Consider the following 115,343-nt stretch of genomic DNA (forward strand, 5'->3'; position numbering starts at 1 on the left):
AGCCCATTCTGCTTTCTCTTTAATAGCTGGAAACGTTTCTATAGCGTGAAACAATTCATGTTTCTCAGCTTCATCTTTAACATAAGTATCAATCAACAATGAATAGGTTTCACTATGAATGTTTTCCATCATTAATTGAAACCCGTAGAAAAATTTTGCTTCAGGGTATTGCACTTCGCTAACAAAGTTTTCTGCTAAGTTTTCGTTTACAATTCCATCAGAAGCAGCAAAAAAGGCTAAAATATGCTTGATGAAATATTTTTCATCCGCATTTAATTTGGTATTCCAATCGTTAATATCCGAATGCAAATCAATTTCTTCTGCAGTCCAAATACAAGCTTCTTGTTTCTTGTACCATTCCCAAATATCGTGATGCTTAATTGGAAAAATAACAAAGCGATCTTTATTTTCTTTAAGAATAGGTTCGATGAAAGACATAATCTATTTTTTAGGGTTTTTTTAACTATTTTCTACTGTTACAAAGGTTGTCAATTTTAAATAAAAATGAAAGTCAAACTTATTCACAATCGGCTTTAGTTTTTAACAATGCCCAATTATATAGACGTCGCAAAGGATTTTCTGTAAATTATTGTTTAACAGTGGTTTGTGCTATTGTTTAAAAACTAAATTCCATTGTAATAAGGGATTGAAGGGTTTTATATCCATATAGATATCGAAAAAATTCAATAAAAAAATAAACAAAAAAAGTCACGGAATTTTCCGTGACTTTCTAATTAAAAATAAAAAAAATTATTTGGCGGTGTTATTGTCAATATATGTTTTATTTCCGTTTTTATTGATGTAATATTTACCTCCATTTGGTCCCGTAAATACTTTTTGCCCATTGTATTCTCCACTTACTTTATTGGCAGATTTTGTTGCTTTTTCACGAACTTCTTTTTGTGCCGTTGTTGCCTTTGATTTGGCTTCTTTTTTTGTTTCTGAAACTTTATCTTTAACCTTGGCTACTTTTTCCTTTTTTTCTTTCACCACTTTTTCAGTAGTTGCTTTGGCTTTTTTAACCTTTGTTTTGGTTTATTGAGCATAAAATGTGTTAGACAAAACAAAAACTAAACACACTAAAATCAATTTTTTCATAAATATATTTGTTAAAAATTATACTAAAAATTAAGTATTATTTTTTTACTAGAGTTGATTTTTGCAGTGTTTAAAACATTAAATAAATTTCAGAATTTATTCAAACCAAAGATGCCAATTTAAAAAGCAACTAAATCCTATTTTTATAGAAATAGGGTAAAATATTATAAATCAGAATATTAGCCATTAAAAAAAAGCTCTTAATTGAACATTCCCAGTGTGGATGGATTGGCTAGTATCTGATTTTCTTCCTTGATAATTGATATTAAGGTCCAAATATTGAGTAAGGTTTTTCTGTAAAAGTAAGCGCCAAGTTGAATTTTTTCCGGCTTGCAAGCCCTCCAGCATCTGAAAAGCAACGGGCGTTTGTTGATCGCCAATAAATGCATTATTATATAAGGAGTACTCTCCGTTAATTGTTATCTTTTTTTCACCCGAGTAGGTAAAAGCAAGTCCAATTCGTTGCTGGCTCAATCGCTCCATTGAATTTATCGTATTTTCTTTGTTTTTATATTCGTAAACAATGGATAAACTTTTATTGTTTGTAAACAAATAAGAAACTTTAGGGGCAAGGGTATAATTATGCAACTCAAAATTTCTAGACGCATAATTATCCGAAATGCTAGTTGATTTTGATAGTGATGAATCCAAATTAAACAACCATGTTTTATGAATTAAATGGGCATATTGAAGTTGGTTGGATTGCGAGGTGTTTTCTTGAGATCCTATTGAGAGCAAACTTTTCACATGACTATTTAAAAATGTATAAGTGATTGAATGGTCTTGTTTTCCTCTATTAAAAAACAAACTATTTCTAAAATTAGTATTCAATCCCAGTAAGTTATCCAAACTAGTAGAAAATGGGTTCAAATTAAAATTATCTGAATTTCGAAGAATTTTGCGATCCATCGAAAAAGAAGTTTGGTTGTAAAAATGCGACAACACTTTTTTAAATCCTTTTTCATTCATCCACTGCGAAGGAGATAATGTAATGGATTGGGAGAATTTATTTTGATGTGTTTTTACAAATATTTGATTGGGTAAAAACACCCGAATGTACTTCGCCTGATCTGGAAACGGAGCCACCTCAAACTCTTGTAACTCCTGAATTCCGTTACCATTATAATCATTCCACATATAAACTCCCTGCCCAGGGTTAACTTGTAAATAGGTGAATTCTTGCTGAGCAATGGTTCCCGAAGCCGTTTCATAGGCCGAAGTAACCTGAATTTTTTGTTGAAAATAGGAATCGTTGTATAAAATTCTAGAATTCAATGAAGGCTCAAACGGCTTTAAAGGGTCGTTAAAATTTAAGCGTCTGTAATTCACAAATGCAGATAAATTGGTTCTCTGATTTTGAATTAATTTGGATTTAATATAATAGGAGTCGGAGGTATTTACGCGTTTTAAAAAACCATTTTGCACACTGTCGTTTACGCGGTGCAAATAACCTACTTCTGCATATACTTTTAAACTATCACCCCGACCAATAAACCCGCCAAACTCAGAATATTTCTGACTCAATGCAGATAAATTATTGGTGGAAACCAATTTTTCTTGGTTGTCTTCAGCTCTAAAACTTCCGCCAATCCAGTTTTTTTGAAAATGATATTTTGCTATGGTTTGATTTCGTGCAAAAGTAGAATTAGAAATCGTGCCCGAACTTTTTAAATAACTCCCTTTTTGAGAAACCACAAAATTCTTGTCTTTAACATTCGCCTGAATTACATTTCGTGTCCCCGAAAAACTATCGGCAAAATCTAATTTTTCCAATTGATATTTCACAAATCCGTTATCTTTTAAATCAAAATTTAATCCCGAAACCAACAAACTTTGGTTACCCGATGGATTTACAATATTCCAATCGCGATTGAATTCTATTGTAAATAAGCGCTCAATGGTTTTAAAGTTACTTTGAATTAATTGATAATTTGCAAAAGCATCAATTAGAAATTTCCCCGAATACAAGCGTTGCTTGGCATTAAATTTACTTGCAATTCCTTGATTATTGGAATCATCTAGATTGGAGTATAAATTCAAATCATTATTACTAAACCCTAGTTCAAAGTCGAAGCTGGTTTTTTCAGAAGGATTGAATTTACCTAAAAAAGTAGCAATCTGAAGTTTCGTTGGCGCTACTAATTTAATAACGGGTTCATAATTCCCTTGTGGAACTCCTCCAATAGGAGCTATATATTCATAAATTTTACCAATGGCAGCACTGCTAGAAAGGATGTAATTTCCTTGATTGTTTCCTACTAAAGTAAATTTTACATTGTATAAAACATCGGTGGAAACATTTGAATATTTAAAAATTTCTATCCCTCCCAAATTGACTTTTTTATAAAGTATTTTATTTTCCGAATAGCTGTCTAAATATGCCGAAGGCGCAACCATCAAGGCAGGATCATCCCCAGCATTTATTAAATTATTGACTTGATCAGAAGTTAAATTTTGTTGCAATGGTTGGTTTTTCACATCATTTTCTGAATATAAAAACCCGCCAACACTCCATTTTTCTTCTTCATGCGTTGCCCCAGCATAAGTGACAAATCGAGTAAAATTTCTTTCTGAATATTGGTATTCAATCACAATTCGCATTTCGGAAGTGATTGGAAAAAGAGAAGTAAACCTAATTTCCCCCGCATTATAATCAATCACATAATCATTGTTTTCACCTCTTTTTAATAAAATACCATTTACGTACACCCGTTCTGATCCAGATATTACCAAAACATACAATTCACCATTGTTGCCTTTAAGTTTATAAGGCCCCTGATTTCCCTCTTTCCCGGTGAAACTGCTTTTAGCATATTGCCCTCTTACAAGTGCTGCCGAAGCAAAAATATCGGTTTTACTTTCGGGGGTTCCAAGTGTGAAATGGGTATATAGTCCTTGTACTTTTTTATTGAAATTCAAGAATTTCGACTGTCTGTTTTCAAGAAATAAATCTCCGGCACGAATGTTCCATTTATCAGAATACAATTCGATAAATATTTGATCAAATTCATCTAATTTCTGCGAATAACCGCCACTTTGTAACGGGATATTGGTGTCTTGAATTGAAGCCCTAATGGAAACTTTATTAGAGATACGGCCGGTTATTTGTAAATCGAGATTGGAATTAAGAGTTGAATTTTGGTTGTTACCAACGGTAATTCCTCTGGTAATGCTCCCAGATGTATTTAGCCCGTCAAAAGGCTTGAAGGGCTTTATATTATCTCTTTTTATTGCATATAAATTCCCAGCTTCATTTGATACTATACGGGCATCATCATAAATAGAATAAGACTTGGTAAGGAATTCAGGGAATTTTAAATACCGAATTGTAAGCGAATCTTGAGCAGCAAAATTATCCTTAAAAATTAGTTTGGCTTTTTGAAAATCCATTTTATAAAATGTGGTGTCAACAAGATTTCCTTGTTTATCCATAATTTTAAAAAAGGATTGATTGATGCTCACCTTATCTATGGTGATGGTGTCTTTGGTGAAAGCAATTTTTTTGTTTTTGTAGGGCGTTTCAATCTCCTGAGCCAAAATGCCCGAAAAAGAGAATAGTAGAATCCATAAAAAACTATTTTTTAACATAAATAAGATAACTCCTAAATGTCAAAAGTAGTATTTATTATTCGAAAAATTAGTTAGGAATTTATTCCTTCGTAACCACTTGCATGGTTTCTCTTGAAATTTGTTTCAATAGCACTACTTTGTCTTTTTCAACCATCTCGGCAGCCTCTTTGGTGAAGTGGCGAATGGTGTACAAGGATACATTTTCGTTATATGAAACATTGAATTTTTTTGCAAGAATTGCTCTTAATTCATGGAAATTACCAAATTTATCTTCCATACAAACCGAAAAACTAATCGCAGAGTTTTGAATTAAACTCACTTTCATTTTGTATTGGTGAAATAAAGCAAAAATCTCGCTGATGTTTTCCTCCATAATAAATGAAAAATCTATGGACGATAATGAAAGTAATAACTGATTTTTCTTAACAATAAAACATGAAGTTTTTGGCTCTAAATCTTCGCCTTTAGAAACACTTGTCCCTGGAAGTAAAGGGTTTATAAATGATTTTACATACAACGGAATTTCTTTTTTCTGAAGAGGTTGTAATGTTTTTGGGTGAATTACAGAAGCCCCATAAAAGGCCAACTCAATAGCTTCTTTGTAGGAAATTTGATTCAACAAAACGGCATTTTCAAAATACCTTGGATCGGCATTCATAACCCCTGGAACATCTTTCCAAATGGTTACACTTTCTGCACTTAAGCAATAAGCAAAAATTGCAGCCGTATAATCTGATCCTTCACGACCTAAAGTGGTAGTAAAATTATTTGGATCCGAACCTATAAATCCTTGTGTGATATTTATGGTTTTAGATTTTATTCCTTTTGAAATTAATTTTTTTGTTTGTTCCCAATCTACATTGGCATCTCGATAATTGGTGTCGGTTTTAATAAAATTTCTAACATCAATCCAATTGTTTTTAAGTCCTTTTTCATTTAGATAATAACTTACAATGGTTGTAGAAACAATTTCTCCATAACTTATTACTTGGTCGTAAACGAAATTATAGTTGGGTGATTTATTACTTCTTAAAAAATATTCTAAATCGGCTAAGTGGCTATTAACGGTAAAAAATACTTCGTGTTCTTCGTCTTCAAATAAATCCAATAAAATTTGGTTATGGTATTTGCGAACATCTTGAAGCGACGCATTGAATGCACTTGATTTTTCGAAGTAATTTTTAATCACCACTTCAAGAGCATTGGTAGTTTTTCCCATTGCCGAAATTACCAAGAGCACCTCATCGGCACCTACTGTATTTAATAAATTGAAAACGTTTTTTATTCCTTCTGCATCTTTTACGGAAGCTCCTCCAAATTTAAAAACTCTCATATTTTTATAAATTCCAATTGTTAAATTTCAAATTCTAAATATTCTCCAAAGCTATTAAAAACAAATTAATTGTTACGAATTGGAGTTTAAAAATGCATCTATTACCTGTTCATCCATTTGAACCAATCGCCATTCGGGTAATACCTTGGCACCCGTTTTTTCATAAAAATCGATGGCATTTTGATTCCAATCTAAAACCGACCATTCCAATCTTCTCACGCCATCTTTTTTACCTTGTTTGATAATTTCTTTGTAGAGTGCCATCCCGGCGCCAATTCCGCGGTGTTTTTCTTGAACAATTAAATCTTCAAGGTGGATGGTTTTACCTTTCCAGGTTGAATAACGATAATAATAGAGTGCTATTCCAATTATTTGTTCTTTTAATTCAGCAACAAAACAGTGAAATAAGGGGTTTTCAGAGAATCCATCTCGAACTAAATCATCAACAGTTACCACAACGGCATCGGGCTCTTTTTCAAAGACTGCCAATTCTTTAATTAAAGATAAAACAGCAGGCATATCTGAGGGAGTTCCTTTTCTAATTTTCATACGTAAATGAAGGTGTTATTATTGATTTTGAAATCAAACAAAAGTAAATTTAATTTTCTTAAAAACTATTATATATAGGAGCATTTCTTATGATTTTTTTAAATAAAAAACTACATTTGTAGTCTAACTACCACTACTTTGCAAAATGGAAAACAAGAACACTACTTTAGGAGAGTTTATCATTGAAAATCAAAATGCATTTCAATATTCTTCAGGAGAATTATCACGCATTATCAACTCCATTCGATTGGCTGCCAAGGTCGTTAATTACAAAGTAAACAAAGCGGGTTTGGTTGATATTATTGGTGCTGTTGGAGAACAAAATATTCAGGGGGAAGACCAACAAAAATTGGATGTTTATGCTAACGAAATATTTATTCAGACTTTAATAAATAGGGAGATTGTTTGCGGAATTGCTTCGGAAGAAAATGATGAATTTATTACGGTAGAAGGAAGTGACAAAGGGCACAATAATAAATATGTTGTTTTGATGGATCCGTTGGATGGATCTTCCAATATTGATGTGAATGTTTCGGTAGGAACGATTTTTTCGGTATTTAGAAGAGTTACTCCTGTTGGAACTCCTGTTAAATCGGAAGATTTTTTACAAAAAGGAATTAATCAAGTGGCTGCAGGCTATGTTATTTATGGAACTTCTACAATGCTTGTTTACACTACAGGACATGGAGTTAATGGTTTTACTTTAAATCCAGCAATAGGAACTTTTTATTTGTCTCACCCAAATATGCAATTTTCTAAAGAGGGCTCTATTTATTCTATTAATGAAGGGAACTATGTTCACTTTCCGCAGGGAGTGAAAAATTACATTAAATATTGCCAGACAGAGGAAGGTGATCGACCTTATACCTCTAGATATATTGGTAGTTTAGTTTCTGATATTCACAGAAACATAATTAAAGGAGGAATTTATATTTATCCTACCAGTTCAAAAGCTCCAAATGGGAAACTTCGATTATTGTATGAAGCCAATCCTATGGCATTTATTGCCGAACAAGCTGGAGGAAAAGCAAGTGATGGTTATCAAAGAATCTTAGAAATTCAACCAACCGAACTTCACCAAAGAGTGCCATTTTTTTGCGGAAGCTACAATATGGTAGAAAAGGCAGAAGAATTTATGAAAGATAGTAAATAGTAAAATCCCGAGAGACTTCTCGGGATTTTATTTTTAAATGATTTCAAAATATTTTGTATGTTTACGATAGTTAATAACTAAATAATTTTAAAATGGATGAATTTTTAGTTTATTTAAAAGTTGGATTGGAGCATGTGTTGAATATTCGTGCTTACGATCATCTGTTGTTTTTGATTGTGCTAACCGTGCCTTATGTTGCAAAAGAATGGAAAAGGCTAGTAATATTGGTTTCTTGCTTTACACTTGGGCACACGATTTCATTGTTGTTATCGGTTTTTAATATTATTATGGTGAAAAGTAGTTGGGTTGAATTATTAATTCCGGTAACTATTTTTATTACCGCTTTGACAAATATTGTTTTGGCCGGAAAATCCTCCAAAAATGATACAATTACTTTCATTGGAGGGGTTACCGTGTTTTTTGGAATCATCCATGGACTTGGTTTTTCAAATTATTTTAACACCTTATTACCCGGAAAACCAATTGAAAAATTGGCACCTCTATTAGAGTTTGCTTTAGGGATAGAATTGGCTCAAATAGCAGTGATTATTTTAGTTTTATTGATGGCATTTATTGCGCAAACACTCCTTCGATTTAATAAAAGAGATTTTAATTTAATTATGTCAAGTTTTGTTTTGGGAGTTGTAGTGCCCTTAATTATAGAAAATCCAATTTGGAAGAAATAAATTGTATTAAATACCCTTGGGTTAGTATATTTGTAAACCCAATTAACAAACTTAGCGCCTGTAGCTAAATCATGAAAGAAAAAAAGCAAAATAAATACGATAAGGCTTACCTAAGAATTGCTGCCGAATGGAGCAAACTTTCCTATTGCAAAAGAAAGCAAGTAGGTGCCATCATTGTTCGCGACAAAATGATTATTTCTGATGGATATAACGGAACCCCATCTGGATTTGAAAACTGTTGTGAAGATGAAGAAGGATTTACGCAATGGTATGTGCTCCATGCAGAAGCCAACGCCATTTTGAAAGTAGCTCGATCTACTCAAACTTGTGATAATGCTACATTATATATTACCCTTTCACCTTGCAAAGAGTGCAGTAAATTAATTCATCAATCGGGGATAAAAAGGGTGGTTTACAAAGAAGGTTACAAAGATACTTCAGGATTGGATTTTTTGGTTAAAGCCGGAATTGAAGTTGCTCAAATAGAGGATTTAGAATAACATTTGCCCTATCTACTATTACATTATAAATGAAAATAGAAAAAACCTATTTACCTATTTTGTTGTTCTCCTGCATTGCCTTGGGGATTGTAATAGATGAACTTTTAAATTATCATGCTCCTGTAGCAACATTCGGTAAAAAATACTCCAAAACCAAACTCAACACCCTTCTTGATTTTATAGATAAAGAATATGTAGATGAAGTTCAAACCGATTCTATTGTAGATTTAACGCTAACCGGAATTTTAGCCCATCTTGATCCACATTCGGTATATGTGCCAAAAAGTGAGCAAGCTTCTTTAGCTGAAAACATGAAGGGAGACTTTGTAGGAATAGGGGTTAATTTTTACTCCTATAAAGATTCTATTGCCGTAATAAAACCTATTGAAAATGGTCCTGCAGCAAAGGCGGGAATTAAAGGAGGAGATCGGATATTATATGCTGATAACTTTCAGCTTTTTGGAAAAAATCTAAAAAATGAAATTTTATACAGTAAATTAAAAGGCGAAAAAGATTCGGAAGTAACGCTAACGGTTTATAGAAAATCGGAAAACAAAAAACTAAAAGTTACAGTAAAACGCGATGTTATTCCGATAAAAAGTGTTGATGCTGCTGTATTATTAAATCCTTCTACAGGTTATATAAAAATCAATCGATTTGCCGAATCTACAGGTAAAGAATTTCATACTGCCTTAATGAAATTAAAGAAAAATGGTATTAATTCATTGGTAATTGATTTGCGTGAAAACGGCGGTGGATTCATGGAAATGGCCGTTCAGGTAGCCGATGAATTGCTAAAAGACAAGGAGTTAATTGTATTCACAAAAAACAAAAAAGGAAAAATAGAAAAAACCTTTGCCACCGAAAATGGCAACTTCGAAACGGGAAAAGTTTCAGTATTAATTAATGAAAATTCAGCTTCGGCAAGCGAAATATTGGCAGGTGCAATTCAAGATAATGATCGAGGAATGCTCTACGGAAGAAGGTCATTTGGAAAAGGATTGGTGCAACGCGAATTAAACTTTGAAGATGGCTCTGCTGTTCGATTAACCATTGCAAGATATTACACCCCATGTGGTCGTTCTATTCAAAAATATTACAAAAAAGGAGATAGCGATTCGTATTACAGAGAATCTGAAAATCGATATGAAAGTGGCGAATTATATGATAAAGGGAAAATAAAAATTCCTGATTCCTTAAAATTTAAAACAAAAAAAGGGCGTTTTGTATACGGAGGTGGCGGCATTGTGCCTGATGTTTTCGTGCCTTTGGAAGTTTCTAAGGGAAATGAAACCTTAGATTATATTTTGCAAACTGGCGTAGTTGGCCATTTTGTTTTTGAACAATTAGATCATTATCCAAATAGTTTTAAAGGAGATTCATTTCAGGAATTTCAAACAAAAATTAAAACGAATCCGTATTACCTAAAACAATTTCAAAAATACTTGTCACACGAAGGAATTGATGTTGAGATTTCGGGAAACTCAGAATTAGTTCAGCGATACATCACCGCAGAATTTGCCCGACAATTATTTGGAGAAAATTACTATTACCAAGTACTCTTAAAAGAAGATGCTATGGTAAAAGCAGTGTTAAAAAAATAACTTATTGATTTTTAAGTTTATCGTCTATTTTCTTTGACAACTTAAATATTAGTAAAATAAAAATAGCGCAAAAAGAAGCCACAACTCCAATTAAAGCGATACTACTGTTGCCTTCAAAAGGCTTATTAAAATCTATCATGGTTAAATTAAAAATAACCAAGCCAACAGCAATTAGAATCAGTATTGAGGTAAAAATTTTCATAACATTATTTTAAAGTGTAAAAATAATAAAAAAGCAATTAATGGAATAATCCTTTAACATTAGCAGCAAATAATATAACAGCAATTGCCAAAAGTACCACTCCAAAAGTTTTTCTAATTACTCCCAAGCCATTTTTACCCAACATTTTTTCAATTTTTGCAGAAGATTTTAAAACAATAAAAACCAAAATAATATTCAATAGTATTGCAATTAAAATATTGATTGTTTGAAACTGAGATTTTAAAGAAAGTAAAGTTGTCATGGTTCCTGCGCCGGCAATTAAAGGGAAAGCCAAAGGTACAATCGATGCAGAACTGGCTTCTTCCTCTTTATAGAGACGAATTCCAAGAATCATTTCAATTGCAAGAAAAAATAATACAAAAGACCCTGCTACCGCAAAAGAGTGAACGTCTATACCAATAAGATTTAGCAATTCTTCCCCGGCAAATAAAAAGGTGATCATAATAATTCCTGCTGCTAGAGAAGCCTTTTCAGATTCTATATGGCCGTATTTTTGTCTTAAATCTACCACAATTGGAACGGTTCCAACAATATCAATTACTGCAAAAAGCACCATGCTTATGGTTGCAATTTCTTTAAAATCAAATCCTAACATACTTGTAAGTTTTATGCAGCAAAATTACGCCTTTACAATTAGTAAGCAACTAATGACTCTATTAATTTTAGAATAAATTGAAGTTATAAAAACATAAAAAACCTTTGTACCTTTGGCCAAATAAAAAAGAATCCCTTATGTTTCAATTAGGAAAAACCATTGTTTCGGAAGATATTTTAGAAAAAGATTTTGTTTGTAATCTATCAGCTTGTCATGGTGCATGTTGTGTAGATGGTGATGCAGGAGCTCCTTTGAGTTTGGAAGAAACAAAAATAATGGAAGAAATATATCCAAGTGTAAAACCTTTTCTGCGAAAAGAAGGCATAGAAGCCATCGAAAAATTAGGGACATGGGTAACAGGAACCGAACAAGACTTAGAAACACCACTTATTGATAATAAAGACTGCGCTTATGTAATTTTTGATGGAAAAACAGCACTTTGTGGTATTGAGCAAGCTTATAATCAAGGGGTTATTTCTTGGAAAAAACCCGTTTCTTGTCATTTGTATCCGATTCGGGTTAAAGATTTTAGCGAATTTTCTGCAGTAAATTACGACCGTTGGGACATCTGTGATGATGCCTGCAGTTTAGGAAAAGAACTACAAATACCAATTTATAAATTTGTAAAAGAAGCCTTAATTAGAAAATTTGGAGCCGACTGGTATATGGAGTTAGAAAAAGTAGCTGAAGAGCTGAAAAACGAGAAGTAACGGTTGACTTTACTTTAATACAAAAGCCTTAAGCTATAATTACAAGCTTAAGGCTTTTTTTGTGGAGAATACCGGAGTCGAACCGGTTACCTCTTGCCTGCCAGGCAAGCGCTCTAGCCAAATGAGCTAATCCCCCATTTTTAGCAAATATATTTATTTATGTTAGTTTTATTTGATTATTGATAATAATTTTTAAATAATTACAGACAAATATTGAAATTATTTGCCTATAATTGCATTATGAATGAATAACTTACAAAATTAATCAATAAAAAAAACTCTATGAAAAAAATTACTTTATTATTTTTATTCTTTATCACTTTAGTAGGTAACGCTCAAATAGTTGCTACTCAAAATTTTGATACATCTTTAGGATGGTCTTCAACTACTGTTACAAGTGATGCTGGAACTACCATTAGTGCATGGTCTAGAAGAACTACAGGTGGAGCACCTGCTTGTACACCATTCGCTGGAGCTGGAATGGCTCGTTTTAATGCTTATAACATACCTTCGGGTAGTACTGGAAGATTAACTTCTACTGCTATTACTTTTTCTGGAGCTAGTTATAGAGTTAATTTTAAAATGTACAGAGATTCTGGATATTCAACAGATGCAGACAACATTAAAGTGTATTACAATACATCAACTGCTGCGGGTGGTACTTTATTAGGAACAGTGAATAGATCTAAAGATTTAGCTCCAATTGTTTCTGCAGACGGTTGGTATTCGTATTCTTTTAATATTCCAGGAACTTTAACAGGTACCGGATATATTAATATTTTAGGTACTTCTGCATATGGAAACAATATTTTTATTGATGAAATAGTTGTAGATCAAATTCCTGCAAATGATGCTCAAATGAGTGAATTAAGTGTAAATTCAATTATTCCTAGCGGGATGACTTCAATAACAGGAACAATTAAAAATAATGGATTAACTACCCTAAACTCTATTGATGTTAAATGGCAAGTTGATGCCGGTACTACTTATACTCAATCATTTTCGGGATTGAACTTAGCTGCAGGTCAAACTTATATTTTTACTCACAATGACCAATGGAATGCAACTCCTGGATTATATTCTGTAAAAGCATGGGTTTCAAATATTAATGGCGGAAGCGTAGATGCAGATGCAACTAATGATATGATTACAAAATCAGTTTCTGTTGCAAGTGGTTCAACTACAAGATTCCCTTTGTATGAAAAATTCTCAAGTGCTACTTGTTCTCCATGTGCGAGTTTTAATGGTACCTATTTCAATCCATTTTTATCAAGTCATCCAGGTGAATTCTCTTTAATTTGTTATCAAGTAAACTGGCCAGGATCTGGAGATCCTTATTACACTGCAGAAGTAGGGTCAAGAGTTTCTTACTATGGTGTTACAGGAGCGCCAACATTATACGTTGATTCTAAAGACGGTACAAACTGGAGCGCCTCTTTATTGGAAAGCGATTTAACAAGTGCGCTTGCTAAGCCCGCCTATTTTTCTATTGATGCTACAAAATCTTTGGTTGGAAACGACATGACTGTTCAAGTAAATACAACACCTTATTTAACAGGAAACTTTATTTTATATGTTGCTGTAGTTGAAAAATTAACAACAGGAAATATTGCATCTAATGGAGAAACTGAATTCCATAATGTAATGATGAAAATGATGCCAGACGCAAGTGGTACAGCTGTTAACTTTACTCATGATGTTCTTTCATCAAATAATTTACAAACAACTTTAACTGGATTGAATATTGAAGAAATGACTGATTTGGATGTTATTGTTTTCATTCAAGATCCAGCAACAAAAGCAATCATGCAATCTAAAGTTGCTACAGAAGCTTTATCAACAAATAGTTTTGCAAACTCATCTAAATTAAAATTATATCCTAATCCATCAAATGGTATTGTTAAAATAAATACCGAATCTCCTGTTGATGTGGTGGTTATGGATATTACCGGAAAAGTAGTTTACACTATGAATCAAGTTACTAATGAAACGCAAATGAATTTATCTTCTTTACAAAAAGGAATTTATATGGCTAAAGTAATTAGTGAAGGTTCTGAAGAAACACAAAAAATAATTTTAAAATAATCTTATAAATACAGGAAGTTGGCCCAGGTCAACTTCCTGTTAATTATCAATTAAATATGAAAAAAATAGTACTTTTAATACTACTTTTTATTACAGCTTTAGGGAATTCTCAGATATCTTTATCTAGACACGATTTAACACCATTAGCAGATGGTCAAATTGTTGCTTTCAGTACAATTGCTTTCCCAGCAGCAGAATTGGATTTTTATGTAAAAAACAATTCAACTACCGCTTCAACCAATGTAAAAATTGTTTGTACTACATTAGTTAATAATGATGGATCTGGTTTTGAATTATGTTTTGGACCAGATTGTATTTCTTCTGTTTCAGAAGGTTCAACTTATCCGGTTAATCAACCTTATGTAACTTTAGGGCCAGGACAATCAAGCGGAAATGAAGGTCATTTCTTAAACACTCTTGTAGGTTCGGGCGTTTATCCAAAAGATTATTCTTTTAGATTTTATCAAGTTGGAAATCTTTCAGGGAACACTATTGACATTACCTATAGATTTGATCCGAGCTTGACTTCAGACGAAATTAACCAATTAGAAACTTCAGGAGTAATTATTAAGTCATCCCTTGTTGATTCACAATTGGAATTGGATGTATTAAAAGCAACCTCTATGGAGATTTTTGATTTGAATGGAAAACAAGTACTTTCAAATAAATTAGAATACGGAATTCATGCCGTTGATATTTCTAGTTTTGCTTCAGGAGTTTACTTGGTAAACTTTGTTAATGAAAAAGGAACCACTTCATCTAAGAAGATAATAAAAAAATAAAATAAATTACACTTATAAAAAGTTCGCTTCTAGCGGACTTTTTTGTTTTACAATAAATTCAAACATATCTTAAAATTAAGTATTTTTATGCTTTCTAAATATTATGAGTCTTTCATCTATAAAAATATTACATTTAGACAGCAACCATCCTTTATTGTGGAAACAATTGGAAGCTGCTGGATTTCATAATGAAGAAGATTTCACTTCATCTAAAGAAGAAATAGAAGACAAAATTCAAAACTACCACGGAATTGTAATTCGCAGTCGGTTTAAAATTGATTCCGCTTTTATTGATAAAGCAACCCAATTACAATTTATTGCTCGTGTGGGAGCCGGACTAGAAAGCATTGATTGTGACTATGCAACCTCCAAAGGCATTCATTTGATTGCTGCTCCCGAAGGAAATAAAAATGCTGTAGGGGAACATGCTCTTGGCATGTTACTTTCATTAATGAACAAACTCAATCGTGCCGACAGAATGGTGCGAGAAGGCAAATGGATTCGGGAAGGAAACCGAGGTTTTGAATTAGAAAACAAAACCGTAGGGATTATTGGTTATGGAAATATGGGTAAATCTTTTGCAAAAAAATTACAAGGTTTTGATGTGAACGTTTTGTGTTATGACATTCAAGAAAATGTAGGCAATCAATATGCAACTCAAGTAAGTCTTGAAAAGCTACAATCAGAAGCCGATGTGCTGAGTTTGCACATTCCATGGACTCCCGAAACCGATTGCATGGTGAATACTATGTTTATTAATTCTTTTACAAAGCCATTTTGGTTCATAAATACTTCACGAGGTAAAAATGTGGTCACTGCCGATGTAGTAGAGGCGCTAAAAACCGGAAAAATACTTGGAGCAGCCTTAGATGTGTTAGAATATGAGAAATTGTCTTTTGAAAATTTATTTATAGAAGCCGAAAAACCAGATGCCTTAAGCTATTTATTGGAAGCAGAAAATGTATTACTTACCCCCCACATTGCAGGCTGGACCCATGAAAGCCACGAAAAATTAGCACAAACTATTGTGAATAAAATAATATCATATTATAAAATTTAATAATATTATAATTATTAATTAATGCTATTTCGAAATTTCTATTTTTTTAACATATATTAATTATTTTATTATATTTGATTAAGAAAAATAGGAGTAACCGAAAATCCTTAAAGAGTAGGGCTAACCAAATTTATAAACTATGATTAATTGGTACAAAAAAGTTGTTTTTGAAAATTATGCTAATTTTAGCGGTAGAGCAAGAAGATCAGAATACTGGTATTTCGCACTAATGAATTTAATTGTATTAGCTGTAGCAGCAGTTTTAGACAACGTGCTTGGGTTAACCTTTGGCATATTGCCTTATGGCTATTTATATTTATTCTGTGCTTTGGCAGTTTTCATCCCTGGATTAGCAGTTGCAGTAAGAAGATTACATGATGTTGGTAAAAGCGGATGGTTTTACTTTATTGTACTTATCCCATTAGCTGGTGCAATATGGTTATTAGTGTTGTTTTGCACCGAAGGAGAACCAACAGAAAATAAATATGGTGCCAACCCTAAGGCATTAGAATAATAATTAAAAAGCACTTTTATAGTGCTTTTTTTATTTCATACTTGAATTTCAAATAATTTTTCTATTTTAGTGATCTAAATCAAATAAAACAAACAAAATTATGGACGCACAAAAAGTAGATATGTTTATGATGATGAATTCAAAATATTTTGAAAGCTATCATCTAAATGCTGTTAGAGAAAAATTATTAAGTTTAGATGATTCAAAATCATCAATCGTTCACAGTCTTCAATTTAAAGAACCAACTACAGCTCTTATTATTTCAATTTTTGGAGGAGCATATGGTATTGATCGTTTCTACATAGGAGATACCGGAATGGGTGTAGGAAAGCTATTAACTTGTGGTGGTCTTGGAATATGGGCAATCATTGATTGGTTTATGATTCAAGGCGCTACTCGTGAAAAAAATATGCAAATGTTTCACAATGCATTATATTAATTAATGTCTAAAAACAGGTTATATCTAATACTAATTATAGCTTGTTTTACAGGTTTTAGTTATCTTTTTTATAAAACTATATATGCCGAACAAAGTGCTTCAATACGCACTTGTATGGTAAAAAACATAACAGGGTATCCTTGCCCTTCCTGTGGGACTACTAGAGCCATTCAATTGCTATTAAAAAATAATTGGATGGCTTCTTTGCAAATGAATCCTTTTGGCATACTAGTTGCAACAATGATGATTGTATTTCCTTTGTGGATATTATTTGATATTAGTTTTAAAAAAGACTCTTTTTACAACTACTATCACAAAGCAGAAAACATAATCAAAACCAAATGGATTGCAATACTATTAATAACATTAGTTATTATTAATTGGATTTGGAATATCAAAAAAGCACTATGACACAAAACACCAACTTTGATTATAAACCAACCGATCACGAATCGGAGAAAGCTTCCAACAGTTACTTGATGTCATTGGTAGCATTGGTTGCTGGGCTGCCCCTGCCAATCATTAATTTAATTGCCACTTTCTTTTTTTATATTGCCAATAGAAAAAGCACCTATTTTGTTCGTTGGCACTGCACCCAAGCATTGATTTCTCAAGCTGCTTTGTTATGCATGAATAGTTTTGGATTCTGGTGGACGGTTTCAATTGTTTTTGGAGACGAACAGGTTAGCAATCGCTATTTTGCGTATCTAATTACTGCTTTTTGTTTTAATATATTCGAATTTATTTCAACCATATATTGTGCTGTTGAATCTCGAAAAGGAAAATTTGTAAAACAATTCTTTTTTGGAAATATTACTAACTTAATTTGTCGTACAGATGCATAATAAAACCATTTTTCAAGGACTATTTATTTTGGCTTTATTTTTCGGAATATGGTTCGGATTATCAAAAGTTGATTTTGTTGGTATTATGCAAATTGAAAAAAACACCACTTCTGTAGAAAACAAAATTGGTGATTTAATTTGGGACAACATTAATGAAACTGAAGATGTTATTACAAACGATTCAATTGTAAAAACTCTTGATAGTTTAATAGCACCTATTTGTAAAGCAAATAAAATAGAACGAGATTCTTTAAAAATACATATTGTAAAAAATGACGAAGTGAATGCTTTTGCATTGCCAAATAATCACTTAGTTATCTATACCGGCTTATTACTTGATTGTAAAAAGCAAGAAGCGGTACAAGGTGTAATCGGACATGAAATAGCCCATATTGAAAACAATCATGTGATGAAAAAACTTTCTAAAGAAGTTGGTTTGTCTGTTTTGCTAACTGCAGCCTCAGGAGGCAAAGGAGGAGAAATAATAAAAGAAATTTTTAAAACACTTTCTTCTTCAGCATATGATAGAACCCTAGAAAAAGAAGCCGATATGGAAAGTGTTAAGTATTTGCTTAATGCAAATATTAACCCAGAGCCAATGGCCGATTTTATGTTTGAACTAGCACAAAAAGAGGCCTTGCCAAATACACTTTCATGGATTTCAACTCACCCAGAATCGGAAGAGCGCGCTAAATATATTTTAGCTTATTTGAAAGGTAAAAAATACCAGAAAAAACAAACTTTAACAGAAAAGAGTTGGGTTTCGTTTCAAGAAAAAGTAAAGGTTAATTAGATTTACACTTCGACAAGCTCAGTGTGACACTAATTTATGAATAAACAAAAAGTTAAGTTAGGTTGAATGTGACATCACCTAAGGGTCAATTGATAGTTTAGATTGAAAAGCATCACCCCGCTGTCAGTCTGAGCTTGTCGAAGACCAAATAAAAGTGAATCTTTATTTTTCAGACTTTATAGGATTACCAAATTGAGAATAATTTTTTGAATACAAAACCAATTTGTCCCAATCCTGAAGTATTAATGCTTCCTTTTTTCTTCTACTCCAGCCTTTAATTTGTTTTTCTATTGCAATTGCATTTGAAACATCATTAAATATTTCAAACCACATTAATTCAATTGGACGCCTACTAAATGTGTAACATTCATTATTTAGACCAGATTTATGCTCTAATATTCTTCTCTCTAAATTATTTGTGATACCTGTATAATAAGAGGCGTCACAACATTTTAAGATATAAACAAAATAAGATTTCATATTAATTTATTTTAGCACTTCGACAAGCTCAGTGTGACACTAGAGTGTAATAAATTAAATGGTAGGTTTAGGGTGAAATGAATTATAATTTTTCGCCAAGTTTTCTTTCTAATTCAGCCTGAAATTCTTCCATAACTGGTTTCATGGTACTCTCTGGGATATCGGCAATTCGAATATACATTAAGCCGTCAATCGCATTATTAAATAGTGGATCAACATTAAATGCTACCAAGCGAGCATTTTGCTTAATGTATTTTTTAATTAATACCGGAAGACGTAAACTACCTGGCTCCAATTCATCAATAATTTTATCAAACTTATTTAAATCGGCTTCCGTTTCATCAAAAATAAAGTCTTTATCGGCATCCTTAAGCTTCACTTTAAACTCTTTTTTAGGATGAACATACTGAGCAATATATGGGTCGTAATAATTGGACTTCATAAATTCAATCATTAATGATTTTGAAAAATCAGTAAATTGATTGCTAATACTAACGCCTCCTAACAAGTATTTGTGCTCAGGGAAACGTAATGTGGTATGAATAATTCCGCGCCATAACAAAAACAGCGGCATTGGTTTTTGTTGGTATTCTTTTATTATAAACGCTCTTCCCATTTCTATGGAATTTTGCATTATCTCATGAAACTCACTTTCAAATCTAAATAAATCATTCAAGTAAAATCCTGCCATACCGTGTTTAGGGTAAATCTCTGAACCCAATCCCATTCTATAGGCACCCGCAATTTTTTTAGCCTCTTCATCCCAAAGAAACATGTGGCGGTAATATTGATCGTATTTATCTAAATCAATCGATTCATTCGTTCCCTCACCTACTTCTCTAAAGGTAATTTCTCTAAGTCTTCCTATCTCGTGAAGTACATTTGGAATAGCATCTGCTTTTGCAAAAAAGACTTCGTAGTTTTTACTTTGAAAATAACGACAATCGGTCTCTCTTAATTTTGCAACCTCTGCAATCATTGCTTCTTCATTAGCAGGAGTAACAATTTTTTTAGGGCTTTTTTGAGGTTTCAAATTAGGAACCGTTAATAATTTATTTTCTTTATTAAACGAATTCGAAAGCATGTAGGTTTTTTTTCTCAAAAACTCCGAATAATCCTCCACCGAAGTATATTCATTTTGTTCGGCTACAGAAATTGGTTTTCCAATTCTAACTTTTATAATGCGGTCTTTTTGTGTAAGTAATTCCGATGGCAATTTGGCTGTTCTAAGTGTGCCGTTAATTTTAGAAAGTAAATAAAATAATTGGCTGTTTTTAGCATGAAAATAAATGGGTACAACAGGAACTTGAGCTTTTCGAATTACTTTTATAGCTCCTTCTTCCCAGGTTTTATCAACTACCAATTTTCCATCTTTATAAGTAGAAACTTCTCCTGCAGGAAACATCCCTAAAGGCTTTCCATCGCTCAAATGTCTTAAGGTTTCTTTAATGCCAATTACACTCGATTTCGCATCCTTATGATTTTCAAAAGGATTCACCGGCATAATGTAGCGTTTCATAGGTTCTATTCGGTGCAATAAGAAATTGGCAATGATCTTAAAATTAGGCTCTCTTTCAAGCATTAATTTTAACAATAAAATTCCGTCAACTCCGCCAAGAGGATGATTTGAAATGGTAATGTAGGCTCCTGTTTTAGGTAAACGTTTTAAATCTTCTTCAGGAATTTCAAATTTTATTTGCAATTCATCCAACAAAGCATTTAAAAATTCCAGTTCTTGAAGATGTTTATTCCGGTCGTAAATTTTATTTAAGGTAGAAATTTTGAGAACCTTCATTAAGACCCATCCAGCGAAAGTGCCTAGAATACCATATTTTTCGGCATTTATTGCTTTTGAAACTTCTTTTGCAGTGACTAAACCCATTTACTTTTTTTCTAAATTAGAACAAGTAACAAATATAGCAATTCTATTGTAAAGCAATTTTAAAAAATTATTAATTCCTTCAATGGTTAAAAAAATATTATAATTTTATCTAAATAGAAAAAGTATTACCGATTTTATTTACTTTTGAAAAACTAAAAAAGTAAAATGAAAATCATTTCTTACAATGTAAATGGTATTCGTGCTGCAATTACAAAAGGATTTTTTGAATGGCTACAATCAGCCAATCCCGATGTTATTTGTTTGCAAGAAATTAAAGCAACCGAAGACCAAATTCCAACCGAAGATATTACTGCTGCCGGTTATCCCTTTCAATATTATTTTCCTGCTACCAAAAAAGGATACAGTGGCGTTGCCATTTTATCTAAAATCGAACCAAAAAAAATAGTTTATGGCACAGGAATTGATTACATGGATTTTGAAGGCAGAAATCTAAGAGCCGACTTTGAGAATGTTTCGGTAATGAGTTTGTACTTGCCTTCTGGAACCAATATTGATCGATTGGATCATAAGTTTAAATACATGGATGATTTTCATAATTACATTATGAAGTTGAAGGCAGAAATTCCAAATTTGGTTATTTGTGGCGATTATAATATTTGTCATGAGGCAATAGACATTCATGATCCTGTTCGTAATCAAACTGTTTCCGGATTTTTACCTCAAGAACGTGCATGGCTTGATGCTTTTATGAAATCAGGTTTTATAGATAGCTTCAGACATTTTAATAAAGAACCGCACAATTACTCTTGGTGGAGTTATAGAGCAGGTGCACGAGGGAATAATAAAGGATGGCGTATCGATTATAATTTAGTGAGTGAAAACTTAAAAGATCGAATGAGTCGAGCAGTCATTTTACCCGAAGCAAAACATTCAGACCATTGCCCAATAATGGTTGAAATAAACGAATAAAACCCGAAAATACTAACTAATAATTAATAAACAATGATAAAAAAAATCTCCCTAGGTCTATTAGTATTAGCGCTTTCTACTTCTTGTGTGTCTAAAAAAATATACCAAGATTTAGAAAATAAATTTGCCGATTTAAAGAAAGAAAATCGAAAATTAGCTGATGATAATGAAGCATTAAATAAAGTAAAAAATCAGTTAGAACTTGATGGTACTAAACTAAAAGCTGATTATGATAAGCTAAAAGCCGACTATGATAAATTGCAAGCTAATTGTGCTGCAACCGATAAAAGCTTGAAAACATTACAAGCTTCTTACAATGCTTTAGAAAAAGACAGTAATGAAGCGCTTACCGCAAACATCAATAAAAACAGGGAATTGCTTGCTCAACTGGAAGCAAAAGAGAAAGCAATGGCTGCAGAACAAGCACGTTTGAATAAACTAAAAGCCGATTTGGATGCAAGTTCAAAAAGACTTAGCGAGCTTGAAGCTTATATTGCTGCTAAAGATGCCAGCATGAAAAAGCTTAAAGAAACTTTATTAAAATCATTAAAAGCATTTGACGGTAAAGGATTAACCGTGCATGAAAAAGATGGTAAAGTATACGTTTCAATGGAAAATAAACTGTTATTTCAAACCGGTAGTTGGGCAGTAAATGCGGAAGGGAAAACTGCAGTAGTTGAAGTTGGAAAAGTATTAGCTCAAAATCCGGATCTTTCGGTGTTGATTGAAGGACATACTGATGACGATAAAATCACAGGAAATCTTGGTGGCGGAATTGAAAATAACTGGGATTTATCTACCAAAAGAGCAACAGCAATTGTAAACATCCTTTCGGAAAATAAAGGAATAAATAAACAAAATCTAACTGCTGCTGGCCGAGGAGAATTTGCCCCATTAATGAGTAATGACACTCCAGAAGGGAAATCGAAAAACAGAAGAATTGAAATTATTCTTACTCCAAAATTGGATGAAATATCAAAAATGTTGAAAGACTTATAATTTTAAAGACCCTTTTTTAAGGGTCTTTTTTTTATTTGAAAGTTAAAAATTATCTAAATCTTAACTCGCTTTTGTTCATTTACTTTTTATTATTCATTACTTTTGCGCGCAATGAAAACGAAAGAATTTATTTTTTATTTATTTTTTCTGCTGCTAGTGGGAGGTCATAACTTTTATGCAAGTACCTCAACTAGCAATGAAATGCCTATTTCTAAATTTTCTCCAGAAAAAAATATCAAACAAATAGGTGAAAGCTCTTTTTCTGCATTTATTGAGAATTCCGACTTCGACTTTGAAGAAGAATTTAACGCTCAAAATGAAAACAAGGATGATGTAAAATGGCATTCATCGAACACCTATTATTTGAATAAAATTTATTCTAAAAATAGTTACAAATTCATTCCTTGTCATTCCATTACTATTCATTATTCAAATTTTTTACAATATCCAAACACCCCATTATATCTTTCACAGGGAGTGTTAAGAATTTGATTTTATACTTATCTCAAACAAGTATTTAAATATTGATAATTCAATATTTTATATAGAATATTAAAATAATTCAGATTTATAATTTAATCAACCCATGAATAAAAAATTAGTTTTATTAGGCTTAATTGCCGTATTAGGCCTTGCCAGTTGCAATTCGAAAAAAGAAGAAAAAGTTGAGGAAGAGAAATTTGTAGTAACCAATCCGGTTGTTATGGATACCAGCTTTACCAAAGAATATGTATCACAAATTCGTTCGGTTAGAGACATTGAATTGCGTGCACAAGAAAAAGGATTTTTAGAAAAAATATATGTAGATGAAGGACAGTATGTTTCTGCTGGACAAATCTTATTTAAAATAATGCCGAAAATTTATGAAGCCGAATTATTAAAAGCACAATCCGAAGTTCAGGCTGCACAAATTGAATTGCAAAATGCCAAAATGCTTGCCGATAAAAATATTGTTTCTAAAAGTGAACAAGCTTTGGCTCAAGCTAAATTAGCACAAGCACAAGCACAAGTTTCTTTAGCTAAATTACATTTATCCTTTACCGATATTAGAGCTCCTTTTTCAGGTACAATAGACAGAATCCCAAAAAAATTAGGAAGTCTTATTGATGAAGGAGAACTTTTAACTACCCTTTCAGACAACAGTAAAATGTATGCGTATTTTAATGTATCGGAACCAGAATATTTAGATTATCAAAATAATATTAAAGGAAGAGGGAATAGCAACGTTAGTTTACTTTTAGCAAACAATGAACTACTAAAATATAAAGGTAAAGTAGAAGTTATTGAAAGTGAATTTGATAACGAAACAGGAAATATCGCTTTTAGAGCTAGTTTCCCAAATAATGACAAACTATTACGCAATGGACAAACTGGAAAGATATTAATGGTTGTTCCTGTTACAAATGCATTAATTATTCCGCAAAAAGCTACCTACGAAATACAAGATAAAAAATATGTTTTTGTTGTAGATAATAACAATGTGGTTCGTTCTAGAGAGATTACAATTACTGGTGAAGTTCCCGATTTATATGTTGTGAAAAGTGGTTTATCTGCAACAGATAAAATCATTTTGGAAGGTGTTCAAAAAGTGAAAGAGGAAGACAAGATTAAATTTGAATATCAAAAACCAGAAGAGGTTCTTAGCCATTTAAGAGTAAAAGCAGAATAGTCAAAAAAATAACACTTAAAAACAATGTTTAATAAATTTATAGAAAGACCTGTATTATCGATAGTAATATCGTTAATAATCGCTCTGCTAGGTGTTTTGGCTATGACCCAATTGCCAATCACACAATTCCCATCCATTTCTCCACCAAAAGTAAATCTGATTGCAGATTACCCAGGTGCAAATGGTGAGTTAATGACTAAGGCAGTATTAATCCCTTTAGAGAGAGCTATTAATGGAGTTCCTGGCATGAAATATTTGGTTTCTGATGCAGGAAATGATGGAGAGGCCAGTATTCAAGTAATTTTTAATTTGGGCACCGACCCAAACCAAGCTTCCATAAATGTTCAAAATCGTGTAGCATCGGTTATTAATAAATTACCTCCTATTGTAGTTCGTGAAGGACTCAAAATTACTCGTGAAGAACCTAATATGCTTATGTATATTAATCTTTACAGTAAAGATCCAAATACCGATCAAAAATTCTTGTACAATTTTGCCGACATTAATTTATTGGCCGAACTAAAAAGAGTTGATGGAGTTGGGGTTGCAGATATCCTTGGAACAAGAGAGTATGCAATGCGTATTTGGTTGAAGCCAGATCGAATGTTAGCTTATAAGATCTCTGCCGACGAGGTAATGGAAGCTCTAAGTCAACAAAGTATTGAAGCTTCTCCAGGGAAAACTGGGGAGGCCTCTGGAAAAAGATCGCAAGCATTTGAATATGTATTAAAATATCCGGGTAGATACAGCACAAAAGAGCAATATGAAAACGTCATAATAAAATCATCTTCCAATGGCGAACAACTGCGTTTAAAAGATATTGCAAGTGTAGAACTTGGAAGTTCTATGTATGACATTTATTCAAATTTAAATGGTCGCCCATCTGCGGCAATTGTGTTAAAACAATCCTACGGAAGTAATGCAAGCCAAGTAATTAAAGATGTAAAAGCCAAATTAGCAGAAATTAAAGCTACTTCATTTCCAAAAGGAATGGATTATGAAATTAGTTATGATGTTTCTAAATTTTTAGATGCCTCAATTGACAAAGTACTTCACACATTACTAGAGGCATTTATTTTAGTTGGCTTGGTGGTTTTCTTATTCCTAGGTGATTGGCGTTCTACCTTAATTCCTGCAATGGCAGTGCCCGTTTCGCTTATTGGAACCTTTATGTTCATGCAATTCTTTGGAATTTCAATAAATCTTATTACACTTTTTGCGCTTGTTTTGGCAATTGGAGTTGTGGTAGATGATGCCATTGTTGTAATTGAAGCCGTCCATGCCAAGATGGAAGAAGAACACCTTTCTCCATTAAAAGCTACAAAAAAAGCAATGAAGGAGATTGCCGGTGCAATTATTGCCATTACCTTTTTAATGGCCGCCGTTTTCATTCCTGTTGCTTTTATGCCTGGTCCTGTAGGAATTTTCTACCGTCAGTTTTCCATCACTATGGCAACAGCAATTATCCTATCGGGGGTTGTGGCACTTACCCTTACCCCTGCGCTTTGTGCTATGATCCTAAAAAATAATCATGGTCAAGCCAAAAAGAAAACTCCTGTAGATAAATTTTTGGATGGTTTTAATAATGCTTTCCACCGACTTACAGGTAGATATCAAAGAATATTAGGCGCTATTATTAATAGAAGAATAATAACTTTTGGTATTTTGATAGCATTTTGTATAGGAACTTGGGGAATAAGTAGTTTTGTTCCTTCAGGATTTATTCCAAACGAAGACCAAGGAATGTTCTACGCCATTATTCAAAGTCCTCCGGGATCTTCCTTAGAAAGAACTAATGAAATAGCTGAAAGATTACAAAAAATTGCCGAAAAAGTAGAAGGCGTTCAATCTGTTTCTTCATTGGCTGGATATGAAATCTTAACCGAAGGAACAGGAGCAAATACTGGAACTTGTTTAATTAATTTAAAAAGCTGGGAAGACCGAACTCATTCGGTTCAAGAAATTATTACTGAATTAGAAGAAAAATCAAAAGATATTGCAGGAGCTAACATTGAGTTCTTTCAGCCGCCAGCAGTTCCTGGTTATGGTGCAGCAGGAGGATTCGAACTTCGTCTATTAGATAAAGGTGGATCTGGAGATTATAAAAAAATGGAAACTATTAGTAATGATTTCGTAAAAGAACTAAATAAGCGTCCTGAATTGGCCTCTGTATTTAGTTTTTACAGTGCTAGTTTTCCGCAATACATGCTAAAGATAGACAATGATATTGCGCAACAAAAAGGCGTATCAATTGATAATGCTATGAACACACTTTCTACATTAGTTGGAAGTAATTATGAAATCAGTTTTATTAAATACGACCGCCAATATAAAGTTATTGTTCAGGCTTCACCACAATATAGAGCCTTGCCAGAAGATATTTTAAAACTATATGTGAAAAATGATCGTGATGAAATGGTCCCATTTTCTGCATTTATGCATATGGAAAAAGTATATGGCCTTTCTGAAATTACAAGACATAACATGTACAATACCTCTGAAGTCAGCGGAACCTCGGCACCTGGATATAGTAGTGGTTCTGCTATTAAAGCAATTCAAGAAGTAGCTGCTAAAAAGCTGCCAAGAGGATACGGAATTGACTGGGCAGGTATCTCCAAAGACGAGGTTTCTCAAGGTAACAATGCCATTTTTATTTTCCTTATTTGTTTAGGATTTGTCTACTTAATATTAGCCGCACAATATGAAAGTTTTATTTTACCGTTTTCGGTAATACTTTCATTGCCAGCAGGTATTTTTGGTGCCTTTTTATTGTTAAGTCTATTGGGCTTAGAAAATAATATTTATGCTCAAATAGCCATGGTAATGTTAATTGGACTATTAGGTAAAAATGCTGTATTGATTGTTGAGTTTGCAATTCAAAAACACCGTGCAGGGGCAACGGTATTAGAAGCTGCAATGGAAGGGTCTAAAGTTCGTTTCAGACCCATTTTAATGACTTCTTTTGCTTTTATTGCAGGTTTAATTCCGTTAGTAATTGCTACAGGGCCAGGAAAAATTGGGAATAGAACCATAGGGACTGCTGCAGCTGGAGGAATGCTATTTGGTACCATTTTTGGGGTTATTATTATTCCGGGATTGTACTATATTTTTGGTAGAATTTCTGAAAGAACTATGCTAGTAAAAAATGAAAATGAAAATCCATTAACAGAAGATATTAATGACAATGTTTAAAAAAAATAAATTATATAAATTCCTTATTCCGCTAGGTTTATGCCTAGCGGTAATAAGCTGTAAAACGCCTGCAATTGCACCAACAAAAAGCGGAGCGAGCGTTCCAGAATCTTACGCTTCTAGCAAAGACACTGCAAATTCTGCAACAATTACTTGGAAGACCTTTTTTATAGATCCCGAATTGGTGAATTTGATTGATGTTGCCATCAAAAACAACCAAGAGTTGCTTATTACGTTACAAGAAATAGAAATTGCAAAGAATGATATTCGAGTTCGAAAAGGCGCATTACTCCCAACTGTAGGTGTTAAAGCTGGAGCTGGAGTTGAAAAAGTGGGTCGATATACCAGCCAAGGTGCCGGTGATGCTTCAACCGAAATTATGCCCGGATTAGAATTTCCAGATCCATTACAAGATTATACTTTAGCTGCCTATGCACATTGGGAAGTAGATATTTGGAAAAAACTTCGAAACTCAAAAAAAGCAGCTATCAGCAGGTATTTATCTACAATTGAAGGTAAAAATTTTGTGATTACAAATTTAATTGCAGAAGTAGCCAACTCCTATTATGAGTTATTAGCTTTAGACAATCAATTGCAAATAATAAGACAAACAATTGTTTTACAAAATAATGCTTTAGACATTGTAAAAGTTCAAAAAGAAGCGGCTCGAGCAACAGAACTTGGTGTTCAAAAATTCCAAGCCGAAGTACTTGCCTCGCAAAGTATGGAATATGAAATTTTACAAAAAATTAAAGAAACAGAAAACCGAATCAATTTCTTATTAGGTCGTTATCCTCAAGAAATAAAAAGATCTACCTCTGATTTTCTTGGACTACCGGCTACTCTTGTTAACGCCGGAATTCCATCTCAATTATTAGCAAATCGTCCCGATGTGAAACAAGCAGAACTGGAGCTAGCTGCAGCAAAATTGGATGTAAAAGTAGCTCGTGCAGAGTTTTATCCTTCTTTAGACATTTCAGCTTCCTACGGAATTCAGGCCTTTAAACCGTCTTATTTATTTACACTTCCCGAATCTTTACTTTATTCCCTTGCAGGAGATTTGGCAGCACCTTTAATTAATAGAAATGCAATAAAAGCGGAGTTTAAAAATGCTAACGCACGTCAATTGCAAGCATTATACAATTACGAACGAACCATTTTAAATGCCTATTTAGAGGTTTCGAATCAATTATCTAAAATAAATAACATCGAAAAAAGTTTCACTTTAAAGTCAAAACAGGTTACTGCTTTAAATAAATCAATTGAAGCTTCCAACGATTTATTTAAATCTGCTCGTATTGATTATTTTGAAGTGTTAATGACGCAAAGAGATGCCTTAGAAAACAAATTAGAACTTGTAGATACAAAGAAAGAACAATTAAATGCTTCCATTCAAATGTACCGAAACCTAGGTGGAGGTTGGAAGTAATAATTTCATTTACATAAAAAAAGCCTTACAATTGTAAGGCTTTTTTTTACTTGTGGTCCCACCTGGGCTCGAACCAGGGACCACCTGATTATGAGTCAGGTGCTCTAACCAACTGAGCTATAGGACCGGTTAAGAGGTTGCAATATTACCACTATTTTTAATTTATTGCAAGTGTTTTTTGTTTTTTGGCAGTAGTTGTAATAAAATCAGTTTTTATTCTATTTCCTGGCACAACTCAATCAAAACGCCATTGGTGGCTTTTGGATGTAAAAAAACAACCAACTTGTTGTCGGCGCCTTTCTTGGGCACTTCGTTAAGTAATACAAATCCTTCTTCTTGCAAACGTTTCATTTCACTATGGATGTCTTGTACATCAAAGGCAATGTGGTGAATTCCCTCACCTTTTTTTTCTAAAAATTTGGCAATAGGGCTATCCGGGTTGGTGGCTTCTAGTAATTCTATTTTGTTTGGGCCATTCATAAAAAAGGAGGTTTTCACTCCTTCGCTTGCTACTTCTTCTTGCTTGTAAGCCGGCGCCCCAAATAATTTTTCGAATAACAAATTAGAAGTTTCCAAACTTTTTACTGCGATGCCTATATGTTCTATTTTTCTCATCTATTAAGGTACAAAGTTCTATGATTCTTAGGTGCTAAGGTATTAAAAATTACAAAACCGATTAAGAATAGCAAAGGGAATTCGTTAAAAAATCAAAACAATAAGAAACTTTGGCACTTAACAACTTTGCGACTTTAAAAAAATCGTATTTTTGCCAAATGGAAACAAACAGACAGAAAAAAATAGGGAGTGTTTTACAAAATGATTTAGTAGACATTCTTCAAGGGGAAATAAGAAAAAACGGAATTACCAATTTAGTGATTTCGGTTTCTAAAGTATCGGTAACCTCCGATCTTGGAGTTGCCCGAGTATACCTGAGTGTGTTCCCTCAAGATAGAGCCCAAGAAATATTGGAAGCGGTAAAATCAAACATGCCTTTAATCAAACACGATTTATCGCAACGCGTTAAATTACAGCTTCGAAAAGTGCCTAATCTATCTTTTTATATTGACGACTCTCTTGATTATATTGAGAAAATTGACAACGCCCTTGCCGGAAAAGAAAACCCAATTCTCAATAGAGAACTTCTAGAAAAACGAAAAAAAGCGTAAGTGAATTTCCCGCTATACATAGCCAAACGGTACCTTTTTAGCAAAAGCAAAAATAATGCAATCAACATTATTACCCGAATTGCTTCTGGAGGAATTATTGTAGGCGCCATGGCACTATTTGTAGTGCTTTCAGTATTTAGCGGATTGCGTGTGTTTAGTTTGTCGTTTTCTAATGATTTTGACCCCGATTTAAAAGTAAATCCACTAAGTGGAAAGTCATTCTTCCTAACTCCTCAGCAAGAACAAAAATTACAACAATGCTCTGGCATTGCCTCCTACAGCAAGATAATAGAAGAACGCGTGTTGTTCTCTTTTGATGGTAAACAACAAGTGGCTTACATTAAAGGAATCGACTCCAATTTTGTTAAGGTCAATAAAGCCTCTAAAAAATTATTTGAAGGACAATGGTTGCGACCAAATACCTACCAAGTAGTAATTGGTTATGGCATTTCTGAAAAACTTTCTCTTGGCCTATTTGATGTGAATAATGTTTTGGAAGTGCTAGCTCCCAAACCTGGAAATGGTAATTTTTCCTCTTTAAATCCGGAAGATTCTTTTAGCAAATTAGACTTAGTTCCCGTAGGAATTTATGCCATTAGCGAAGAACTCGATTCCAAATATGTCTTCTCTGATTTGGGTTTAGCACAAGAATTGTTGCTTTACAAACCCGGACAAATTTCGGGAATTGAAATAAGAACCAAACCCAATGCAAATGAAGCCGAAGTTATTGAAGCTGTAACTAAAATTTGCAACAATAAAGTAGCGGTAAAAACACGCGCCCAACTCAACGCGACGCTTTACAAAATGCTCAACACCGAAAATATTGCGGTGTATCTTATTTTCACTTTGGTGATTATTATCGCCCTTTTCAATTTAATTGGCGCCTTAATTATGATGGTTTTAGATAAAAAATCCAATCTAAAAACGCTATTTAATCTAGGTGTAGAAGTCAAAGATTTACGCAAAATTTTCCTTTTGCAAGGAACTTTACTAAGTGTTTTTGGCGGATTAATCGGATTGATTTTAGGAATTATTATTGTCCTAATTCAGCAACAATTTCAGCTGATTATGATTACTCCTTCATTAGCTTATCCTGTGGAATTTAGCTTTCAAAATATAGCCATAGTATTTGCCACTATCGTTTCTCTAGGATTTATTGCAAGTTTAATTGCAAGCAGTCGAGTGACTAAAAAATTATTGGATTAGTCTTCGACAAGCTCAGACTGACACAACAGTTCACTATAATTAGTAAACAAGGTTAAGAATTGAGTTACATTAAACTTAATTGTCACATTGAGCTTCATTAAAATTATCCATTTCGACAGGCTCAATGTGACAATTAGGCACCTACTAAAAGTATATTGGTTTAATAGATAGGCAAATCCAAATAGATCTCCTGAATTTCATTTAGTGCTTGAAACAATTCTTCTGGTTTTTCTAGGGTAACCAGTTTCAATCGGTAATCTTTAAAGTTGGGAATTCCTTTAAAGTAGTTGGTATAATGGCGGCGCATTTCTACAATTCCGAGGCGTTCTCCTTTCCAATCCATAGACCAAGTAAGGTGATTTCTCGCTGCCTCCACACGGTCTATAATTGTTGGTTTTGCCAAATGTTCTCCAGTAGCAAAATAGTGTTTGATCTCGTTAAAAATCCAAGGATAACCAATAGCTGCACGACCAATCATCATGCCGTCTAGGCCGTATTTGTTTTTGTATTCTAACGCTTTTTCGGGTGAATCGATATCTCCATTTCCAAAAATTGGCATGGTAATTCTGGGGTTGTTTTTAATGCGTTGGATGTGGCTCCAATCGGAGTGGCCTTTGTACATTTGGGCGCGCGTTCTTGCGTGAACGGTTAGTGCTTGCACGCCAATATCTTGCAAACGTTCGGCAACCTCATCAATATTAATGGAATTTTCATCCCAACCCAAACGGGTTTTCACCGTTACCGGAAGATTGGTTCCTTTAATTACCGATTTGGTTAAACGCACCATCAAATCAACATCTTTTAAAACACCGGCGCCAGCTCCTTTACATACTACTTTTTTTACAGGGCACCCAAAATTAATGTCTACCAAGTCAGGCTGAACGGCATCAACAATTCGGGCCGATAGTTCCATCGCTTCTTCATCACCACCAAATATTTGAATTCCAACTGGGCGCTCGTAATCGAAAATGTCTAATTTTTGTTTGCTTTTTACGGCATCACGAATTAAGCCTTCGCTCGAAATAAATTCGGAGTACATTAAATCGGCACCGTGCAATTTACACAATCTGCGAAAGGGCGGATCGCTCACATCCTCCATTGGGGCAAGTAGCAAAGGGAAATCGGGTAAAATAATGTCGCCTATTTTGGGCATTGTTGTAAATTTTTGGCAAAAGTACAAAATTTTGTGTGTTTCAAGTTTAAGGTTTGAAGTTTGAGACTTATAAATCAAATCTTTGCTTTATATTTGCAGATTAAATCCAGAATAATTGGGTTTGCGTTAGGGATTGCAGCGGCATCCTTTTGTGCAGCGATAGCGGAACAAAAGATACAGCGTAAAGCCCGACGGCATTTTGCCGGAACGCCCTGTTTCGACAATGCTCAGCATGACATAAATTGATAGTAAAAAGAATGAAAAACATAAGAAATTTTTGCATTATTGCACACATTGATCACGGAAAAAGTACGCTTGCCGACCGACTTCTTGGGGCAACCCAAACGGTTACGGCCCGTGAAGAAAAGGCGCAGTTGCTGGATAACATGGACTTGGAGCGCGAGCGTGGGATAACCATTAAGAGTCACGCCATTCAAATGGAGTACAAATACAAGGGTGAAGATTATATCTTAAACCTTATTGACACTCCGGGGCACGTGGATTTTTCTTATGAAGTTTCCCGATCTATTGCGGCTTGCGAAGGCGCATTGCTTATTGTGGATGCAGCGCAAAGTATTCAGGCGCAAACAATTTCTAACTTGTATTTGGCTTTAGAAAACGACTTGGAAATTATTCCTGTGTTGAATAAAGTGGATTTACCAAGTGCCAATCCGGAGGAAGTAAGTGACGATATTATTGATTTATTGGGTTGCAAACTAGAAGAAATTATTCACGCATCGGGTAAAACCGGATTTGGCGTTGAAAATATATTGGCTGCTATTATTGAAAAAATTCCGCCGCCAAGTGGTAATAAAAATGAACCATTACAGGCTTTGATTTTTGATTCGCATTACAATCCGTTTCGTGGAATTGAAGTAATTTTTAGGGTTAAAAATGGCGAAATCCGTAAAGGGCAAAAAATTAAATTCATGGCAACAGGCAATGAATATTTTGCCGATGAAGTGGGAACTCTTAAGTTGAACCAAGTGCCTAAAGATTGTATTTCTACTGGTGATGTGGGGTATTTAATTTCGGGGATTAAAGAAGCAAAAGAGGTAAAAGTGGGTGACACAATTACCGATGCGAAAACCCCAACCACGAATATGATTACGGGATTTGAGGATGTAAAACCAATGGTATTTGCCGGAATTTATCCTGTAGATACTGAAGATTTTGAAGACTTGCGTTCCTCAATGGAGAAATTGCAATTAAATGATGCTTCTTTAGTATTTACGGCAGAGAGTTCAGCAGCATTAGGATTTGGTTTCCGTTGCGGATTCTTAGGAATGTTGCATATGGAGATCATTCAGGAGCGTTTGGAGCGTGAATTTGACATGACCGTGATTACTACGGTTCCCAACGTTTCGTATTTGGCTTACACCAAAAAAGATCCCGATACTTCGTTTATTATAAACAACCCTTCCGACTTGCCAGAGCCATCACGATTGGACCGTGTGGAAGAACCTTATATTAAAGCAACCATCATTACCAAGGCTGATTTTGTCGGGAATGTAATGAGTTTGTGTATTGAAAAACGCGGACTAATTACCAACCAAACGTATTTAACTACCGAAAGAGTGGAGTTGAATTTTGATATGCCTTTGGCCGAAATTGTATTTGATTTTTACGACCGATTGAAAACGGTTTCCAAAGGAAATGCTTCGTTTGACTATTCACCAATTGGGATGCGTACTTCTAAACTAGTGAAGCTGGATGTGCTTTTAAACGGACAAACCGTTGATGCACTTTCGGCATTGATTCACGAAGACAATGCGTACAATATTGGTAAAAAAATGACCGAAAAATTACGCGAGTTAATTCCGAGACAGCAATTTGACATTCCGATTCAGGCTGCAATTGGAGCTAAAATTATTGCGCGTGAAACCATAAAAGCGCTTCGTAAAGACGTTACCGCTAAATGTTATGGCGGGGATATTTCGCGTAAAAGAAAACTTTTGGAAAAACAGAAAAAAGGGAAAAAGAGAATGCGTCAAGTTGGAAATGTAGAAATTCCACAAGAAGCATTTATGGCGGTGTTGAAGTTGAATGACTAGATTTTTAGACCTTTTAGAATTTTAGACCAATTAGATATTAGATTATTATAATAGCCCAATAACGAAAGTTGTTGGGTTTTTTGTTGGATTAAATTCTAAGAAAAGTGTGTTTTGTGGCAAACGAAATTCCTTTGTACCTTTGCAACATGATAGAAGAAAAAAATCCGCAACGTACTTCCCTATCCCAACTGGGAGAATTTGGTTTGATTGATCATTTAACCAAATATTTTACCGTTCAGCAGCCTTCCACCCTAAAAGGAATTGGCGATGATGCTGCCGTTTTAGATTTCAAGGATAAGAAAATGGTGGTTTCCACCGATTTGCTTATTGAAGGGGTGCATTTTGATTTATCCTACATGCCATTAAAGCATTTAGGCTACAAAGCAGTGGTGGTAAATGTATCGGATATATGCGCTATGAATGCCAAAGCGACGCAAATAACCGTTTCGGTTGCTGTTTCAAATCGGTTTCCTTTGGAAGCGTTAGAAGAGCTATTTGAAGGAATTGCGCATGCGGCTAAATTTTATAATGTAGAAGTTATTGGTGGCGACACGACTTCTTCTCAAAAAGGATTGATTATTTCCATCACGGCTATTGGCGAAGCCAATGAAGAGGCTATTGTATATAGAAACGGAGCTAAAGCTACCGATTTACTTGTTGTAACGGGTGATATTGGTTCGGCTTATATGGGATTGCAAGTTTTAGAAAGAGAAAAGCAAGTGTTTCAGGTAAATCCTAACAACCAACCTGATTTAGATGCTTACACTTATTTAATTGAGCGTCAATTAAAGCCCGAAGCACGACACGATATAAAGGTTTTATTAGAAAAATTAGAGTTAAAACCTACTTCCATGATTGATATTTCGGATGGACTTTCGTCTGAGATCATTCACCTTTGCAAACAAAGCGGTGTGGGTTGTAATTTATATGAAGAGAAAATTCCGGTCGATCCGCAGTTTATTAATGTGTGTGAAGAATTTAATATCGATTCTACCACTGTTGCTATTAACGGAGGCGAGGATTATGAATTACTTTTCACCATTAAAATGGAGGATTATGATAAAATAAAAGCGAATCCTAATTTCACGGTAATCGGGCATATGACTCAAGAAAGCGAGGGGATTCACTTAATTACTCGTGCCAATACTAAAATCCCTTTAAAAGCCAGAGGCTGGGATGCATTAAGCGAATAAAAAAAATCCACTAGAAATAGTGGATTTTTTGTTGGATATAATTAATTTAATTAAATCATTTTTTTCAACCAATTTTTCATAGAAACTTCGTTTTCTATAATGCTTCTCAAATCGGATATTTTTACGCGATCTTGTTTCATTGTATCTCTGTGACGAATCGTTACCGTTTGGTCTTCAATCGTTTGGTGATCTACGGTAATACAAAACGGAGTTCCAAGAGCATCTTGTCTTCTGTATCTTCTTCCTACTGCATCTTTCTCATCATAAGCAACATTGAAATCCCATTTTAAATCGGCTATTATTTGCTGTGCAATTTCCGGCAAACCATCTTTTTTAACCAATGGTAAAATCGCCGCTTTGGTTGGCGCTAATACTGCTGGCAAACTCAATACGGTTCGTAACGATCCGTCTTCAAGCGTTTCTTCTTTTAAAGAAGTAGCAAATACCGCTAAAAACATTCTATCTAATCCTACCGAAGTTTCTACTACATACGGCACATAGTTTTGATTCAATTCGGTGTCAAAATATTGTAATTTTCTTCCTGAAAATTGTTCGTGTGCTTTTAAATCGAAATCAGTTCTTGAGTGAATTCCTTCCAATTCTTTAAATCCAAATGGGAAGTTGAACTCAATATCGGCAGCAGCATTAGCATAATGCGCTAATTTTTCATGATCGTGAAAACGGTAATTTTCTTTACCTAGGCCAAGAGATAAATGCCATTTCAATCGGGTTTCTTTCCAGTAGTCGTACCATTTCATTTCTTCGCCTGGCTTTACAAAGAATTGCATTTCCATTTGCTCAAATTCACGCATACGGAAAATAAATTGACGGGCTACGATTTCGTTTCTGAAGGCCTTTCCGGTTTGTGCAATTCCGAATGGAATTTTCATACGTCCCGATTTTTGTACGTTCAAGAAATTCACAAAAATCCCTTGTGCTGTTTCTGGGCGAAGGTATAAATCCATTGCGGTGTCGGCAGAAGCACCAAGCTTGGTCCCAAACATCAGATTAAACTGACGCACTTCGGTCCAGTTTCTTGAACCTGTATCGGGATCGGCAATTTCTAATTCTTCAATTAATGCTTTTACATCTTCCAAATCACCATTTCCTAACGAACGCCCCATTCTTTCTAGAATTTCTCTTTCTTTAGCAAGATATTCTACCACTCGCTGATTGGTCGTGATGAATTCTTGTTCGTTAAAAGCATCGCCAAAACGCACTTTAGCTTTTTCAATTTCTTTTTTGGCTTTCAGGTTTAATTTTTCAGCATAATCCTCAATTAAAACATCGGCACGGTATCTTTTTTTAGAATCTTTATTGTCAATTAACGGGTCATTAAAAGCATCTACGTGGCCCGAAGCCTTCCAGGTGGTAGGATGCATTAATATTGCAGCGTCCAATCCTACAATATTTTCGTGCATTTGCACCATTGCTTTCCACCAATATTCGCGGATGTTTTTCTTTAACTCAACCCCATTTTGTGCATAATCGTAAACTGCACTTAAACCATCGTAAATTTCGCTTGACGGAAAAATATATCCGTATTCTTTTGCATGCGAAACTACATTCTTAAATATATCTTCTTGTTTTGCCATAGTGGTGCAAAAATATAAAAAGTGCATTTAAATTATCTTCCTAAATGGATTTTTATTATATTTAAGTAGCAAATATTTTGACTTATGTTCAAAAAGGTACTCAATCTATTTTTCCCGAAAGCTTGCGCAGGATGTAATTCTTTTTTGTTGGCCAATGAAAATGTAATTTGTACTGTTTGCCGACATGAAATTCCGCTTACCAATCATTCTAAAATTGAAAATAATGAGGCCATGGCGAAGTTTTATGGGCGCATTCCAATTGAATTTGCAGGTGCCTTTTTATATTTCCATAAAAAAGGAATCGTACAAGAGCTTATTCACAAGTTAAAATACAAAGGCCATCAAGATATTGGAACTTCTATAGGTTATTGGTATGCCGAAGAATTAAAAAACATAAGAGAACTTCAAGATGTGGATTTCATTATTCCGGTGCCTTTGCATAAAAGGCGTTTGAAAGAACGCGGCTACAATCAGGTGGAAACCTTTGGGAAAGCACTTTCTGAAAGCACTAAAATTGCTTATAACGACACCGTTTTATTTCGGAATGTGTATTCTAAAACGCAAACAAATAAAAATATTTTGGGGCGTAGTGAAATAGTAAAAAGTATTTTTAGTGTAACAGCGGATGAGTCGTTTCATAACAAACATTTTTTACTTATTGATGATGTAATCACCACTGGGTCTACTTTGGAATCGTGCGGCAGAGAATTACTAAAAATTCCGGGGGCACGATTAAGCATTGTTTGCATGGCAATGACGCAATAATTATTTTTTGTTAATTATAAATCAAAAGATTTCGTTACCTCTAAATATAATTGTTATTTTGCGAATAAATTAAGAAGGAATGCAAAGCGTAAATTGTAAATATCTATTACTATTATTAGCAATAATTACTATTGGTTGTGCCAAAAGAGGATCGATTACTGGTGGTAAAAAAGATACAATTCCTCCTGTTCTAACTAACAGTTTTCCAAAAAATGGTGCTATTAATTTTAATGGTAAAGAAATCAAATTAACATTTGACGAATTTGTAAAATTAAAGGATGTTTCCAAGCAGTTGATCATTTCTCCTCCTATGAAATCACCACTAGAAATTTTACCAGCCACGGCAAGTAAACAACTTACATTAAAACTAAAAGATTCCTTGCAGCCTAATACAACCTACAGCTTTAATTTTGGGAATAGTATTCAAGACAATAATGAGAGCAATCCCTACCAACAATTTAAATATGTATTTTCAACGGGAAACTATATTGATTCTTTGGCATTAGGTGTAAAAACTAAAGATGCTATTTCAAGAAATGTAGATCATTTTGTATCCCTTTTATTGTATGAAGTAAACGAAAAATATACCGATTCTGCTATCTACAAACAGTCGCCAAGGTATGTTACCAATACATTAGACAGTTTGAAAATTGCAAAATTTGAAAATTTGAAAAAAGGGAAATACCGTTTAATTGCTTTGAAAGATGCTAATTCAAATAATAAATTTGATCCCAAAACAGATAAAATTGGTTTTCAAAAAGACTTCATAACAATTCCAAATGATACGATATATGAATTGGATTTGTTTAAACAAGAAATGCCTTTTAAATCAATTAATTTCAATCAGGCCTCAGCCGCAAAATATACAATGGGCTATGAAGGGAATAGTAAGAATGTGAAAATTTCAATAAAGAAAGGGCAGGAAGAACTTTCATACAAACTTACTAAATTACCAAACAAAGATTCCCTTCAAATATGGTTTAAAGCACCCAAAGGAGACAGTATTAAGATAGCCGTATCAAAAAACAACTATATTAAAAACTATTCCTTAAAAGTAAGAGATCAGAAAAAGGATAGTATAAAATTTTCAACCGACATTTCTGCAACAATTCACTTTAGAGAAAACTTTGCAATTAACTCGAACAGCCCTATCAGTAAATGGGATGTAACCAAAATGAAATTGATTAAGAAAGATTCTTCGGAAGTAAAATTCACAACCGAATATGACGATTACAATCAAAAACTTAAATTTTTATTTACAAAAGAGCCTTTAGAAAAGTACAATTTGAAATTATTGCCGGGTGCGTTATTTGATTATTACGAATTGAAAAATGATACCTTATCTTATAATTTTTCTACAAATGATATTACCGAATATGGTAATTTAAAAATTACTCTAGAAAATGTTAAACGTTTCCCGGTGATCGTTCAGCTTTTAGGAGAAAAAGAGGTGGTTATTGCTAGTGAATATTCAGATAAAAACACCATTTTGAACTTTGATTTATTGGAACCAAGAAAATATACCCTTCGCCTTATTTATGATGATAATAAGGACCAAGAATGGACTCCAGGTGATTTCTTAAAACTTCGTCAAAGTGAAGAAGTTATTTATTTTCCAAAAGAAATAGATGTTCGCGCCAATTGGGATGTAGAACAACCTTTTGATTTAAGTAAATAAAAACTGTTATTTAATAGTTATTTCATCTATAAATATAAAGGCATCTCCACCCGACCCTTGATGCCACTCTGGAAGTTTACCAAAATTATAGGCTTTCACTTTGATGCATTTGGCAGAAATTTCTTTATCTAACTTTAATTGAAAATCGTGTATTTTGTTATCGGTTTCTTTTGGATCGATAGTATTGGTAATAGTCCCAACTAGTGTAAAATTGACATTATCATTCGATGTATAATAGTCTACTTTAGTTGGCATTAATATCCAGGAGCGGGAATCTTGTAAAAAACGAGCGTTAAAATCGGATACCATTTTCTCTGATTGCAAATTAACTACAGCCTCAAAATCCTGACTTTGATAGCCTTGCCAATCGCCTTTGCGCCAATTTTCTATCCCTTTTATTCCGTCCAATAACCCTTCTGGTCCCCCTGCATGGTATTGCGGATTGTATTTGGATTTGATAACAATCGTGTAATTGTTTGGTTTTTTATAGAAGGTTGCAGCAATGGTATTGCTTTGGTCTATATCATTTTTCACATAAGCCGAAATGGTTGCAGTTTCTGTAATCTCAAATGGTTCTGTGTAAATAACCGAAGGTAGTTTTTTTTCTAAATAATCGTTTGTGTCACTTATACTGTAATAAATTTTATCATTTGGATATTTAGAAATAATAGCAACTTTCATTGCATCTTTAAACGATTTGCTTTCTGCTTGAATTACAGGAACTGGAATAATTTCTTTGTATCTTTTGAATTCTTTTATTGGATCATAGGTATAGATATCTTCTTCCATTGGAGCCAAATCATCGTCTGGGCTGTAAGCATCAAATGTTCTTAATCGATATTCATCGGTATTCTTAGTAATTGTTTTGGTTGATTTATTTTCAAAATTAACTTTGATCGCGCTAAAATAAGGACTTGTAACGCTCCAATTAGGTAATCCTGGAGTTACTGCATAAATTCCCATAGTACTCAATACATACCACGCACTCATTTGTCCGCAGTCTTCGTTTCCAATTAATCCGTCTGGTTTATTTTTGTAGAAATTATCTAAGATAAAATGTACTTTTTCTGTTGCTTTTTCAGGTTTACCTACATAATTATACAAATAGGCCATGTGATGACTCGGTTCGTTTCCGTGGGCATATTGCCCAATTAAACCGGTTACATCGGCTTGTTCACGACCAGTAGTTTTGCTTTCGCTGCTAAACATTTCGTCTAATTTGGCTTCAAATTTTTTATCTCCTCCATAGGCTGCAATCATTCCGGGAATATCTTGTGGTACAAAAAACGAATACTGCCACGAATTGCCTTCGGTATAGTTATTATTGATTTCTCTTGGATCAAAAGGTTTATCCCAACCGCTGTTTTTCTTAGGTCGCATAAAATGGGTATTCCAATCAAAGACATTCTTCCAACTTTGAGAACGCTTCATGAAATAGTCATAGTCGTCTTTTTTTAATAAAACCAATGCCATTTGGGCAATGCACCAATCGTCGTAGGCATATTCTAATGTTTTGGAAACGCTTTCGTGTTCGTCGTCCATAGAAATAAATCCTTGCTTTTTATACGCATCCAATCCCAAATGATCTAACATCGCACTGTGTTTGGCTGCTTCAAATGCTTTTTCGTAATCAAAACCTTTAATTCCTTTAGCCATAGCATCTGCCATTACCGAAACCGAATGATACCCTATCATACAATCGGTTTCATTGGAGGCCAATTCCCAAACCGGCAATCTACCTCCTTGCTCATATTGTTTCAAAAAGGTATTTATGAAATCGGCTGTTCGTTTCTTATCTATTAAAGTATACAAAGGATGTGCGGCACGAAAAGTATCCCAAAGAGAGAAAACCGAATAATAATTAAATCCTTCCGCTTTGTGAATTTGGTTGTCCCGACCGCGGTACTTTCCATCTATATCTTGAGCAATATTAGGCTGTACCATAGTGTGGTAGAGTGCAGTATAGAAGATGGTTTTTTTATCTTTATTATCTGAAGTTATTTCAATTTTCGATAATTCCTTGTCCCATAATTGCTCGGCATCTTGTTTGACTTTATTAAAATCCCAACCTTTTATTTCGAAACTATTTAATTTTGCACCCTCAAATCCAGTAGGCGATAGCGATACTTTCACAAGGATTTTTTCGCCTTTTTTTACTGTTTTAGAAAAATACGCAGCTACTTCAGTTCCAGAGAATAGTTTGTCGTTTTGAGTTTGATTTCCTTTTCCAAAAACTTTCATTGGCACATTAAACTCAATTCGTGCATACACATATTGGTCTTTAGCCCAAGCTTCACTTCGCCTTAAAATTTCAATAGTTTTATTGTCAATGATTTTCACTTCACCATACAGTAATTTATCTCTGTGATTCAAATCGAGAACAATATTTGCCTCTCCGGATTGATTAAAAGTATATTCGTGAAACCCAACTCTTGTTGATGTCGTTAAACGTACATCAATATTATGTTTGTCTAATTTAACCGAATAAAATCCAGCGCTAGCTTTTTCATTTTTATGAGAAAAAGTGGAAGAATAAGATGCGGAATTTAAAATTTTTCCTTTTCCCATTGTTGGCATCAACATAATGTCGCCATAATCAGAGCAGCCGGTTCCGTTTAAATGGGTATGTGAAAAGCCATAAATAGTAGTATCGTCATAATGGTACCCTGAGCACCCATCCCAACTTCCGTCAATTCGGGTGTCGGGAGAAAGTTGTACCATTCCAAAAGGAACTGTTGCACCAGGATAAGTGTGCCCGTGGCCACCGGTTCCAATCATTGGGTTAACCCATTGGTGCAGTTTCTGACTAAAAGAATTTATTGTGATTGATAAAAGTAGGAAGGCAGCTAATTTTTTCATGAAACTAATTTAATTCAAAGATAAAAAAAACGCATCCAACTAATTGAATGCGTTTTAAATATTGTTTGTTTATTTTTAATTTAAAATAAAATCAAAAGTCCCAGTCAATGTGTGGGAATGTGTCACTAAATCAACCCCATCGTTGGTATAAAAACTAAAGTTTCCTTTCATTTCTTTGGTAGTCGAATTATAACTAGTAACATTTATGTATCCGCTTGTAGTATTTACAGTTACTGCAGGTACAGGACCTGTAATATCAAAATCGGCATAATATCCTCCAGCAACAAGGTTGCTAGAAAACGGATGCTGTCCTAAAGTTAAATCACTTTTAGGGATTGCAATATTTACATTATAAATAGTGCTCCCAACTTTTGCTTTAAGACTATTGATGTTTTTATATCCATTTAATAAAAAATAATTGTTTCCAAACATTCCGCCAGTAGCATCTGCAAGATTTCCGCCATATTGTGGTGGCATTTCATATACCACGTTGTCTACTCTTGTAACCATTGCTGCAGTAGTTGTAGATCCTCCACCTCCAGTTGAGTCACCATTTGAGCCTCCACTTGTAGTACATGAAAAAAGCGATGCGCTAATTAGTACTGAAAACAAAAATCTTTTTATCATACTATTTTATTTTATACTTGCTGCTAAATATTCTCTATTCATACGAGCAATATTTTCTAATGAAATACCTTTTGGACATTCGATTTCGCAGGCTCCGGTATTAGTACAGTTTCCAAATCCTTCTTCGTCCATTTGACGCACCATGTTTAAAACACGATTAGTAGCTTCAACTTTTCCTTGAGGTAACAATGCATATTGCGATACTTTTGCTCCTACAAATAACATAGCTGAACCATTTTTACAAGTAGCTACACAAGCACCACAACCAATACAAGCTGCTGCTTCAAAAGCTTTGTCGGCATCATTTTTTGGAATTGGAGTAGCATTGGCATCAATTGTATTACCAGAAGTGTTTACCGATACGAAACCTCCGGCTTGTTGAATTCTATCAAAGGCGCTTCTATCCACAACTAAGTCTTTAATTACTGGAAATGCTCTACTTCTCCATGGTTCAACAAAAATAGTATCCCCATCTTTAAACATTCTCATGTGTAATTGACAAGTAGTAATTCCGGTATCTGGACCGTGAGCACGACCATTAATGTATAAAGAACACATTCCGCAAATTCCCTCACGACAATCGTGGTCAAATGCAATAGGTTCTATTTTATCGTTTATTAATTGTTCGTTTAATTGGTCTAACATTTCCAAAAACGAACTCGCCGTAGAAACATTATCTAATTTATAAGTCTCTAAATTTCCTTTAGCTTTAGAGTCTTTTTGACGCCAAATTTTTAGGGTAATATTAATATTTTTTGCTGAAGACATAATTCTATTATTTATAATTTCTAGCTGCAATTTTGATAAACTCGTATTTCAATTCTTCTTTATGAAGTTCTTCTTTGCTAATGTCATCTCCTTTGTATTCCCATGCTGCAACAAATGAGAAGTTTTCATCGTCACGAAGTGTTTCTCCTTCAGAGTCTTGATATTCTTCACGGAAGTGACCTCCACAAGATTCATTTCTTTGTAACGCATCCATTGCCATTAATTGTCCTAAATCAATAAAATCAGCAACGCGTAGCGCTTTTTCTAATTGAGGATTGAACTCATTTGCACTTCCAGGAACATTAACTTCTTTGTAGAATTCTTCTTTAAGAGCAGCAATTTCAGCAATAGCTTCTTTTAAGCCAGCTTCATTTCTACCCATTCCTACTTTATTCCACATAATTAATCCCAAACGCTTGTGGAAATGATCCACCGATTTAGAACCTTTATTGTTTAAGAACTTGTCAATTGAGTTTTTAACTCTATTTTCTGCATCGATAAATTCTTGTGTTTCGGTAGAGATTTTTCCAGTACGGATTTCATCTGCTAAATAATTAGAAACCGTATAAGGCAATACAAAATATCCATCTGCTAACCCTTGCATTAATGCCGAAGCACCAAGACGGTTTGCACCGTGATCAGAGAAGTTGGCTTCTCCTGCAACGAAACAACCTGGAATTGTTGATTGTAAGTTATAATCAACCCAAACACCTCCCATGGTGTAGTGCACCGCAGGATATATTTTCATTGGCGTTTCATACGGATTCTCGTCAGTGATTTTTTGATACATGGTAAATAAGTTACCATATTTTTCTTCCAACCATTGTTTTCCTAAAGCAGTAATTTCTTCTGGAGACGGATTGTGGTTTCCTTTCGCATAAGCTGCTTGTTTTCCTTTATTTTGAATCTCAGTTGAGAAATCTAAGTAAACCCCTTCGTTGGTGTCGTTTGCTTCAATTCCGTGTCCTTCATCACATACTTCTTTTGCAGCTCTAGAAGCCACATCACGAGGTACTAAATTTCCAAATGCAGGATATTTTCTTTCTAAGTAATAATCTCTATCTTCTTCTGCAATTTGAGTAGGTTTTAATTTACCTGCACGAATTGCTTCAGCATCTTCTTTTTTCTTTGGTACCCAAATACGTCCAGAATTACGTAACGATTCCGACATTAATGTCAGTTTTGCTTGGTTTGTTCCGTGAACCGGAATACAGGTTGGGTGGATTTGAACAAAACAAGGATTAGCAAATAAAGCCCCTTGTTTGTGTACCTTCCAACCTGCCGAAACATTACTTCCCATAGCATTTGTAGAAAGGAAATATACATTTCCATATCCACCTGAAGCAATGATTACAGCATGTGCTGAATGTCTTTCTAATTCACCAGTAACCAAGTTACGAGCTATTATTCCACGGGCTTTACCATCTACTTTTACTAGATCTAACATTTCGTGACGGTTAAACATCTTAACACGTCCTAAACCTATTTGTCTTGATAAAGCAGAATACGCTCCTAATAATAATTGTTGTCCTGTTTGACCGGCAGCATAAAAAGTTCTTTGAACTTGAGTTCCACCAAATGAACGGTTATCTAACAATCCACCATAATCTCTTGCAAACGGAACCCCTTGTGCAACACATTGGTCGATGATGTTCCCAGAAACTTCGGCTAAACGGTGAACGTTTGCTTCACGAGCTCTATAGTCACCTCCTTTAATGGTATCGTAGAATAATCTGAAGATACTATCTCCATCATTTTGATAATTTTTTGCTGCGTTAATTCCTCCTTGAGCTGCAATAGAGTGCGCTCTACGCGGAGAATCTTGAAAACAAAATGCTTTTACATTATAACCCATTTCACCAAAAGAAGCTGCAGCAGAGGCACCAGCCAATCCTGTACCAACTACAATAATGTCAATTTTTGGTCTGTTATTTGGAGCAACTAATTTTAAGTGGTCTTTATAATCGGTCCATTTCTGTGAAATGTGTCCTTCTGGTATTTTAGAATCTAACTTCATTATTCTGAAATTTTAATTATTAAAAAAATGATGGAATAAAGCAATGAATATAAATCCGAAAGGAACAAGTATTGCAAAAGCATATCCAAATTTTTGAATTCCTTTAGAAAATTTATTATTGAATCCTACCGATTGAAAAGCAGAACTGAATCCATGCCATAAGTGTAATGAAAGTAATAAAAAAGATACACAATATAAGCCAGTGCGAATTGGATTGTGAAATTTCTCTACCATCTCACCGTAATATCTTGTTGGGTTTACATAATTAACATCTACGTATTTGTAAACTATTTCTTGTACCCAAAAATCATACATGTGTAATCCTAAAAACGCCAATACTACAAGTCCCGAAACGATCATATTTCTAGACGCCCAAGAAGCATTTGCAGCTCCGTTGTATTTAGCATAAGAAACTGGTCTAGCTTTATTATTTTGCGCCTCTAATATGATTCCCATTACAAAATGGAAGCCAACTCCTGCAACAAGTATGGGTTGCATCACAAATTGAATTAACGGATTGTATCCCATGAACTGAGAACATGCATTAAAAACTTCTTCGCTAAATACAGAGGTTAGGTTGATAAAAAAGTGAAGTGCTAAAAAGGTAACCAAGAAGAGTCCCGAAAGTGCCATTGCAACTTTTCTAGCAATAGAAGAACTCAAAAAAGAAGATTTTGCCATAGTTGTATTTGTTTATTTAAAAAAATCAAACAAAAATACAGCAAATTCAATTATACTACAACCTTTTCGCAATAATTTATAATGAGTTTAAAATGGGTTTAACAGTTGTTGAATATCCGCATTCAATATGCTAAAAATCAACAGTTTTTGTTAAACAAAATTAATTCCCATAAGAAGGAACTAATCCACGTAATCCCATGTCTACCACATTTTCACCTGCTGATGGCTCATATTTCCCGTCATTGTTTAAATCAATCCACTCAAAACTATTATTTGTTGATAGCGAAACGGTTAACACAATGTTCTTTTTTTCTAGGCCCGTAATTGTTAGAGGATTTGCAAATTGTCCGGTTACTACACAAGATCCAGCCGGAATTGGAGAAGTTGATGCAATGGGATTGGGAACTGTAGTTGCATTGGCTGGCGCTTGCCCAGAGGTTGAATACGGTAAATTATTTAAAGCAAAAGCCCAATACCCTTGTGCTCTATTTCCATCAACTTGAAAAATAGCATTTCCTATGGTATGGGTGCCAATATAGGTGTTGAATCCAACAAAACTTGCTAAAGTCCCTTGGTAATCTTGACCCGAACTACGAACATTGATTTGATAATTTTGATACGATAATGAAACGCGCAACCACTGGTAATTTCCTGCAGCAATAGCTCGTAATGGAATTTCTAAAAAAGACTCCCCTTCGGCTACAATTTTCGATTTACTGAAATCAATTGCATTGGCTCCGCCAAGGGTAGTTTCGGGAGCGTGGTATAAAATAGTTCCCGTTCCTAATTGTGTAGTTGCATTTGGAGCTAATTCAATATAATGTGATGAAATGGTATTAAATATCGGTGACTGCGCCCCGTGCCCTGCAGCTACTGCTGTTGGCTGACCTAAATTATTCAATCGGGCTTGAGTGGGATCAAATTTAAATTTGATAATCAACATTGGTTCTGCTGGGTTGTCATCTAAATCTTCGCAGGAAAAAAAAGAGAAACTAGTCCCTAATAAAATGGTAAACAAAAGTAATTTTTTCATAACTGAAGGATTGCTTTTTAAATTTGATTGCTCAAAAGTCTGAATATTGCTACGAATATAGTAGGTTTTTATAACTTTATTATAATAACGAGAATAAAGTTGGCATTATTGTGATATTCTACATCTTATTTGTTAAACCGATTTCTAACATCTAAATTATCTCAATAGCAATTCATCAATTTTATTGAACTTCGTCTATGGTATAATGAATTTGTTTCTGCAACGCAGGTAATTTTCTCCAATTTATTTCTTTCGAAACAATACAATAATTTTTGAATTTTAGTATTAAAGTGCTGTCTTTTTTGATGTAATCATAATCAACTCCAATAGTCTTTTTATGATAATCTTGAAGCAATAGTTTTTTTTGGAGGGTGTCTATTTTAAAATGATAGTCGGTCATTTCATTGTTTTTGCTTTGGAAAATTATATAGTTATTTCGGTGAATAAATATTTTCTGTATCGAAAAATCAACTGTTTTTAGTGTATCTGTTTTAAGCAAAATTTGATTTACTTGATACGCTCCATGCAAAAAAGGACGCTCTTGCAGATCATCATTGAAATTTTGTGATTTAAAATAAGGAAACAAAATTTGAAGAAAAAACAAACCAACCACAATACATTTCATCCAAATCTTCAAAACAGAATTGCCTACAATTGATTGATTATTTAATGGTAGCTGTTCTCTTTTTTGAAAAACCAAAAAACCCAATAGCGATTTACTATTTGGATAAACCGCAAAAAAAGTCACTGCAAGAAGAAAAATCGAAAATGTTTTTACCGAAATATCAAATCCGAAATTGATTAAAATAATATTTAATAAAATGCCAATTGAGATTAGCAGCCCTAAGATCCTAGTTCTTTTAATCAGAATTAATATAGCGGCCAAAACCTCTATAATCCCCATGGAAACAGAATAATACCGGGAGGTTCCTAGAGTACTCCAATATAAAATATCTTTGGATAAATTTCCAAAAGGAGTATACAAAATGTTGGGTTCAGGAAGATAAAATTGGGCTTTAAATATTTTATCAAATCCATAACTTAAAAGAATGAAAGCAATGTAATAGCATGAAATAACTCGTGAAATAAAAACCAGATTATCTGTTTTTATTTTGAAAAATCGCAGCAGCAACAATGCAAGAATTGCAAGTAAAAACAAAACCAGCAAAAGCAAATTTAACGCAATAGTATCCGAAGAAAAATCAATAGTTTGAAGCGCATTTGGGAAAAAAAGCGATTCAAAAAATGCAATTGGTTTAGAAAAAATAACTTTTGTGAGTTGAAATTGCCATTCTTTTCCGTTTATAGTTAATGGAAAAAAAATAAATACAAAGACATAAAATAAAGCCAGACTTTTCTCTAAAAAACTTTTCATTAATTGGAAACTAAAGTTTTATATGTAGTCGTTTTCCAGATAAAATAAATAGCAATAATTGAAATTAAAAAAATGCTTAACATCAAAAATGGTTTTATTGGAAAGTTAATATCGGTGTTGTTGTCCAAATAGGTCCCTGCTTTTTTCTTTGATTTTTTTTGGGGCTTATTATCAAAGCCAATAAATATTACTTTGTCTATATCATTTTTAAAATAAAACTGTAGTTTCAGGACATTTTTTATACTATCCAGTGCATGTTTTTTTGAAAATAATGGATGATTGAAAACGGTATCAGCTCCTTGTTTCCATAACTCTCCTAATGATTTATCTTCATTCATTCTGTTGTATTTATATTCGGTTTTACAATATTCACTGGTTATCATTACCGATTTGTCTTTAGATATATATTTTACTGTATCTAATTTTGCATTTTTAATTTCTCTGTAAGGCACATCGCCAAGATTAGAATCTCCTATATCAAATAGATTTTCTTCTAATGCAATTCTAAAATTTTTATTGCTTCCATTATGACTCTTGTGGGAAATTAATTTAGTTTGCGAATATGAAATCATCGAAAGCAAACCAAAAAGAAACAAGGATAATCTTCTCATTTTATTAATTTTATTTGTTAAAGATAATAAAACGCAAAAACAATGCGCTTTTTTCATGAGCATTTAACAACTATTAACATTTATCTTTCTAAATTTGAAAAAGAAAATTAATAACAATGAAATACCATCAAATTGACCGTAATCTGTTTATTAAAAACAGAGCCAAATTTGTTTCAAAAATGAAACCGAATAGCGTTGCCGTTTTTAACTCCAATGATATTTATCCGGTTTCTGCAGATAGCACTTTGCCTTTTGCACAGCATCGTGACCTATTTTATTTATCGGGTGTTGATCAAGAAGAAAGTATTCTGTTGCTTTTTCCAGATGCACCCTATGAAAATTTGAAGGAAATTCTTTTCTTAAAAGAAACCAATGAGCACATCGCTGTTTGGGAAGGTGAAAAATTAACAAAAGAAAGAGCTTTTGAAGTTTCGGGTGTAAAAACTGTAATTTGGTTACAGGATTTTCATAAAACTTTAAAAGAAATTATGGCCTATGCAGATACGATGTACATCAACACCAATGAGCATTATCGCGCTACCATTGAGACTGAAACTCGTGAAGCACGTTTTGTAAAATGGTGGAAAGAAAACTATCCAGGTCATAAGGTTGAAAAATCGAATCCTATTTTGCAGCGTATCCGATCTGTAAAAGAAAACGAGGAGTTAGATTTAATTCAGCGTGCCTGTGATATTACTGAAAAAGGCTTTCGCAGAATATTAAATTTTGTGAAACCAAATGTAATGGAATATGAAATTGAAGCCGAATTTGCTCACGAATTTTTAAGAAATCGATCAAAAGGATTTGCTTATACTCCCATAATTGCTTCGGGTGCCAATGCAAATGTGTTGCACTACATTGAAAACAACCAACAATGTAAAGCAGGTGATTTATTATTATTGGATGTGGGTGCCGAATATGCTAATTATTCTAGCGATATGACTAGAATGGTTCCGGTTTCGGGACGTTTTACAGACAGACAAAAACAAGTTTATAATGCGGTTTTAAATGTAAAAAATGAAGCTGCAAAAATGTTGGTTCCAGGAACTTTGTGGAAACAATATCATGTAGAAGTGGGCAAAATCATGACTTCCGAACTTTTAGGTCTGGGATTAATTGACAAAGCCGATGTGCAAAATGAGAATCCAGATTGGCCAGCTTATAAAAAATATTTCATGCACGGAACTTCGCATCATATGGGGTTAGATACCCATGATTATGGATTATTACACGAGCCAATGCAAGCCAATATGGTCTTCACAGTAGAGCCAGGAATTTATATTCCTGCAGAAGGTTTTGGGATCCGTATTGAAGACGATATGGTAATTCAAGAAAAAGGCGAAGCGTTCAACTTAATGCGTAATATACCAATTGAAGTAGATGAAATTGAGAGTTTGATGAATTCTTAAGAAGTAATATACTTCAATATACTCAAGATTACAAAAAAACGGTTCATTTTAGTGAGCCGTTTTTTTATTTGCAAAGTTGCATTAATTCGAATTTAAAAAAATCTATTTTTGCAAGTATGAAAATGTTGCATTACAAAAACACCAAAATTTCCTACACCGACCAAGGTAAAGGCACGGCTGTTGTTTTGCTACATGGGTTTTTAGAAAACCAAACCATGTGGGAGGAATTGGTGCCTGAACTTTCCAAAAAATACCGCATCATCACTATAGATTTATTAGGCCATGGGCAAACCGAATGCCTTGGTTATGTTCATTCTATGGAGGATCAAGCAGACATGGTTCATGCCGTTTTACAGGAATTAAAAATTAGAAAAACAGTATTTATTGGGCATTCAATGGGTGGTTATGTTGCTTTGGCTTTCGCCGAATTATACCCAGATTTCATGAAAGGATTGGTGCTGTTAAATTCAACCTCAAGAGCAGATAGCCCAGACCGTAAAAAAAATAGAGATCGTGCAATTGTTGCGGTAAAACAGAATTACTCCGCTTTTGTACGCATGAGCATTGCCAATTTATTTAGTGAAGAAAACAGAACTTTACTGGCAGACTCCATCGAAAGAGTAAAATTAGAAGCGCTAAAAACTCCTTTGCAAGGAGTAGTTGCCGCATTAGAAGGCATGAAAATTAGAAAAGATCGAGAGGTGATTTTACATTTTGCTCAATATCCCATTCTTTTAATTCTTGGAAAAAAAGATGAAGTATTAATCTACCAAGAAGTTGTCTCTCAAATTGAAGGGACTTCAGTTCAGCTTACGACTTTTCCTGATGGTCATATGAGTCATATGGAAAACAAAACAGCATTGGAAAAAGTACTTTTAACCTTTTTAAAATCCATTTAATTCAACACCTATTTGTTTTCTTCAAATGGCAACTCCGAATTAAAAATGGTGTTTAATAATAGTACAATTTCTTCTAAATAACTTTCCATTATTTCAGGAGTAATATCTTGTTCAAGCCCGATTTCTGTTTTTAGGTTGAACGGTAAAAACCCCGATTTTAAATTCTTAAACGAAATAATTCCGGCCTCCATTTCTAACCCATTACAATCCGGTTGGTACATAAATGCATAGGCTAGAATTTGAATGATTTTATCATTACCAATTTCTTTCGTAAGGTCTTGCCAAGTTTTTAGGATTACATCATTTTTATCAACCTTTCCGGTTTTGTAATCTATAATTCTAATTTTTCCGTTTCTATTTTCAATTCGGTCAACATTTCCGGCAATCTTAACAGGATAAGGCAAGGAAGGATGCTCAAGAATTCGTTCTAGTTTCGATTCCAGTGCAATGATTTGAATTTCATCACCATTTTTTATCGATTCCAATTCGAGTTTTAAGAAATTTTGCACGTTTCGTTTGGCAACTTCAAAAGCTAAAAGGTTTCTACCTTTTTTGATATCGCCTTCTTTGTATTCTTTTTTAAATTGTTTTACAACCTCATCATCTACTTTTTTAAGGCAAGTGGCAATGTCGTTTTCAATTAATATTTTGCCAATAAGTGGTTTGTATAATTCTTCTAAAACTCCATGAATAATGGTGCCTAAAGTATTTACAGCAATGTTTTCTTCCACCTCATCAATTTCAGAAATTCGTAGAATTCTTTGAAAATAAAACTGAATTGGATTTCTAATATAGGTAGTTAATGAAGAAGGTGAAAAGCCTTTTTCGGCAATTTCTTTAAGTCGAATTAATACACTTTCCGATTTTGGAATCACTATTGGTTGCGTTGCAATTTCTGGCACTTCGGCATTAAATGTTTGAAAAGATAATTTATGATTGTCTTGTTTTTCAACTTTCAATTGTGTGATAAATCGACTCTTTTCACCTGCATCCATACCTTCACTATCTGAATTATATAACAGATAAATGTTCTTTGCACGTTGTAATAAATGGTAAAAATGATAGGTGTAAATAGCGTCTTTTTCTTTAAAAGTTGGCAATCCCAATTCTCTTTTCACATCATACGGAATAAATGAATTGGCACTTTTACCAGCTGGGAATTTTCCTTCATTTACCGAAGTTATAATTACAGTTTCAAAATCTAAAACTCTGCTTTCAAGAACACCCATTATTTGTAATCCATTTAATGGTTCTCCTTCAAATGAAACTTCGGCAACATCAATTATTTGTTTATATATGGCATAAAGAGTATCAATTGAATTGACATTTGAAGCATTTGAAAAATAAGAAATCAATTGATTAATAATCTTAAAAATAGAATATACAAAGGCATTAGTTATCTTCTCTTCTTCGGTATCTTTACTTAAATTGGATTTTATTATTAATAAAATTTTTGAAATTGTTTCTAAAACCTCTAAGGGACTATTTTCCCACTTTTGAAATAATAAATGAAAAAGTTCGTTGCCATTTGGATGTAAATCGGCCAACTTTGAATGAATTATAAAAGTGTAATTATTTTGATTGATTCGATACACCAAATCAGAGGTGTTTAAATAGCTTTCTAATAAAGGGTGTGTTAAAATATCTAAAACATCTTTGTAATAAAACACATAACTTTTTGCATTCCTAGTCACCGCATTGGTGTGCATTTTAAATAATTTAGCAACTAATAATTGTGCTGGATTATTCTTGCTAGAAAACCCCATGGTAATATTTAAAGGCCCTGAATTACTAGGCAAAGAATACAATATTGGAAGTAACAAATTTTCCTCTCCAAGTACTATTGCTACATTTTGTAATTGTCCGTTTAATTCGGTGCTTTGTTGTTCAATAATATTACCAACAATTTTTGCTTGCCCAATTGATTTTGGTGTTCCAATAATTTGAATGTTTTTTTCTTGCTTATAATCATTGGTTATCCATTCATAGGGATGGTTTTTATAATAAGGCCATTCGGCTTGAAAACGTTGCTGAAAAAGTCCGGCGTCATGCATTTTATCTTGCATGAAAACGGAATCAATATCCCAATAAATTTTCGCTTTATCTAAAGTTAAAAGGTGTTGTACAATCTTTTCTTCAGCTTGGTTTAAAGCATTAAATCCTGCGAAAAGGTATGTTTTATCTTTTACTGTTTCTGTAAAATGATTGAGGTTATTCACGGCTTCTCTATAGATCAATCCTTGGTAGCCAATTCCTTTTTCAAATAAATATTGATATAAAGAGTGATAATATAGAGGTAATTTTTTCCAAAAAATTAAGTGCTTTTCAATTAAATCGGTTCGTTTATCTATATCAACCGACCAATGTTCAATTTCTTTAATGTTTTCAAGATATTTTAAGACCTTATCTGGATCTAACAAATAGTGATCAATTTCATTAAAATCTTGTAAAAGGGTCTTAGCCCAATTAGCGAATGTTTCAAATGATTCTTTATCGGTAGGGGTAATTTCTAAATAAACGGTATAAAACTCAAATAATAATTCTACGCTATCTATAGATCGAATACCGGCAATATCTTGAATAAAATCTTCGATACTAATTATTTCGGGCGCAAAAATGGTTTTGGGAGTTTGCTTTAGTAACGCATCAATAAGGAAAACCTTTGCTCTTCTATTAGGAAGAATAATAATGGTATCCGATAATTTATCGGTATAATCTTCTAATAGTAATTGTGCAAGTTTGTTTAAGAAAGTAGTGTTTTCCATCGGTTAAATATAAAAAAAACGCCTCGATAATCGAGGCGTTTCTTAAAATATTTGGTAAGAAATTATTTTACTAATTTCACTTCAACTCTTCTGTTGTTAGCTTTACCAGCTTTAGTATCATTAGAATCAATTGGTTTAGATTGACCATATCCAGATGAAGTTAATCTATCTGCAGCGATACCATTTGCTACTAAATAAGCTTTAACTGCAGCAGCTCTTTGCTCAGATAATTTTTGATTAGTAGCAGCTTTACCTACGTTATCAGTATGTCCTTCAATGCTAAATTTAGCTTTTGGATACTCATTTAATATAGCTGTAATTGATTTTAATACAGATAATGTTTGTTTTTGGAATGAAGCTCTACCGCTATCAAATAAGATAGTTTTAGCAAATTCATTTAATTTTTTCTCAGCTGCGTCATTCATGTCTGGGCAACCTTGGTTAGCTACTGTACCAGCAACTTCTGGACATTTATCGTCTTTATCTAAAACTTTATCTCCGTCTGTATCTGGCCATGGGCAACCTGCATTTTCTTTAGGACCTTTTACTTGAGGACATTTATCTGCTTTATCAGCAATACCGTCACCGTCAGCATCTGGACAACCAGCTAATGCTTTAACACCAGCAACTTCTGGACAAGCATCATCTTTATCAGCAACTCCGTCACCATCAGTATCAGGACATCCGTTGAATTCAGCTAAACCAGCAACTTCTGGACAAGCATCATCTTTATCAATAATTTTATCTCCGTCAGTATCAGGACATCCGTTAAATTCTTTTGGACCAGCATTTTCTGGACAAGCATCTAAACGATCGTAGATTCCGTCTCCATCTGCATCTTTAGCACCAAACTTGAAAATAATTCCAAGAGAGTGTTGCATGTGGCTAGGCACATCCGTATTAACAATTCTTGAATCATCAAATGAATGTTTGTAAGTAGAATTCCAAGAAAGACCTACTTGTTTTACCATCCAATAAGTTAAACCGAAACCTCCGTTAACAGTACCTGCAGAAGCTTCTCCTAACCAAGTGTAACCTCCACCAACGTGAAGAGATGGCTCAATTGAATTTGATTTAATTAAAGACATAAAGCTGTATTTTACAACTCCGTCCAATGAATAATACATTAAATCTCCAGGATTAGATACTGGATAAATAGTTGTATAAGTAGCTTGATCGTATACTTTATCTCCAACATACTTAGAGATTTTGTTTAAGGATCCAGTAACTCCGAATGTAAAATTGTCTCCTACATATTTAGATACTGTAAGCGTATTTACTGAAGACTGCATATTCCAGTAATCTTTAGCATCAAAATACTGAGAAAATTGATCTTTAATAGTTGTTGCAGCACTTACTCTGCCTCCGTCTACTGCGTTTGCTCCAAACGAAATAGCCCACACGTTGTCTCTATCTTGCGCTTGAGAACCTAATCCTACTAGCATTAATAAAGCAAATAATTTGTTAAGATGTTTCATACTTAATTTTGTTAGATTATAAATATATAATAGTGCAAAAGTAACACCAATTAATGAATTATCAAAATGTTAGCGAAAAAATTCGATGTTATATGATTGTTAAGGATTTACCCACCTCAATAAATGCATTAATAGCTTGATCTAAATGCTCTTTAGTATGGGCTGCAGAAAGCTGCACTCTGATTCTCGCTTTATCCTTTGGAACCACTGGATAAAAGAATCCAATAACGTAAATTCCTTTCTTTAAGAGTTCCTCTGCCATAACCTGTGAAAGCTTAGCATCATAAAGCATTACGGGAACTATAGCCGAATCTCCATCTATAAAATCAATCCCCGCTGCACGCAATCCTGCTTTAAAATAATTGGTATTCCATTCTAATTTATCTCTTAAAGTAGTGTCTTTTTCAAGCAGTTCAAATACCTTAATTGATGCCCAAACGATTGCAGGCGCTAAAGAATTTGAAAATAAATACGGACGCGAACGCTGGCGTAAGATTTCTATTACTTCTTTTTTTGCTGTAGTATACCCTCCCATGGCGCCTCCCAGTGCTTTACCCAAAGTTCCAGTAATGATGTCTACTCTCCCCATAACTCCTTTTGCCTCAAGAGTTCCTTTTCCTGTTGCACCAATAAATCCGGCAGCATGGCACTCATCCACCATTACTAAAGCATCGTATTTATCTGCTAAATCACAAATTTTATCTAAAGGAGCTACCAAACCGTCCATAGAAAATACTCCGTCGGTTACAATCAATTTAAATCGATGTCCAGCCTCGGTTGCTTTAATTAATTGTTGTTCTAAATCTTCCATATTGGAATTTTCATAACGGTAACGTGCCGCTTTACACAAACGAACACCGTCAATAATAGATGCGTGGTTCAAACTATCGGAAATAATACAATCTTCTTCACCCAATAATGGCTCAAATACACCTCCGTTTGCATCAAAAGCAGCGGCGTATAAAATGGTGTCTTCGGTGCCATAAAAATCGGCTATCTTTTTTTCTAATGTTTTATGAATATCCTGCGTTCCACAAATGAAACGCACCGACGACATACCAAACCCATGTGTGTCTAAGGCGTCTTTAGCTGCCTGAATCACTTCGGGATGGGACGACAATCCCAAATAATTGTTGGCACAAAAGTTCAATACCGTTTTTCCATTCACTGTGATTTCTGCTCCCTGTGGTGAGGTGATAACGCGCTCTCTTTTAAAAAGTCCATTTTGCTCAATGGTGTTTAATTCATTTTGTAAGTGCTGTTGGATTTTTCCGTACATATCTTAATTTTTTATTTTTAACTATTTTAGACTACAAATTTACAACATTGCTGTTTTCACCAATATAAACCAGTGCTTTTTTGGCTACTTTGTATCCCATTTCCTCAATTACTTTTTGATAATTTTCTAATTGATCCTGGTGTTTAGCTAAATGCGACCCCGTTTTATAATCTAAAAGATAAATATCATTATTAGAATTTAGGACCATTCTGTCTGGTTTTACTAAATTCCCTCCTTTATGAATAATCGTTTGCTCGTTTAATACTTTTACTCTTTTTGAAAAATAAACTTCCAAATCGGGGTGGGTTACAATTTCGTTTATCGTATTGAAAACAGTTTCTTTTTGTGTTGGAACAATCAATCCGTTTTCAATGGCTTTAGTCAGTGCCAATTCTACATCCTCTTTTGTTTTAATAAATGATAGAATTTCATGAATTGTGTTCCCGTATTCAATCGCATTTTGTTGCTTGGTATTCCACATGATACTTTCTCGTTGGGCAATTTTAATGCTCCTTGGATCTAGTGGTGCTACTATTTGTGGTATTGTTTTTAGCTCTTTATCATCAATAACCTCTTTCGATAATTTTTTGGATTGGCCAAATTCATAAACCAACTTATTAGGATCAAATCCTTTGTCTTGTAAAAACCCAATAAAGTAAGAAGATAAATTACTTGGTAAAGTTCCGTCTTTCTTGAGGTTGATGGCCGAAATTACGTGCAATTGTTCTTCGGCTCTGGTTAACGAAACATACAAGACATTAATAATATCTAAGGTGTCTTCTTGCTTTTTTTGTTTGTAAATTTGGGAAGCATCGGCGCCATAGCTCTCTACTTTGCTGCTTTTGTCTACCAATGCTTTCGGAATTCCAACTACATTTTCATCGGCATTCAACCATATTTTTTCTCTTGGCGCTTTGCTAAAATCTTCTTCTGCAAATGGTAATATTACAACTGGAAACTCCAATCCTTTCGATTTATGAATGGTCATGATACGCACCGCGTCATTCCCTTCAGGCGAAGGGATGCTCAATTTATCTCCGTTTTTATACCAATACGAAAGAAAATCGGAAATTCCGGCCTGATTTTTTAAATCTCTTTCCAGAACAATATCCAAGAAATATTGAAGATAGGCATTGCGTTTATCAACCGGAATTACTTTTGAAATTATAATTTCTGTTGCTTCATAAAGCGATTTTTTTCGGCAAACCTCAAACGAAAGATTCAAATCAATTTGCAACAACCACTCTTGAAATTCTTTTTCTTTTTTTAGTGCAATTCCGTGCGCAATAAAATCGGAAATAGGCATGCTGCTTTGGTGATTCACGGCCAAATAATACAACAATTGCGCCTTGGATTCTTGGTCGTTTCTGTTTTTTAAATATCGTAGGAAATTTATTACACACTTTACTTCTGTTGAAGCGCCAATTAATATACTTTCTGAAGATAAAATTAAGACCCCGTTTTCAGTCAAATAATTAGCAATAGCTGTTCCTTGATTTTTTTTTCGAGTTAGAATTACAATGTCTTTATTCTTAAATCCGTTCTTTTTGATTTCTTCAATTTTGGCCAAAGTGGCTTTCAAATACATTTGAAATTTGTCGGAATTTTCTTCCTCTTCCTCGTCTTCATCAACTTTTGGCAAAAAAGAAATCGAAACCAATCCTCCTTTTTTATTGTTCTCCTTTTGATGGCTGTGATTTTCATACAAATCTTTATAATCTTCGTTTTGAAATTCACCCGACAAATACTTAAAAAACTTATTATTGAAATCAATTACCTCCGAATAACTTCTATAATTAGTGTCTAACGAAAATGCCTCCCAATCTGGATTTACAAACGGATTAGCGCCTTTAGACAATTCAATAAATTGTTCGGCTTTTCCGCCACGCCACCTGTAAATGGATTGTTTCGGATCTCCCACCACAAGCAACGAACCCCTTTCTCCCTGCATGTCTTCGCTTGACAAAGCATTATCAATTAACGGAATCAAATTTTGCCATTGCATTTCGGAAGTATCCTGAAATTCATCAATAAAAAAATGACGGTACCGCTCGCCCAATCGTTCATAAATAAACGGAGCCGGTTGGTTTTGAATTTGCTCGTTAATTAACTTATTAAATTCGGAAATGGAAAGTATATTTTGTTCTTTTTGAATTTTGGCCAATTCGTTGCTTACCGTATTTAATAAGGAAAGAGGTGTAATATTTTTTAAGAATGCTTCGTAAAAATTTCTGCTTTCAAATTTGATGTAAATTGCCTCCAGCACCACTAATAAATCCGGAATGATACTTTCAATAAGGGCAGTATCTTTAGCTGTTTTATTGATTTTGATGTCTTCGGGTTCCCGATAGGTTTTGTTATTCGGATTGAACTTTCGATTTTGAATACTCGCAATATGTTTTGGTAAATATCCTCCAGAAAATGACTTTACATCAATCCCTTTTTCATTTATCAGTCGCATGGCTAGATTGGCCATTTCTATTGTTTCATCTTCTATTTCTTTAGAAAGCGCGCTTAATTTATTTTTTATTTCTACAAATTCGGAAATGGTTTTAGTATTAAAATGCTTGATTTCTTCTCGGTTGTTTTCGTCTAAAATCAACCTTCCGGTATCCATAATTTCACGAGAAATATCCCACGATTTATCCTCGTCGGTTTTTTGCATCGTAAAATCCACTAGCAAATTGGTGAGTATTTCATCTTCACCCGCTTGAGCAATCAAAGCATCTATCGCTTCAGCCAACAAGTTTTCGGTGTCCAATGAAACTTCAAAAGTGATGGGTAAATTTAAATCATGCGCAAAAGTTCGAATTACCCGATGCGTAAATTTATCAATGGTTGAAATATCAAAAGCAGCGTAATTATGAATCAAATTTTTGATGATACTTTTAGCTTTTGCTTGAATATCTTGAATACTTAATTGGGTTTCGGCATTGATAACTTGCATTAACTCCAATGCTTTTTCAGAAGGCGTGTCTTTTGTAAACTCCGTCAAACTCTCCACCACCCTGCTTTTCATTTCATGCACCGCTTTATTGGTGAAAGTGATGGCAAGAATAGTTCTATAGGCATCTGGTTTTTTGGATAACAAAATAATTTTTAGGTATTCTTTTACCAAAGTATAGGTTTTTCCAGAACCTGCCGAAGCATCATATAAAGAGAAAGCGGGTTTGTTTTTGGTCATGTTTTGAGCAGTTCGGATTTGAAAAAATAATGGTTAAAATTAAACCAATTTTAATTATTTGTTAATTGAAAAATAGAATTTCATTTTTCGAAGTTAAATGTATAAATTTGAAATCAATTTTAATACTAACATAAAAAATATATTATGGCATTTGAATTACCACAATTACCTTACGCTTACGATGCGTTAGAACCACATATTGATGCGCGAACAATGGAAATTCACCATTCAAAACATCATAATGCATACACCACCAACTTAAATGCGGCAATAGCAGGAACCGATTTAGAAGGAAAATCTATCGAAGATATCCTTTCTAATCTAGATATGACTAAAGCGGCAGTTCGTAACAATGGTGGCGGATTTTACAACCACAATTTGTTTTGGACCGTAATGTCTCCAAACGGTGGTGGGCTGCCAACAGGCGATTTATTAGCAGCTATCGAAAGAGATTTTGGTTCGTTTGACGAATTTAAAGCAGCATTTGCTAAAGCTGGCGCAACACAATTTGGATCGGGTTGGGCTTGGCTTTGTGTAAAAGACGGAAAACTAGAAGTTTGCGGAACACCTAATCAAGACAATACATTAATGCCTGGTGTAGGTTGCGGCGGATTCCCAATTCTTGGAATGGATGTTTGGGAGCATGCTTACTATTTAAACTACCAAAACCGTCGTCCAGATTATATTGAAGCATTCTTCAATGTAATTAATTGGGCGGAAGTTTCTAAAAGATTCGAATCGGCTAAATAAGAATTAGTCCTTTTTCTTATAAAAAAATCCCAATTCATGATTGGGATTTTTTTTATGTTCTTACTTTAAATTTTCTAACATTACCTCGGTCATCGAGTCCATCTCAAATTCGTGTTTCCAACCCCAATCTTCTCTTGCAGAAGAATCGTCTATAGAGGCAGGCCAACTATCTGCAATTTTTTGTCTAAAATCAGGTTTATAACTTATTGTAAAATTCGGAAGGTGTTTTTTTATCTCTTCTGCAATTTCAGCTGGAGTAAAACTTATCCCCGCCAAATTATAAGACGATCTAATTTTTACAGCATCTTTATCCGCTTGCATAATTTCTACAGTGGCTCTAATGGCATCGTCCATATACATCATCGGCAACTTCGTTTCTTCCGAAAGAAAGCATTCAAACTTCCCTTTTTTTAATGCTTTATGGTAAATATCTACCGCATAATCGGTGGTGCCTCCACCTGGCTCGGTGGTCCAACTAATCAAACCTGGATATCGAATGCTTCGCACATCCACTCCATATTGGTGGTGGTAGTATTCGCACCAGCGTTCCCCGGTTTGTTTACTAATTCCATAAACTGTGGTTGGCTCCATAATAGTATATTGTGGCGTATTTTCTCTTGGAGTAGTTGGTCCAAAAACGGCAATACTCGATGGCCAAAATATCTTTTTTATTTTTTTGGCTTTCGCCAAATTCAAAACATGAAAAAGCGAATTCATATTTAAATCCCAAGCAAAAGCTGGATTTTTTTCGGCTGTAGCCGATAATAAAGCCGCCATTAAATAGACATCCGTAATTTGATATTGCTCTACCAAATGTTCAATTTGATTGTAATCTAAAGCATTTACAACTTCAAAGATTCCGTTGTTTACGATATCATTATTTAGCTTTCTAATATCGGAGGCAATGACATTATCATTTCCATAAATGCTTCGCAGTTTAGTAGTTAACTCGGTTCCTATTTGACCGCAAGCACCTATAATTAATATTTTGGTAGACATAATTTGTTTGTTTGTGCTACAAATATAACGATTTCGTTAAGAATATTTGAAACTCCTACTTCCGAACATTTATCAAACCTTTCACAAAATCGCTACAACAAAACTACTACTTTTGTATTTTTGTAATCTAATTCAAAATAGCACCATGCCATTTAAAACCCATTGCACACTTTTAATAACCTTACTTCTTGTTTCATGCCAAAATGAAAACAAAGAATTAATCGTAGCGCAACAAAAAGACGCGCAAAAAAGAGAAGTGGTCTTTTCGGCTATTGAGCGCGGTTGGGTATTTGATATTTCTCCACTAGAAGGAACCACCCAAGCCAAAATAAACAACTGGGTAGAATGGCGCAACTTCCTAACCGAAATCAATCAGAAGCCAAAAAGCACCATTGGCGCCTTTCAAAAAAAAGCAGCTGTTTTGTCAAAAAAAGCAATGGAATTGGAGTTAACTGTTCCTGCTGAATTTAACAAACAACAAATAAAAAGCAGGATTTCGGTTATCATCACCAAAGTAAAAAGTTTGGATTTATACATTCATTTGCGTCAAATTCCGGAGCAAAAAGTTATAAAATTGGTTAATGATCTCAATACAGAAATCGACTACTTTCAATTGCAAATGGAAGAAATTGTAAAACGAAGTCAGATTCCGGTTGAAGAAGGCGAGCAAGACCTAATTAAAATGAAGGATACTTCTAGAGCTATTCCAAACTAAATTTCAAAAATCACCCACTTGAATAAAAGTAGTTTTACTTCCGTTTATCAAAATTCGACCAAAGTTCAGCAGTTAGCCCACGCAATCCAACAACGCGATTACAAGATAAATGCTAAAGGATTATTGGGGTCGGCCTTGTCTTTGGTACTTGAAGCTACTTTTGAAAAAGCAGAATTGCCCTTCCTGTTATTATTTAACGACAAGGAAGAAGCGGCTTATTACCTCAACGATCTAGAGCAGTTATTAAACGACCAAGATGTATTGTTTTATCCGGGTTCGTACCGTCGTCCTTATCAAATTGATGAAACCGATAACGCCAATATTTTACTTCGATCGGAAGTTTTAAACCGAATAAATTCCCGTAAAAAACCAGCAATAATTGTTTCGTATGCCGAAGCCATTTTTGAAAAAGTAGTTACCAAAAAAGAACTTGAAAAAAACACCTTTAAGATTTCGGTAAACGACAAATTAGCCATTGATTTTATCAACGAAGTACTATTTGAATACAATTTTAAAAGAGTCGATTTTGTAACCGAACCCGGAGAATTCTCGGTTCGTGGCGGAATTGTAGATGTGTTTTCGTTCTCTAATGACAATCCGTATCGAATTGAATTTTTTGGAAATGAAGTAGATTCCATTCGAAGTTTTGATGTAGAAACCCAACTCTCCATTGAAAAATTAAAGAAAGTTTCCATCATTCCAAACATGGAAAATAAATTTTTTGAGGAAAATAGGGAGAGTTTCCTTGATTACATTTCCGAAAAAACGGTACTTTTTATTCAAGATACTGATTTTACCGGGCAACAATTAGACAAACTTTTTGATAAAGCAACCGAAGCTTTTTCAAAATTGGATGCCACCGTAAACCGACTTGTTCCAGAAGAATTATTTGTGAATCAGAAACAATTTCTGAAAAAAGCACTGAATTTTTCGGTAGTCGAATTGAGTAATGCCCCTATTTTTTCTATAGATAAAACCATAGAATTTCACATCCAACCGCAGCCTTCCTTCAACAAACAATTTGATTTGCTGCTGAATAATTTAAGCGACAACAATTCCAACGGAATTAAGAATTATTTGTTCTGTTCTAATGAAAGTCAAGCGAATCGTTTTCATGATATTTTTGAAGATATCGATGAAGAAAATCACGAAAGTATCCGCAAGCAATACCAAACTGTAGTTTTTCCGCTTTATCAAGGTTTTATTGACGAAGAACATCAAATTGCCTATTATACCGACCACCAGATATTTGAACGCTATCATAAATTTAGCATCAAAAACGGGTATTCCAAAAAGCAAACCATCACGCTTAAAGAACTGAATTTACTAACCGTTGGTGATTATGTTACCCACATTGACCACGGAATTGGAAAATTTGGTGGATTGCAGAAAATTCAGGTGGAAGGTAAAACCCAAGAGGCCATTAAACTAGTTTATGCCGATAATGATATTGTATATGTAAGCATTCATTCGCTGCATAAAATATCCAAATACAATGGTAAAGATGGCGCTCCGCCAAAGATTTACAAGTTAGGAAGTGGTGCTTGGAAAGCTTTAAAACAAAAAACAAAAGCGCGAGTAAAACATATTGCTTTCAATTTAATTCAGCTTTATGCGAAAAGAAGATTGGAAAAAGGATTTGCTTGTGCACCTGATAGTTATTTGCAAAAAGAACTTGAAAGTTCCTTTATTTACGAAGACACACCCGATCAAATAACTGCAACATCCGATGTAAAATTGGATATGGAAAACGATCGCCCAATGGATCGCTTGGTATGTGGAGACGTAGGTTTTGGAAAAACTGAAGTAGCTATTCGAGCGGCATTTAAAGCAGTAGACAACGGAAAACAAGTGGCTGTTTTAGTACCCACCACTATTTTGGCCTACCAACATTATAGAACATTTTCGGAACGATTAAAAGACATGCCGGTTACCATTGGCTATTTAAACCGATTTAGAACTGCCAAAGAAAAAACCCAAACCCTTAAAGAATTATCCGAAGGGAAACTTGATATTATTATTGGCACGCATCAATTGGTAAACAACAATGTACAATTCAAAGATTTGGGATTGCTAATTATAGATGAGGAACAGAAGTTTGGAGTGAATGTAAAAGACAAACTCAAAACAATTTCTGCCAATGTGGATACTTTGACCTTAACGGCTACGCCTATCCCGAGGACCTTACAATTTTCATTGATGGCGGCTCGCGATTTATCGGTAATAACTACGCCTCCGCCCAATAGATATCCTATCGAAACGCAAGTGGTTCGTTTTCAAGAAGAGTTAATTCGGGATGCGATTTCGTATGAAATTCAGCGCAACGGACAAGTATTCTTCATCAATAACCGCATTGAAAATATTAAAGAAGTAGCCGGAATGATTCAGCGCTTGGTTCCCGATGCGCGAGTTGGTATTGGCCACGGCCAATTGGACGGCAAAAAACTCGAAGAATTAATGTTGGCTTTTATGAATGGCGAATTCGATGTTTTGGTTGCCACAACCATTATTGAAAGTGGTTTGGATGTGCCTAATGCGAATACGATTTTCATTAATAATGCCAATAATTTTGGATTGTCTGATTTACATCAAATGCGAGGTCGTGTGGGACGAAGCAACAAAAAGGCGTTTTGCTATTTCATTACCCCAGCTTATTCGGCAATGACTGATGATGCCCGAAAAAGAATTCAGGCATTAGAGCAATTTAGCGAACTGGGAAGTGGAATTAATATTGCCATGAAAGACCTTGAAATTCGTGGTGCCGGAGATTTATTAGGTGGCGAACAAAGTGGTTTTATCAATGATATTGGATTTGACACCTATCAAAAAATCATGAATGAGGCCATAGAGGAATTGAAAGAAAACGAATTCAAAGAATTATATCCAACCGAAAACAACATCGAAACCAAACAATATGTCAAAGATTTACAAATTGACACCGATTTCGAATTGCTGTTTCCCGATGATTACATCAACAACATTACCGAGCGATTGAGTTTATATAACGAACTTGGCGCTATTAAAGATGAAGCAACCCTACTTCAATACGAACAAAAACTTACCGATAGATTTGGCGCTTTACCAAAAGAAGCGGTGGCCTTACTCAATTCCATCCGTATCAAATGGAAAGCCACCAGCATCGGAATTGAAAAATTAGTTTTAAAACAAGGCAAAATGATTGGCTATTTTGTGGGCGACCAACAAAGTGATTTCTATCAATCCAATCGTTTTATGAAAATGGTGCAGTTTGTGCAAAACAACAGCAACCTTTGTAAAATGAAAGAAAAAGAAACCAAAAACGGCTTGCGTTTGTTATTGACTTTTGAAAATGTAAAGTCTATTAATAAGGCATTGGAGTTGATGGAGAAAATGTAGGTTTTAATTCACTAATTATCAATTTCAATTTTATCAATAAAATAATTTTTCAGGTAGTTTGATGAAAATTTATAAAATCCAATTTTGTTAATTAAAGTAGTGTACTCCAATTCTATTTTATTCAATTCCATTTTGGAGTGTTTTTCATTAAGTCCAATATGATATAATGTTATCAAGTAAAAAATTTTGTTATAATTATAATAGGAGTAATTTACATTGGATAAATTAATTGAGCTGAAATTCTTTTTAGATTCTTTAATTTTACCTTCGTCAATTAAGGTAATTGTGTGAGCCATTAGCACTATTGATTGTACAGCATGCGCACTCCAATTTGTAAAATCAAGAAGGTCCTCATAATAATTAGTTATTAAAAACCTGATTTTATTGAAATCCTTTAAAATTATTAAAGCCGGAATAATCTCGAAAAAAAATAAATTTAAGTTAATTGCTTCTTTAGTTTTAACTATAATTAACTCCCAATTTTTTTCATACGAAACACTATCTTTTTTTTGATTAAAATATAATAAATTATAAGCAAAGCCCCTTCCTCTCAAAACTTCAAAAAAGGAATCTTTTATTCTTGATGCCTCTATATATTTTAATTTATTTTTATTAGATAAATAGTTATTGTAATTTATAATTAATTCACAAAAAAGTTCTTCATGACTTCCTTTAATTGAATACTTTAAAGATGCATTTATGAACGCTCCATAATAGCCATTAAAATGAGAGTAATCAATAAACCAATGCAATATGTTTTCTCTAAAGACAGTATTTGAAACAATTTTTTTAATTATTTGTTTGTAATTTTTTTCAGATAAATTTTGAAAGAGTAAGCAAATATTTAATGCTAATTTTAGTTTTGTAGATTCATCTATACTAAATAAACGGTAATCAAATATTTGATTTAAAGCAATATAATTTTTATTGTAGATAAAGGCTTTTATTATTGAACCGATTTTAATGTGATAATCTTGAGTATTAATTTGATCCATTAACCATAAAATATCACTTTCTAAAATAATTTCTCGATTTTCAATTTCAATAATTCTCATCCAAATTAACCAATCGTTGTCCTTTAAATAATGTTTTTTAAAATCATTATAGGAATTTTGTCCTAAAAAACGACTCAGTACGTTTAAGGTTTTACTATTTGGTGATGTTTCGTTTAAAAATCCAAAAAATCTTCTTAAAGTATTATAACCAATTATTTCTCCCGTAGTATTTTCAATAGCTACTTGTAAAATTTTCAAATGAATTGGTTTTTCTATTGTCAATCCTATTTGCTTTTGTATTTCAATTTTAATTTGAACAAGGCTATTGTCAGACATAATTATGGGCTTAAAATGGGCTTAAATATAAGTTCAAAAATAATAAATTTGTTTGATTAACACATAATATCAAATAATGAATAATTTAACTTTCGTATTTATAGTTTTTATATCCATGGTTGGATATTCACAAACTATTTCAAAACAAGTCATTGGTGCAGCAGGCAAAACTGATAGTGCTTCTAATCTTAAAATGTCTTGGACCACAGGTGAACCAGTTGTTGGATTAATGGTTGCTGGTGACAACCAACTGGGTAATGGGTATTATCCGGCAATGGATATACAAGCACTTAGTGTAGAAGATAATACGATGTCCTTACAAATTAAACTATATCCCAATCCAACTAATCAATTTCTTTATGTTTCTCACCCAGATATTGAGGTTTTTGGAATTCAAATTGTAGACCTAAATGGGAAACAAATTCATATCGGGACAATAAGTAAAGATCATCCCCAGGATTTTTCTACTTATTCGCAAGGAATATACCTAGTTACAATTGAAAATAAAGTTAACAATCAAAAAAACACTTATAAAATCATAAAAAAATAAAACCATGAAAAAACTATTTACACTACTATCAGTAATTATAACAACAGCCCTATTTGCTCAAGCGCCACAAGGCTTTAATTACCAAGCAACTGTTAGAAATAATTCGGGGCAGTTATTACTCAACCAAATTGTATTGGTAAAATTCAATGTTTATCAAAACTCTGCAACAGGAACCTTAGTTTATAGTGAAATTCAAACTGCCAATACCGATGATTTAGGTCATATTAATTTAGTTGTAGGACAAGGAACTCCAACTTCAGGTACGTTTTCATCTATCAATTGGGGTAATGGATCTTATTACTTAGGCATTGAATTAAACACAGGTAGCGGTTATGTTGCTATGGGTACTACCCAATTAATGAGTGTGCCTTATGCTTTATATGCTCAAAATTCGAGTGCAGTAACACTACAGCAAGTTTTAGATGCTGGAAATGTTGCAAATAAAACAGTTACAAATGACGGAGAAGCTACTATGAGAATTAACACAATAGGAGGAAGCAATACTGGTTTTTTTAATGGTTTAACTAGTCAAATGGACGGTACTAATGGAACAAATAGAGCAATATTGGCTAGTTCTAACGGTGTAAGTTTGGGATCAAATAATGGTATTGCTAGCTATGCTTCAAATGCAGCAAGCAATACTTCAGTATATGCTAGAGCATACAATTCAACAACAGGTTCTAACTATGGATTATACGGTTTAGCTAATGGAACTACAGGATTAAATAATAGAGGTGTTCAGGGTGTTGCCGATGGAGTAAATTCTACTGGAAGAAACACTGGAACATATTCATATGCAACAAATTCTACTTCATTAAATAATGGATTATTCGGAGGAGCTTATGGAAGTACTGGTGATAATTATGGTGTATGGGGTGTTGGAAATGGAGCAATAGACGGAAAAGACAATAGAGGTGTGATGGGGTATTCTATAAATACTACTCCAACTGGGCTTAATTATGGAGTAACTGGTTGGGCTGGAGGTTCTGAAGTATTTAATATTGCTGTTGGAGCCTATTCTGATTCTGGTCCATCAACAAATGCAACAAATTACGGGGTTTCTTCTCGTGCAACTTCAGTTACTGCAACTGGTACTAACTATGGAATTTATAGTGAAGCAAGTAATGGTGCTGTAAATTATGCCGGCTTTTTTAATGGGGATGTAACTATTACTGGCACATTAGTTCAGCCTTCAGATAGAAAATTAAAGAAAGAAGTGAAGCCTTTTGTTTCAGCTTTAGATAAGATAAACTCATTAACTCCTGTAACTTATTTTTATAAAAGCAGTGCCGAATCAGGAATTAACTTGCCTACTACTTTGCAATACGGATTTATTGCTCAGGATTTAGAGGCGGTATTCCCTGAATTAGTAACAACTCAAACTCTAAATTTGGCAACTACAGGAGATTCTGGACATAATAATGCATTAATAAACTCTGATGATGAGAATGGATTAGCTGAAATTACTTCAACTAAGTCTGAAGCTAATGTAAATAAAACAAAAGAGGAATTTAAAGGGATTAACTATACGGGGTTAATTTCTGTTTTAACTGAAGCAATAAAAGAACAACAAGTATTAATTGAAGAGTTGAAAAAACAAAATAAATCGTTAACCAACAGAGTGAAAAATATTGAAAGCCAAATTAAAAAGAAATAATTAATTTAATTTCATAATATCAAAAAAGGCCTTACCATAGTAAGGCCTTTTTTTAATTAAAAATAATAAAACGCTTCTTCAATATGTTCGAGGTTAAATTCGGCACCATCTTTGTGAATGGCAATGATATCAAAACGAACTTCCAAATCTAAATCATTAACCAATACATATTCGTTAACGGCTTTCACAAGCAATTGAATTTTTTTTGGTTTCACAAAATCTTGGGGCAATCCATAATCAATTGATGAACGGGTTTTAACTTCTACTATAGCTAAAACGCTGTCTTTTTGAGCAATAATGTCTATTTCGGCTTTTTGGAATGTCCAGTTGGTTTCCAAAATTTCATAGCCTTTTTGCTGAAGAAATTCAACAGCTAATGCTTCGCCCTGTTTGCCAAGTTCGTTGTGGTCGGCCATTTTTGTCATTTTTGTCATTGCGAGGCACCAAGCAATTCCATCAACTTTATATAAACGTCAGGAGATTCCTACTGCGTTGGAATGACAATTAGAAGTCTATTCAAAAATCACTTTACTCTCTAAATCGTTTACCTCAAGGGTTACTTGTTTACCGAGAATTAGGGCGTGGTTATCGGCAGAATGTCCTGCTGGGAAATTATAAATTACAGGGATGTTGTAGGTTTTGGTAACATCGTCAATGATTTCGAGAGCGTTTTTCCCCCAAGGGATTTCGTTATCGTGCATTTTGGTCATACCACCAACAATGATGCCCTTCAAACTTTCTAGACAACCATTGCGTTTTAGGTTCATCATCATACGGTCGATGTGGTACAAATACTCGTCAAGGTCTTCCATGAAAAGAATTTTATCGGTACAATCTATAGCGGAAGAAGAGCCTAAAAGACTGTATAAAATAGATAGATTACCGCCTACCAATTCGCCTTTGGCCGAGCCAAAGCGATTCATTGGATCGCACGGAACGGTGTATTCTAATGTTTCGCCAAAGAGTGCTTTGCGCAAACTTTCTTTTGATTCTTCGGTTGCTTTAACGCTTACAGGCATAATCCCGTGTATGGAAGCAAACCCTAAATTATTCAAGTGGCTGTGCAAAACCGTTACATCGCTAAAACCAATCACCCATTTTGGTGATTGCTTGAATTTGGTAAAATCGAGTAAATCAATCATTCTTACCGTCCCATAACCTCCGCGTACACACCATATTGCTTTAATATTTGGGTTGTCCATCATGGTTTGAAAATCGTCAGCTCGCTCTTGGTCGGTGCCGGCCAATTGGTTGTTATCTAAACCGATGGTTTTTCCTATTACCACTTCCAAGCCCCAGTTGTGCAACCAACCAATTGCAGTTTGTAAATTTTCTTCTACATTTTTACGAGCAGTGGCAACTATGGCAATGGTATCGCCTTTTTTTAAATAGGGAGGTATAATCATCTTTTTTTGTGCATGAAGGTTACTTGATACTAGCGAAATAAAAATAAAGAGTATGTATTTTTTCATTTTGGGTTTTAGAAACTCGGTACAGTCTTCGACAGGCTCAGACTGATAATACTATTGATTACTATTTATTAATTGAACACTAAATGATAAACAATATACAAATATATAAATTAAGTTAATATCAAAACGAATGCCCTAGCCCTGATAAAAGTGAAAATCCTTTTACTTTTATCTTTAAAAAGTAAAAGATTGTAACGGATAGCAGGATCTGAGCTCCAAAAGACCGAATTGGCAAAGCAAATTACTTGAGAATGACACCTTGCTCGCAAAGACTAAAAATAATTACTTATTTTTGCAGGATATATACCGAATAATCATGTTAGAAAATCCGAAGAGATATACCATAACGGCTGCGTTGCCTTACACGAACGGGCCAATTCATATAGGGCATTTAGCGGGGGTTTATGTGCCGTCTGATATTTATGCGCGCTACTTGCGATTGCAAGGGAGAGAGGTGCTTTTTGTTTGCGGAAGCGATGAACACGGCGTTGCCATTTCTATGAAGGCCAAAAAAGAAGGCATCACCCCGCAAGAGGTGATTGATAAATACGACGGAATTATTCGTAAATCGTTTATTGATTTCGGAATTTCATTTGATAATTATTCGCGTACCTCATCAAAAATTCACCACGATACGGCATCGGAATTTTTTAAAAAATTATACGACAACGGCGACTTTATAGAAGAAGTTACCGAACAACTATATGATGCTAAAGCCGATCAGTTTCTAGCCGATCGTTTTGTAATGGGAACTTGCCCAAAATGCAGCAATGAAGAGGCTTATGGGGATCAATGTGAAAAATGTGGCTCTACATTAAACGCCACCGATTTAATTAATCCGAAGTCGACCATTACAGGAGAAACTCCGATTTTAAAATCAACCAAACATTGGTTTTTACCTTTAGATCGATACCAAGATTTCTTGAAAGATTGGATTTTGGTGGGGCATGAAAAAGACTGGAAAAACAATGTTTTAGGTCAGGTGAAATCGTGGTTGGACGATGGATTGAAACCTCGTGCAGTAACCCGCGATTTGGATTGGGGAATTGATGTTCCTGTGGCTGGTGCCGAAGGAAAAAAATTATATGTATGGTTTGATGCGCCAATTGGATACATCTCGGCAACCAAAGAATGGGCTGCTCGTGAAGGAAAAGATTGGGAACCGTATTGGAAAGATGCCGAAACGAAATTGGTTCACTTTATTGGTAAAGACAATATTGTGTTTCATTGTATTATTTTTCCGGCGATGTTAAAGGCGGAAGGAAGTTATATTTTACCTGATAATGTGCCTGCAAATGAGTTTCTGAATTTGGAAGGAAACAAACTTTCGACATCTAAAAACTGGGCCGTTTGGTTGCACGAATATTTATTAGATTTTCCTGATAAACAAGATGTATTGCGTTATGCTTTGACCGCTAATGCACCCGAAAATAAGGATAATGATTTTACTTGGAAGGATTTTCAAGCGAGAAATAATAATGAGTTGGCTGCTATTTTTGGAAATTTCATCAATCGTGTGGTGGTTTTAACCAATAAATACTACAACGGAATTGTTCCACAGCCGAATGAATTTAATGCAATTGACGAACAAACTTTAGCCGAACTAAAAGCCTATCCAGCAGTGATTTCAAGTTCTGTGGAGCGCTATCGATTTAGAGAAGCGCAAGGAGAATTGATGAATATGGCTCGTTTAGGAAATAAATATTTGGCCGATGAAGAGCCTTGGAAGATGGTAAAAACCGATCCGGAGCGTGTGCAAACCCAAATGTATGTGGCTTTGCAAATTGCTGCAGCATTACGCGTATTGTGCGAACCGTTCTTGCCGTTTACCGCTTGTAAATTATCAGGAATCCTTAATGTCATTCCGACGAAGGAATCTCATTTGGGTTGGAATGACATTTCTGAAAGAAGTGATTTACTTCCTGCAGGGCATCAAATTGGCGAAGCGGAAATATTATTTGCCCAAATTGAAGATGCTGAAATTCAAAAACAAATTGACAAACTGGAAGCTACCAAAGTAGCTAATAAAGAAGAGATTGCTGTGATTGAACCTCAAAAAGAAACGGCAACTTTTGAAGATTTTTCAAAATTAGATTTGCGTGTCGGAACAATATTGGAAGCCGAAAAAATGGCAAAAGCAAACAAACTTTTAGTATTGAAAGTAGATACTGGAATTGATGTGAGAACTATCGTTTCTGGAATTGCTGAACATTTTTCACCGGAAGAAGTGATTGGAAAACGCGTTACGGTTTTAGTGAACTTGGCACCAAGAGCCTTACGCGGAGTTGAAAGTCAAGGAATGATTTTGATGACTAACAACGCTGAAGGGAAATTGGTTTTTGTAAACCCAGATGCAGATGGCGTTCAAAATGGTGCGTTGATTAGCTAATGAGGCAAAAACTAAATCTGGACACCTGGAATAGAAAGGAGCATTTCATGTTTTTTAATCAAATGGAAGAGCCTTTTTTTGGAGTTACTACTACTATAGATTGTACTAAATCTTTTGAAAAAGCAAAAGAATTAGGGGTTTCATTTTTTAGTTATTATCTACATAAAACCTTAACCGCAGTGAATGCTGTTGAAGAATTTCGCTACCGAATAATTGGTGATGAAGTTTATATCTTTGATCAAATAAATGCTTCCGCAACGGTATTACGAGAAGATAAAACATTTGGTTTTTCGTTAATGGAATACCATGAAGATGCAATTCTATTTTCTGAAATAGTAAAAAATGAAATTGTCCGAATTCAAAAAACTTCAGGCCTATTCACTCGGGAGGAATATGGCGAGAATCTAATCCACTTTTCGGCTTTACCTTGGATAAAATTTGAGTCCTTCAGCCATGCCCGAAGTTATACTTGGCCGGATAGTTGTCCAAAAATTTCTTTTGGAAAAATGACAGAAGAAAACGGCAAAAAAACAATGCCAGTTTCCATTCATGTTCACCACGGATTAATAGATGGCTACCATGTAGGACAATTTATTGAATGCCTTGAAAAATTGATGAATAATTAATAATTTAACTAACCCCAATAAATTATTATTGAGGTTAGTTAGAATTTACTACTTACCTAATAGCAAAATTTCATTGGCAACCACATCGGTAATGTAGCGTTTTTCTCCGTTCTTATCTTCGTAGGAGCGGTGGGCTAGTTTCCCTTCAATGGCAATTTCTTTACCCTTAGTTACGTATTTTTCAATAATGTCGGCAACTTTGCCCCAAGCAGTTACCCGATGCCATTCGGTTTGTTCTACTTTGTCACCATTTTCTTTATAATATACCTCGTTGGTAGCAATGGTGATATTGGCTACTTTTTTTCCTCCTTCTAAGGTTTTGATTTCTGGATCTTGTCCTACATGTCCAATTAATTGTACTCGATTTCTTAATGCATTCATGGCGTTTAAATTTAAATTGTTACTTAATTATTAAAAAAGCAAGAGCTGAATTCCTTGCTTTCATCGATACAAATTTGGGGTGACATTAAAATATTAATCGGTGAATAACCATTTACTTTCGGTTGTAACTACTTGTAAGCGTTTGTAATTGGATATTTTTTATTATATTTGATAGACATTACTTCATTACAATGCAAAAAACCTGTTTAGAATGTAACGAGAAAATTGTGGGTCGGGAGGACAAAAAGTTCTGCAGCGATGGCTGTCGCAATGCTTACAATAATAAAATAAATAAAGACAGCACCAATTACATGCGCAACATCAATAACAAGTTGCGTAAAAACTACCGAATTCTATCCGAATTAAACATTGATGTTAAATCAAAAACTACCCGATCTAAATTATTGAATAAAGGTTTTGATTTTGACTATTTCACTTCTATATTAAATACCAAAACTGGAAATACCTACTATTTTGTTTACGATCAAGGCTATATGGCCTTGGAATCAGATTTTTTTATTTTAGTTAAAAAAGATAAATAGTATATTATGAAAAACAAATTATCCTCCCTTTCTGTAAGTGTCGTTTTAGCACTTTTGCTTTGGTCTGTTTATTTTTTAAATAGTCCACATGGCGAAGATTCTGCTGATGCACCCTTGTCAGAATTTTCTGCATCTAGAGCTTTACAAACTGTGCAAAAAATGTCGGAAAAGCCTCATTTTGTTGGTTCTGAAAATCACGAGGTAGTAGCCAATTATTTGATTAAAGAATTACAAAATTTAGGATTACAACCTTCTTTACAAGAGGGATTTACGATGACGGAAAAAGGGACTTTGGTAAAATCTAAAAATATTATTGCCTCCATAAAAGGAACTGTTCCTACAAATAAAGCATTGCTATTGCTTTCTCATTATGATAGCGCCCCCCATTCTTATTCCTATGGTGCGAGCGATGATGCGAGCGGAGTTGCTACAATTCTTGAATCGGTTCGTGCTTTTTTACATGCACAAACCAAACACAAAAATGACATTGTTATTCTCTTTACCGATGCTGAAGAATTGGGATTAAATGGTGCGGCTTTATTTGTTACCCAACACCAAATAGCAAAAAAAGTGGGTTTGGTTCTTAATCTAGAAGCGAGAGGAAGCTCGGGGCCAGGCTATATGCTTATGGAAACCACAGAAGGAAACAGTCAAATGATCGATGCTTTTAGTAATAGCGGCGTAACCTATCCGGTAGGAAATTCCTTAATGTATAGCATTTATAAAATGCTTCCCAACGATACCGATTTGACTGTTTTTAGAGAAAAGGGAAAGATTCAAGGGTTTAATTTTGCTTTTATAGACAGCCATTTCAACTACCATACCCAGCAAGATACCTTCCAACATCTCGACCCAAACACCTTAGCACACCAAGGCGGTTACCTATTCCCGCTGCTTAATTATTTTTCTAATTCCGATTTATCACAATTGAAATCCAATCAAGATAAAGTATATTTTAATGCCCCTTTTTACATGGTTAAATATCCATTTAGTTGGGTAATTCCTATGGTATTACTGGGAATTTTCCTTTTTGGATTATTTATCTTTTTAGGAATTGGAAAAAAAATATTCCATTTAAAAGAAGTAATTCAAAGCTTTATTCCGTTTTTAGGGTCTTTGTTTACGGCTAGTTTGATAACCTTTTTTGGATGGAAAATTATTAAGTTAGGTTACCCACACTATGGTGAAATTCTCCAAGGATTTACTTATAATGGACACGATTATGTTATTGCATTTATTTCATTTTCTGTTGCGGCTTGCTTTTGGTTTTATAGAAATCACAACAAAAAAAATTCTGAAATTGTACTTCAAATTCCGGTGCTATTTATTTGGTTGTTGCTCAATTTGGCAATTGCATTTTTTCTAAAAGGAGCTGCATTTTTAATTATTCCGGTGTTGGCAAGCATAATTGTGTTAGGGTATTTTGTACTGACTCAAAAAACAAATCCCTATTTAAACCTAGTCATGTCCGTGCCGGCATTACTGATTTTAGTTCCGCTTATTACAATGTTTCCCGTGGGATTGGGGCTAAAAATTTTAGTAGGAAGTGCTATATTAACAGTGCTTTGCTTTGGATTGTTATTGCCGCTTTTCAATTCGTTTCAACGAAAAGGAATCTGGGCAACTGCCTTCATGGTATTGGGATTGGTCTATTTAGTTAAGGCACATCAATCCTCGGACTTTGTGAACGGAGCGGGGAAACCTAATAGTTTAGTTTACATTTTAAATGCAGACAACAACCAAGCCAATTGGGCCACCTACGACAGCAATTTAGACGAATGGACCAAAACCTATTTAGGAGAAAATCCAAAATTAGCAACGCCTTTGAATACCAATAAATTATACAGTAAATATGGTTCTGAATATACTTTTATGGCCGCTGCGCCACTAAAAACTATTCCTAAACCCACCATTGAATTTGTCACCGATTCATTGTCTGGAAACAAGCATTTTTATAAAATTAAAATCACTCCGAATAGGAAAGTAAATCGCTATGATGTATTTACCAATGAAAAGGCATCTGTAGCTCATTTAGTAGCTAATGGTGCTAAAGCATTGGATATAAAAAGCAATATTATTTCGAAAAAAAGCAACAAATTGCTGAGTTATTATGTGGTGGATAACATTCCTTTGACTTTAGAATTCTCGATTCCTCAAAATCAAAAACTAGAATTCGATTTAGTAGAAAGTTCGTTTGATTTAATGTCAAACACTCAATATAAAATGGCTCCAAGAAAAAACTGGATGCTTTCCAAGCCATTTGTGTTGACCGATGCCGTGATTATTCAACAGAAAATTGTAGCCCCAATCAAGTAAAAATGAAGCAAATTAGTATTCTTGGTTGCGGTTGGTTGGGATTTCCTTTAGCAAAATCGTTGCTTCAAAAGGGCTATTTAATTTCGGGTTCTACTACTTCAGAAAATAAAATTCCGATGTTGCATAATGCTGGAATTACTCCCTTTTTAATTTGCTTATCGGAAGAAAAATTGGAGGGTGAAATGGATTACTTTTTGAAAAATTCTGAAATTCTAATTATCGATATTCCACCTAAATTGCGAGGAAATGCTTTAGATACTTCGACTGCGCTCAGTAAGACATTTGTAAAAAAGATTCAAAATTTAATTCCGTTTATCGAAAATTCTTCGGTGAAAAAAGTGCTTTTTGTGAGTTCGACTTCGGTGTATGCAGATGAAAATGTTACGATTACCGAGGAATCTATTACGAATCCAGATACGGAAAGCGGAAAGCAATTATTAGAAGCAGAAGTGCTTTTACAAAGCAATGAAAATTTTCAAACTACCGTAATTCGTTTTGGTGGTTTGATTGGAGCAGATCGACATCCGATACAATTCCTTTCAGGAAAAACTAATATTGAAAATCCAGAAGCGCCGATTAATTTAATTCATCAGGAGGATTGCATCGGAATAATTGAAAAAATTATTCAGAAGGCCCAGAATGAAAATTACAATTGGAACGAAACCTTTAATGCGGCGGCTCCTTTTCACCCAACTCGAAAAGAATATTACACTCAAAAAGCAATCGAATTGAATTTGGCTTTACCACATTTTAATGAAAGTAAACCTTCTATTGGAAAACTTATTAGTTGTGAAAAAGTAGAACACATTTTAGGGTACTCTTTTAAAAATATTAAATTATAAAAAGCCAAATAGTGAAGTAAGTCTTCAACAAGCTCAGACAGACCATAAATTAAAAAAGGCACAATTTCTTGCGCCTTTTTTTGTGTTCTTATTTTGATTACCAGATTTTAACTCGTTTTTCTGGTGCAACATACATTCCGTCACCTTCTTTAATATCAAATGCTTGAAAGAAAGTATCTAGATTTGTTAATGGTACATAAGCACGATACATTCCTGGAGAATGTGGATCAGTTTTCACTTGGTTTTTCAATGCTTCATCACGAATTTTACTTCTCCAAATGGTTGCCCAAGAAATAAATAAACGTTGCTCTGGAGTGTATCCATCAATTAATCCTGGATTTCCATTTTCTTTTAAAAACAATTGTAACCCATCATAAGCAGCATTAATTCCACCTAAATCTCCAATGTTTTCACCTAAAGTAAATTTACCATCTACATGAATCCCAGGTAGTGGCTCTAATGCAGAATATTGATCTGCTAAAGCACCACCTAAAGCTGTAAACTTAGCTAAATCATCGGCAGTCCACCAGTCTACTAAATTTCCATCTGCATTGAAAGTTGCACCTTCATCATCAAATCCGTGAGAGATTTCATGACCGATAACGGCACCAATTCCACCATAATTAACCGCTTCGTCTGCTTTATAATCATAGAAAGGTGGTTGTAAGATAGCTGCAGGGAATACAATTTCGTTATACGATGGATTGTAATACGCATTTACCGTTTGTGGTGACATTCCCCATTCGGTTTTATCAACTGGTTTGCCCAATTTAGCTAAATCTTTTTTCCAACCCCAACTAGAAACATTTTTCATGTTTTCAAAATAGCTTCCGCCTTCCGCTGGGCTTTTTACTATCATTGCAGAATAATCTTCCCATTTGTCTGGGTAACCAATTTTAATTGTTAGTTTTTCTAATTTTTCAATTGCTTTGGTTTTTGTTTCTGGAGACATCCAAGTCAAATTATTGATTCTTGCTCTGTAGGCACGAATAATATTTTGAATCATATTGTAAGCTTTAGTTTTAGCTTCAGCAGGGAACATTTTCTCTACATATAGTTTACCTAAAGATTCTCCAACAGTTCCATTTACAACTTGTAACGCTTTTTCATGACGTGGACGTTGCTTTAATGCACCTGTTAATGCTTTACCATAAAACTCCCAGTTAGCCGTTTCAATTTCTGTTGAAAGTTGTCCAGCAGCGCTTCTTAATAACATCCAACGCATGTAAGCTTTCCAATCGTCTACTTTATTTTCAGTGAAAATAGTTTGCAAAGCAGCCATATATCTAGGTTGCGAAACAATTACTGTATCCACTTTTGCTATACCAATTCCTTTTATATAAGAATTCCAATCAATAATTGGGACCATTTTTTTCAAGTCGGCTACAGCAGTTGGGTTGTATTGTTTTTTACTATCTCTACGTTCTACACGATCCAATCTCGGTTTAGACATTTGAATTTCTAAAGCTAGGATTTTCTCTGCGTCTTCTTTTGCTTGAGCTGGAGTTTCTCCAATATATTGCAACATTTTAGCAACATGAAGCACATATTTTGCTCTTTTTTCTTTAGAATCAGTATCTTCAGAAACATAATAATCACGATCTGGCAAACCTAAAGAACCAGGTCCTAAACTCACAACATTACGATTACTATTTTTCTCGTCAGCTCCAATTCCGAAACCAAAAAATCCAGCACCACCACCAACAGCTTCGTTATCCATTAATAATTTTTGCAAATCAGCAGTATTTTTTACCGCATTAATTTTAGCTAAATCAGCCAAAATTGGTTTAATACCCTGCTTGTTTCTAGCCACGGTATCCATAACCGATTTGTAAATATTAATCGCTTTCCCTTGATCGGTATTCGATTTGTATTTTGGATCTTTTGAAGCAGCATTTAAAATTGCCAAAGCATCTTTGTCGGTGTTTTGACGCAATTCATCAAAACTTCCCCAACGGGTTTTATCTGCTGGAATAGCGGTGTTTTTTAACCAAGTTCCATTTACAAATTGAAAGAAATTGTCGTTTGGTCGAACCGATTTATCCATTAAATCAATGGCAATTCCTGGTTTTTTTTGTTGTGCAATTCCTTGGCTTAAGGATAACAATCCAGCTGCCAACAAGCCCAACTTAATAGAATTTTGTATTTTCATAATATTTTATTGTTTGTTTTCACAAATCTATTAATTTTTACTAAACCAAATGTTAAAAATTAAATATTCTGCCGAGTAGTAAAAATCTAGTTTTTTAATAAAACAGTTGTTTTGTACCTTTGAAAAAAAAAGATGTTCCGTAAACTTAAAGAGTACCGCCTGTTTATTGGTTTTTTTGTGGTGTTTTCCATAATCACAATTAGTGCGTTTTATGTGGTTTTAAAACCAAAAAAAACGCTTCCAATTTATAATCCAAGTGATGTGAATCCGGAAATGGTAGATTCTACGATTCAATATGTAGCTTTAGATCATACCATTGCCGATTTTTCTTTTACTAATCAAAACGGAAAAACCATCACCCAAAAAGACTATGAAGGCAAAATTTATGTAGCCGATTTTTTCTTTACTACTTGCAGGTCTATTTGCCCAAAAATGACCAATAATATGACTTGGCTGCAAAATCAAATCAAGAACAACCCGAAAGTTATGTTGCTTTCGCATTCGGTTACACCAGAAATTGATAGCGTTTCGGTATTAAAAAAATATGCTCTTGAAAAAGGAGTAATTGACAGCAAATGGAATTTAGTTACCGGAAACAAAAAAGATATTTACTTCATTGCTCGAAAATCCTATTTGGCAGTAAAAACAGGAAAACCTTCCGAAATGTATGATATGGTGCACACTGAAAATTTTGTTTTAGTAGATTCTAAACGACGCGTTCGCGGATTTTATGACGGCACCAATCTTGATGGCCCAACCGAGCCGGGCATAAAAAATGTAAAACAACTTCTAGAAGACATTAATTTTCTTTGTTCGGAAAAAGAATAAAAAAATTATTGGAAACCTAACAATTATCATAAAATTTTCATTGCAAATACTTACTTTTGTATTTTAATTCAATCTAAATAAAGACGTGCAAATCACTGTTGGGGATCTTAAAATTGGGCAAAAAGGAATCATCGTTGACTTTGATGTAGATACCATTCCATTAAAATTACTCGAAATGGGTTGCCTGCCAGGTAATTCGATTGAATTGATTCAAATTGCTCCTTTTGGCTGTCCGCTTTATTTTAATGTGAATGATTCGCATGTGGCCATTCGATTGGAAACAGCAAAAGAAATTAAAGTGGTCATTAATCCAAACAATAATGACTAAAGATCCCATTAAAGTTGCGCTAATTGGTAATCCAAATACTGGAAAAACTTCGGTTTTTAACCAGCTTACCGGCTTGCACCAACAAGTGGGGAATTATCCTGGAATCACCGTTGAAAAGAAAATAGGTGCTTGCAAACTAAACGAAACAACTAAAGCAACTATCATTGATTTACCCGGAACCTATAGCTTAAACGCTAGTTCTATTGATGAAAATGTGGTGATTGAGTTGTTAATGAATAAAAAAGACGAAAATTATCCCGATGTGGTGGTGGTGGTTACAGAAGTAGAAAACTTAAAACGAAACCTACTTCTTTTTACCCAAATAAAAGATCTAGAAATTCCAACCATTTTGGTCATCAACATGAGCGACCGAATGCAACTTAAAGGAATTGAATTAAACATTCCGCTTCTAGAAAAAGAGTTGCAAACCAAAATTGCTTTGGTGAGTTCGAGAAAAAAAATCGGAATTGAAAAAATAAAAGAACTGATTCTTAACTTTGAATCGCTTCCCACAAAACCGTGCTTAAATGCTTCATGTATAGATGTCGAATATTTTGACAAATTAAAAAAAGCATTTCCAAATCAATTGGTTTATAAACTTTGGTTGGTAATTACTCAAGATGTGAATTTCTTGAATTTGGATCGGAACGAAATGAAAAGTTCGTTTACTAAATCGCATGCCGATCTAAAACGTTTGCAACAAAAAGAGACTATCAAGCGGTATCAATTTATAAATGAAACCTTAAAATTAGGTCAAAAAATTGATCAATCTAAAGCCTCCGATATTAGAGCAAAACTAGATCGAGTAATTACGCACAAGGTATTTGGATACTTAATTTTCTTTGTGGTTTTATTCGGAATTTTTCAGTCGATTTTTGATTGGAGTAGCATCCCAATGGATTTTATTGACCGTTCGTTTGCCAATTTAAGTTCCTATGCCAAAAACCATTTGCCTGCAGGCGAATTCACAAATTTAATTAGTGAAGGAATCATTCCGGGAATTGGGGGAATTTTAATTTTTATCCCGCAAATTGCCTTTTTATTTTTATTCATTTCTGTACTGGAAGAAAGCGGTTACATGAGTCGTGTAGTGTTTTTAATGGATAAAATCATGCGCCGTTACGGACTTTCAGGTAAAAGTATTGTGCCATTAATTTCTGGGACTGCCTGCGCTATTCCGGCAATTATGGGCGCTAGAAACATTGAAAATTGGAAAGAACGATTGATCACTATTTTGGTAACGCCATTCATTACCTGTTCGGCAAGATTACCGGTTTATGCCATTTTAATATCCTTAATAATTCCGCAACAACGAATTTTTGGTTTCTTGAGTTTGCAGGGGCTAACCCTAATGGGATTGTATTTATTGGGCTTCGGGATGGCTTTGCTTTCGGCTTATATTTTGAATAAAGTATTAAAAATAAGTTCCAAATCGTATTTTGTGGTTGAAATGCCGAGTTACAAAATTCCGTTATTTAAAAATGTAGCGATTAACATCATCGAAAAAACAAAAGCCTTTGTTTTTGGAGCGGGAAAAATCATATTAGCGATTTCAATTGTGCTTTGGTTTTTAGGGTCTCATGGGCCCGATGCTACTTTTGGGAATGCCCAAAATATGGTGTCTCAATCCGTAAAAACTACTGACACCAATTATGAAAACAAGCTTAGCGAATACAAATTAGAGCATTCCTACATTGGAACCATAGGAAAATATATTGAACCCGCTATTAAACCATTAGGCTATGATTGGAAAATCGGAATTGCTGTGGTGAGCTCGTTTGCGGCTCGTGAAGTTTTTGTTGGAACTTTGGCAACCATCTATAGCGTAGGAAATCACAGCGATGAAGAGGCAACAATAAAAGAGCAAATGAAAAACGAAATTCGCGAAGACGGAAGCAAAACTTTTGGTTTCGCCACTGGAATTTCCTTACTAATATATTACGCTTTGGCCATGCAATGCATCAGTACCTTGGCCATTGTTAAAAAAGAAACCAATTCATGGAAATGGCCATTGGTTCAATTAATATTTATGAGCGGATTGGCTTATCTATCTGCTTTATTGGCGTATCAAATTTTACAATAACATGCAACAAATACTCGTTTACTTTGCTTTAGGAATTGCTTTATCTTATTTATACAATAAGTTTTTTGGAAAGAAAAAACCAAAAAAAAATTGTGGAGATAACGAGGATTGTGGATGCAATTAATCCTCAAAAACAATCAATAAATATTGATTTTTGAATTTTATTGTTTGCCCTTCTTTGGGATACGGATTCACCGAAATTGATTTGATTTTTCTTGTAAAATACTTTCCAAACCATTTTAAATTTTCTTCTTTATTTTTTGAATTAAAAGTGAGTGTTTTTAATTCAAAAAATTTCTTGTTTTTATAGACTTTTAATTCTGCTGATACTTCACCTGCCCATATACAAGTCACCCCTTCCGGACATCTTGAATCATCAAAAACTTTAGTTAATTGGAAGTTGTATTCTTGTTTTGAATTCCCTTTTTTGGAAGTAATTTTCAATTCGCTTTGCGCGAAAACAATCCCGAATGAGAAAGTAAATAAAAGAACTAGAATTTTTTTCATCTTTTTAATTTTTCACCAAAAACAACGGAATGGTAATTCTGTGGCGCACTTGGTCTACCGTAGTCCCAAAGAGTAGGTCTTTAATCCCGGTGTGGCCATGGGTTCCCATTACTAAAATATCAAAATCGCCTTCGTTTACAATTTTTGAAATGGCTTTATTCGGTTTGCCAAATCCTAGTTGTACAGCAACATTGAATCCTTTTGCAGCCAACATTTCTTGGTAATCTAACAACAATTTTTCATCAATAGAAGTTTCATGATCATCGGTATGAATACCATAAATCATAGCACCAACGGTTTCTACCACATGAATTAAAGTATAGTGTGCTTCCTTCCCGCCCAATTCAAATGCGCTATTTATTGCTCTTTCATCGGCACCAGAAAAATCAATTGAAATGGCAATTTTCTTTTTCCGATAGGATTCGGATTGCTCAAAATTCAAATTAATATTATGCGGTAAATGATTGTGTATTTTGTTTTTAACATTTGCTACAATTGGTTTAAAAATAATGTACAAAAGCAACACTAAAAATGCAAACGCCAACGGAACAACCGTTGCCCACAACACAATTGGATTATTGGAAGTTTCCAACCATCCCTTTATTTCGTCAAAAACCAATTTAGCATTTAAGGAAACAATTATTAATGCAATAATCCACGAGAGAAATTGTAGGAATTTACTTATATGAAACCCTTTCATTTTTGATTTATCGCTTACAAAATGAATCAACGGAATAATAGCAAACCCCAACTGTAAACTCAAAATCACCTGGCTAAAAATGAGCATTTTCCCGGTTACGCTTTCCCCATAAATTAAGATCACAATTAAGGCTGGAACAATAGCGATTATTCTCGTAATGATTCGACGCACCCACGGTTGAATTCTCAAATTTAAATACCCTTCCATGATGATTTGACCGGCTAAAGTTCCTGTAATCGTAGAACTTTGTCCTGCTGCAATTAATGCCACAGCAAATAAAATTGGAGCCCATTTATTTCCTAAAATAGGTGCCAATAATTTGTAGGCATCTTGAATTTCGGCAACCTGAAACAAGCCGTTTTTATAAAAAGTGGCCGCTGCCAAAATCAATATCGCAGCATTTACAAAAAAGGCCAAATTCAAGGCTATGGTGCTGTCAATAAAATTGTATTTCAAAGCTTGCTTGATGCCTTCATTACTTCGGTCGAATTTTCGGGTTTGCACCAATGATGAGTGCAAATATAAATTGTGTGGCATCACAGTGGCGCCAATAATTCCAATAGCAATATAAAGTGCGGTTTCATTTGGCAAAGTAGGTATTAATCCTTTCATGACACTGCCCATTTCGGGTTGGGCAAAAAACAATTCAACTACAAAGGAAAGCGCAATAATCATCACTAGAGCAATAATAAACGCTTCCATTTTTCGAATTCCTTTATTGATGAGAAAAAGCAATAAAAAAGTATCTAAAACAGTAATGAGCACCCCATAAATTAAAGGCAATCCGGTGAGTAAATTAATTCCGATGGCCATTCCGAGTACCTCAGCCAAATCACAAGCAGCAATGGCAATTTCGGCAAGAAAGTAAAGTATGTAATTGATAAATGGCGAATAGGTTTCTCGAGAAGCCTGTGCCAAGTCGCGCTGGGTAACAATTCCGAGACGGGCGCTCAAACTTTGCAATAGCAAAGCCATTAAATTACTCATTAATAAAACCCATACTAAAGTATACCCAAACTGACTACCGCCGGCTATATCTGTGGCCCAATTTCCTGGATCCATATAGCCTACACTGATTAAATAAGCCGGCCCAAGAAAAGCCAAAACTTTTCTAAAACCTGTTTTATTCCCGCTAGTTGCAACCGATTGGTTTACTTCCTCTAGTGATTTGCTCATAAGTATTTGCTTATTAAGGTCAAAAATACAGATTAAATTTTAAGAAATCTATATATTTGAATCGTGAAGCACTACCATTACATTTTTACCGGGAGCGGATTATCGGCATTAATGACCGTACATGAAATGATTTTATCTGGAAAATTTCAAGATAAAACGATTTTGCTTTTGGATGAAAATCCAAAAAAAACGAACGATAGAACATGGTGCTTTTGGGATTCCCATTCTATTTTTCCAGCATTAGAATCAACGAAATGGAATTCGGCTTGGTTTAAAAACGATGCTTTCGAAAGAAAATTAAATTTAGATCCGTATCAATACAAAATGATTAAAGGATTGGATTTTTACAATCGAATTTTCGAATTAATATCCAAACAAGAAAACATTCATTTTGTAAATCAGAAGGTGCTCGATTTTGAAGAGTTGGGCGCACTTTGTATTGTTAAAACTGAAACCGAAAGTTTCACTTGCAATAAAATTTTCAATTCGATTTTCAATCCAAATTTGTTGCAAAATCAAGCCAAATACCCACTCTTGCAACAGCATTTTGTGGGATGGTTTATAAAATCTAAGGAAGCCGTGTTCCAAAAAGAAACGGCTACCTTCATGGATTTTTCTGTAGAACAAAAAGGTAACACCCGATTCATGTATGTTTTACCTACTTCCTCAACAGAAGCTTTATTAGAATATACCTTGTTTTCAAAAGAGTTGCTTTCTATATCGGAATACGAAGATGAAATTGTAAAATACATTCAAAAACTGGGAATTACCGAATATGAAATTGTAGAAAAAGAACAAGGAAACATCCCAATGACCTGTTATCCTTTTTGGGAAAACAACACCAAAAACATTTTACATATTGGCTCTGCCGGTGGATGGACCAAAGCCAGCACCGGGTATACTTTTAAAAATACCACCAAAAAAGCAAAGCAGTTAGTATCGTTTTTAGACAACAATTCCGATTTTAGAAAATTCCAAAAAAGAGATAAATTTTGGTTTTATGATTTATTGCTTTTGGATATTTTAGATCAGAAAAATCATCTGGGGGCTACTATTTTTTCTTCGATGTTTCAAAAAGGAAATGCCAACGTTATCTTTAAATTTTTAGATGAAGAAACTACCCTTTTAGAAGACCTTCAAGTAATTTGGAAATGCCCAAAAATGCTTTTTGTAAAGGCGTTGTTGGGTAGGCTCTTCCGATTTTAATTTTTCTATTCTGCTATAACAAATCTTTATGATCAGAAGTATTTAAAGAATAGAATTCTGATTATCTTTGCAACAGTAAAACAATTTTAAATCATATATAATTATGTATCCAGAAGAAATGGTAAACCCAATGCGTGCTGAGTTAACAGATGCAGGTTTTCAAAATTTATATAGCGCAGGCGACGTAGAAAATGCAATTAAAGCAGATGGAACTACCTTAGTGGTTGTAAATTCAGTTTGTGGATGTGCGGCAAGAAATGCGCGTCCAGGAGCAAAAATGAGTTTAGACGGAGCAAAAAAACCAGATCATTTAATCACTGTTTTTGCAGGTGTAGATAAAGAAGCAGTAGATGCAGCGCGTCAACAAATGTTCCCTTTTCCGCCCTCATCACCAAGTATGGCGTTGTTTAAAAACGGGGAATTGGTGCACATGTTAGAGCGCCACCACATTGAAGGTCGCCCTGCCGAGATGATTGCAGAAAACTTAAAAGATGCTTACGCAGAATTCTGTTAATTCAAAAAACAACTTTATAAAACCTCTTAGAATTATTTTTTAAGAGGTTTTTTTATTTTCAAATTTTCAAATTATCTTTGCAAAAGAGTTCTTCCATTTAGAACTCAACCTTTTCTAACCTTAAACGTTTATAGCATGCAACTGTATAACACCTTAAGCGCAGAAGAAAGAGCCGAATTAATAGACCAAGCCGGCAAACAACGTCTTACGTTGTCTTTCTATGCGTATGCCAAAATTGAAGACCCTAAAAAATTTCGCGACGATTTATTTATTGCTTGGAACCAACTGGATGCACTAGGCAGAACCTATGTTGCTAAAGAAGGAATTAATGCTCAAATGAGTGTTCCTGCAGAAAATTTTGAAGCTTTTAGAGCCACTCTAGAAGTTTATGATTTTATGAAAAACATCCGCCTGAATGTGGCGGTTGAACACGACGATCATTCGTTTTTAAAACTAACGGTTAAAGTTCGAGACAAAATTGTAGCCGATGGATTAAATGATGAAACTTTTGATGTGACCAATATTGGTGTACACTTAAAAGCCAAAGATTTCAACCAAATATTAGAGGATCCCAATACTATTGTAGTCGATTTTAGAAACCACTACGAAAGTGAAATTGGTCATTTTAAAGGAGCTATTACTCCCGATGTGGAAACTTTTCGCGAATCGTTACCGATCATCAACGAGCAATTAAAAGATTTTAAAGAAGATAAAAACTTGGTGATGTACTGCACCGGAGGGATCCGTTGTGAAAAAGCATCGGCTTATTTCAAACACCAAGGATTTAAAAATGTATTCCAATTGGAAGGCGGAATTATTAATTATGCCAAACAAATCAAGGAAGAAAATATTGAAAGTAAATTCATAGGGAAGAACTTTGTTTTTGACCACCGATTGGGAGAGCGTATTACCGATGATATCATTTCACAATGCCACCAATGTGGAAAACCATGCGACAACCACACCAATTGTGAAAACGATGGCTGTCATTTATTATTCATTCAATGTGATGAATGCAAAGCCGCAATGGAAAATTGCTGTTCAACAGAATGCTTAGAAACCATTCATTTACCGCTAGTAGAACAAGTAAAATTGCGCCGAGGAATTCAAGTTGGCAATAAAGTGTTCCGAAAAGGAAAATCAGAAAAATTGTTGTTCAAACATTCGGGAGATCTATCGGATATTGCTTTGGCTGTTGCCGAAAATAATTCGGGAAAACCAAAAGATATACGTCAGAAAATAAAAGTAAAAAAAGTACTTCTTGGCAAAGCCGAACATTACTATGTAAAAGCTCAAGTCGCTCTTTTTATTATTCAGAATAATGAACTAAATATTGGCGATAAGCTCCTAATTTCGGGTCCAACAACAGGTGCTGAGGAGTATATTTTAGAAAAAATGTTCGTTAACGGACAAGAAAATACTACGGCAAAACCAGGAGATAAAGTAACTTTTGAAGTGCCATTTAGAGTGCGATTATCAGATAAATTATTTAAAATTATCTCTTAAAATTTAGTTGCTAAATACCCTATAAATTCCAAATTCCGGAGGTTATTTTTATCCTCGGTTTTTGGAATTTTTTTATTGGAATATATTTTATAAAAATACTATCTTTACCAATTAATCGTTTTATGAACTTACATTGCTTTCTTAGCAATACTACTATATAATTATGGCATGTACAAGTTGTTCAACTTCAGATGGTGGCGCACCAAAGGGTTGTAAAAATAATGGAACTTGTGGCTCAGATAGCTGCAATAAATTAACCGTTTTCGATTGGCTTTCTAACATGAGTTTGCCCAATGGCGAAGCTCCTTTTGATTGCGTAGAAGTGCGTTTTAAAAACGGTCGAAAAGAATTTTATAGAAATACCGAAAAACTTACACTTAGCATTGGAGATATTGTTGCAACAGAAGCTTCCCCAGGTCATGATGTTGGAATTGTAACCTTAACAGGCGAATTGGTTAAAATTCAAATGAAGAAAAAAGGGGTGAATCATGCCAGTGCAGAAATTCCAAAAGTATACCGAAAAGCATCTCAAAAAGACATCGATATTTGGAGTGATGCGCGCGACAAAGAAGAAGCGATGAAGGTTAAAGCAAGAGAAATTGCTATTGCTTTAAAATTGCAAATGAAAATTTCTGATATCGAGTTTCAAGGAGATGGTTCGAAAGCAATTTTCTATTATACTGCCGAAGACCGAGTAGATTTTAGACAACTTATTAAAGAATTTGCGCAAGTTTTTAAGGCAAGAATTGAAATGAAGCAAGTTGGTTTTAGACAAGAAGCGTCGCGCCTTGGAGGAATTGGTTCTTGTGGTAGAGAACTGTGTTGCTCAACTTGGCTAACCGATTTTAGAAGTGTAAATACTTCTGCAGCACGATACCAACAATTGTCTTTAAACCCTCAAAAATTAGCCGGACAATGTGGAAAATTAAAATGTTGTTTGAATTATGAATTAGACACCTACTTGGATGCTCTTAAAGATTTTCCGGAATTTGAAACCAAATTACACACCGAAAAAGGAGATGCTATTTGTCAAAAGCAAGATATTTTTAAAGGTCTGATGTGGTTTGCCTACACCGATAATTTTTCGAGTTGGCATGTTCTAAAAATCGATCAGGTTAAAGAAATAATTGCTCAAAATAAAGAAAAGAAACGCGTTTCATCTTTAGAAGATTTTGCGATTGAAATTATTGCTGAGCCAGAGGCAAACTTTACCAATGCTATGGGTCAAGAAAGTTTAACTCGTTTTGATCAGCCAAAAAGAAATAAAAATAAATCAAAAAATAAATCGCATAATTCCAACTTCAAGCAAGGGCAAAACCAAAATCAAAATCCGAATCAAAACCCAAGACCAGAAGGTAAAAGACCTGCAATTATTATTAAAAAAAATGAAGATAAAAAGTAGCCTTCTATTTATTTTAATGGTGTTTTTTGTTATTTCTTGCGACAAAAAACTTGTTTTTGACGAGTACAAATCAGTAGGAAATTCATGGCACCAAGACAGTATTCTCACTTTTAATTTACCTAAATTAGAAAGTGAAAAAAAATACAATCTTTTTGTAAATGTTAGAGACAACAATGATTATCCTTTTGATAATTTATTTTTAATCGTTTCACTAGAACAACCCAACAAAAAGGTAGTAGTAGATACATTAGAATATAAAATGGCAAATCCTGATGGGACGCTAATGGGTGATGGATTTACCGATGTTAAAGAAAGCAAACTTTTTTACAAAGAAAATGTTCCTTTTAATCAAAAAGGGGAATATAAAGTTCACATTCAGCAAGCCGTAAGACAAACAGGAAAAATTGCTGGTGTAGAAAATTTAAAGGGAATTACAGAAATAGGTTTTAGAGTAGAATCTACAAATGAATAACTATGGCACTACAAAACAATAAAAAAAATACGCCTGTAAAAGACATTCAATATTACCAAAAGAAATTTTGGAAATTGTTTTTTTATAGCATTGGAGGAATTTTCTTATTCTTCTTATTTGCTTCTTGGGGATTATTTGGGAAAATGCCTTCTTTTGAAGATTTAGAGAATCCAAACTCCAATTTAGCAACTGAAATCATCTCTTCGGATGGGGTTACACTAGGAAAATTTTATAATGAAAATAGAACGGCAATAAAATACAAAGATTTACCAAAATCTCTTGTTGATGCCTTGGTTTCAACTGAAGACGAACGTTTTTACGAACACTCTGGTATAGATGCTCGAAGAACTTTTGGAGCTGCAGCTAAATTGGGTTCCAATGGAGGTGCTAGTACCATCACCCAACAGTTAGCAAAACTTTTATTTCACGGAGAAGGATCTAAATTTCTTCCTTTTCGTATGATTCAAAAAGCAAAAGAATGGATCATTGCGGTTCGATTAGAAAGACAATATACCAAAAATGAAATCATCGCTTTGTATTTTAATGAAGTCGATTTTGTGAATGGTGCTGTAGGTATTCGTTCTGCTGCCAAAGTATATTTCAATAAAGAACCTCGTGATTTAAATGTTGAGGAAAGTGCTTTATTAGTTGGAATGCTAACCAATCCATCGCTATTTAATCCGGTTCGTCGTCCAGAAAAAGCATTAAAAAGAAGAAATGTAGTTTTAGGACAATTGGTTAGAAACCACCATTTAGAAGAATCTGCCAAAAAGATATTAGAAAAAAAACCGATCGTTCTCGATTTTCATCCAGAAAGTCACTTGGATGGTACAGCAACCTATTTTAGAGAATATCTTAGAGATTTCATGAAGAATTGGGTTAAAGAAAATAAAAGACCAGATGGTGAAGAATACGATATTTATGGGGATGGTTTAAAAATTTATGTGACCTTAGATTCTAAAATTCAAGAACATGCAGAAGAGGCGGTTCAAGCTCACATGAAAAATTTACAAGAGGAGTTTTTTATCCAACAAAAAGAAAATAAAAATGCCCCTTTTGTTAATATTACCGAACAAGAAACTGATAAAATCATCAATCAAGCGATGAAAAATTCGGAAAGATGGCGAATACTAAAAGCAGAGGATAAAACCGATGAAGAAATTATTGCCTCTTTCAGCAGAAAAACAAAAATGACCGTTTTTACCTGGAAAGGCGACCGCGATACCATCATAACACCATTGGATTCTATTCGTTATTACAAACATTTCCTACAAGCTGGATTAATGTCGATGGAACCACAAACCGGGCAAATTAAAGCTTGGGTTGGAGGTATCAATTACAAATATTTCCAATACGATCACGTAGGCCAAGGTGCGCGTCAAGTAGGGTCTACTTTTAAACCTTTTGTTTATGCGACCGCTATTGAACAATTAGGAATGTCACCATGCGACACATTATTGGATGCTCCATTTATGATTCGTAAAGGACGTCACCACGTAACCGAAGATTGGGAGCCAAGAAATTCCGATCAAAAATACCGTGGAATGATGACTTTGAAACGTGCATTAGCAAACTCAGTAAATATCATTTCCGCTAAATTAATTGACAAAACAGGACCAGAAGCTGTAGTAGAATTAACTAAAAAATTAGGAGTTAGTTCCGAAATTCCGGTACAACCTTCTATAGCACTTGGAGCGGTAGATATTACTGTTCAAGACATGGTTGCTGCCTACAGCACATTTGCAAATCAAGGCGTTTATATAAAACCACAATTCATTTCTAGAATTGAAGATAAAAACGGAGCGGTGATTTTTGAACCTGTTCCAGAATCGCATGATGTATTGAGTAAAGATGTTTCATTTGCAGTAATAAAACTATTGGAAGGAGTTACCGAAGGTGGTTCGGGTGAACGTCTTAGAACAGAAAGTGGCGGAAGCGGAGATAACCGCTGGACCGGCTACCCATATGTATTTAAAAACCCTATTGCAGGTAAAACGGGAACTTCACAAAATCAATCGGACGGTTGGTTTATCGGAATGGTGCCTAATTTAGTAACTGGTGTTTGGGTTGGATGTGAAGACCGATCGGCGCATTTTAAAAGCATTACTTATGGACAAGGAGCAACAGCTGCCTTACCAATTTGGGGTTATTTTATGGAAAAATGTTATGAAGATCCAGATCTTTTAATTTCTAAAGATGAATTCCAAAGACCCGAAAATTTCTCAATAAAAGTGGATTGTTATTCCGCACCAAGAGAAACCGTAAAAGACTCTACCAATACCGAAGAACAAAATCCTGATGAATTTGGGCTTTAGTAAAATTTAGTGTTATGATAAACAAAAAAGTAAACTCCGTACAAGAAGCACTTCAAGGAATTGAAGATGATATGACGATCCTTTTAGGTGGATTTGGGCTGTGCGGAATCCCTGAAAATTCTATTGCAGAATTAGTAAAAAAAGGAACTAAAAATTTGACTTGTATTTCTAATAATGCGGGGGTTGATGATTTTGGTCTAGGCTTATTATTACAACAAAAGCAAGTCAAAAAAATGATTTCGTCTTATGTTGGTGAAAATGCCGAGTTTGAAAGACAGATGCTTTCTGGCGAATTGGATGTAGAACTTATTCCACAAGGAACATTAGCAGAAAGATGTCGCGCAGCACAAGCTGGTATTCCTGCATTTTTTACTCCTGCTGGCTTTGGAACTGAAGTAGCAGAAGGTAAAGAAACAAGAGAATTTAACGGAAAAATGCACGTAATGGAACACGCATTTAAAGCCGATTTCTCCATTGTAAAAGCATGGAAAGGTGACGAAGCAGGGAATTTAATTTTTAAAGGAACGGCAAGAAACTTCAACCCGTGTATGTGTGGCGCTGCCAAAATAACGATTGCCGAAGTAGAAGAATTTGTGCCTGCTGGAACTTTAGATCCAAACCAGGTTCACATTCCAGGAATATTAATTCAGCGTATTTTCCAAGGTGAAAAATTTGAAAAAAGAATTGAGCAACGTACTGTGAGACAGAAATAATTAGACAATTCTTTAATTTGAAAATTTGAAGATGAGAAATGATACAGATAATCTAATTGTAAAATTAACTTTTGAACTTGCTTTAGAAATAATAAGTTATTCGGAAGAAATTAGAAAATCAAATCGTTTCGAAATGGCTTCACAAATTTTCAGAAGTGGAACTTCGATAGGAGCGAATATAAGAGAGGCTCAAAACGCTGAAAGCAAAGCCGATTTTATTCATAAATTCAAAATTTCGGCAAAGGAAGCAGATGAATTATTTTTTTGGCTTGAATTATGTCAAAATTCAGAATTCTATCCAAACCCAAGTGCAGAACTGATAAATAAGTTAAAATCCATAAATTTGATAATTTCTAAAATAATATCTACATCAAAGAAAAATTAATTTTCAAATCATCAAATTTTCAAATCATCAAATTATAAATGGCATTAGATAAAAACGACATAGCAAAAAGAATAGCCAAAGAAGTAAAAGACGGCTATTATGTGAACTTAGGGATTGGAATTCCAACTTTGGTAGCCAACTATGTTCGAAACGATATTTCAGTAGAATTTCAAAGTGAAAACGGAGTTCTAGGAATGGGGCCATTCCCATTTGAAGGTGAAGAAGATGCCGATTTAATTAATGCAGGAAAACAAACAATTACCACGTTGCCTGGTGCTAGTTTTTTTGATTCTGCTTTTAGTTTCGGAATGATTCGTGGGCAACACGTAGATTTAACAATTCTTGGAGCAATGGAGGTTTCAGAAAATGGAGACATTGCCAACTGGAAAATTCCCGGAAAAATGGTAAAAGGGATGGGAGGCGCTATGGATTTGGTTGCTTCTGCAGATAATATTATCGTAGCTATGATGCACGTAAATAAAGCTGGTGAAAGCAAAATTCTAAAAAAATGTACCTTGCCCTTAACTGGAGTTGGTTGTGTGAAAAAAGTGGTAACGGAATTGGCTGTTCTAGAAATCACTCCTAAAGGCTTCAAACTGTTAGAGCGTGCTCCTGGAGTTTCTGTAGAACATATTATTGCTTCAACTGAAGCGGATTTGATTATTGAAGGCGAAATACCAGAGATGATAATCGATTAAAAAAATCCTTATTTTATTTATTAATTTCCAAAAAAGCGGTAGACGCATGCGTAAAACTTGGTGCTTGCTCATTTACACTTACTGCTCTTTTTTTGTTTAATTTATAGGTTAAATCCCTTTCGGTAGTGAATAAAATGGCACTTAAAAATGGGTTATTAATAAATGCTGCCAACCGGTTGAAAGCGGAATCAATTGTATGAATTTCAACTATTTCTTCTTTTTGAAATTTAAACTTCAATTCCAATTGTAAGTTGTTTTCTATTACAATTAAACGCACATATATATTCATTAACTCGGTATTTCCGATAGTTTTAGCTAAAGTTAATTTGGCAAAAGTCTCCTCTTTAATACTTGTTTTTACTTCCGAATAAAATTCCGAAAAAGAATCCTTAAAAGGCATAAGCGTTACGTTTAATTAAAAATAAAACCCACAAGGAAACCTTGTAGGTTTTATAAATTTTATTTTAGTGAATTATAAATTAGCAAAGAAATCATTCCCTTTATCATCGGTGATAATAAATGCTGGGAAATTTTTAACGGTGATTTTTCTTACAGCTTCCATTCCTAATTCTTCGAAATCTACTACCTCAACTTTCAAAATGTTGTCTTGTGCTAAAATAGCAGCAGGGCCTCCAATAGAACCTAAATAAAAACCACCATATTTTTGGCAAGCATCTTTAACCTCGTTAGTTCTATTTCCTTTAGCTAGCATTACCATACTTCCACCCGCTTTTTGAAATTCTTCTACATACACATCCATTCTTCCAGCGGTTGTTGGTCCAAAACTTCCAGATGGCATTCCGTCTGGTGTTTTTGCTGGACCAGCATAATAAATTGGATGATTTTTAAAATATTCGGGCATTGGTTTACCTGCATCTAAAAGCTCTTTGATCTTAGCATGTGCAATATCTCGAGCCACGATTAAGGTTCCGTTTAATATCAATCTGGTTTTAATTGGGTGCTTGGTTAATTCTGCTAAAATTTCCGGCATTGGTCTATTCAAATCTACCACAACCGCTTGTTCCATATGTGGTGGAATTTCTGGCAAAAATTGCTTCGGATTTACTTCCAATTGCTCTAAAAATATTCCGTCTTTGGTGATTTTTCCTTTAATGTTTCGATCGGCAGAACAAGAAACACCTAGTCCAACCGGACACGAAGCTGCGTGTCTTGGCAAACGAATTACACGCACATCATGAGCAAAATATTTACCTCCAAATTGGGCGCCAATAGAACTTTCTTGACATATTTTATGCACTCGCTTTTCCCATTCTAAATCACGAAAAGCCTGCCCCGACATGTTTCCTGTTGTTGGTAAATTATCAAAATATCCTGCAGATGCTTTTTTCACTGCTGCCAAGTTCGCTTCGGCAGAAGTGCCTCCAATTACTAAAGCCAAATGGTACGGCGGGCAAGCAGAAGTTCCTAAATCTTTGATTTTCTCGCGGATGAATTCATCCATCGATTTGTCATTTAATAACGATTTGGTTTTTTGGTACAAGAACGTTTTGTTCGCAGATCCACCTCCTTTTGCAAGGAATAAGAATTCGTAGGTGCTTCCTTTTTTTGAATAAATATCGATTTGTGCTGGAAGATTTGAACCCGAATTTTTTTCTTCAAACATCGAAATCGGGACGATTTGAGAATAACGAAGGTTTTTATTTTGATAGGTATTAAAAATTCCTTTAGATAAATACTCGGCATCATCGGCTCCCGTATATACATTTTCTCCTTTTTTGGCCATAACAATTGCCGTTCCGGTATCTTGACAAGAAGGCAATTCTCCTTTTACAGCAACCACGGCATTTTGCAATAAATTGTAGGCTACAAAGCGGTCGTTATCGGTGGCTTCAGGATCGTCTAATATATTTTTTAGCTTCTGCAAATGCGAAGTACGCAACATAAATGAAACCTCGTTCATGGCTTCTTGCGCTAGTAATTCCAGTCCTTTTGGATCTACCGTTAGAATTTCTCTATCGCCAAATTGTTCAGCTTTTACAAAGTCGGAAGTTAGTTTTTTGTATTGTGTATCGTCTTTTACTATCGGATACGGATCTTGATATATAAAGTCCATTTTGAAAAATATTTTTGATGTGTAAAGTTACGGAAAGTTGCGTGATTGCTACATTAAATTTTTGCTAAATTGATGTAGCTACTTTACAAGAAAAAATATTAAAAAAACCAACTAGCCACAAAAATAGCAGCAAATACACATATCAAATCCACCAAAAGCATTGTCCCAAGAGTATAGCGGGTGTTTTTAACGTTAATGCTGCCAAAGTAAACGGCAATTACATAAAAAGTAGTTTCAGCACTGCATTGAAAAATACAACTCAGCCTTCCAGTGAAAGAATCGGGGTGGAATGTTTTCATTGCATCAATCATAAATCCACGAGAACCTCCTGAGCTAAATGGGCGCAACATGGCAACAGGCAACGAATTGGTTATGTCTTTACTAACTCCAATATTCGAAAACATAAAAGAAATTCCGTTGCTTATAATTTCAAATAAACCACTATTTCTAAAAAAAGAAATCGCCACCATCATCCCTAAAACATAAGGAAATATTTTAACTCCTGTTTGCAAACCATTATTGGCTCCAGTTACAAAAGCATCAAAAACAGTAGTGTCTTTAGCAGCAAATTTTTTCTCATTAACAAATGAAAAAATCAAAGTAAAAGCAATAATTGAAATCAACATCAACCCAGAAAGATTGGAAGTGAAAAAGTTTTTACCAATAATATCCAATCGATTAATGTAAAATAACAAACCTGCAATTGCAGCAATCAAGGTGATCAAGGCAAGAACTAAAGAAGCACTTTTGAAATTAATTCTTTGTCGAATACCAACAATCAAGAAAGCAGCAATTGTCCCAATGAAAGAAGTAATGATACAAGGCAACATTACATCGGCAGGGTTTGCGGCATGTTCTGCTGCACGATATCCAATAATGGATGTTGGGATTAAAGTAAGACCGGCTGCATGCAAACACAAAAACATGATTTGTGCATCACTGGCTTTGTCTTTATCTGTATTGAGCTCTTGTAAACTCTGCATGGCCTTTAAACCAAATGGTGTCGCGGCAGAATCTAACCCTAGAAAATTGGCAGCAAAATTTAAGGTCATGTACGAAATAGACTCGTGGTTTTTTGGCACTGAAGGAAATATTTTGGTGAAAACCGGACTTAATTTTTTGGCTAATTTTTCGGAAGCTCCAGAGTCTATAAGCAATTGCATTAATCCGCAAAAGAAAGCCAAATAGGCGATTAAAGGGATTATTGTATCCAATAATGTGCTCTTACAAGTTGGCAAAAGTCCATCTGCTTTTTGTTTTCCACTAAAAATTTTTATCGTTCCGCTTTTGTAAACATATGTAGTATCGGCATTTAAAGTGTCCCTATTGATTACCATAGTTTTTTCGGGTGCTTTGGCAATGCTGTCTTTGATAAAAGCAGGTACTTGATTGATGTATTTTTCTGAAATTAATATAGCATCGTCTTTTTGACCATTCAAAATAAAATCGGTGGTGTAGCTGTTTCCAGTAAAAAAACTGAAAACCACAAATGCGATTGATGAAATAAAAATAGCAAGCCAAAATCTACTTAAAACCATAATCTGTTTTTTTGTAAAAGTAATAAAAAGACCGAAATAGGAAATATCCTACCCAATTAATAATTACACATGAATTATCTCGTCTTCGATTAACAATTCTTCTTTTCTAAATCTCAGAAATACTTGGGCAACCGCAATCACATCTTTTTCACAATAGGTTATAATTCGGTCGATGTCTTTTTCTACATAAAAAACATGCCCCACTTGGCTGCCGTCAATATCGCCTTTAGGAGAAGGGATTCCCAATATTTTCGTAAGTAATTTTAAGGAAGTAAAGTGTTTGTAATCGCCAAATTTCCACAATTCTAAGGTGTCTAAATGTGGAATCTCCCAGGGTTTTTTGCCAAACAAATTCAGTTTACTCGGAATAGATATTTGGTTGATGATCATTCTTCGTGCGATAAATGGAAAGTCAAATTCTTTAGCATTATGTCCGCAAAGAATATGCTGAGGCCCATTAAAATGGTTGTTTAGTAAATTATTAAAGTCTACTAATATCTTTTTTTCTTCGCCAAAAAAGGAAGTCACTCTAAAGTTTCTAATGTCGCCTTTGGTGATGAAATACCCTACCGAAATACACACAATTTTCCCGAATTCTGCCCAAATTCCAGCACGATCATAAAAATCTTCAGCCGTGAATTCTTCTTTTCGTTGGTATTGCGTTTTGTGTTCCCAAAGTGATTTCATCTCATCATCCAAAGAATTGAAATGTTCTTCTTGCGGCACGGTTTCTATGTCAAGAAATAAAATGTTATTAAGGTTGATTTTTTCAATCATAATTTAGACTTCTTAGATTACTTAGATTTTTAGACGTTTTAGATTTCTTGGATTTTAATACCTTTTGCTTTTATAAAATAATCCAATTGTCAGTTCGAACGCAGTCGAAAACTATTATAAACTATCAACTTTATGCTGTCTAGATCGATGCTAAGACTCGATGTGACAAAAAACAATTAGACCATAATGAACTTATAAATGGTAAAACTACTCGAAATACGTACTTTCAAGAATCTAAGATAGTTTAATTTTGTAGATTAATCTAAAATAATCTACAAATTCTAAGTAATCTAAGAAAGTCTAAAAATCTAAGAATTCGAGCCTAAAATAAACTTTGTTGCTTTGTTGGGTTTTCAAGATCCAAGAGCCACTTTTTTCTCCCTAAACCGCCGGCATAACCTGTTAATGAACCGTCAGTACCTATAACTCTGTGGCACGGAATTACAATCCAAAGTGGGTTTTTACCATTGGCTGCAGCCACGGCGCGGATGGCTTTTACATCGCCTATTTTTTTAGACAATTCCATATAGGATAAGGTTTTCCCAAATGGAATATTTAGTAACTCATACCAAACACTTCGCTGAAAATCGGTGCCTTTTGGATTTATTTTCAAATCGAAATGGGTTCGTTTTCCTTCAAAATATTCTTGCAATTGAATAACTGCTTGTTCTAATTCTTTAGGTACAAAATTAGAAACTTCACCTTCATCCAAAATACTAATTTCGGAAATGCCAATTGCATCACCAACTATTTTGGCAATTCCTAAAGGACATTTGAAATAAGTAAGTTGTGACATTGCTGGCGTGATTATTTCCCTTGACTGAAAATATATTGCTCTAGAGCTTGTCTTTCTTCATCGGTGAAATTTTTGGTAAGTTCAAAATTAATTTTCATCACCTCATATTGTGCCGGATCAATTACGGGTTCTTCAGTGCCCTCTAAAAAAGTAGCAATACTAATTTTTTTCTCTTTATAAATTTTGGCAATTTCTTGAATACTTGGTCCAACTAATTTCACATCCAATTTGTGACATGCAATACATGTCCCCTTACCTTCAAAAATTTCTTTGCCTTTTACAGCTAATGGAAAGGTACCAGATTTCTTAGTCGTTGCTTTTCCCTTGTTTTGATCTTCATTTTTTCCGCCACAATTCACAGTAAAACTGAGTAGAAAAACATAAAATAAGGCCTTTTCTATTGATTTCATTTTCTGATTATTTATTTAGAATAATAGCTGCTTCTTTTGCAAAATAAGTCGAAATCAAACTTGCTCCTGCGCGCTTGATACACATTAATTGTTCCATCATGATTTTATCATGATCCAACCATCCTCTTTCGGAAGCGGCTTTGATCATGGCATATTCTCCCGAAACATGAAAAACCGTTACCGGAACATTCACTGCATTTTTAACTTCTCGAACAATATCCAAATAGGCAATTCCGGGTTTAACCATAACCATATCGGCACCTTCTTCTACATCCATTAGCGCTTCTTTGATGGCTTCAATGCGGTTGGCATAATCCATTTGGTATGTTTTTTTATCTTTTGGTACTTCGACAGGCTCAGCATCAACCTCTTTTGGCGCGCTATCTAAGGCATCACGAAAAGGTCCGTAAAATGCCGAAGCATACTTGGCCGAATAACTCATAATCCCCACATATGGAAATCCTGCAGCATCCAAACCTTGGCGTAAACGCAAAACACGTCCGTCCATCATGTCGCTAGGGGCAACAAAATCAGCTCCGGCTTGTGCGTGAGAAACGGCCATTTTTACTAAAGCTTCGTTGGTAGCATCGTTAGCAACATCACCGTTTTCAATTATTCCGTCATGACCATAAATAGAATACGGATCCAAAGCCACATCGGGCATAACAATCATTTCGGGACAGGCAGATTTTATGGCTTTAATAGCGCGTTGCATCAACCCATTAGGGTTCCATGCTTCTTTTCCGGTGTTGTCTTTAAGTGATTCATCTACTTTTACATAAATGTTGACCGCGCGAATTCCTAAAGCAAATAATTCTTTAACCTCAGCAACCGTTAAGTCTATCGAACGACGGTAAATTCCGGGCATGGATGGAATTTCTACTTTGTAATTTTCGCCTTCGGCAATGAACATTGGAAACATAAAATCACTCGGACTTAAAGTGGTTTCACGAACCAAACTTCGTATAGATTCATTTACGCGTAATCTTCTACCTCTTTGTAATTGGAACATATTTTTTTAGCTTTATAGCATTCAGCTTTATTTAACTTTATTATTAATCCGTTTAGCATTTTTTTTATTTCTTCTATTTGAAACAATAGCTTTTGACCACTTTCATTTTCAATAAAATTCAAGTCAATACTCAACAATATTTGATATTCTAATTCGTTTGCTGAACCAAATGCAATATACAGAAATCTACAAAAATCTTTATCTGAATTTCTACCACAGCCTTCAGCTATATTCATCGGAATTGAACTAGAAGCTCTTTTAATTTGACTTGTCAATCCGAAAATTTCATCTTTAGGGAATAAGCTTGTAACCTTGTAAATTGCTAGGGTTAAAGCATGTGATTTTTCCCAAACTAAAAATTTCTTATAATCTCTCATGTTTTTAAGCTTTCAGCTATTAGCATTATCCTGTTTTCTTCAATTAATTTAGCTAACCGCTAATGGCTGACAGCTTATAGCCAATCTACTGGTTTTTCTAATACTTTGATTAATTTTTCTTCTTCGCTTCCGGCAACGGGATGGTGGTCATAATGCCATTGCACATGTGGCGGCAAACTCATCAAAATACTTTCAATTCTTCCGTTGGTTTTTAGTCCGAAAAGGGTGCCTTTATCGTGCACTAAATTGAATTCGACATAACGCCCTCTGCGGATTTCTTGCCAGGTTCTTTGTTCTGGAGTATATGGTAAATTCTTTCTTTTTTCTACAATGGGAACATAAGCTTCTAGAAAACTATTGCCCACTTCGGTGACAAAATTATACCAATCTTCCATAGACATTTTTCTGTCAGTTTGATTCGCCAATTCGCTATCGCTCGTGTATTTGCAATAATCAAAAAACAATCCGCCAATGCCTCTCGCTTCATTTCTATGTGCGTTCCAAAAATAGTCATCACATTGTTTTTTGAATTTTGGATAAAACTCTGGATTGTGTTTGTCGCAAGCCGTTTTACACGTTTGATGAAAATGAATGGCATCTTCTTCAAATAAATAATACGGCGTTAAATCTTGTCCGCCACCAAACCACGAATTTATTACTTTCCGTGAGCCTGTGCTGAGCTCTGTCGAAGTATCGTACATTTCAAAATAACGCCAATTGGCATGAACCGTAGGCGCCATTGGGTTTTTAGGATGAATCACCAAACTCAATCCACACGCAAAAAAATCGGCTTCACCCACATTGAATAATTTTTGCATCGAATCCGGTAATTTCCCGTGAACGGCCGAAATATTTACCCCTCCTTTTTCAAAAACTTGGCCGTTTTCAATGACACGTGTTCTTCCGCCACCTCCTTCTGGTCTGTCCCATAGGTCTTCACGAAATTGGGCACCGCCATCAATCTCTTCTAGTTTAGAAGTGATTTGGTCTTGGAGGTTTAGTATGTATTGGTAGAATTTATCTTTCATTTTTTAGCATTAACTTAATTTATTGCTTTATTCTTTGAATCTCCAATATCTACCTACACCATCTTTATTACTAATAATTAAAGTATCATTATTAAAAGAAACTTTACCCTCATATATGTAATCTGGATAGTAAATTTTTATTAAGTCCCCAATTAAAGAATATTTATAATTTGCAAAATCCTCAACATAATAAATGGTTTTACTGTCAATTTTAAAATCCGCATTTATCGAACCTTTTTGCGTCCAAATTCCAATAATTTTTTTTCTTAAAGGGTTGCTTGCAATTGATTTGTGTTTTGTTTTAGAAACAATATTTTGACTATAGCAATTGAATGATATTAAAAACCCAATAAACATCAATAAATTTTTTATCATCATTATTTTTATTGATTATATTCTTTTACTGCCTCAACAAAAGCTTTAGCGTGATCTACAGGAATATTTGGTAAAATTCCATGTCCAAGGTTTACGATATAATTGTCTTTTCCGAATTCATCGATCATTTCGTGTACCATTTTTTTGATGGTTGGAATAGGAGAAAGCAAACGACTTGGATCAAAATTTCCTTGCAAAGTAATATTCCCTCCTGTCAAATATCGCGCATTTCGAGCAGAGCAAGTCCAATCTACACCCAATGCAGACGCTTTCGATTTTGACATTTCGCCTAAAGCAAACCAACATCCTTTTCCGAAAACAATTACTTTCGTTTCGTCAGCTAAAGCTTCCACAATTTGGTTGATGTACTTCCAAGAGAATTCTTGATAATCTACTGGCGATAACATGCCTCCCCAAGAATCAAAAATCTGAATGGCATTACAACCTGCTTTTACTTTTTCTTTCAAATATAAAATGGTGGTATCGGTAATTTTCTGCAATAAAGTATGCGCTGCTACTGGGTTTGAAAAACAAAATCCTTTAGCCGTATCAAAGCTTTTAGAACCTTTTCCTTCCACAGCATAACAAAAAATAGTCCATGGCGAACCGGCAAACCCAATCAGTGGCACCTCATCGTTCAGCATTTCTTTAGTTAATTTGATGGCATCAAAAACATAACCCAACGATTCATGAACATCTGGAACAAAAGTTCTATTCACATCGTCCATAGTGCGAATTGGATTTGGAATAATGGGTCCCAAATTGTCTTTCAGTTCCACGTGAATTCCCATTGCGCGTGGCACCACCAAAATGTCAGAAAACAAAATTGCCGCATCGGGTTTCACAATTCGAATGGGTTGTACGGTAATTTCGGCAGCCAATTCGGGTGTTTCACAACGGGTGAAAAAATCATATTTATCTCTTAATGCTCTAAATTCTGGTAGATACCTCCCCGCTTGACGCATCATCCATACGGGTGGGCGTTCTACTTTTTCATTATTCAGCGCTCTTAAGAACAGGTCGTTTTTTATCATTTTTTAGCTGTTAGCTGATAGCTGTTAGCGTTCAGCGATTATAATATTCTATTACTTCATAAATCACATTTTCAACCAATGGTTTATCTGCGATGATTATGTTTTTTACTTTATTATTTTCTAATGCTTCTGCGGTGGTTTCTCCTATACAAAAGCACATTTCTTCTTTTATGGAATTCAATTTCAAATAACTTTCTACGGCTGATGGACTAAAAAATAGTATTCCGTCTAGTTTATTTGTGATTTTTTTTGAGGTTATGTTGGTTTCATACACTTCTATTTCATTGAATGTAATTCCGTTTTCATTTAGTGTGTTGGGCAACACATCGCGTCGTAAATTTCCGCTGAAAAAAGTGTAACTTTCTTTTGAATAAATAAGTGAAATTATTTCGGCCAAATCGGCAGCATAACCGGTATAGGCAACTACATCAAATCCGTTTTCTGTAAGCAATTCCTTGGTTTTTAATCCAACACAAAAAACACTTTTCCCTTTTAATTCGTTACATTTTGGGTGCTGTAAAATACTATGTACCGCATTTTGACTGGTGAAAATTAAATTTTCATGCACTTTAGAAAATTGAAATTTTTTGGCTTTTGTTTCAATAAAATCTTCCTCCACAACCGTTATAGCAGCGTCCAAAAGAAGTTGCTTTTGGGCTAAATCTAGTTTTTTAGTGGATAGTATGTTTATCAGTTTTGCCATATTTTATTCCTGTCTTAATGGAATTCTTGTTGTGCTTATTTTTTTAATTGCTGTTTTATCTCTTCCATTAATTGGACACCGCCATTATTTAGAATTTCTTGTGCAGCATGGAATCCTAATTTTTTCCATTCGGAAATAGCAACGACTTTTTCAATTTCTAATTTTTGTTTGCCATCAATGGATAACAAAACTCCTTTAAAATGAATAGTATCTTCTTTTTCATTGTATTTTGCTAATGCTCCAATTGGTGCCGTGCAACCGCCTTCTAGCGTTTTTAGAAATTGTCTTTCTATATAAGTACAAATTTCGGTTTCGATATGGTTTAATTGCGATAAAGCGTCCAATGTAAATTCATCTTCTGCCATTGCAACAACGACCATGGCTCCTTGTGCTGGCGCAGGAATCATCCAATCTAAATTGATGTGGTTTTCTGGTTTTAATTTAATGCGTTCCAATCCGGCTGCTGCAAAAACAGCTCCGTCCCAATCATTTTCCTGTAATTTTTGCATTCTGGTATTTACATTTCCACGTAGGTCGACCACTTTGTGGTTTGGGTATTTATTCCACCATTGTGCTTGACGACGTAAACTTCCGGTTGCTATTGTGGCCTCCGAATCTAGAAAGGAAATGGCTCCTTTATGAACCAAAATATCCAAAATAGTAGCTCTTTCTAAAACTGCCGCTTGCACAATTCCTTGTGGCAAAGCAGTGGGAACGTCCTTCATAGAATGCACAGCAATATCTACTTGCCCATTAATCATGGCAATATCGAGTGTCTTAGTGAATATTCCGGTAATTCCTAGCTCATAAAGCGGTTTGTCTAAAAGAAGATCCCCTTCCGATTTCACGGCGATGATTTCGGTTTTATATCCTAAATCATTCAATTGTTTTTGAACGGTGTGGGCTTGAAAAAGTGCTAATTCACTGTCTCTGGTGCCAATTCTTATGGTTTTTTTAGACATTTTGTGTTTTTTGGAAACCTAAAATTTTGGTTTCTGGTTGGGGCTTGATAACTAGAAAATTTCTTTTTCTTGCTCTAATTGAAATACCTTTTCTATCCATTCGATTCCTTCTTCCATTGATTCACCCTCTTTTAAATGGTTAACAAAATGGCTCGTTATCTTTTGGATTATTCTATTGCTTATCAATTCGGCTTGATCTTCATCAAAATTAGATAATTTTTTTCTTTGAAAATTTAACTCGCCTTCTTTAATAGAATTGAACTTTTCTTTTAAAGCATGGATCGTAGGTGCAAATTTTCGGTTTTTATTCCATGCCAAAAACTCCTCTTGAATTTCCTCAATTATTGCCTCTGCTGCCGGAATATGTAATTTTCTATTTTCTAAAGTTTCATCGGTAATTTGCGATAAGTGATCCATATGAACTAAAGTAACACCAGGAACTTCATTTACATTTTCGTGCACATTTTTTGGAATGGATAAATCTAAAATAAGTAACGGTTTTTTTAAATTCAGGATGGTTTTATCAATTGTAGGATTTTGGGCGCCAGTTGCCACAACAACTACATCTGCTTTTTGAATTTCGAGTTGTAAGTCGGCGTAATCTTTTACAATAACATTTAGTTTTTGAGCTAATTTTTCGGCTTTATCTTTTGTTCTGTTGATTAGTGTAATTTGCTCGTGTTTGGTATGTTTTACTAAATTTTCGCAGGTATTTCTTCCTATTTTTCCTGTACCGAAAAGTAAGATGTTTTTATTGGCAATATCTTCTACATTTTTAAATATGTACTGCACTGAGGCAAATGAAACCGAAGTAGCACCGGAAGAAATCTCCGTTTCATTTTTTATTTTTTTGCTCGATTGAATCACCGCATTTACCAATCGCTCCATAAAAGCATTGGCAAGTTGGCTGTTTTTACTTTCTGCGAAAGCCATTTTTAACTGACTTATAATTTCAAAATCTCCAAGAATCTGACTGTCTAAACCGGTACCAACACGAAAAACATGATTAATTGCTTCTTGTTTTTTATATACAAAAGCCACCTTTTGAAATTCTTCAACGGTGCCGTTACTGTTTTCGCAAAGTAATTTGATTAACTGAAATGGATGTTGCGCAAAACCATAAATTTCGGTTCTGTTGCAAGTGGAAGTAACAATTAAAGCTTCAATTCCTTCTTTTTTAGCTTGCGCCAATAAGTTGATTTTAGCTTCTGAGTCTAAACTAAATTTTCCCCGCATCTCTGCATCGGCCTTCTTGTAGCTCAATCCAACAGCGTAAAAAGTAGTAGACTTGTTCGTAGTATTGTTTTCCATATTGCCCTTTTCCTAAAAAGTAAACAAATTTAGGTTTATGAAATATGAAAAAATAACGCTAAAAGTACTTTTTATGTCGCTTCGAGAAATTTCTTGGTTATTTGTATTTATAGCGTTATTTTTTTTAATTTTGCTTTAAAATAAATGGTTTTACACTATTTAATTTAGAACTATTCTTAATTAAATTTTAAGAAACAACTTTTTTTATTTTAAAAAAATATCGCTATGGGTTCACAAGAAGAAATTAAAATTGAAAATGATTTTATTTTGCTCCGATTTCAAAATGAAAGCCCTGAAAATTATCATGTGAAACGACATGTTAATCAAGGACTTATACAATTTCATTTTGGAATAAAAGGTAAAGCAAAATTTATTTTTAACATGGGAAACTATGCTTTAGATTTAAAAGAAGAAAAAGCACTTTTGTTTTACAATCCACAAAAAGAATTACCGCTAGATTTAGAAATTGCGCCAAATACTTGGGTTATCTCAGTATTAATTTCAATTCAAAAATTTCATTCCCTTTTTACAAGTGAATCGGGGAACATTCCTTTTTTAAGTGAAGAAAATAAAGATCGTAAATACTATACAGAAAGCGATATAAGTCCTTCTATGGCAATCGTGTTGAGTCAGTTATTTCATTACAATTTAAACCCAGCCATAAAAAACCTATATTATAAAGGGAAAGGATATGAATTGTTGAGCTTGTATTTTAATCGATCTGAAGATCCCGATGCAGAGCAATGCCCTTTCTTAAACGATGAGGAAAATGTTTTGAAAATTAAAAAAGCCAAAGAAATAATTATTCAAAATATGGCCGAGCCACCTGGGCTCGAAGAATTAGCTGATCAAGTGGGGTTGAGTTTGAAGAAACTAAAAATGGGTTTCAAACAAATATATGGAGACACCGTATATGGTTTTTTACTTGATTATAAACTAGACTATGCCCGTCAATTGCTTGATTCGGGTTCCTACAATGTAAACGAAGTGGGGTTAAAAATTGGATACAGCACCGGAAGTCATTTTATTGCGGCTTTCAAGAAAAAATTTGCTACCACCCCAAAGAAATACCTAATGTCAATAAATATCAATATATAATCTACCATAACTAATGAAAGGAGTATTACTAGTCAATCTTGGTTCACCAGAAAGTCCAACCGCTAAAGATGTGAAGCCGTATTTAGATGAATTTTTAATGGATAAATACGTAATTGACGTTCCGTTTTTATTGCGCGCCTTGTTAGTAAGAGGAATTATTTTACAAACCCGACCAAAAAAATCGGCTGCAGCGTACGCTAGAATTTGGTGGGAAGAAGGATCTCCATTGGTGGTGATTTCGAAACGAATGCATAAAAAAGTTCAAGAGAAAAGTTCTATTCCGGTGGCCTTGGCTATGCGTTATGGAACAATGACTATTGAAAAAGGCTTGCAAGAATTGAGAGAAAAAGGTGTGACTGAAGTGCTGCTTTTGGCTTTATATCCGCAGTATGCTATGGCTTCTACAACCACTATTTGGGAATTGGCAGATGAATTAGTTCGCACCAAATTCCCAGAAATGAAACTTACAAAAGTTTCTGCTTTTTATAACAAACCCGATTATATTCAGGCTTTAGCCAATTCTATAAAAAAACATTTGGATACTTTTGAATACGATCATTTATTGTTTTCGTATCACGGAATTCCGAAGCGTCATATTCGCAAAACCGATGTAACCAAATCACATTGCGCAATTGATGGGTCGTGTTGCAACACCCCTTCGCCGGCGCATGAATTTTGCTACCGACACCAATGTTATGAAACGACCAAACAAGTGGTGAAATTACTAGGTATCCCAGAAGGAAAATACAGCCAGACTTTTCAATCGCGTTTGGCTGGTGATAAATGGCTGACACCTTATACCGATGTTGAAATTAACAAAATGCCCGAAAAAGGAATTAAAAAATTGGCAGTGGTAACTCCGGCATTTGTATCAGACTGTTTAGAAACATTGGAAGAAATTGCCATGGAAGCCAACGAGCAGTTTTTACACCATGGCGGGGAAGAATTTATGGCAATCCCTTGTATGAATGACGATGACGAATGGTGTGGCGTGGTGGCGAATTGGGTAAAGGAATTTGAAAATAACTAAATGTTTAAGGTATAAAGTTATTTTGTAAAAACTAAAATAATAATCAATGAGATTCCTTCGGAATGACAAACGTTGTACAAAAACCTTAATCTAAAAAAAATGGAATTCTATAACTACCTAAAATCCCTTCACCTCATCTTTGTAGTAACTTGGTTTGCAGGGTTGTTTTACATCGTTCGGTTGTTTGTTTATCAAATAGAAGCCAACGACAAACCATCCCCCGAAAAGGAAATTTTGCTACAGCAATACAAAATAATGACGTACCGACTTTGGTATATCATAACATGGCCGAGTGCGATTTTAGCAAGTTTTTTTGCCTATTGGATGTTGTTTTTTACTCCTGTTGGAAATGCTTGGTTGCACATGCCTTGGATGCATGTAAAACTAGGATTTGTATTCCTATTGTATTTATACCATTGGAAATGCCAAGTTATTTACAAACAATTACAAAACGACCAATTTAAATATACTTCAAACTACATGCGGCTTTGGAATGAAGGCGCAACAATTATTTTATTTTCAGTAGTTTTTTTAGTAGTTTTAAAAAATGCTTTCAATTGGATTTATGGCGTAATCGGAATTGTTTTATTTTCAGTTTTGATCATGCTTGGATTTAAATTTTACAAAAGAATAAGAGAAAAAAGTAACTAGAAAAAATGTTTAACGGCTTTAAAATGTCAATGCTTTCCCTTCGAATTAGGATTTTCCTATCGATGATTGTATTGATATTAATCGCCTCCTCTTTAATGGCATTGATTTCGGTGATTCAGTTTAAAAATGAAGCAAGAAGGTACCACCAAGAACGATTAGATAGAAAAGAAGATGCTGTAAAAGAAAACATCAATTACATTTTATCTACAACCACTTACCCGCTTACAGAACGAAATCTGCCTTATATTTTTAAAGATAAAATTCATGAATTATCCGATATTCACAATGTAGAAATAAACATATACAGTTTAAGCGGAAAATTATTAAAAACCTCCAAAGCCTCTTTCTCTGTTGATAATGTAGCACCTCCCATTCCAAAATATGTAACCAAATTGGTGCAGTCTTCCATTGAAAAAAGGTATGTAGATATTAAGATTATTGACGGGGTAAAAATTCGATCTTCTTACAGTCAAATTAAAGATGATAAATTTAAACCACTCGGAATTTTAAATCTTCCTTATGTAGAGGATGATAGTTTTTATGAAAACGAAATTCAAGATTTCCTGGTTCGATTGAGTCAGGTGTATTTTTTCATGCTGATTATTGCCTTCGCTTTGGCGTATTTTCTTTCGAGTTATATTACCAAATCGTTGAAGACCATTTCGGATAAGATCAACCAAACTAGTTTGGAGCAAAAGAACGAGAAAATTGTAATTGAGGCCAACAGTCGTGAAATCAATTCCTTGATTAATGCCTATAACCGAATGGTGGATAAATTGGAAGAAAGCGCCACCATGTTAGCGCAAAGCGAAAGAGAACAAGCTTGGCGAGAAATGGCAAAACAAGTAGCCCACGAAATTAAAAATCCGCTAACTCCAATGCGTTTAACGGTGCAAAGTTTCCAAAGAAAATTTGATCCCGAGGATCCAAATTTGCAGCAAAAACTAAGTGATTATAGTAAAACCTTAATTCAGCAAATTGATACGATGAGCTCGGTTGCATCGGCTTTTTCCAACTTTGCTTCGATGCCTGCACAGCAAAATGAAACCCTTAATGTGGTGGAAGTTGTGGAGTTTTCTTTAGAAATATTTAATGAAGAGGCACTTCATTTTGAATGTGATGAAAATGAAATTATTACCATAATGGATCGAACGCATTTAATTCGAATTATTACGAATTTAGTTAAAAATGCCATCCAAGCAATTCCAGAAAATCAAGAAGAAAAATCAATTGTAGTTGCAGTAAAACGAGTGAATGATATGGTAAATATTACCGTAAAAGATAATGGCATCGGAATAGATCCGAGCTACATTGAACACATTTTTGAGCCAAAATTCACAACCAAAAATAGTGGAATGGGACTTGGATTGGGTATCATTAAAAACATTATTGAAAATTACAAAGGAACTATTACATTTGAAACCGTATTAGGAAAAGGAACTACATTTACCGTTTCGTTACCTATCTAAATAAAATTAAACTATGAATTTCGAAAACATCCTTATTGCTTCTGAAAACGGAATTGGTCACATCACAATCAATCGTCCATCAAAATTAAATGCATTAAATATTGCAACGATAAAAGAGTTGCATGACGGATTAGAAAGTTTAAATACCAACCCTGAAATTAAGATAATTATTATTACGGGAGAAGGTGAAAAAGCGTTTGTGGCTGGTGCCGATATTTCAGAATTTGCACATTTTTCTATTGAAGAAGGAGCGCAACTAGCACAACAAGGGCAAGAATTATTATTTGATTTTATTGAAAATTTAAAAACTCCGGTTATTGCTGCAGTAAATGGATTTGCCCTTGGCGGTGGATTGGAATTAGCAATGGCTTGTCATATTCGAATTGCCTCTGATAATGCCAAAATGGGCTTGCCAGAAGTATCTCTTGGGGTGATTCCGGGTTATGGCGGAACCCAACGCTTACCTCAACTTGTTGGTAAAGGTCGCGCCATGGAACTTATTATGACTGCAGGAATGATCCCTGCGGATGAAGCTTATAGAATTGGATTAGTAAACCATGTAGTCCCTCAAGCTGAACTTATAGAATTTACAAAATCTGTAGCTCAAAAAATCATGAAAAACTCACCGGTTGCAATTGGAAAAGCAATTGAAGCGGTAAATGCTAATTTTACTGATGGCATTAATGGCTTTGAAACAGAAATAAAAAACTTTGGTAAATGTTTCGGTACCGGAGATTTTAAAGAAGGAACTACAGCCTTTTTAGAAAAAAGAAAAGCCGATTTTAAAGGAAATTAATTTATTTTTCTCCTTCCCACTCAGAGTAAAATTGTGCTAAGAAACTTTCCATAAAAAGATGTCTTTGTGCTGCAATTTTTTTTCCGGTTTCGGTATTCATTTTATCTTTCAGCAAGAGCAATTTTTCATAAAAATGATTGAGTGTAGGGGCCTCATTATTTTTATATTCCTCTTTGGTCATGTGCAAATTTGGAGCAATATGAGGTAAATATAAAGGTCTGTTTTTGAATCCTCCATAATTAAATGTTCTGGCAATACCAATGGCGCCAATGGCATCCAATCGATCAGCGTCTTGAACAACATCTAATTCTTTGGATGTAAATTTCTTTTCAAAATTTCCTCCTTTAAAAGAAATGTTTTCTATGATGTTCACCACATGAGAAATAGTTTCAGAAGCTACATTTTGGTTTTCCAAAAACTCTTTTGCAATTCTAGGTCCAATTGTTTCGTCTCCATTATGAAATTTGCTATCGGCAATATCATGTAGTAAAGCGCCCAATTTTACAATTTCCAAATCGCATGCTTCTTCAGTTGCAATTACTATCGCATTTTTATACACGCGTTCCACATGATACCAGTCGTGACCGGCTTCTGCGTTTTGTAATTTTTGTTTTACAAAAAGAATAGTAGTATCAATTAGTGACATAGAATATTGGGGATAAAAAATCCTTTCTTGTGGAGAAAGGATTAATTGAATTAGTTATACAGGTTGTACCCATTTAAAGACTACATTTTCTTCAGGGAGTACTAATCGTTCCGAAATTTTTGCCATTCTTGCTGGCAATTTCATTAGATAATCACGCGCTTTTTCGGCCTCATCCGTAAGATTTACAATTTTATCAATTTGCCATTTATCAATTAACTTTTGCATGATCTCAACATAATCATTGGCAGTATAAACTCCAAGTTTTTGAGCCGAATCAGAAAATTGATTGAAAGCAGTACTTATCGATTGACCCGATTCTCTTAAGAAGTGCGCCGGCATGGTGATTTTTTGTTTCATCATGTATTGAAACGCCAACATCATTTCGCTTGGGTCAACTTTGAAAATCTGATTTACAAATTCGCTATACGCTTGGTGGTGACGCATTTCGTCTCCAGCAATTATTTTACATGCTTTGGAAAGTTTGTTGTCTCCGTATTGTTTTGCAATTTGAGAAACTCTATTGTGAGACACATACGTTGCTAATTCTTGAAAACTAGTATACACAAAGTTTTTGTAAGGATCTCTTCCGGTGCCTATTTCAAAGCCATCATTAATAAGGTGGTGGGTAGTAATTTCTACTTCACGCATGTTTACTCTTCCCGATAGGTATAAGTATTTGTTAAGTAAATCACCATGGCGGTTTTCTTCACCAGTCCATTGGCGTACCCATTTTGACCAACCATTATTTTCTAAATTATTTACTCCTTCTACTTCCATTAACCAGGATTCGTAGGTAGGAAGTGCTTCTTCGGTGATGGTGTCTCCAACCATAGCAACCCAAAAATCATAAGGTAAATCTTTGGCAATTTCTTGCAATTCTTTAACATCATCAAAGAAAGAATCGCTTTGAGAATCTGGTAAAAAATCAGAAGGTTGCCAAATGGTTTCTACTGGAATTAGATATTGTTCTATGAAAGAGTCTACATTTTTTTCTAAAAATTGCATTACTTCCAATCGGATATTAGTAATAGACATGCGGTATTTTATTTAATTAATTGTGCGATTTGAGGGGAGTTATAGTATTGATTTTACAATAGTTTCTTCGGTTTTACTGGCTATTTCTTCAAATGTAAAATCTTTAACTGCTATTGGTTGATGAATAATAAACTCTAATTTATTTCCTAATCCCATTGGGAAAGGTCCAAATTTAACCATTTTCCAGGAATTATTAATAGAAATTGGAACAACATATGCGGATGGCGCATATTTACATAGGATTTTTAATCCGCTTTGCGCAAATTCTTTCGGTTTTCCATTCTTGCTTCTTGTCCCTTCCGGGAAAATAACTGCTGCACGATTGTGCTTTTCAATATATTCCGAAAGCCCTTTTATTACTGGAATTGCTTGTTTA

At 34.3% G+C, this 115,343-nt stretch carries 103 protein-coding genes and 2 tRNA genes (1 of these 105 running past the window's edge); 54 read left to right on the forward strand and 51 right to left on the reverse strand.

Annotation, left to right across the window (positions count from 1 at the left end):
* The 5 genes from ACKOWY_RS06265 to ACKOWY_RS06285 all read right to left on the reverse strand — a co-directional run.
* On the reverse strand, positions 1-438 hold a 438-nt coding region (locus ACKOWY_RS06265), incomplete at its 3' end, for a ribonucleotide-diphosphate reductase subunit beta (RefSeq protein WP_408940584.1).
* Positions 439-750: 312 nt separating this feature from the next.
* On the reverse strand, positions 751-990 hold the full coding sequence (locus tag ACKOWY_RS06270) for a hypothetical protein (RefSeq protein ID WP_408940585.1): 240 nt from the start codon (positions 988-990) through the stop codon (positions 751-753).
* Between the two features lie 294 nt (positions 991-1,284).
* On the reverse strand, positions 1,285-4,686 hold the full coding sequence (locus tag ACKOWY_RS06275; RefSeq protein WP_408940586.1) for a hypothetical protein: 3,402 nt from the start codon (positions 4,684-4,686) through the stop codon (positions 1,285-1,287).
* Between the two features lie 61 nt (positions 4,687-4,747).
* Complete coding sequence (locus tag ACKOWY_RS06280) at positions 4,748-6,001, reverse strand: aspartate kinase (RefSeq protein WP_408940587.1); 1,254 nt, start codon at positions 5,999-6,001, stop codon at positions 4,748-4,750.
* 72 nt (positions 6,002-6,073) lie between these two features.
* Complete coding sequence (locus ACKOWY_RS06285) at positions 6,074-6,550, reverse strand: GNAT family N-acetyltransferase (RefSeq protein WP_408940588.1); 477 nt, start codon at positions 6,548-6,550, stop codon at positions 6,074-6,076.
* Between the two features lie 145 nt (positions 6,551-6,695).
* Between ACKOWY_RS06285 and fbp the strand changes: the two genes are divergently transcribed.
* The 4 genes from fbp to ACKOWY_RS06305 all read left to right on the forward strand — a co-directional run bounded on the left by fbp (position 6,696) and on the right by ACKOWY_RS06305 (position 10,493).
* Complete coding sequence (gene fbp / locus ACKOWY_RS06290) at positions 6,696-7,703, forward strand: class 1 fructose-bisphosphatase (RefSeq protein WP_408940589.1); 1,008 nt, start codon at positions 6,696-6,698, stop codon at positions 7,701-7,703.
* Positions 7,704-7,795: 92 nt separating this feature from the next.
* On the forward strand, positions 7,796-8,389 hold the full coding sequence (locus ACKOWY_RS06295) for a HupE/UreJ family protein (protein WP_408940590.1): 594 nt from the start codon (positions 7,796-7,798) through the stop codon (positions 8,387-8,389).
* Between the two features lie 71 nt (positions 8,390-8,460).
* Positions 8,461-8,889 (forward strand): deoxycytidylate deaminase, encoded by a 429-nt coding sequence (locus tag ACKOWY_RS06300; RefSeq protein WP_408940591.1) that lies wholly within the window; start codon positions 8,461-8,463, stop codon positions 8,887-8,889.
* Between the two features lie 29 nt (positions 8,890-8,918).
* A complete protein-coding gene (locus tag ACKOWY_RS06305; protein WP_408940592.1) occupies positions 8,919-10,493 on the forward strand; it encodes a S41 family peptidase in 1,575 nt (524 codons plus the stop codon).
* A gap of 1 nt (position 10,494) precedes the next feature.
* On the opposite strand, the gene ACKOWY_RS06310 is transcribed toward ACKOWY_RS06305, so the two are convergent.
* Together ACKOWY_RS06310 and ACKOWY_RS06315 are read right to left on the reverse strand one after the other, a co-directional pair.
* Positions 10,495-10,695 carry a hypothetical protein gene (locus ACKOWY_RS06310; RefSeq protein ID WP_408940593.1) on the reverse strand — a complete coding sequence of 67 codons (201 nt, stop codon included), beginning with the start codon at positions 10,693-10,695 and terminating at the stop codon, positions 10,495-10,497.
* A gap of 37 nt (positions 10,696-10,732) precedes the next feature.
* Positions 10,733-11,311 carry a MarC family protein gene (locus ACKOWY_RS06315; protein ID WP_408940594.1) on the reverse strand — a complete coding sequence of 193 codons (579 nt, stop codon included), beginning with the start codon at positions 11,309-11,311 and terminating at the stop codon, positions 10,733-10,735.
* A 137-nt stretch (positions 11,312-11,448) separates the two neighbouring features.
* Between ACKOWY_RS06315 and ACKOWY_RS06320 the strand changes: the two genes are divergently transcribed.
* Positions 11,449-12,021 (forward strand): DUF3109 family protein, encoded by a 573-nt coding sequence (locus ACKOWY_RS06320; RefSeq protein ID WP_408940595.1) that lies wholly within the window; start codon positions 11,449-11,451, stop codon positions 12,019-12,021.
* Positions 12,022-12,083: 62 nt separating this feature from the next.
* On the opposite strand, the gene ACKOWY_RS06325 is transcribed toward ACKOWY_RS06320, so the two are convergent.
* Positions 12,084-12,157 (reverse strand) — tRNA-Ala (locus tag ACKOWY_RS06325).
* Between the two features lie 146 nt (positions 12,158-12,303).
* On the opposite strand from ACKOWY_RS06325, the gene ACKOWY_RS06330 reads away from it, so the two are divergent.
* The 8 genes from ACKOWY_RS06330 (at position 12,304) to ACKOWY_RS06365 (ending at position 18,539) form a co-directional block, all read left to right on the forward strand.
* Positions 12,304-14,106, forward strand: a complete 1,803-nt coding sequence (locus ACKOWY_RS06330; protein WP_408940596.1) for a T9SS type A sorting domain-containing protein — start codon at positions 12,304-12,306, stop codon at positions 14,104-14,106.
* Positions 14,107-14,162: 56 nt separating this feature from the next.
* A complete protein-coding gene (locus ACKOWY_RS06335; protein ID WP_408940597.1) occupies positions 14,163-14,888 on the forward strand; it encodes a T9SS type A sorting domain-containing protein in 726 nt (241 codons plus the stop codon).
* A 103-nt stretch (positions 14,889-14,991) separates the two neighbouring features.
* A complete protein-coding gene (locus ACKOWY_RS06340) occupies positions 14,992-15,948 on the forward strand; it encodes a 2-hydroxyacid dehydrogenase (protein WP_408940598.1) in 957 nt (318 codons plus the stop codon).
* Positions 15,949-16,087: 139 nt separating this feature from the next.
* Complete coding sequence (locus ACKOWY_RS06345) at positions 16,088-16,462, forward strand: DUF805 domain-containing protein (RefSeq protein ID WP_408940599.1); 375 nt, start codon at positions 16,088-16,090, stop codon at positions 16,460-16,462.
* A gap of 100 nt (positions 16,463-16,562) precedes the next feature.
* On the forward strand, positions 16,563-16,901 hold the full coding sequence (locus tag ACKOWY_RS06350; protein WP_408940600.1) for a TM2 domain-containing protein: 339 nt from the start codon (positions 16,563-16,565) through the stop codon (positions 16,899-16,901).
* Positions 16,902-17,015: 114 nt separating this feature from the next.
* Positions 17,016-17,312 (forward strand): DUF2752 domain-containing protein, encoded by a 297-nt coding sequence (locus ACKOWY_RS06355; protein WP_408940601.1) that lies wholly within the window; start codon positions 17,016-17,018, stop codon positions 17,310-17,312.
* Positions 17,309-17,746, forward strand: coding sequence for a hypothetical protein (locus ACKOWY_RS06360; protein ID WP_408940602.1), 438 nt, complete (start codon positions 17,309-17,311; stop codon positions 17,744-17,746). Before ACKOWY_RS06355 ends, ACKOWY_RS06360 begins: the two co-directional genes overlap by 4 nt.
* Complete coding sequence (locus tag ACKOWY_RS06365; protein ID WP_408940603.1) at positions 17,739-18,539, forward strand: M48 family metallopeptidase; 801 nt, start codon at positions 17,739-17,741, stop codon at positions 18,537-18,539. The genes ACKOWY_RS06360 and ACKOWY_RS06365 overlap by 8 nt, the downstream gene beginning before the upstream one ends.
* A gap of 162 nt (positions 18,540-18,701) precedes the next feature.
* Here ACKOWY_RS06365 and ACKOWY_RS06370 read toward each other — a convergent pair whose 3' ends face one another.
* Both ACKOWY_RS06370 and ACKOWY_RS06375 read right to left on the reverse strand, forming a co-directional pair.
* The gene (locus ACKOWY_RS06370; RefSeq protein ID WP_408940604.1) at positions 18,702-19,019 is read right to left on the reverse strand and encodes a GIY-YIG nuclease family protein; all 318 of its coding nucleotides are present in this window, start codon (positions 19,017-19,019) and stop codon (positions 18,702-18,704) included.
* A gap of 82 nt (positions 19,020-19,101) precedes the next feature.
* Entirely contained in the window at positions 19,102-20,901 is a 1,800-nt protein-coding gene (locus ACKOWY_RS06375) for a GNAT family N-acyltransferase (protein ID WP_408940605.1), read from the reverse strand.
* Between the two features lie 165 nt (positions 20,902-21,066).
* Between ACKOWY_RS06375 and ACKOWY_RS06380 the strand changes: the two genes are divergently transcribed.
* From ACKOWY_RS06380 to ACKOWY_RS06405, 6 genes are all read left to right on the forward strand, one after another.
* The gene (locus ACKOWY_RS06380) at positions 21,067-21,831 is read left to right on the forward strand and encodes an exodeoxyribonuclease III (protein ID WP_408940606.1); all 765 of its coding nucleotides are present in this window, start codon (positions 21,067-21,069) and stop codon (positions 21,829-21,831) included.
* Between the two features lie 33 nt (positions 21,832-21,864).
* A complete protein-coding gene (locus ACKOWY_RS06385; RefSeq protein ID WP_408940607.1) occupies positions 21,865-22,830 on the forward strand; it encodes an OmpA family protein in 966 nt (321 codons plus the stop codon).
* Between the two features lie 111 nt (positions 22,831-22,941).
* Positions 22,942-23,322 carry a hypothetical protein gene (locus tag ACKOWY_RS06390; RefSeq protein ID WP_408940608.1) on the forward strand — a complete coding sequence of 127 codons (381 nt, stop codon included), beginning with the start codon at positions 22,942-22,944 and terminating at the stop codon, positions 23,320-23,322.
* A 94-nt stretch (positions 23,323-23,416) separates the two neighbouring features.
* The gene (locus ACKOWY_RS06395) at positions 23,417-24,499 is read left to right on the forward strand and encodes an efflux RND transporter periplasmic adaptor subunit (RefSeq protein WP_408940609.1); all 1,083 of its coding nucleotides are present in this window, start codon (positions 23,417-23,419) and stop codon (positions 24,497-24,499) included.
* 24 nt (positions 24,500-24,523) lie between these two features.
* Positions 24,524-27,691, forward strand: a complete 3,168-nt coding sequence (locus tag ACKOWY_RS06400) for an efflux RND transporter permease subunit (RefSeq protein WP_408940610.1) — start codon at positions 24,524-24,526, stop codon at positions 27,689-27,691.
* Entirely contained in the window at positions 27,684-29,120 is a 1,437-nt protein-coding gene (locus tag ACKOWY_RS06405; protein WP_408940721.1) for a TolC family protein, read from the forward strand. Before ACKOWY_RS06400 ends, ACKOWY_RS06405 begins: the two co-directional genes overlap by 8 nt.
* A gap of 53 nt (positions 29,121-29,173) precedes the next feature.
* Here ACKOWY_RS06405 and ACKOWY_RS06410 read toward each other — a convergent pair.
* Together ACKOWY_RS06410 and mce are read right to left on the reverse strand one after the other, a co-directional pair.
* Positions 29,174-29,247, reverse strand: a tRNA-Ile gene (locus ACKOWY_RS06410).
* A gap of 86 nt (positions 29,248-29,333) precedes the next feature.
* Complete coding sequence (gene mce / locus ACKOWY_RS06415; protein WP_408940611.1) at positions 29,334-29,735, reverse strand: methylmalonyl-CoA epimerase; 402 nt, start codon at positions 29,733-29,735, stop codon at positions 29,334-29,336.
* A gap of 158 nt (positions 29,736-29,893) precedes the next feature.
* Here mce and rbfA point away from each other — a divergent pair, with 158 nt between their 5' ends.
* Together rbfA and ACKOWY_RS06425 are read left to right on the forward strand one after the other, a co-directional pair.
* On the forward strand, positions 29,894-30,286 hold the full coding sequence (gene rbfA, locus ACKOWY_RS06420; RefSeq protein ID WP_408940612.1) for a 30S ribosome-binding factor RbfA: 393 nt from the start codon (positions 29,894-29,896) through the stop codon (positions 30,284-30,286).
* Positions 30,287-31,492, forward strand: a complete 1,206-nt coding sequence (locus ACKOWY_RS06425) for an ABC transporter permease (protein WP_408940613.1) — start codon at positions 30,287-30,289, stop codon at positions 31,490-31,492.
* A gap of 160 nt (positions 31,493-31,652) precedes the next feature.
* On the opposite strand, the gene dusB is transcribed toward ACKOWY_RS06425, so the two are convergent.
* Positions 31,653-32,645 carry a tRNA dihydrouridine synthase DusB gene (gene dusB, locus ACKOWY_RS06430; protein WP_408940614.1) on the reverse strand — a complete coding sequence of 331 codons (993 nt, stop codon included), beginning with the start codon at positions 32,643-32,645 and terminating at the stop codon, positions 31,653-31,655.
* Between the two features lie 257 nt (positions 32,646-32,902).
* Here dusB and lepA point away from each other — a divergent pair, with 257 nt between their 5' ends.
* Entirely contained in the window at positions 32,903-34,699 is a 1,797-nt protein-coding gene (lepA, locus tag ACKOWY_RS06435; RefSeq protein ID WP_408940615.1) for a translation elongation factor 4, read from the forward strand.
* A 146-nt stretch (positions 34,700-34,845) separates the two neighbouring features.
* Positions 34,846-35,892, forward strand: a complete 1,047-nt coding sequence (gene thiL / locus ACKOWY_RS06440; RefSeq protein ID WP_408940616.1) for a thiamine-phosphate kinase — start codon at positions 34,846-34,848, stop codon at positions 35,890-35,892.
* Between the two features lie 50 nt (positions 35,893-35,942).
* Here the strand turns inward: thiL and ACKOWY_RS06445 are convergent, their stop codons facing one another.
* Positions 35,943-37,487, reverse strand: a complete 1,545-nt coding sequence (locus ACKOWY_RS06445; protein ID WP_408940617.1) for a glycine--tRNA ligase — start codon at positions 37,485-37,487, stop codon at positions 35,943-35,945.
* An 84-nt stretch (positions 37,488-37,571) separates the two neighbouring features.
* Here ACKOWY_RS06445 and ACKOWY_RS06450 point away from each other — a divergent pair, with 84 nt between their 5' ends.
* Together ACKOWY_RS06450 and ACKOWY_RS06455 are read left to right on the forward strand one after the other, a co-directional pair.
* A complete protein-coding gene (locus ACKOWY_RS06450; protein WP_408940618.1) occupies positions 37,572-38,252 on the forward strand; it encodes a ComF family protein in 681 nt (226 codons plus the stop codon).
* A 79-nt stretch (positions 38,253-38,331) separates the two neighbouring features.
* Positions 38,332-39,930, forward strand: a complete 1,599-nt coding sequence (locus ACKOWY_RS06455) for an Ig-like domain-containing protein (RefSeq protein WP_408940619.1) — start codon at positions 38,332-38,334, stop codon at positions 39,928-39,930.
* 6 nt (positions 39,931-39,936) lie between these two features.
* Here ACKOWY_RS06455 and ACKOWY_RS06460 read toward each other — a convergent pair whose 3' ends face one another.
* The 8 genes from ACKOWY_RS06460 to ACKOWY_RS06495 form a co-directional block, all read right to left on the reverse strand.
* A complete protein-coding gene (locus ACKOWY_RS06460) occupies positions 39,937-42,789 on the reverse strand; it encodes a GH92 family glycosyl hydrolase (RefSeq protein ID WP_408940620.1) in 2,853 nt (950 codons plus the stop codon).
* Between the two features lie 75 nt (positions 42,790-42,864).
* On the reverse strand, positions 42,865-43,416 hold the full coding sequence (locus ACKOWY_RS06465) for a hypothetical protein (protein ID WP_408940621.1): 552 nt from the start codon (positions 43,414-43,416) through the stop codon (positions 42,865-42,867).
* Positions 43,417-43,422: 6 nt separating this feature from the next.
* Complete coding sequence (locus ACKOWY_RS06470) at positions 43,423-44,184, reverse strand: succinate dehydrogenase/fumarate reductase iron-sulfur subunit (RefSeq protein ID WP_408940622.1); 762 nt, start codon at positions 44,182-44,184, stop codon at positions 43,423-43,425.
* A 7-nt stretch (positions 44,185-44,191) separates the two neighbouring features.
* Positions 44,192-46,201, reverse strand: coding sequence for a fumarate reductase/succinate dehydrogenase flavoprotein subunit (locus ACKOWY_RS06475; RefSeq protein WP_408940623.1), 2,010 nt, complete (start codon positions 46,199-46,201; stop codon positions 44,192-44,194).
* Between the two features lie 12 nt (positions 46,202-46,213).
* Positions 46,214-46,882 carry a succinate dehydrogenase cytochrome b subunit gene (locus ACKOWY_RS06480; RefSeq protein ID WP_408940624.1) on the reverse strand — a complete coding sequence of 223 codons (669 nt, stop codon included), beginning with the start codon at positions 46,880-46,882 and terminating at the stop codon, positions 46,214-46,216.
* Between the two features lie 160 nt (positions 46,883-47,042).
* Entirely contained in the window at positions 47,043-47,915 is an 873-nt protein-coding gene (locus tag ACKOWY_RS06485) for a hypothetical protein (protein ID WP_408940625.1), read from the reverse strand.
* 181 nt (positions 47,916-48,096) lie between these two features.
* On the reverse strand, positions 48,097-49,290 hold the full coding sequence (locus tag ACKOWY_RS06490; RefSeq protein WP_408940626.1) for a hypothetical protein: 1,194 nt from the start codon (positions 49,288-49,290) through the stop codon (positions 48,097-48,099).
* Complete coding sequence (locus tag ACKOWY_RS06495) at positions 49,290-49,901, reverse strand: hypothetical protein (RefSeq protein WP_408940627.1); 612 nt, start codon at positions 49,899-49,901, stop codon at positions 49,290-49,292. The genes ACKOWY_RS06490 and ACKOWY_RS06495 overlap by 1 nt, the downstream gene beginning before the upstream one ends.
* A gap of 116 nt (positions 49,902-50,017) precedes the next feature.
* On the opposite strand from ACKOWY_RS06495, the gene ACKOWY_RS06500 reads away from it, so the two are divergent.
* On the forward strand, positions 50,018-51,310 hold the full coding sequence (locus ACKOWY_RS06500; protein ID WP_408940628.1) for an aminopeptidase P family protein: 1,293 nt from the start codon (positions 50,018-50,020) through the stop codon (positions 51,308-51,310).
* Positions 51,311-51,426: 116 nt separating this feature from the next.
* Positions 51,427-52,209: an alpha/beta fold hydrolase gene (locus ACKOWY_RS06505; RefSeq protein ID WP_408940629.1), complete on the forward strand. Its 783-nt coding sequence runs from the start codon at positions 51,427-51,429 to the stop codon at positions 52,207-52,209.
* Between the two features lie 8 nt (positions 52,210-52,217).
* Here ACKOWY_RS06505 and ACKOWY_RS06510 read toward each other — a convergent pair whose 3' ends face one another.
* The 4 genes from ACKOWY_RS06510 to ACKOWY_RS06525 form a co-directional block, all read right to left on the reverse strand.
* Positions 52,218-54,974, reverse strand: coding sequence for a PD-(D/E)XK nuclease family protein (locus ACKOWY_RS06510; protein ID WP_408940630.1), 2,757 nt, complete (start codon positions 54,972-54,974; stop codon positions 52,218-52,220).
* A 62-nt stretch (positions 54,975-55,036) separates the two neighbouring features.
* A complete protein-coding gene (locus ACKOWY_RS06515) occupies positions 55,037-56,452 on the reverse strand; it encodes an OmpA family protein (RefSeq protein WP_408940631.1) in 1,416 nt (471 codons plus the stop codon).
* Between the two features lie 88 nt (positions 56,453-56,540).
* Positions 56,541-57,731, reverse strand: a complete 1,191-nt coding sequence (kbl, locus tag ACKOWY_RS06520) for a glycine C-acetyltransferase (protein ID WP_408940632.1) — start codon at positions 57,729-57,731, stop codon at positions 56,541-56,543.
* Positions 57,732-57,762: 31 nt separating this feature from the next.
* Positions 57,763-60,915: a UvrD-helicase domain-containing protein gene (locus ACKOWY_RS06525; RefSeq protein WP_408940633.1), complete on the reverse strand. Its 3,153-nt coding sequence runs from the start codon at positions 60,913-60,915 to the stop codon at positions 57,763-57,765.
* 144 nt (positions 60,916-61,059) lie between these two features.
* Here ACKOWY_RS06525 and ACKOWY_RS06530 point away from each other — a divergent pair, with 144 nt between their 5' ends.
* The gene (locus ACKOWY_RS06530) at positions 61,060-61,665 is read left to right on the forward strand and encodes a superoxide dismutase (protein WP_408940634.1); all 606 of its coding nucleotides are present in this window, start codon (positions 61,060-61,062) and stop codon (positions 61,663-61,665) included.
* A 60-nt stretch (positions 61,666-61,725) separates the two neighbouring features.
* Here ACKOWY_RS06530 and ACKOWY_RS06535 read toward each other — a convergent pair whose 3' ends face one another.
* On the reverse strand, positions 61,726-62,664 hold the full coding sequence (locus ACKOWY_RS06535) for an L-threonine 3-dehydrogenase (RefSeq protein ID WP_408940635.1): 939 nt from the start codon (positions 62,662-62,664) through the stop codon (positions 61,726-61,728).
* A gap of 145 nt (positions 62,665-62,809) precedes the next feature.
* Here ACKOWY_RS06535 and ACKOWY_RS06540 point away from each other — a divergent pair, with 145 nt between their 5' ends.
* Entirely contained in the window at positions 62,810-63,379 is a 570-nt protein-coding gene (locus tag ACKOWY_RS06540) for a hypothetical protein (protein WP_408940636.1), read from the forward strand.
* An 84-nt stretch (positions 63,380-63,463) separates the two neighbouring features.
* Positions 63,464-66,754, forward strand: a complete 3,291-nt coding sequence (gene mfd / locus ACKOWY_RS06545; RefSeq protein WP_408940722.1) for a transcription-repair coupling factor — start codon at positions 63,464-63,466, stop codon at positions 66,752-66,754.
* 11 nt (positions 66,755-66,765) lie between these two features.
* Here the strand turns inward: mfd and ACKOWY_RS06550 are convergent, their stop codons facing one another.
* Positions 66,766-68,085 carry a hypothetical protein gene (locus tag ACKOWY_RS06550; protein WP_408940637.1) on the reverse strand — a complete coding sequence of 440 codons (1,320 nt, stop codon included), beginning with the start codon at positions 68,083-68,085 and terminating at the stop codon, positions 66,766-66,768.
* 76 nt (positions 68,086-68,161) lie between these two features.
* Between ACKOWY_RS06550 and ACKOWY_RS06555 the strand changes: the two genes are divergently transcribed.
* Both ACKOWY_RS06555 and ACKOWY_RS06560 read left to right on the forward strand, forming a co-directional pair.
* Positions 68,162-68,635 carry a T9SS type A sorting domain-containing protein gene (locus tag ACKOWY_RS06555; RefSeq protein ID WP_408940638.1) on the forward strand — a complete coding sequence of 158 codons (474 nt, stop codon included), beginning with the start codon at positions 68,162-68,164 and terminating at the stop codon, positions 68,633-68,635.
* A 4-nt stretch (positions 68,636-68,639) separates the two neighbouring features.
* On the forward strand, positions 68,640-70,292 hold the full coding sequence (locus tag ACKOWY_RS06560) for a tail fiber domain-containing protein (RefSeq protein WP_408940639.1): 1,653 nt from the start codon (positions 68,640-68,642) through the stop codon (positions 70,290-70,292).
* Between the two features lie 56 nt (positions 70,293-70,348).
* On the opposite strand, the gene ACKOWY_RS06565 is transcribed toward ACKOWY_RS06560, so the two are convergent.
* Entirely contained in the window at positions 70,349-70,708 is a 360-nt protein-coding gene (locus ACKOWY_RS06565; RefSeq protein WP_408940640.1) for a YraN family protein, read from the reverse strand.
* Positions 70,709-70,804: 96 nt separating this feature from the next.
* Positions 70,805-71,764, reverse strand: coding sequence for an LD-carboxypeptidase (locus ACKOWY_RS06570; protein WP_408940641.1), 960 nt, complete (start codon positions 71,762-71,764; stop codon positions 70,805-70,807).
* 316 nt (positions 71,765-72,080) lie between these two features.
* Between ACKOWY_RS06570 and metG the strand changes: the two genes are divergently transcribed.
* The gene (gene metG, locus ACKOWY_RS06575; protein ID WP_408940642.1) at positions 72,081-74,153 is read left to right on the forward strand and encodes a methionine--tRNA ligase; all 2,073 of its coding nucleotides are present in this window, start codon (positions 72,081-72,083) and stop codon (positions 74,151-74,153) included.
* Positions 74,153-74,779 (forward strand): CatA-like O-acetyltransferase, encoded by a 627-nt coding sequence (locus ACKOWY_RS06580; protein ID WP_408940643.1) that lies wholly within the window; start codon positions 74,153-74,155, stop codon positions 74,777-74,779. The genes metG and ACKOWY_RS06580 overlap by 1 nt, the downstream gene beginning before the upstream one ends.
* A gap of 48 nt (positions 74,780-74,827) precedes the next feature.
* Here the strand turns inward: ACKOWY_RS06580 and ACKOWY_RS06585 are convergent, their stop codons facing one another.
* Positions 74,828-75,160, reverse strand: a complete 333-nt coding sequence (locus ACKOWY_RS06585) for a single-stranded DNA-binding protein (RefSeq protein ID WP_408940644.1) — start codon at positions 75,158-75,160, stop codon at positions 74,828-74,830.
* Positions 75,161-75,351: 191 nt separating this feature from the next.
* Between ACKOWY_RS06585 and ACKOWY_RS06590 the strand changes: the two genes are divergently transcribed.
* Genes ACKOWY_RS06590 through ACKOWY_RS06600 form a run of 3 tightly spaced genes read left to right on the forward strand, consistent with a single transcriptional unit; the run spans position 75,352 to position 78,860 of the window.
* Positions 75,352-75,702 carry a hypothetical protein gene (locus tag ACKOWY_RS06590; protein ID WP_408940645.1) on the forward strand — a complete coding sequence of 117 codons (351 nt, stop codon included), beginning with the start codon at positions 75,352-75,354 and terminating at the stop codon, positions 75,700-75,702.
* Between the two features lie 6 nt (positions 75,703-75,708).
* Positions 75,709-78,018, forward strand: a complete 2,310-nt coding sequence (locus ACKOWY_RS06595; RefSeq protein WP_408940646.1) for a M20/M25/M40 family metallo-hydrolase — start codon at positions 75,709-75,711, stop codon at positions 78,016-78,018.
* 2 nt (positions 78,019-78,020) lie between these two features.
* Positions 78,021-78,860, forward strand: a complete 840-nt coding sequence (locus tag ACKOWY_RS06600; RefSeq protein ID WP_408940647.1) for an SDR family oxidoreductase — start codon at positions 78,021-78,023, stop codon at positions 78,858-78,860.
* A gap of 97 nt (positions 78,861-78,957) precedes the next feature.
* Here the strand turns inward: ACKOWY_RS06600 and ACKOWY_RS06605 are convergent, their stop codons facing one another.
* Positions 78,958-81,012, reverse strand: a complete 2,055-nt coding sequence (locus ACKOWY_RS06605; RefSeq protein WP_408940648.1) for a M13 family metallopeptidase — start codon at positions 81,010-81,012, stop codon at positions 78,958-78,960.
* Positions 81,013-81,144: 132 nt separating this feature from the next.
* On the opposite strand from ACKOWY_RS06605, the gene ACKOWY_RS06610 reads away from it, so the two are divergent.
* From ACKOWY_RS06610 to feoB, 3 genes are all read left to right on the forward strand, one after another.
* The gene (locus ACKOWY_RS06610) at positions 81,145-81,840 is read left to right on the forward strand and encodes an SCO family protein (RefSeq protein WP_408940649.1); all 696 of its coding nucleotides are present in this window, start codon (positions 81,145-81,147) and stop codon (positions 81,838-81,840) included.
* A gap of 85 nt (positions 81,841-81,925) precedes the next feature.
* Positions 81,926-82,168 carry a ferrous iron transport protein A gene (locus ACKOWY_RS06615; RefSeq protein ID WP_408940650.1) on the forward strand — a complete coding sequence of 81 codons (243 nt, stop codon included), beginning with the start codon at positions 81,926-81,928 and terminating at the stop codon, positions 82,166-82,168.
* On the forward strand, positions 82,161-84,251 hold the full coding sequence (feoB, locus tag ACKOWY_RS06620; RefSeq protein ID WP_408940651.1) for a ferrous iron transport protein B: 2,091 nt from the start codon (positions 82,161-82,163) through the stop codon (positions 84,249-84,251). The genes ACKOWY_RS06615 and feoB overlap by 8 nt, the downstream gene beginning before the upstream one ends.
* Positions 84,252-84,371: 120 nt before the next feature.
* On the opposite strand, the gene ACKOWY_RS06625 is transcribed toward feoB, so the two are convergent.
* Both ACKOWY_RS06625 and ACKOWY_RS06630 read right to left on the reverse strand, forming a co-directional pair.
* Positions 84,372-84,758: a hypothetical protein gene (locus ACKOWY_RS06625; RefSeq protein WP_408940652.1), complete on the reverse strand. Its 387-nt coding sequence runs from the start codon at positions 84,756-84,758 to the stop codon at positions 84,372-84,374.
* Between the two features lie 4 nt (positions 84,759-84,762).
* The gene (locus tag ACKOWY_RS06630; protein WP_408940653.1) at positions 84,763-86,634 is read right to left on the reverse strand and encodes an Nramp family divalent metal transporter; all 1,872 of its coding nucleotides are present in this window, start codon (positions 86,632-86,634) and stop codon (positions 84,763-84,765) included.
* 63 nt (positions 86,635-86,697) lie between these two features.
* Between ACKOWY_RS06630 and ACKOWY_RS06635 the strand changes: the two genes are divergently transcribed.
* From ACKOWY_RS06635 to ACKOWY_RS06675, 9 genes are all read left to right on the forward strand, one after another.
* Positions 86,698-87,840 carry a lycopene cyclase family protein gene (locus ACKOWY_RS06635; protein WP_408940654.1) on the forward strand — a complete coding sequence of 381 codons (1,143 nt, stop codon included), beginning with the start codon at positions 86,698-86,700 and terminating at the stop codon, positions 87,838-87,840.
* Between the two features lie 103 nt (positions 87,841-87,943).
* Positions 87,944-88,354, forward strand: a complete 411-nt coding sequence (locus tag ACKOWY_RS06640; RefSeq protein ID WP_408940655.1) for a BrxA/BrxB family bacilliredoxin — start codon at positions 87,944-87,946, stop codon at positions 88,352-88,354.
* Positions 88,355-88,489: 135 nt separating this feature from the next.
* Positions 88,490-89,860 (forward strand): rhodanese-related sulfurtransferase, encoded by a 1,371-nt coding sequence (locus ACKOWY_RS06645; RefSeq protein ID WP_408940656.1) that lies wholly within the window; start codon positions 88,490-88,492, stop codon positions 89,858-89,860.
* Between the two features lie 163 nt (positions 89,861-90,023).
* On the forward strand, positions 90,024-91,262 hold the full coding sequence (locus ACKOWY_RS06650) for a stage 0 sporulation family protein (RefSeq protein WP_408940657.1): 1,239 nt from the start codon (positions 90,024-90,026) through the stop codon (positions 91,260-91,262).
* Positions 91,246-91,734 carry a gliding motility lipoprotein GldH gene (locus ACKOWY_RS06655; protein ID WP_408940658.1) on the forward strand — a complete coding sequence of 163 codons (489 nt, stop codon included), beginning with the start codon at positions 91,246-91,248 and terminating at the stop codon, positions 91,732-91,734. Before ACKOWY_RS06650 ends, ACKOWY_RS06655 begins: the two co-directional genes overlap by 17 nt.
* Before the next feature lie 2 nt (positions 91,735-91,736).
* On the forward strand, positions 91,737-94,049 hold the full coding sequence (locus ACKOWY_RS06660; protein ID WP_408940659.1) for a penicillin-binding protein 1A: 2,313 nt from the start codon (positions 91,737-91,739) through the stop codon (positions 94,047-94,049).
* Between the two features lie 14 nt (positions 94,050-94,063).
* Complete coding sequence (locus ACKOWY_RS06665) at positions 94,064-94,762, forward strand: CoA transferase subunit A (RefSeq protein WP_408940660.1); 699 nt, start codon at positions 94,064-94,066, stop codon at positions 94,760-94,762.
* Positions 94,763-94,793: 31 nt separating this feature from the next.
* A complete protein-coding gene (locus ACKOWY_RS06670) occupies positions 94,794-95,147 on the forward strand; it encodes a four helix bundle protein (RefSeq protein ID WP_408940661.1) in 354 nt (117 codons plus the stop codon).
* A gap of 38 nt (positions 95,148-95,185) precedes the next feature.
* Complete coding sequence (locus tag ACKOWY_RS06675; protein ID WP_408940662.1) at positions 95,186-95,845, forward strand: CoA transferase subunit B; 660 nt, start codon at positions 95,186-95,188, stop codon at positions 95,843-95,845.
* Positions 95,846-95,858: 13 nt separating this feature from the next.
* Here the strand turns inward: ACKOWY_RS06675 and ACKOWY_RS06680 are convergent, their stop codons facing one another.
* The 14 genes from ACKOWY_RS06680 to hemA form a co-directional block, all read right to left on the reverse strand.
* Entirely contained in the window at positions 95,859-96,245 is a 387-nt protein-coding gene (locus ACKOWY_RS06680; RefSeq protein ID WP_408940663.1) for a hypothetical protein, read from the reverse strand.
* 72 nt (positions 96,246-96,317) lie between these two features.
* Positions 96,318-97,919, reverse strand: coding sequence for a fumarate hydratase (locus tag ACKOWY_RS06685; RefSeq protein ID WP_408940664.1), 1,602 nt, complete (start codon positions 97,917-97,919; stop codon positions 96,318-96,320).
* A 98-nt stretch (positions 97,920-98,017) separates the two neighbouring features.
* Positions 98,018-99,457, reverse strand: coding sequence for a nucleoside recognition domain-containing protein (locus ACKOWY_RS06690; protein WP_408940665.1), 1,440 nt, complete (start codon positions 99,455-99,457; stop codon positions 98,018-98,020).
* A gap of 63 nt (positions 99,458-99,520) precedes the next feature.
* Entirely contained in the window at positions 99,521-100,234 is a 714-nt protein-coding gene (locus tag ACKOWY_RS06695) for a 3'-5' exonuclease (RefSeq protein ID WP_408940666.1), read from the reverse strand.
* A gap of 322 nt (positions 100,235-100,556) precedes the next feature.
* On the reverse strand, positions 100,557-101,030 hold the full coding sequence (locus tag ACKOWY_RS06700) for a methylated-DNA--[protein]-cysteine S-methyltransferase (RefSeq protein WP_408940667.1): 474 nt from the start codon (positions 101,028-101,030) through the stop codon (positions 100,557-100,559).
* 11 nt (positions 101,031-101,041) lie between these two features.
* Entirely contained in the window at positions 101,042-101,440 is a 399-nt protein-coding gene (locus tag ACKOWY_RS06705) for a c-type cytochrome (protein ID WP_408940668.1), read from the reverse strand.
* Between the two features lie 7 nt (positions 101,441-101,447).
* Entirely contained in the window at positions 101,448-102,452 is a 1,005-nt protein-coding gene (gene hemB, locus ACKOWY_RS06710; protein ID WP_408940669.1) for a porphobilinogen synthase, read from the reverse strand.
* Complete coding sequence (locus ACKOWY_RS06715; RefSeq protein WP_408940670.1) at positions 102,416-102,829, reverse strand: four helix bundle protein; 414 nt, start codon at positions 102,827-102,829, stop codon at positions 102,416-102,418. Before ACKOWY_RS06715 ends, hemB begins: the two co-directional genes overlap by 37 nt.
* A gap of 74 nt (positions 102,830-102,903) precedes the next feature.
* On the reverse strand, positions 102,904-103,857 hold the full coding sequence (gene hemF / locus ACKOWY_RS06720) for an oxygen-dependent coproporphyrinogen oxidase (protein ID WP_408940671.1): 954 nt from the start codon (positions 103,855-103,857) through the stop codon (positions 102,904-102,906).
* Positions 103,858-103,884: 27 nt separating this feature from the next.
* Positions 103,885-104,235, reverse strand: coding sequence for a hypothetical protein (locus tag ACKOWY_RS06725; protein ID WP_408940672.1), 351 nt, complete (start codon positions 104,233-104,235; stop codon positions 103,885-103,887).
* A gap of 5 nt (positions 104,236-104,240) precedes the next feature.
* A complete protein-coding gene (hemE, locus tag ACKOWY_RS06730) occupies positions 104,241-105,266 on the reverse strand; it encodes a uroporphyrinogen decarboxylase (protein ID WP_408940673.1) in 1,026 nt (341 codons plus the stop codon).
* A gap of 31 nt (positions 105,267-105,297) precedes the next feature.
* On the reverse strand, positions 105,298-105,969 hold the full coding sequence (locus ACKOWY_RS06735; protein ID WP_408940674.1) for a uroporphyrinogen-III synthase: 672 nt from the start codon (positions 105,967-105,969) through the stop codon (positions 105,298-105,300).
* Between the two features lie 35 nt (positions 105,970-106,004).
* Positions 106,005-106,931, reverse strand: coding sequence for a hydroxymethylbilane synthase (hemC, locus tag ACKOWY_RS06740; protein WP_408940675.1), 927 nt, complete (start codon positions 106,929-106,931; stop codon positions 106,005-106,007).
* Between the two features lie 51 nt (positions 106,932-106,982).
* Positions 106,983-108,242 (reverse strand): glutamyl-tRNA reductase, encoded by a 1,260-nt coding sequence (gene hemA / locus ACKOWY_RS06745; protein ID WP_408940676.1) that lies wholly within the window; start codon positions 108,240-108,242, stop codon positions 106,983-106,985.
* A gap of 225 nt (positions 108,243-108,467) precedes the next feature.
* Here hemA and ACKOWY_RS06750 point away from each other — a divergent pair, with 225 nt between their 5' ends.
* The 5 genes from ACKOWY_RS06750 (at position 108,468) to ACKOWY_RS06770 (ending at position 113,286) form a co-directional block, all read left to right on the forward strand.
* On the forward strand, positions 108,468-109,340 hold the full coding sequence (locus ACKOWY_RS06750) for a helix-turn-helix transcriptional regulator (RefSeq protein WP_408940677.1): 873 nt from the start codon (positions 108,468-108,470) through the stop codon (positions 109,338-109,340).
* A gap of 13 nt (positions 109,341-109,353) precedes the next feature.
* The gene (gene hemH, locus ACKOWY_RS06755) at positions 109,354-110,370 is read left to right on the forward strand and encodes a ferrochelatase (RefSeq protein ID WP_408940678.1); all 1,017 of its coding nucleotides are present in this window, start codon (positions 109,354-109,356) and stop codon (positions 110,368-110,370) included.
* A 99-nt stretch (positions 110,371-110,469) separates the two neighbouring features.
* Positions 110,470-111,021 carry a CopD family protein gene (locus ACKOWY_RS06760; protein WP_408940679.1) on the forward strand — a complete coding sequence of 184 codons (552 nt, stop codon included), beginning with the start codon at positions 110,470-110,472 and terminating at the stop codon, positions 111,019-111,021.
* Between the two features lie 62 nt (positions 111,022-111,083).
* Positions 111,084-112,490 (forward strand): sensor histidine kinase, encoded by a 1,407-nt coding sequence (locus ACKOWY_RS06765; RefSeq protein ID WP_408940723.1) that lies wholly within the window; start codon positions 111,084-111,086, stop codon positions 112,488-112,490.
* 13 nt (positions 112,491-112,503) lie between these two features.
* On the forward strand, positions 112,504-113,286 hold the full coding sequence (locus ACKOWY_RS06770) for an enoyl-CoA hydratase/isomerase family protein (RefSeq protein WP_408940680.1): 783 nt from the start codon (positions 112,504-112,506) through the stop codon (positions 113,284-113,286).
* 1 nt (position 113,287) lies between these two features.
* On the opposite strand, the gene ACKOWY_RS06775 is transcribed toward ACKOWY_RS06770, so the two are convergent.
* The 3 genes in view from ACKOWY_RS06775 to ACKOWY_RS06785 are tightly spaced (at most 54 nt apart) and all read right to left on the reverse strand, a layout consistent with a single transcriptional unit that may run on beyond the window.
* Positions 113,288-113,932 carry an HD domain-containing protein gene (locus ACKOWY_RS06775; RefSeq protein ID WP_408940681.1) on the reverse strand — a complete coding sequence of 215 codons (645 nt, stop codon included), beginning with the start codon at positions 113,930-113,932 and terminating at the stop codon, positions 113,288-113,290.
* Between the two features lie 54 nt (positions 113,933-113,986).
* Positions 113,987-114,967 carry an acyl-ACP desaturase gene (locus ACKOWY_RS06780; protein WP_408940682.1) on the reverse strand — a complete coding sequence of 327 codons (981 nt, stop codon included), beginning with the start codon at positions 114,965-114,967 and terminating at the stop codon, positions 113,987-113,989.
* Between the two features lie 39 nt (positions 114,968-115,006).
* On the reverse strand, positions 115,007-115,343 hold the end of the coding sequence (locus ACKOWY_RS06785; RefSeq protein WP_408940683.1) for a lysophospholipid acyltransferase family protein. 395 nt of this gene lie beyond the right edge of the window; 337 of the gene's 732 nt are visible here — the last part of the coding sequence; its start codon lies off the right edge, out of view — the gene reads right to left on this strand; its stop codon occupies positions 115,007-115,009.

This window comes from Flavobacterium sp. (assembly GCF_046073885.1).
Classification (GTDB): Bacteria; Bacteroidota; Bacteroidia; order Flavobacteriales; family Flavobacteriaceae; genus Flavobacterium.

What these genes read in the sequence shown, in the direction of transcription:
- ACKOWY_RS06275 (WP_408940586.1), bottom strand. Translation starts at nt 4,686, where the DNA reads ATGTTAAAAAATAGTTTTTTATGGATTCTACTATTCTCTTTTTCGGGC.
- ACKOWY_RS06280 (WP_408940587.1), bottom strand. Translation starts at nt 6,001, where the DNA reads ATGAGAGTTTTTAAATTTGGAGGAGCTTCCGTAAAAGATGCAGAAGGA.
- ACKOWY_RS06285 (WP_408940588.1), bottom strand. Translation starts at nt 6,550, where the DNA reads ATGAAAATTAGAAAAGGAACTCCCTCAGATATGCCTGCTGTTTTATCT.
- fbp (WP_408940589.1), top strand. Translation starts at nt 6,696, where the DNA reads ATGGAAAACAAGAACACTACTTTAGGAGAGTTTATCATTGAAAATCAA.
- ACKOWY_RS06295 (WP_408940590.1), top strand. Translation starts at nt 7,796, where the DNA reads ATGGATGAATTTTTAGTTTATTTAAAAGTTGGATTGGAGCATGTGTTG.
- ACKOWY_RS06300 (WP_408940591.1), top strand. Translation starts at nt 8,461, where the DNA reads ATGAAAGAAAAAAAGCAAAATAAATACGATAAGGCTTACCTAAGAATT.
- ACKOWY_RS06305 (WP_408940592.1), top strand. Translation starts at nt 8,919, where the DNA reads ATGAAAATAGAAAAAACCTATTTACCTATTTTGTTGTTCTCCTGCATT.
- ACKOWY_RS06310 (WP_408940593.1), bottom strand. Translation starts at nt 10,695, where the DNA reads ATGAAAATTTTTACCTCAATACTGATTCTAATTGCTGTTGGCTTGGTT.
- ACKOWY_RS06315 (WP_408940594.1), bottom strand. Translation starts at nt 11,311, where the DNA reads ATGTTAGGATTTGATTTTAAAGAAATTGCAACCATAAGCATGGTGCTT.
- ACKOWY_RS06320 (WP_408940595.1), top strand. Translation starts at nt 11,449, where the DNA reads ATGTTTCAATTAGGAAAAACCATTGTTTCGGAAGATATTTTAGAAAAA.
- ACKOWY_RS06330 (WP_408940596.1), top strand. Translation starts at nt 12,304, where the DNA reads ATGAAAAAAATTACTTTATTATTTTTATTCTTTATCACTTTAGTAGGT.
- ACKOWY_RS06335 (WP_408940597.1), top strand. Translation starts at nt 14,163, where the DNA reads ATGAAAAAAATAGTACTTTTAATACTACTTTTTATTACAGCTTTAGGG.
- ACKOWY_RS06340 (WP_408940598.1), top strand. Translation starts at nt 14,992, where the DNA reads ATGAGTCTTTCATCTATAAAAATATTACATTTAGACAGCAACCATCCT.
- ACKOWY_RS06345 (WP_408940599.1), top strand. Translation starts at nt 16,088, where the DNA reads ATGATTAATTGGTACAAAAAAGTTGTTTTTGAAAATTATGCTAATTTT.
- ACKOWY_RS06350 (WP_408940600.1), top strand. Translation starts at nt 16,563, where the DNA reads ATGGACGCACAAAAAGTAGATATGTTTATGATGATGAATTCAAAATAT.
- ACKOWY_RS06355 (WP_408940601.1), top strand. Translation starts at nt 17,016, where the DNA reads ATGGTAAAAAACATAACAGGGTATCCTTGCCCTTCCTGTGGGACTACT.
- ACKOWY_RS06360 (WP_408940602.1), top strand. Translation starts at nt 17,309, where the DNA reads ATGACACAAAACACCAACTTTGATTATAAACCAACCGATCACGAATCG.
- ACKOWY_RS06365 (WP_408940603.1), top strand. Translation starts at nt 17,739, where the DNA reads ATGCATAATAAAACCATTTTTCAAGGACTATTTATTTTGGCTTTATTT.
- ACKOWY_RS06370 (WP_408940604.1), bottom strand. Translation starts at nt 19,019, where the DNA reads ATGAAATCTTATTTTGTTTATATCTTAAAATGTTGTGACGCCTCTTAT.
- ACKOWY_RS06375 (WP_408940605.1), bottom strand. Translation starts at nt 20,901, where the DNA reads ATGGGTTTAGTCACTGCAAAAGAAGTTTCAAAAGCAATAAATGCCGAA.
- ACKOWY_RS06380 (WP_408940606.1), top strand. Translation starts at nt 21,067, where the DNA reads ATGAAAATCATTTCTTACAATGTAAATGGTATTCGTGCTGCAATTACA.
- ACKOWY_RS06385 (WP_408940607.1), top strand. Translation starts at nt 21,865, where the DNA reads ATGATAAAAAAAATCTCCCTAGGTCTATTAGTATTAGCGCTTTCTACT.
- ACKOWY_RS06390 (WP_408940608.1), top strand. Translation starts at nt 22,942, where the DNA reads ATGAAAACGAAAGAATTTATTTTTTATTTATTTTTTCTGCTGCTAGTG.
- ACKOWY_RS06395 (WP_408940609.1), top strand. Translation starts at nt 23,417, where the DNA reads ATGAATAAAAAATTAGTTTTATTAGGCTTAATTGCCGTATTAGGCCTT.
- ACKOWY_RS06400 (WP_408940610.1), top strand. Translation starts at nt 24,524, where the DNA reads ATGTTTAATAAATTTATAGAAAGACCTGTATTATCGATAGTAATATCG.
- ACKOWY_RS06405 (WP_408940721.1), top strand. Translation starts at nt 27,684, where the DNA reads ATGTTTAAAAAAAATAAATTATATAAATTCCTTATTCCGCTAGGTTTA.
- mce (WP_408940611.1), bottom strand. Translation starts at nt 29,735, where the DNA reads ATGAGAAAAATAGAACATATAGGCATCGCAGTAAAAAGTTTGGAAACT.
- rbfA (WP_408940612.1), top strand. Translation starts at nt 29,894, where the DNA reads ATGGAAACAAACAGACAGAAAAAAATAGGGAGTGTTTTACAAAATGAT.
- dusB (WP_408940614.1), bottom strand. Translation starts at nt 32,645, where the DNA reads ATGCCCAAAATAGGCGACATTATTTTACCCGATTTCCCTTTGCTACTT.
- lepA (WP_408940615.1), top strand. Translation starts at nt 32,903, where the DNA reads ATGAAAAACATAAGAAATTTTTGCATTATTGCACACATTGATCACGGA.
- thiL (WP_408940616.1), top strand. Translation starts at nt 34,846, where the DNA reads ATGATAGAAGAAAAAAATCCGCAACGTACTTCCCTATCCCAACTGGGA.
- ACKOWY_RS06445 (WP_408940617.1), bottom strand. Translation starts at nt 37,487, where the DNA reads ATGGCAAAACAAGAAGATATATTTAAGAATGTAGTTTCGCATGCAAAA.
- ACKOWY_RS06450 (WP_408940618.1), top strand. Translation starts at nt 37,572, where the DNA reads ATGTTCAAAAAGGTACTCAATCTATTTTTCCCGAAAGCTTGCGCAGGA.
- ACKOWY_RS06455 (WP_408940619.1), top strand. Translation starts at nt 38,332, where the DNA reads ATGCAAAGCGTAAATTGTAAATATCTATTACTATTATTAGCAATAATT.
- ACKOWY_RS06460 (WP_408940620.1), bottom strand. Translation starts at nt 42,789, where the DNA reads ATGAAAAAATTAGCTGCCTTCCTACTTTTATCAATCACAATAAATTCT.
- ACKOWY_RS06465 (WP_408940621.1), bottom strand. Translation starts at nt 43,416, where the DNA reads ATGATAAAAAGATTTTTGTTTTCAGTACTAATTAGCGCATCGCTTTTT.
- ACKOWY_RS06470 (WP_408940622.1), bottom strand. Translation starts at nt 44,184, where the DNA reads ATGTCTTCAGCAAAAAATATTAATATTACCCTAAAAATTTGGCGTCAA.
- ACKOWY_RS06475 (WP_408940623.1), bottom strand. Translation starts at nt 46,201, where the DNA reads ATGAAGTTAGATTCTAAAATACCAGAAGGACACATTTCACAGAAATGG.
- ACKOWY_RS06480 (WP_408940624.1), bottom strand. Translation starts at nt 46,882, where the DNA reads ATGGCAAAATCTTCTTTTTTGAGTTCTTCTATTGCTAGAAAAGTTGCA.
- ACKOWY_RS06485 (WP_408940625.1), bottom strand. Translation starts at nt 47,915, where the DNA reads ATGAAAAAATTACTTTTGTTTACCATTTTATTAGGGACTAGTTTCTCT.
- ACKOWY_RS06490 (WP_408940626.1), bottom strand. Translation starts at nt 49,290, where the DNA reads ATGAAAAGTTTTTTAGAGAAAAGTCTGGCTTTATTTTATGTCTTTGTA.
- ACKOWY_RS06495 (WP_408940627.1), bottom strand. Translation starts at nt 49,901, where the DNA reads ATGAGAAGATTATCCTTGTTTCTTTTTGGTTTGCTTTCGATGATTTCA.
- ACKOWY_RS06500 (WP_408940628.1), top strand. Translation starts at nt 50,018, where the DNA reads ATGAAATACCATCAAATTGACCGTAATCTGTTTATTAAAAACAGAGCC.
- ACKOWY_RS06505 (WP_408940629.1), top strand. Translation starts at nt 51,427, where the DNA reads ATGAAAATGTTGCATTACAAAAACACCAAAATTTCCTACACCGACCAA.
- ACKOWY_RS06510 (WP_408940630.1), bottom strand. Translation starts at nt 54,974, where the DNA reads ATGGAAAACACTACTTTCTTAAACAAACTTGCACAATTACTATTAGAA.
- ACKOWY_RS06515 (WP_408940631.1), bottom strand. Translation starts at nt 56,452, where the DNA reads ATGAAACATCTTAACAAATTATTTGCTTTATTAATGCTAGTAGGATTA.
- kbl (WP_408940632.1), bottom strand. Translation starts at nt 57,731, where the DNA reads ATGTACGGAAAAATCCAACAGCACTTACAAAATGAATTAAACACCATT.
- ACKOWY_RS06525 (WP_408940633.1), bottom strand. Translation starts at nt 60,915, where the DNA reads ATGACCAAAAACAAACCCGCTTTCTCTTTATATGATGCTTCGGCAGGT.
- ACKOWY_RS06530 (WP_408940634.1), top strand. Translation starts at nt 61,060, where the DNA reads ATGGCATTTGAATTACCACAATTACCTTACGCTTACGATGCGTTAGAA.
- ACKOWY_RS06535 (WP_408940635.1), bottom strand. Translation starts at nt 62,664, where the DNA reads ATGTCTACCAAAATATTAATTATAGGTGCTTGCGGTCAAATAGGAACC.
- ACKOWY_RS06540 (WP_408940636.1), top strand. Translation starts at nt 62,810, where the DNA reads ATGCCATTTAAAACCCATTGCACACTTTTAATAACCTTACTTCTTGTT.
- ACKOWY_RS06550 (WP_408940637.1), bottom strand. Translation starts at nt 68,085, where the DNA reads ATGTCTGACAATAGCCTTGTTCAAATTAAAATTGAAATACAAAAGCAA.
- ACKOWY_RS06555 (WP_408940638.1), top strand. Translation starts at nt 68,162, where the DNA reads ATGAATAATTTAACTTTCGTATTTATAGTTTTTATATCCATGGTTGGA.
- ACKOWY_RS06560 (WP_408940639.1), top strand. Translation starts at nt 68,640, where the DNA reads ATGAAAAAACTATTTACACTACTATCAGTAATTATAACAACAGCCCTA.
- ACKOWY_RS06565 (WP_408940640.1), bottom strand. Translation starts at nt 70,708, where the DNA reads ATGGCCGACCACAACGAACTTGGCAAACAGGGCGAAGCATTAGCTGTT.
- ACKOWY_RS06570 (WP_408940641.1), bottom strand. Translation starts at nt 71,764, where the DNA reads ATGAAAAAATACATACTCTTTATTTTTATTTCGCTAGTATCAAGTAAC.
- metG (WP_408940642.1), top strand. Translation starts at nt 72,081, where the DNA reads ATGTTAGAAAATCCGAAGAGATATACCATAACGGCTGCGTTGCCTTAC.
- ACKOWY_RS06580 (WP_408940643.1), top strand. Translation starts at nt 74,153, where the DNA reads ATGAGGCAAAAACTAAATCTGGACACCTGGAATAGAAAGGAGCATTTC.
- ACKOWY_RS06585 (WP_408940644.1), bottom strand. Translation starts at nt 75,160, where the DNA reads ATGAATGCATTAAGAAATCGAGTACAATTAATTGGACATGTAGGACAA.
- ACKOWY_RS06590 (WP_408940645.1), top strand. Translation starts at nt 75,352, where the DNA reads ATGCAAAAAACCTGTTTAGAATGTAACGAGAAAATTGTGGGTCGGGAG.
- ACKOWY_RS06595 (WP_408940646.1), top strand. Translation starts at nt 75,709, where the DNA reads ATGAAAAACAAATTATCCTCCCTTTCTGTAAGTGTCGTTTTAGCACTT.
- ACKOWY_RS06600 (WP_408940647.1), top strand. Translation starts at nt 78,021, where the DNA reads ATGAAGCAAATTAGTATTCTTGGTTGCGGTTGGTTGGGATTTCCTTTA.
- ACKOWY_RS06605 (WP_408940648.1), bottom strand. Translation starts at nt 81,012, where the DNA reads ATGAAAATACAAAATTCTATTAAGTTGGGCTTGTTGGCAGCTGGATTG.
- ACKOWY_RS06610 (WP_408940649.1), top strand. Translation starts at nt 81,145, where the DNA reads ATGTTCCGTAAACTTAAAGAGTACCGCCTGTTTATTGGTTTTTTTGTG.
- feoB (WP_408940651.1), top strand. Translation starts at nt 82,161, where the DNA reads ATGACTAAAGATCCCATTAAAGTTGCGCTAATTGGTAATCCAAATACT.
- ACKOWY_RS06625 (WP_408940652.1), bottom strand. Translation starts at nt 84,758, where the DNA reads ATGAAAAAAATTCTAGTTCTTTTATTTACTTTCTCATTCGGGATTGTT.
- ACKOWY_RS06630 (WP_408940653.1), bottom strand. Translation starts at nt 86,634, where the DNA reads ATGAGCAAATCACTAGAGGAAGTAAACCAATCGGTTGCAACTAGCGGG.
- ACKOWY_RS06640 (WP_408940655.1), top strand. Translation starts at nt 87,944, where the DNA reads ATGTATCCAGAAGAAATGGTAAACCCAATGCGTGCTGAGTTAACAGAT.
- ACKOWY_RS06645 (WP_408940656.1), top strand. Translation starts at nt 88,490, where the DNA reads ATGCAACTGTATAACACCTTAAGCGCAGAAGAAAGAGCCGAATTAATA.
- ACKOWY_RS06650 (WP_408940657.1), top strand. Translation starts at nt 90,024, where the DNA reads ATGGCATGTACAAGTTGTTCAACTTCAGATGGTGGCGCACCAAAGGGT.
- ACKOWY_RS06655 (WP_408940658.1), top strand. Translation starts at nt 91,246, where the DNA reads ATGAAGATAAAAAGTAGCCTTCTATTTATTTTAATGGTGTTTTTTGTT.
- ACKOWY_RS06660 (WP_408940659.1), top strand. Translation starts at nt 91,737, where the DNA reads ATGGCACTACAAAACAATAAAAAAAATACGCCTGTAAAAGACATTCAA.
- ACKOWY_RS06665 (WP_408940660.1), top strand. Translation starts at nt 94,064, where the DNA reads ATGATAAACAAAAAAGTAAACTCCGTACAAGAAGCACTTCAAGGAATT.
- ACKOWY_RS06670 (WP_408940661.1), top strand. Translation starts at nt 94,794, where the DNA reads ATGAGAAATGATACAGATAATCTAATTGTAAAATTAACTTTTGAACTT.
- ACKOWY_RS06675 (WP_408940662.1), top strand. Translation starts at nt 95,186, where the DNA reads ATGGCATTAGATAAAAACGACATAGCAAAAAGAATAGCCAAAGAAGTA.
- ACKOWY_RS06680 (WP_408940663.1), bottom strand. Translation starts at nt 96,245, where the DNA reads ATGCCTTTTAAGGATTCTTTTTCGGAATTTTATTCGGAAGTAAAAACA.
- ACKOWY_RS06685 (WP_408940664.1), bottom strand. Translation starts at nt 97,919, where the DNA reads ATGGACTTTATATATCAAGATCCGTATCCGATAGTAAAAGACGATACA.
- ACKOWY_RS06690 (WP_408940665.1), bottom strand. Translation starts at nt 99,457, where the DNA reads ATGGTTTTAAGTAGATTTTGGCTTGCTATTTTTATTTCATCAATCGCA.
- ACKOWY_RS06695 (WP_408940666.1), bottom strand. Translation starts at nt 100,234, where the DNA reads ATGATTGAAAAAATCAACCTTAATAACATTTTATTTCTTGACATAGAA.
- ACKOWY_RS06700 (WP_408940667.1), bottom strand. Translation starts at nt 101,030, where the DNA reads ATGTCACAACTTACTTATTTCAAATGTCCTTTAGGAATTGCCAAAATA.
- ACKOWY_RS06705 (WP_408940668.1), bottom strand. Translation starts at nt 101,440, where the DNA reads ATGAAATCAATAGAAAAGGCCTTATTTTATGTTTTTCTACTCAGTTTT.
- hemB (WP_408940669.1), bottom strand. Translation starts at nt 102,452, where the DNA reads ATGTTCCAATTACAAAGAGGTAGAAGATTACGCGTAAATGAATCTATA.
- ACKOWY_RS06715 (WP_408940670.1), bottom strand. Translation starts at nt 102,829, where the DNA reads ATGAGAGATTATAAGAAATTTTTAGTTTGGGAAAAATCACATGCTTTA.
- hemF (WP_408940671.1), bottom strand. Translation starts at nt 103,857, where the DNA reads ATGAAAGATAAATTCTACCAATACATACTAAACCTCCAAGACCAAATC.
- ACKOWY_RS06725 (WP_408940672.1), bottom strand. Translation starts at nt 104,235, where the DNA reads ATGATGATAAAAAATTTATTGATGTTTATTGGGTTTTTAATATCATTC.
- hemE (WP_408940673.1), bottom strand. Translation starts at nt 105,266, where the DNA reads ATGATAAAAAACGACCTGTTCTTAAGAGCGCTGAATAATGAAAAAGTA.
- ACKOWY_RS06735 (WP_408940674.1), bottom strand. Translation starts at nt 105,969, where the DNA reads ATGGCAAAACTGATAAACATACTATCCACTAAAAAACTAGATTTAGCC.
- hemC (WP_408940675.1), bottom strand. Translation starts at nt 106,931, where the DNA reads ATGTCTAAAAAAACCATAAGAATTGGCACCAGAGACAGTGAATTAGCA.
- hemA (WP_408940676.1), bottom strand. Translation starts at nt 108,242, where the DNA reads ATGGAAAACAATACTACGAACAAGTCTACTACTTTTTACGCTGTTGGA.
- ACKOWY_RS06750 (WP_408940677.1), top strand. Translation starts at nt 108,468, where the DNA reads ATGGGTTCACAAGAAGAAATTAAAATTGAAAATGATTTTATTTTGCTC.
- hemH (WP_408940678.1), top strand. Translation starts at nt 109,354, where the DNA reads ATGAAAGGAGTATTACTAGTCAATCTTGGTTCACCAGAAAGTCCAACC.
- ACKOWY_RS06760 (WP_408940679.1), top strand. Translation starts at nt 110,470, where the DNA reads ATGGAATTCTATAACTACCTAAAATCCCTTCACCTCATCTTTGTAGTA.
- ACKOWY_RS06765 (WP_408940723.1), top strand. Translation starts at nt 111,084, where the DNA reads ATGATTGTATTGATATTAATCGCCTCCTCTTTAATGGCATTGATTTCG.
- ACKOWY_RS06770 (WP_408940680.1), top strand. Translation starts at nt 112,504, where the DNA reads ATGAATTTCGAAAACATCCTTATTGCTTCTGAAAACGGAATTGGTCAC.
- ACKOWY_RS06775 (WP_408940681.1), bottom strand. Translation starts at nt 113,932, where the DNA reads ATGTCACTAATTGATACTACTATTCTTTTTGTAAAACAAAAATTACAA.
- ACKOWY_RS06780 (WP_408940682.1), bottom strand. Translation starts at nt 114,967, where the DNA reads ATGTCTATTACTAATATCCGATTGGAAGTAATGCAATTTTTAGAAAAA.